This is a genomic window from Sphingomonas sp. BL-S-28, assembly GCF_055521515.1.
The window spans coordinates 2,940,147-3,055,489 of the sequence record NZ_CM145484.1 but is presented as its reverse complement, the minus strand read 5'-3'; the positions used below and the strand labels follow the sequence as shown (position 1 = coordinate 3,055,489).

Sequence of the window (115,343 nt, the reverse complement as noted above, 5' to 3'; positions counted from 1 at the left end):
CGGTTTCGGCATCGTCGAACCGCGCGATATTGTGGTTGTAGACCTGCGTATCTATCGGTTTGGAGCCGATGTTGCGCAGTCTATGCGCAATAGTCATGACCCCGCCGGGTGAGACGCTGATCGTCTTTTCGTATTCGTAGCCGAACCCTTCAGCGTCGGGCCGAAGGCGCTGGACGAACGTGACCCGGTTCTTCGCGCGCCGCACTTGCCACTGGCCACCGTCGACGATCGCATAGGGACGGAAATGATCGTAGCGCTCAAGATCGGGCTTGCGCAGGCGCCCCACACCGATCTTGATGAAAGTGCCTCCGGCGGGCGCTGCATTGTAGCCGGGCACAGTCTCCCCGTCGCGGTTGGCGAACTCTTCGACAGGACCGGTAGCCGCATTGAGCGGATTGACCACGATGCCGTCCGGCAGGTCGAGGAAATCGTGGATCTCTGGCGATACAGCGCTGAACCATGGGCCGTAGAAGCGGGAACCATCTAGGGTGACTTGGGTAATCATTCCCGACCAGTCGAACCGGGTTCCTCGATAGAATCCATTGCGGGCATCGGGCAGGGCGATGCGAACCTCCATGCCTTCGCTCGCAAGCGTCAGGCTGGGGGCGGTGTTCGGATCGGGCGCTGGTCTGGCGTCGACCGGGGAATTGTCAGATTGCGCATGGGCTGCGGAAGTGAGCAGCAGCGTAAAAGCCAAAGGGGCGAATATTCGCGGGCGTCTATGCGGCTGGCGCGCGGCAGTCATCTCCCTTTCCCTCCATTGTCGTTCGGGGGATGTATGGACGCGGTCCCGGTTGTGACTGGGCCGCGCATCGATTGCCGGACCTGTTAGGTGGTCTGCCCAAACCGAAAATGAACGAGGGGTAAGCTGCGGGACTGGCCGATCTCAACTCTTGTGGATCGGCGCAGGCGTGCGGATTTGGGGAGGTATTGCACCTGTTCGTGGCAATGAAAGTGAGGGCCGGACTTTTTGCGATCCTGATTTATCGGTCAGTGCGCGGTTCTTATGCTTCCCTGCTGAGCACGGTCGCAAATGGTTCAGGTTCGGTTTGGGTATCTCCCGTAGTCACGAAAACAAGGGCCGGATCGAAGGAAAATCTACCGATCCAGAGCCGAAACGGGAGAGGCTGAAATGACCAGGAAAAGCACGCCGCACGCGCCATAGCGCAGGCATAGCCGCCGCAAAATCAGAAAGTACGCTGGCATCCGGCCACGCCGGACCGCCCGTAGACCCGCGCGCGGCGAAGATCATCGAAAGGATTTGCGCAATCCCGGCATCGCCGGGGCCAGCGGGGCCCGCAATCGGGAGGGGCCGCCGCAATGGCGCGTACCCGATGGACGCACCCGGCCATGCCGGGCAGAACAATGCAGGAGGGGACATGAAGACCAAGCTATTTCATTCGGCCGCAGGCTGCGCTCTCGCTATGGCGCTCGCACTGCCCACGGCTGCCCGTGCACAGGACAGTGAGCCGGCATCGGATCAAGGGATCCAGGAGATCATCGTCACCGCCACGAAGTCCGCAACATCGGCCAACGACACGCCGATCGCGCTCAGCGTCATCGGCAGCACGCAATTGGCCGAACAGGGCGTGCACGGCGCGGCGGACCTTCAGAACATAGCGCCTTCGCTCAATGTCGGTAGTGCGGCGCACGGCGCGAACATCACCATTCGCGGCGTCGGTTCGACGGACACCACCAGCAAGGGCACGCAGGGCGTCAGCTTCAACATCGATGGCGTGCCGATCGGCCGTCCGCAGTTGATGAGCCTCGCGTTCCTCGATCTGGAACGCGTGGAAGTGCTGCGCGGGCCGCAGGGCACGCTCTACGGCAAGAGCAGCACGGGCGGCGCGATCAACTTGGTCACCGCCAAGCCGAAGGATGAACTTGAAGCGTCCGCCCGCTTCGAACTGGGCAATTACAACACCCGCCGCGGCGAGGCGATGATCAACGTGCCGGTCACCGACTTCTTCGCGGTCCGCGCCGCTGCCGCCTTCAACAGCCGCGATGGCTTCATCAAGCCGGTACTTGGCGATATCGGTACGCTGAAACCCGCGCGTGATCTGGACGATGAGGACAACTGGACCGCGCGCATCACCGGCAGGCTGGACTTCGGCGGTGGGTCGGACTTCATCCTGGCCGGCACCTTCGGCCACATCGGCGGCAACAATGCCACCAGCAGTGCGCTGTGGTTCCGCGTGAAGGACATGAGCACCAAGGATGCGCTCAAGGTCTTCTACAATCCTTATATCGGTAGTTCGGACGACGATTTCTACAACATCACCGGCATTCTGCATGTCGACGTCGGGCCGGTACTGATGACGTACGAAGGATCGCGCATCAAGTTCGACGCGCAGGACGTCTACAACCCTTCGGTTACCGATCCTTACGGATCGAACGGCAATCCGTCCTACTTGTGGACCGACTACCGCGCGAACATCCGCAGCGATTCCCATGAGATCCGCTTTTCCAACTCGACCCCGGGCCGGCTCACCTGGGTTGCGGGCATGAACTACTATGCGGAGGACATTCCCGAAAAGGACATGAACTGGCAGGTGCTGATCAAGGACGGCTGCCCGCAACCGACGCTCGATCCCGCCTGCTACGTACCCAATCCCGGCATCGTCGGTACCACCAAGCATGAAAGCATGGGCGTGTTCGGGCAGGCCAGCTACGACCTGACCGACCAGATCCGCCTTACCGCCGGCGGCCGCTATTCGGACGATTCCGTCGCGCGCACCTACACGATCGCGGCGGGCGATGCCCCTCCGGGCGGGTGGCTGGATCAGAACGGCAATCTCTGCGGGCCGCCCAACTACTGTGTCAATGGCTCGGACAGCCGCGGCAAGCAATCGAGCAGCAAGTTCACCTGGCGTCTAGGCATCGATTTCCGCCCGGCGCCGGACCAGCTGATCTACGCCTCGATCGCCACCGGCTACAAGCAGGGCGGCTTCAACGACGTCGATCCGGTGAACGGCGGCGTCGGCAAGTACGGGCCGGAATCGCTGACGGCTTACGAGATCGGCTACAAGGGCCGCATCGCCTCCAACCTGCAATACAACACGGCGGTCTATTACTACGATTACGCCAAGTACCAGCTTACCGGATCGACCTTCCTGACGCCCAGCGTCACCGGCGGCGCCCCGGTAGTGCTGATCTATACCACCAACCCGCCTGCCAAGTTCTACGGCTGGGAGAACGAGATCGAGTGGCGGCCGACCCGCAACGATGACCTCAACCTGACTTTCGCCCTGGCGGACGGCGAGTTCGGCAAGGGCGCCAATGTCGGCTTCATCTATTCCAACCGCATCGACTGGTCGGGCAAGCGGCCGGACAGTCTGGCGACATTTTCCGGCACCGCCTCATGGGAACACCGCTTCCCGCTGGCGAGCGGCGGTTACATCAAGGCCCGCGCGGGGACCAAGTTCTCCAACGGCTATTACCTCTCCGACCTTGGCGGTCAGGGCAATCCGTTCACCGGCAAATACACCACTCTGCCGCAGCAGTACCGCCAGGGCGGCTTCACCCGTACCGACCTGACGCTGGGCTATACGTCCGAGAACGGCAAGCTCGATGTCACCGCCTTCGTGCGCAACGTGGAGAACAAGCTCCAGCTTGTCGGCGCGCCCAACGGCATGGGCACCGGCAATGACGATCAGGTCTTCGCCCGCATCGCCGATCCCCGCACTTACGGCGTCCGCCTCGGCGTGCGCTTCTGAACGCTCCCGACCTCCCAGTTGGAGCGAACTCCCCGCCGGCCCGCATCTCCCGGACCGGCGGGGCTTCTTTTTCCGACATTGAACATCCGTCTTTTCGCAGCAGCGTCGAGTGGCGGTATCTGATCCCGTTCACACTCGATTGCACGTCCGATCATACTCCGTCGTGGCACAAGCGTGTTGGGCGGGGTTTCTGGAGAGTTCCATGCCTTCTTTATTCAACGCTCGCACCCTCTGTCCGTTGGCTGGTGTGCTATCGGGCGTCGCCCTTCTGCTGGCCTCGAACGGAGCGGAAGGGCAGGATGTTCATGTTCAGCGCAACACCACGCCGCCAAGCCCCCAATCGATGGCTGGCGATTATTTTGACATTCCACAAAGCGCGCAGCTCAAGGTGCCGCTGGGCCCGCCTCCCGGGCCAAACAAGCAAGCGGATCATCGGCCAACAGAACCCGAACACGGTATCGGCCTGAAGCTCGCTGCAATCGCTGCGCAAGTTGCCGAACAATCGTGCGCACGTGATGGTTATGCGGTGACAGTCGCTGTCGCCGACGCCGCAGGAAATCTCAAGGTGGCTCTTGCGGCCGACGGGACGCGCGACAACGGAATTTACATGGCCATGCACAAGACCGCGACCGTCGTCGGGTTCAAAATGTCCACTCTCGAACTTCGGGGCAGGATCGAGAAGGATCCATCCCTGATCGCGCGTGTAACGCCCGACATGTCACTCCTCCCGGGAGGAGTGCCAATTTTTAAGGAAGGCCGGTTCCTCGGCGCAATCGCAACCAGCGGTGCTAGCGCCTACGAAGAAGAAAAATGCGCCCGCGACGGTATCGCCGCGATCCTGTCCAAAATGTGAGACCATCGTGCTTCCATTGCCCTCCGCTCGGGGGGCACCATCGGATCGGTCATCTTGTTTCCGTCCGACGGGTTCGAGCGTCGCAACCCAAACCTATGCGAAAATCACGGTGACCACCTCAACGCTCAGCACACGACCTCCCAAGGATTGGCGCTATTTCAGGGTTTGAGAATGCCTGATTCCTGCGGTTCTTTGCGAAGTTGGTCGGGGAGACAGATCTGGCCGACTCATATCATGCTATTGAATCTGCAGTACATTTTTCGAGCCCCTGCGAATCGGCCAACAAATCCGGCCAACATCCATTGGGCTGCAATGGGTCCTGTTGGGACGAGATTTCCAAAAAGTCGACAATCTGGCTCATTTAAGCGGTGGGTCGAGGCGCCTGTGGATAAGTTGTCGTGTCGTTGGTACGAGTAAGCAGTTCGCAATTTGTCGATTCGCTCATTGGAATGGCTGGGTCTGGCCGTAAGGAGACTGGCCGGTTTGAGACAGGCTGGGTGAATATCCGCCATGCAAGCGCGCGACATTCTCGTCCCTAAGAACAATGCGGCTTATAGTATTCTCGTAGGGACGTGGGCGACTGAGCAGAAATCGACCTGTTCGTATCGACGCCGAGCGAGACTCGGGCGCGATGGAGGTAGCGGATCACTACTCCCCGCCATCGCGCTGATGTATTGCCTGGGCTCAAGCTTTCCGCGTCGAAGGATCGCGATACGCCAAGAGGCGTAAGGCATTGATCACGACCAGAAGCGTAGACCCTTCGTGCATCGCCACCGCCGGTCCTATGCCAAGACCAAGGATCGTGGCGGGAACCAGGAAGGCGACGACCCCCAGGCTGACGAACACGTTCTGACGGATCACCCAACGCGTGCTGCGGCTCAGGCCCACGGCAAAGGGCAGGTTTGACAGGTCGTCAGCCATGAGCGCGACATCCGCCGTTTCGAGTGCGACGTCGGAGCCAGCGGCTCCCATCGCGATCCCGACAGTCGCGGTCGCCATGGCTGGAGCATCGTTGACGCCGTCGCCGACCATCGCGACCTTTCGTTCGGCGCGCAGCTTCTTGATGGCCTCAACTTTGTCTTCGGGCATCAGGTCGCCCCAGGCTTCGTCGATCCCGACTTCCTTGGCGACGGCCTCGGCTACCCGCTGATGGTCGCCGGAAATCATGATCATCCGCTTGATGCCGATCTCGCGTAGCCGCTCGAGTGCTGCGGGGGCGGACTCGCGCGGCGTATCGAGCAGCCCAATAGCGCCGAGGTCCTTGTCACCGCGTCGAACCACCATGCTGGTCTGGCCGGCGTCCCTCAGTCTCGCGATGGCATCAGCCATCTCGCTGGAAAGAGAGGGCACACCATCCGTGCCGAACATCTCGGCCTTACCGATGAGGATCGTATCCTCACCGACAACAGCGGAGACACCGCGACCCGTAAGGCTTTTGAGATCGCGAGCCTCCGGAATGGGCTGGCCGCCGGCAAGCTCGCGTCCGTCGCGAGCTATTGCCTGTGCCAAGGGGTGATCGCTGAGGCTTTCGACGGCGACCGCCAAAACCATCAGCTCTTCCTGCGCCACGCCTGCCGCAGTGATAACCTGCTGGATCCGGGGCTCGCCCTTGGTGAGCGTGCCGGTCTTGTCGAAGGCGATTGCGTCGAGTGATCCGAGGAGTTCGAGGGGGCCGCCGCCCTTTACGAGCACGCCGCCCCTGGCAGCGCGCGCGACACCGGAGAGAACCGCACTGGGGGTAGCGATGGCGAGAGCGCAGGGACTGGCGGCTACAAGCACAGCCATCGCGCGGTAGAAGCTGTCACGGAAAGGTTCGTCGACGACCACCCACGCGAATAGGAGCAGGAAGGCCAACGCCAGTACCGCCGGAACAAAGACACGCTCGAAACGATCCGTGAAGCGCTGCGTCGGTGACTTTTGGGTCTCCGCCTCGCTGACCATTTTAACGACTTTGGCCAGGGTGCTTTCCCCAGAGAGGCGCGTAACTTCGACCTCGATCATCCCGCTGCCATTGATCGAGCCGGCATAGACCCGGCTCGCCCCGTCCACTCGATCAGGATTGGCCCGCGCGGCGGCCCGATCGGCAACCGGCTGCTTGTCGACCGGAATACTTTCGCCAGTTACCGGTGCCTGGTTGATGCTGCTGTTACCGACGACGATGAAGCCGTCGGCAGGGATGCGTGCGTCCGGCCTCACCACGATGACGTCGCCGATAACGAGCTCTTCGACAGGGCGTTCATCCGTTCCCCCATCAGGTCGCTTCACAAAAGCAGTCGGCGGGGCGAGTTCCGCCAAAGCCTCAATTGCGCGCTTCGCCCGTCCCATTGCGTAGTGTTCGAGTGCATGGCCAAGGCTGAACAGGAACAGCAGCAATGCGCCCTCAGCCCAGGCGCCCAGCGCAGCGGCGCCGCCAGCTGCGACCAACATGAGCGTGTCGATCTCGAAGCGCTTGAGCTTCAGGTTATCGATGGCCTCGCGCACAGTGTAGAACCCGCCGAGGACATAGGCAGCGAGATAGAATCCAAACGATACGCCGACATTTCCGGTCAGCTTCTCGATTGCGAAGCCAATCGCCAAAGCAGCGCCGCAACCCAATGCGAAGAACAGTTCGGTGTTGGGACCGAGCAACCCGCCATGGCTGTGGTCATGATTTTCGCCGGGGGCGTGCTTGTGCCCTTTTTCATCGTGCGTGTGCCCGGAGCCTTTTGCAGTGGCCCCGGCCGGAACGCTTACAACGGTCACGCCGGCACTGTGCAGCGCCTTGATAACGTCGCTTTCCAGGATTTTGGTAAGGTCGAACTCCACGCGAACGCTGCCTGCAGGGGAGGTCTCGGCCTCAATGATGCCCGGCAGCGTGAGGAGCTGATCCGTCACAGTGCGTGCGCGACGCTGGTGGTTGATACCGTTTACGGTCCAAACACGATGGGCAAACCGGGCAGCAATCTCGGCCCCAGCGGCAATAGCCAGCTCGCGGATGCGGCTGAGCGAAATGATGCTCGGTTCATAGTGGATGCAAAGCACCGCCTGAGTGGAAGGGTCTTCCTTCGTTACATGGACGTCCTCGACGCCCGCGCGTCCTTTGAGCGATCCGATCAGTCGAGTGACACAGGCGTCATCGGCGTCGTAGACTTCCGGTAGCAACACCGGGATATCGAGGCGGAGCTTTTCGATCATTGCTTTAGTCCTTCAGGAAATCAGCGGTGCGCATTGGTGATGAATGGCTTGTGTGCTTCATGGTGGCCCCAGCTTGTTGCCGGCCTCGCTCTTGATGCGCTTGCACATGATGGGCTGCTGGCCTGAGCGGGAGATCGTGAGCTTTTCGCCGCGGGACAGTGCAACCGTAATTTCCGGGCCGACGAAGGCTGCGCCCGTATCTGCCGCTTTCAACCGCTCGAAACGGCCATGCGCATCGTGAGTGAGATCGAGCGTGAGCCCATCGGCAAGGAAATCGACGTCGATTTTCGAGCCATCGGAGCAGGTGTAGTTCTGCTCGCCTATCAGCCCGGGTACCTTGCTGCGATCATGCCGTTCCTCGGCATAACGGTCTGGAGACCCGCTGGAACAGTTCGACAGCACGGGCATGATTGCCAGCGCTGCCACCACTTGCCACTTCGATGGGAGGGCCGGGCCGCGCTGCTTACTTCGGGCCAAATGGCAATTGGTCCGCCGCCGAAGGGGTGCGCCTTCGGCGGCGGTGATCGTTCTCGCACGGTGTGCGACCCGTTGCGCGAGGCGACCATAGGCCATGATCAATCGAAGAGCTCGCGGAGGAAGCCTTTACAGCGGCCGTGGTGCCCGCCCGAGCGGCGTTCGGCGTGCCTGCCTTGTGGCATCGAAGGATAGCTCCCTTCGTTGGCACGCGGGGCCATGTCGCCAATGCTGAGTATCTCTTTCATCCGTAAACCCTTTCCGGGAAGGTAGGGAGGTCGCCCGGCGACCTCCTTCCCTTTCGTTCATCAGCATGCGGGTAGAGGCTCATGGCCCTGCAGTTCGGTGAAGGTCTCGTCGTCCTCTTCGACCATGTCCTTGCGGCCGTACCGGGCGTAGAGCGTTGGCAGGACGAACAAGGTCAGCAGCGTCGCCGAGATCAAACCGCCGATCACAACCGTTGCGACCGGCTTCTGGACTTCGGCGCCGGCGCCTGTCCCAAGCGCCATCGGCACGAAACCAAGGCTGGCAACCAGGGCGGTCATGACGACCGGGCGCAAGCGCTGCAGAGCGCCCAGCCTGGCCGCTTCCTCACGCCGCATCCCGGATCGCATGAGCTCCTGGATTGAGGAGACCATGACGAGGCCGTTGAGCACGGCGATGCCTGACAAAGCGATGAATCCCACGGCGGCCGAGACCGAGAAGTCCATGCCGCGCAGGAACAGCGCCATCACGCCGCCAACTAGCGCCAGCGGAACACCGGTGAACACGATCGCTGCATCCCGCACCGATCCGAGCGCGCCGTAAAGGAGCAGAAGGATCAGCACGAAGCACGCCGGGATAACGAGCTGCAGGCGTTCGCGGGCCGAAGCGAGGTTCTCGAACTGCCCGCCCCATTCGAGGTAGCTGCCGGATGGCAGACGCACATCCTTGGCGATGGCAGCCTGGGCATCCTCCACCACGCTGCCGACGTCGCGGCCACGCACGTTGGCTTGGACGACGACACGGCGCTTGCCGTTCTCGCGGCTGATCTGGTTCGGGCCGTCGACGACGCGGATATCCGCGACGCTGGCAAGTGGCACGAACTGTCCGCCCGGGGTGGGCACCTGCAACTGCTGCAGGGTCGACATGTCAGCGCGCTGGGCATCGGACAGGCGGATGACCACCGGGAAGCGGCGATCGCCCTCGAAGATCATGCCGGCCTGTTTGCCGCCCACGGTGGCATTGACGATATCCTGCACGTCCTGCGCGGAGACGCCGAGGCGGGCCATGGCGTCGCGATTGACCCTGATGTCGAGCATCGGCAGGCCGGTGGTCTGCTCGACCTTCACGTCGGCAGCGCCTTTCGTGGGGCGCAGCACGTCGGCGATCTTCTCGGCAGTGGCGTTCATGGCATCGAAGTCGTCGCCATAGACTTTCACCGCGATGTCACCACGCACACCGGCGATGAGCTCGTTGAAGCGCATCTGGATGGGCTGGGTGATTTCGTAGACGTTGCCCGGGAACTTCGCGAGGTTCTTCTCGATGCGCGCAACGAGATCGTCCTTCGAAAGCTTGGGGTCCGGCCATTCGGATCGGTCCTTCAGGATCACGAACATGTCCGTGGCGTTAGGCGGCATCGGATCCGATGCCAGCTCGGCCGTGCCGGTCTTCGAGAAGACGAACTTCACTTCCGGCTGCTTCGACATCATCTGTTCGATCGGCACCTGCATCGCCTGGCTCTGCTGGACCGAAGTTGCCGGGATACGCAGCGCCTGGATCAGCAGATCGCCCTCATCGAGCTGGGGCAGGAACACTTGTCCCAGCGACATGAAGGCGAAGACTGCGGCTACAAATCCACCGATGCCGACGCCCACGGTAAGGGCCGGCCGCTTCATCGCGCGGTCGAGGCCGGGCTCGTAGCGAGCCTTGAGCCAGGTCATGATCCGGCCTTCCTTCTCCTCGATCCGCTTCGAGAGCCAGAGGGCGATCATGGCGGGGACAAAGGTGAGCGAAAGAACGAAAGCACAGGCCAGCGCGATGATGACGGTCAGCGCCATCGGTACGAAAGTCTTGCCCTCGACGCCGGTCAGCGTGAGCAAGGGGATGTAGACCAGGATGATGATGGCCTGGCCGTAGACCGAGGGCTTGATCATCTCGCGAGCGGCCTGGGCCACGGTATCGAGACGTTCCTTGACGGTGAGGAGCCGTCCTTCGTGATGTTGGTGCTCGGCCATGCGTCTCAGCGCATTCTCGACGATGATGACCGCGCCGTCGACGATAAGCCCGAAATCGAGCGCGCCGAGGCTCATGAGGTTGGCGGATACGCCGGCCTTCAACATGCCGAAGCCGGTCAGCATCATGGTGATGGGAATGACGAGTGCTGCGATCAGCGCGGCGCGGAAGTTGCCGAGGAGCGCGAACAGCACGATGATGACGAGCAGCGCGCCTTCGCCAAGGTTCTTGCCGACCGTCTTGATCGTCGAATTGACGAGGGCGGTGCGGTTGAGAACGGGCTGCACCACGACATCCGGCGGCAGCGAGGCGTTGATGCTCTGGAGGCGATTTGCCACGGCGGTTGCCACCGTCCGGCTGTTCTCGCCGATCCGCATGATGGCGGTGCCGACGACCACTTCGGTACCGTTCTCGGACGCCGAGCCCATGCGGATAGCCTGCCCGGTGCGGACTTGCGCGACCTGACCGAGCGTGACCGGCACGCCTTCACGCGTGGCGACGACGATCTGGCTCAGTTCGCCCGCATTGCGCACGAGCGCGTCGGCACGGACGGCGAGGCCCTCACCATTGCGCTCCACGAAGCCGCCCCCCACGCTGACATTGTTGCGCTCAAGCGCGTTGCCGAGTTCGGTGAGGGTGATACCCATCGAGGCAAGCCGCTGCACGTCGGGAACGACGAGGAACTGCTTGGCATAGCCGCCGATGGAATCGACGCCTGCCAGCCCAGGCGTGTTTTTCAGCAGCGGCGCCACGATCCAGTCCTGCGCGGTGCGCAAGTAGGTCGCCTTCTCGGTATCGTTGGTCAGCCGCTCACCCTCGGGCGTGATGTAGCTGCCGTCGGGCTGCATGCCCGGTTCCCCGGGCTGGTGCTTGTCGTCCTTGCGATGGTCGAGGCGGACGGTCCACATGTAGACTTCGCCGAGACCCGTGGCGATCGGACCCATTTCCGGGTTCACGCCATCGGGAAGGTTTTCCTTCACCCCGGTCAGGCGTTCGCCGACCTGCTGGCGGGCAAAGTAGATATCGGTCGTATCCGAAAAGACGGCCGTGACTTGCGCAAAGCCGTTACGGCTGAGCGAGCGGGAGTATTCGAGTCCGGGAATGCCCGCGAGCGCGGTCTCGATGGGGAACGCGACTTGCTTTTCGACCAGTTCGGGCGAGAGCGCGGGGGCGCGGACGTTGATCTGGACCTGGTTGTTGGTGATGTCGGGAACCGCGTCGATCGGCAGCCGCGAGAGAGCGACCGCGCCGATTACGGCGGCGATGGAGACCAGAAGGAGCACAAGCCAACGCTTGTGGACCGCCCAGTTGACGACAGGGGCGATCATTGGCTCAGTCCTCCTCGCCCGCTTCACCCTTGCCGAGTTCGGCCTTGAGCGTGAAGCTGTTGGTCGTGGCGATCTGCTCGCTTCCGGAAAGTCCGGAGCGCACGATCACACTGTCACCGGCACGATCCCCCAGCGTCACCGGCGTAGCCTTGAAGCCGTACGCGGTACGCACGAACACAGCCGGCTTGCCGTCCACCGTCTGGATGGCGGTCGACGGCACGCGGACGGCGCTGTCTTCACCGTTTCCGGTCAGGGTGACCGAGGCGGTTACCGGTTCGCCGACACGCCATTGGCCGGAGGCGTTATCGAGCGTTGCGATGACCGGAACCTGGCGAGTTGCCGCATCGAGCGCAGGCGAGACGAACGAGACCTTGGCCGTCGCCTCGCGGCCGGCGGCCTTTACCGTCACGATCGCGCCGGGGCGAACGCGGCCCGCATCCTGCGGCAACAGGTTGAGCGAGAGGGAGACACTGGAGAGGTTCGCCACCCGGAACAGTTCGGCATCCGCCGCAACCGTCTGCCCCAGCGTGACGCTGCGAGAAATCACCTGTCCGGAGATCGGTGCAGTGATGCCGATCCGATTGAGCGCACCGCCTCCGGCACCGGCAGCGGCGACTTGCTGCTGGGCCAGACGAAGAGCAATGCGCGCCTCGGTCGCGGCGGTCCGAGCTGCGATCAAATCTTGCTCGGGCGACACGCGCTGGGAAAACAGCCGTTGTTCGCGGGCGAGGTTGGAATTTGCGAGCGAGAGGCGCGCCCGTGCCGCTTCGATCTCGGCATTGAGCGAGGCCGCCTCGCGGCTTTCGATCACGGCCAGCGTCTGGCCGGAACCGACCGACTGACCAAGGTTGCGGGTGAGCGAAACGACCCGGCCGCCGATAGCGGCGGAAACGACCTGTGTTCCGTTGGGATCGCCCTCGATCATTGCGGGCAGTTCGACGGTCCCTGCGCCGCCGACAATGGGGCGACCAATCTTCACGCCGGCCGAGGCAATTTGCTCGGCGCTCAGTGTGATCTTGCTCTTTTCTGCGGGGTTTGTTTCAGCAGCTGCTTCTTTTGACGCAGCGTCGCCGGCTTCCTCAGACTTGCCGCCACAGGCAGCGAGAACGAGGGCGAGCGGCAGCGCAAGGCTGGCGTAAGCGATTTTTCGCGAATTCATGATTGTCAGGTCCCCTGTTGTGGCGCGGGCGCGGTCAGGCGCTCCAGCTGCGCGCGAGCATTCTGGTAAGCGGCGAGAGCATCGATCGCGGCGAGACGGGTCTCGGCTAGCGTGCGTTCGCTATCGAGCAGGTCGAGCTGACCGAACTTGCCTTCGCGGTAACCGATACGGGCTATCCGCGCGGCTTCCTGAGCGGCGGCAAGCGCCGGGCCCGTCGCAGCGCGCGCCGTTACGGCCGCGTTTTCCGCCTCGGCTTGCGCGCTGGTGATGGCTTGCTCGATGTCGAGCGCGGTCATCCGGGTTTGCGCCTCGGCACGAGTGCGCTCCGCGCTTGCCTGCGCGACCGCTGCCTTGCCCGAGTTGAACAGTGGAATCGGCATCGAAATGCTGAAAACCAGCGCTGTGTCATTGGTCTGCGACAGCCTACGCAGACCCGGCCCGACATTGATATCGGGAACCCGCTGCGACCGAGCCAACTTGACCTGTGCATCGGCGACCGCAAGGTCGGCCTGGGCTGCCGCCATGGCCAGAGTACCGGCGGCTGATGTGTCCAGGTCCGGTCCCATCGCATTGCTCGGCAATTGATCGAGCCACTGCGGGTCTACGGAGCCAGAAACCGATGCGCCGATCCGCCTCGCGAGATTGGCCTGTGCCGCACTCGCCAGGCGCGCTGCACGTTCGACGCCCGCCTCGGCATTGATACGGGCAACGTCTGCGCGCTGCTCTTCGATGGGTGAGGCGCGGCCGGCCTGGACGCGGATCCGCGCGGCCCTGGCGACGTCACCGGCGATCCGGGACTGGTCGCGGGCGGTGAGAAGCCGGCGCTGCGCTGCGGCAGCTTCGATGTAGAGCTGGGTCACTTGCAGGCGAATGTCTGCCTGCGTGATGGCCGAAACCAGCACCGCCCGATCCGTCTGTGCGTCGGCGACGGCAATGCGCGCCGACCGCTTACCGCCCAGTTCGATGGGCACGGCAAAGTTGACGGTCGTTTCCGCGCTGTTGAAACCGCGATATTGGCCGGAACCGGCGACGTTTTCGATCTGGGTCTGAACGGAGGGATTGGGGCGCAGACCGGCTACAGTCCGGGCGGCTTGCGCGGCTTCAATCCCGGCGTGTGCGGCGTCGGCAGCGGGCGCCGATCCGCCGGCTGCCGCCACGGCCTGATCCAGTGTTAGGACCGACGTGGATGAGGCAGCCGTGGTCGTTTCCTGCGCTTGCGCCACGGCGACGCAAGACGTGGCAGCCAGCAAGGCTGCGAATAAGCGATACATGTGTGATTATCCTGAGCAAAGGGCACGGATAGCCGCCTGCCTCGAAGAGACATGGAATGGCCGTCTATGGCTTTGTCAGGCGATTGGGGGGCGCAGATTGGGGCCGACGGCCCAGCGGTCTACCGAGGGTGCATCGAGCAGACGGTTCGGCAGCTTGGCCGGACGCGCAACCAACAGATCATTGGCCAGCTGGGGAACAGCGGCAAAGCTTGTGTGGCAGCTCGCGTGATGGTGGGGGACGCCCTTGTCGGCGTCGCCCTCCGACTCGTCGGAATCGCCCTCGCTGTGCACGAACCCTGAGCAATCGACGACCGCTGTGGTCGGGAATTCCTGCGCATGGACAGCCGTCGTCGTCAGCATGCACGCCGTCAGAAGCCAGAGGAGGAGGATGTGCCCGAGTGCGCGCATGGATTGCGCCCATAAAGCAAAACTCACAACGAGTCATGTGCGTAATTGAAATAATAATCAAAAGGCGGACAAGATGTGAAGATATAAAGTTACATTGTGGTTGAAAAACTGCCTGCCGCGGCATTGCAATTATAATTATTTTACATAATCATGAATTACATATGGGTTATAAATCAATTACGAAGGCAATAATGTCTTATCTTTTATAAAATAACGATAGCTATTGACTGTTGGAATGAACCGCGACCTGCGCAGACCCGTCTTGCACGGGTTCACTCGAGGTAGAATGCTTATGACAAGCGGATACCGAGTGCTTCGCGCTACCGTCGTGACTGCCCAATATTCCAAATCTAAGGCGTAATGCACGAGCCACGTTGCTCAACCTGCTCGAAAACGGTCGGCTTCCATTCAACTGGCTTGATAATGAGAGCACTCAAGCCATGCCCATTTTGACCGCAAAGCAATCAAAGCTGAAGCCCGAGGCGCGGAGCCGCCCAAGTCATCACCAGATAGAGGGCAATAGTTAGGACGCAGCCTGCCATAAGCGCGATCCAAAACGAGATTCCCTGGCGGAGCAGCACCGGGATTAGTAGAAACATCGGCAGTGACGGGATGACGTACCAGAAGGTTGCACCAGCGTGAGCTGCCATCAATTCGGGATCCGGCTTATCGCGCCACAGCCAGATCATCCCCAGCACTGACACCAATGGAAGGGAGGCGATCAGCGCGCCGAGGCCTGGAAAACGTTTCGCCACCTCTGACGCGGCCGCTATCAGAATTCCCGAGATGAGGGCCTTGATGGCGAGATGAAGCATCGGCTTGCTCGATCCTTAGCTTAATATCTGGTGATTATCGCTCGGCCCTTTCGCCACGCGCTCTGAGCTTGTTCAACCGCTGCGGTAGCTCTGTGGCGACACGCCGAATGTCGCCAGGGCGCAGATTTCGCCACCGCCGCACTTCTTCGCGAGTGCGACCGCAGCCCCGGCACCATCCAGTCGTGCCGTCAAAACCACAAAGATCGATGCAAGGAGAGCGCATGGAATTCAAAATCCGCTGTTGGATACCCTACCCCCCTATGTTATATGTGTCGCAAGCACCAGTGCAAAGTTGATTGCGCGGGCTGGCCACATGTCGCGAGGTTCTATGGCGCACATCGACAAAAGCAGGGACGCGCTGCGCGCGCGCGTAAAGCGGATCGCAGGTCAGATTGGTGGACTGGAGCGCAAGCTAGACAGCGAGGTTGACTGCTCGGACGTGTTGCATCTGGTCGCAGCAGTCCGAGGTGCAGTGAATGGGTTGCTTGATGAAATCATAGTCGAGCACCTCGAAGCCCACGTTGTTAACGCTGGTCTTTCGGAGGATGAACGTCGCAAGGGCGCTGATGATCTGATCACCGTGATCCGACGGTATAGCAAGTGAGCGCTTTTTGGCAGGCGGGCGCGGGAGATTGCCATCTGAAATAACTCGCACTCGCTTGCCGGGACATTTTAGACGGTTGGGCCACCGACTCATTTTGCCATTTGCCGCCATCCGCGCGAGTGCTGCCCTGATAATGCCGACTAGCAGCTTTTAGGGTCGCCAAAAGTGGCCGCTGTATGTCTGAAATGGGCGCGGGAGCAGTCTCTGCGTGGTCGCCACTTCCTTGCCGCTCAAACTCTCATTTTGCTGTTCTTGCTGCGATTGTTCTACTCTTCCCTTCAGGCAGACCAAGACGAGGCGTCCGCTGCCAGGCGAATTTGCAGACGCCTTCGGCCCTTGGCAGCTTACGGCGAAGTGATTTGCTCGTTGAGGGCCGTCGGCGCCAGATACCTCGGTGCCCTATGTCACGAACGATCGGTGATCATGGCAAAAACGGGATCAGTCTCGATCGTAGGAGAGCTTCGGATACCAATCCGCCCCCCGACCTTCAGGCGTGAGATCGAGTAGGTTCCAGAGCGACGCTATGTCAGGCGCAGTCCGTGGGTCCTGCCCTGGATCGGCTGCCTCCGCCGGCATCTCAGCTGAATAGAAGACACGCACCGCGTCACCATCGCGCTGGTATATGACCAAGGCGGGATACTCGTCGCCCTCGGGCGTAAGTGCACCCATATCGAGTGCATAATCGTCTCCAACCGTCTGGATGAAATCTAGGTTCCGCCACCCGCGCTCGTCGGCGAAGGCTTGTTGGCGTGCGACCGGACTGCGACCCAGGATCGTGAGCGCGGCTCGCTGCTTCACATCAATGGCGTTACCATCGACGCTCCCCAGCCAGTTCGTGCACATCGGGCAGGGGCGATCACGCTGCGGTCCGAACATCCAGAAGTAGGTGATCAACGTATCGTGGTCGCCGAACAGGTCGATCAGTCCGAGATCGGCCCCCGCCGCGTCGCGAAAGCGATAGTCCTTTTCGATTAGCGGGCCGGGCGGCAGCGCTCGACGATGCTCGGCCAGGCGGGTCATCCGGCGTCGAAAATCGATCTCCTCTGCCAGTAGCCTCTCGCGGGCCTCAGAATATTCTGCACTTTCATTGGGAAACGCCGCCTTGCGATGCTTGGCGAGCTCTCCGGCCGGTTTCAAGTTGGCCTCTTCCACCATCACTCTCCTCGAATAGCGTGCCGGAATCGTTGGGCATCGGCGCGTTCCGTTCCGATGTTCCCATAATCACCACGATGTAGCCAAGTTCCTTCCAAGTCTGTCAGGCGTGCGCTAACAGCGTCGATCTAGGTCTGGCCCTGAAACCGGCCGACACCTACGGTGTTTTGTTCAGGCCATTTGGAGATCGATTGAAGAGGCGAGCGTGCAGCAGCAGGTATCCGTCATTACCTTGGGCGTTCGCGACCTTGAGCGGTCGAAGCGCTTCTATATCGGCGGCTTCGGATGGAAGCCGGTCTTCGAGAACGAGGAGATCGCCTTCTACCAGATGAATGGGTTCGTGCTTGGGACTTGGCTCCAAACCAAGCTGGAGGAGGATATGACCTGCAGCGGACTACAGCGGCCCGGCGCGTTCGCCCTCGCCCATAACGTGTCGGCCAAAGAAGATGTGAAGTCGGTCATCGCGCGACTGGCCGGGGCGGGCGGCAAGATATTGCGCGAACCGGACTCGCCGGAGCACGGTGGATTTCGGGGTTACGTCTCGGATCCAGACGACAACGCATGGGAGATTGCCTGGAACCCGGCCTGGGAGATAGACGAGCGGGGCCTCGTAACTTTCAGATCCTGAACACCGCCCATGAAAGGGCGCTCACCTGTCGGCAATCTCCCAGTGCTCTGGCGGTGGCGCCGGCCCGGCGTTCACCATGGTCAAGAAGCGGGCGTTGAGGTGCATCCTTGCGGAGCGCTCAATGGCAGGAGAATGGCGGGTTCTGGTCATTTTAGGCATCCAGAACGGGAAAGCGGACGGGCCGCTCCTCGGAGCAAAAATCGGCGCCTGAACGGCAAAGATGGAGGCGCTCGCTGACCAATTTGGCGGAGTTGAATCTGGGGCCGCAAGGCGACGCTGAGCGTGGTCAAATCACATGTAATCGGGAATATCCGATAGGTTATTGACGGGGACTGATCCCATCGGATAAAAGCGATGCATGGACACCGGCGATGCACTCTCGATTCTCTCCGCTCTCGGCCATCCGACACGGCTCGATGCGTTCCGCCTGCTGATCCGGCACGAGCCTGAAGGTCTGTCGACCGGCGAACTGGTCGAGGCATCGGGGCTGACCCAGAGCACGTTTTCGACGCATCTCGCCGTGATGGCGAAGGCCGGACTGGTGCTTTCCGAGAAGCGTGGCCGCCAACAGATCCAGCGCGCTAACATCGACGCGCTGCGCGGATTGATGGTCTATCTGGCCAAGGATTGCTGCCAGGGGCGCGCCGAACTGTGCGATCCGCTTCTGGCCGAACTTACCTGCTGCTGAAGAGGCAACAATGACCGATATCGTGATCTACCATAACCCGCTTTGCGGGACCTCTCGTAATGCCCTGGCCATGATCCGCAATGCGGGCATAGAGCCTCATGTCGTCGAGTATCTGAAGACGCCGCCAAGTCGCGCGCTGCTGATCGAACTCATCGCGCGGGCCGGCATCACCCCACGCGCTCTGCTGCGCGCGAAGGGTACGCCTTATGCCGAACTGGGCCTCGGCGACCAGACCTTGACGGACGAGGCCCTGATCGACGCGATGATGGAGCATCCCATCCTCATCAACCGGCCGCTTGTGGTGTCGCCGCTGGGCGTGAAGCTCTGCCGCCCTTCCGAAGAAGTGCTGGACCTCCTGCCCACCGAGCAGCGCGGCACTTTCGTCAAGGAAGACGGCGAAGTCGTGGAAGCGACCCGGCAATGACCCTTTCGGTTCGCAGCGCAACCGTCGACGACGCACAGGCCATTGCCGCCATCTATGCGCATCACGTTCTTCACGGCACGGCGACCTACGAAGTGGTACCGCCGACCGAGGACGAGACCGTCGAGAAGATCTTGATGGTGACCGGCCGAGGCTGGCCGTTCCTCGTCGCCTGCGATGGCGATCAAGTGGTCGGCTATGCCTACGCCACGCAGTTCCGGGATCGCCCCGCCTATGCCTATGCCTGCGAGAACAGCATCTACGTTGCGCACGACCGGCGCGGTGGCGGCATCGGCAAATTGCTGCTCAAGGCCCTGCTGGAAGCCTGCGAGGCTCACGGGTTCCGCCGCATGGTCGCGGTCATCGGCGGGGCGGAACCTGCCTCGGTAGCGCTCCACGGTTCCTGCGGTTTTGAGCACGCTGGACACTTGACCGGCATGGGCTGGAAGGCCGGCCGCTGGCTCGACACGGTTTACATGCAGATCGCCTTGGGCAGCGGTATTTCGACCGCGCCTATCGCTCCTGGGAAGGGCTGACGACCATGTCGCTGTTCGAGCGCTATCTCTCGCTATGGGTGGCCCTGTGCATCGTAGTCGGGATCGGTCTCGGCCATTTGCTCCCGGGCGCCTTCGAGGCGATCGCAGCACTGGAGATCGCCAACGTCAACCTCGTGGTGGCGGGCCTGATCTGGCTGATGATCATTCCAATGCTGCTGCGGGTCGATTTCGGCGCGCTCCATAGCCTTCGACAGCACTGGCGCGGCATCGGCGTCACCCTTGTGGCGAACTGGGCGATCAAGCCATTCTCGATGGCGCTGCTCGGCACGTTCTTTCTCGGCTATCTGTTCGCGCCGATGCTGCCTGATGGCGCATCGTCGTCCTACATTGCCGGGCTGATCCTTCTGGCTGCAGCGCCTTGCACCGCGATGGTCTTCGTCTGGTCCAACCTCGTCGAGGGCGAGCCGAACTACACCTTGAGCCAAGTGGCGCTGAACGACCTGATCATGGTCTTTGCCTTCGCGCCGCTGGTAGGTCTGCTGCTGGGTGTGGCATCGATCACCGTGCCGTGGAACACGCTGGCGCTGTCGGTGGGCCTCTACATCGTCGTCCCGGTGCTCATCTCGCAACTGCTCCGCCGCGCGCTCCTTCGCAGCGGTGAGAAGCGGCTCCAGCATTTCCTGTCCACCATCGGCCCAGTCAGCCTTGCCAGCCTGCTGCTCACGCTGGTGCTGCTGTTCGGCTTTCAGGGCGAGCAGATCATCCGGCAACCGCTGGTGATCGCGCTGATTGCCGTGCCGATCCTGTTTCAGGTCTATCTCAATGCCGGCATCGCCTACTGGCTCAGCCGCCGTTTCGGCGTGGCATGGTGCGTCGCCGGTCCTTCGGCTCTGATCGGCGCCTCCAACTTCTTCGAACTGGCTGTGGCCGCTGCCATCAGCCTCTTTGGCCTCAGTTCCGGCGCCGCGCTGGCAACGGTCGTAGGCGTGCTGGTCGAAGTGCCGGTGATGCTGTCGATCGTCACCTTGGTGAAGCGGACTCGCCCCTGGTACGAGAAAGGTATTTCCGCATGAGACTGCGCGAACTCGCCGTCCCCGATCATCTTCCTGCTTTGGACAAGGCTTTCGCGCTGGCTCGTCCCGCCGCTGGCCTTGGCCCGGACCAACCGCCTCCGCGCATCCTGCTGCTTTACGGCTCGCTGCGGGAACGCTCGTTCTCGCGCCTCGCCGTGGAAGAGGCGGCGCGCCTGCTGCAATTCTTCGGCGCCGAGACGCGCATTTTCGATCCTGGGGATCTGCCGCTTCCCGATCAGGTGGCGGGGGACGATCACCCGGCTGTTCATGAATTGCGCGAGCACGCGCTGTGGTCGGAAGGCATGGTCTGGTGCAGTCCGGAGCGCCACGGCCAGATCAGCGGCATCATGAAGACGCAGATTGATCATCTGCCGCTCCAGATGCGCGGGATGCGACCGACGCAAGGGCGAACGCTTGCAGTCATGCAGGTGTCCGGCGGATCGCAATCGTTCAACGCCGTCAATTCGCTGCGCCTGCTGGGCCGGTGGATGCGGATGTTCACGATCCCCAATCAGTCCTCGGTTGCGATGGCCTACAAGGAGTTCGACGAGGATGGGCGAATGCGGGCGTCGAGCTATTACGAGCGCATCGTCGATGTGATGGAGGAGCTGGTCCGCTTCACCGTACTGATGCGGCCGCACGCGGCGCAACTTGTCGACCGTTACTCCGAACGGAAGGAGGCAGGCATCACCGTCGATGCCGCTGCGGACCATTCTGCGATCGCGATTGCGCCTCAGACCTGATTAGCGACCGGTGTGCAATGGTCGCAAATGCGCTCAACCGATGGCAATGAATGTCCGATGTTGGGGTAAGGCTGCCTGCGTATGAATGACCGGGTTGGGGCGGTTGCTGCCTTCGATTTCCTCGAATTTGTAAAGGTCAACGACGGCCGCGCTGAGGGGCGAAAAAGCCTGTCGCAGTTGGTGTGATCGCGTCGCACCGTCCAGCCCCCGTCTTCCTTAACGGAAGGCGATCAACGTGAACGAGCCGAGCAGCTTGGCAACCGTCAACGAGAATTATAGCGCGAGATGTCAGGCCGAATGGCGAAGCGTGGCCTTTCGATTGCTTTGCTGGTTTCCCGATAAGGTGCCGCTGGCGCGATCATGAAGGAGGCTGGTTGTGACGCAGATTGAGCATCGCTCAGCGCCGTCGCATTCTCAGATGCCGTTGGCGGCATTGGAGAGCCCGCAAGATGACATCGCGTCGCAACCTCATAAGAATGGATGAAGAAGAAATCCGACAGTATCTCTACGACCAACGTCGCATCATTGTGGTCACCATCGGACCGGAGGGCATGCCGCATCCCGTGCCGATGAATTACGGTATCGACAACGCAGGTCGTGTCATCATAACAACCTTTCGCAAAAGCCAGAAAATCGCCAATCTTCGGCGAGATCCTCGGGCAACTTTACTCGTCGAAAGCGGCGACAAATATCACGAATTGAAGTCGGTTATCGTATATGCGGATGCCGATATCATTGTAGATCCGGATCTGGTGGCAGCAAATATGCGCCTTGTCCGATCAAGCAATTTGCTGGCCGCCACCAAAACGCCGGAAATGGACGAGCAGATCCGCGCGTCGATGGCAAAGCGCGTCGTAGTTCTGTTCACACCCTACAAATTTGTCAGCTGGGACCATTCGAAGCTGGGAGCGTATTATTGATTCGGCCGGGCATATTTGTTGGGGGCGAGCGAATGTGCGGCTTTCAAGGCCCCGATCAGATAGGCCTCGCGCGAGAGACCGGAGCGTGCCGCCGCGGCCGAGGGAACTTCCAGCCCAACAGGGCAGTGTGCCGGAAGTGCTGCAAGAAACGCGCCCAGCGGCAGGACGCCCGATCCGGGGAGGGACCGTTCTTCTCGCGCGTCCTGGTAATATCCGTCGTAGAATCCGGCTTCCTTGGCGTCGCAGAGCTGGGCGTAGCCTATCATTCGGTTGGGCAGCTTGCTCAGCTCCTCTAAAGTCCCGCCGGAGGAGAAAAAGTGCATGGCATCGACCAGAACGCCTGCATTTGTCGCCCTGGACGCATCGACGAGGTTCATTGCTGCGAAAATGTCGGGAACGGGCGTCGCCGGCAAGAATTCCACCGTCACGGGAATGCCGCGCTCCGCGCCCATTGCCGCAAAGGCGGCGAATTGTTCGAGGTTGCGAGCCGGATCCGGATCCATCGCGCAGACATTCAATCGCCTGGCACCCAGTTCGGCCATGAGATCGAAATCGGCTTCGGCATCAGCTATGCTTCGGCTAGGCAGAATGACGAAGCCTTCGCCAAGACTCACTTCCACTCCATGATCGGCAAGCGCCTGTTTCAACCGGCACAACCGTGGCCGGTCCCCGCGCAGTGTCCAGTCTGGCTCACCACCGAACGGCCCCGTAATCGGAGCGAGCCCCAGCCCAATGCGCCGGCATCCCAGTTTTGCCGCGAGTTCGACAAACACGACCGGTTCCTGACCGAGGACGCTGATGAATTCTATCCCGAACCTGCCGTTTGCAAAATCTTCCATTAGTTATTCCCTTTCCGGGCTCAAAGCGCGATGCGAGCTCAGCGTACGCGGCGGCCAGGCCGTCGTTCCTGTTGCGGTCTGCGATGACCACCGGAGGCTGGCAGCTGCATTTTGCCCTGTCGCGCCGGTTTGGCGTGGTTGAACTTCGATATCGCCCGTGCGCGGTACTGGTTGTCAGGATCCGTCAAGTCTAGGGCAGGGATTCCAGACAATTGTTTCACTACAGGCAAGAGTCAGGCGGTAATCCATCGGACCTGGCGAAGTGAGACATGGGAGAACCAGAGTGGCCGAAAGTGATGCCAAGGTACAGATGGACATCAGTGACGTCGAATGGCGGCTTGGTCACCAGGTCGGCGGCGGCGAGCTTTGGGAGCCATGCAACAAGACAGACATCCGCCGCTGGGTCATGGCAATGGACTACGTGAACCCGCTGCACTGGGACCAGCGTTTCGCGCAGGAAACCAAGTTCGGCGACATCATCGCGCCGCAGTCGATCTGTGTCGCGCTCGATTACGGGCATGGCAACAATCAGGCCTGCGTCGGCCGGATCGAGGGCCAGCACATGATCTTCGGGGGCGAGGAATGGTGGTGGTACGGCACCCATGTCCGCCCCGGCGACCATCTGAGCCATGAGCGCATCTTCACCGGCTACAAGCTGACCGACACCAAGTTTGCAGGGCCCACACTGTTCCAGCGGGGCGATACCATCCATCGCAACCAGCGCGGCGATCTGATCGCCAAGTCTTGCCCCACCGTGATCCGCTATCTGGCGAAGGAAGCAGAAAAGCGGGGCATGTACGCCTCCAGCGCCGGCGCACCGCGCAAGTGGACGTCGGCCGAACTGGCGGAGATCGATCAGGTGCGCCGCGACTGGTTTCTTTCCAACCGCGAAGGCAAATCGCCGCATTTCGAGGAAGTGTCGGTGGGCGACAAACTGCCGCGCCGGGTAATCGGGCCGCACTCGATCGCCAGTTTCACTACTGAATACCGCGCCTTCATTTTCAACATCTGGGGCAGCTTCTACTGGCAGGGGATCGAGGGCGTTCCCGATTGCTGGGTCAATCAGGACATGGGCTGGATCGAAGGATTCTCGTTCGACGAAGTGGGCGCAATGACCGATCCGCGCCTGCGCGACGGGCTCTACCTCGGCCCCTCGCGCGGCCATATCGACGATGGCCGCGCCAGCGAGATCGGCATGCACCGGGCCTATGGCTACGGCGCGACGATGGCAGCCTGGAATACCGACTACCTTGCGTTCTGGGCCGGGCATGACGGCATGGTTCGCCATGCCAAGAGCGAGTTCCGCGGGCCTGCGTTCGAAGGCGACGTCACCTATATCGAGGGGGAGGTCGTGGAGAAGATCGAGAAGTCCGATTGGGGCTTCCCCGTTGTGCGCGTGGAAGTGCGGATGACCGATCAGGACGGCAAAACCGTCGTCACCTCCGTCAACGAAGTCCAGTTGCCGTACTGAGGAGGACGGACATTGTCTTCGCACGATTTCGTCGTCGATCGCTCCGTCTCCATCGCGCGCGGGATCCCGCTTTGCGAGGAGGCGGGGTTAGGAGAACTGACGCTGGGCGACTTCCTGCGGGAAGTGACATCCCGCTATGGCGGCCGCGAAGCGCTGGTCCACCGCCTTGACGACGGGGCGCGCGAACGATGGAGCTATTGCGACCTTTGGGACCGATCGCGGGAGGTCGCCAAGGCGCTGATCGCGACCGGGCTGGGCAAGGGCGAGCGTGTCGGCGTCCTAATGACGAATCGGGCGGAGTTCCTTTCAGCGATGTTCGGGGCGGCGCTGGCGGGCGGTGTTGCCACGCCGCTCAGCACGTTTTCGACCCCGGCCGAACTTAACTATCTGATCGAGAATTCGGCGGTTTCGTATCTTCTTTTCGAGGAGAGCGTGCTCAAGAAGGATTTTCTTGAGATCGTTTGCGGGCTCGATCCGCTGATCGCTGCGAGCGCGCCCGGCTGTTATGCGTCTAGCCGGTTCCCGTTCCTGCGAGAACTCGCCGTGGTTGGCGGGGAAGGGAGGGGCGCTGTCCGGTCCTGGCGCGCTTTTCTGGATCTTGGGCAGGCGGTACCGGAAGACAGGCTGGATGCGCGGGCAAAAAGCGTGGTTCCGGCCGATCCGGGCGCACTGTTCTTTTCCTCCGGCTCGACCGCGCGGCCGAAGGGCATTCTCTCCGCCCATCAGGGCGTATCGCTGCAAATGTGGCGCATGGGGCGCCAGCAAGGGTTGAGTGACGCCGTGCGCAGTTGGACGGCTAACGGTTTCTTCTGGTCGGGCAATTTCTCGATGATTATCGGCGGCACCCTGTCGATGGGCGGGTCGCTGATCCTTCAGCGCACCTTCCACCCCGCAGAAGCGCTGGATCTCCTTCAGTCGGAGCGGGTGACCTTTCCCTTCGCATGGCCGCATCAATGGGAGCAGCTTACGGCGGCTCCAAACTGGCAAACGGTCGATCTTTCCTCACTGAAGTTCGTAGATACGGCATGCCCGATTGCCGCTCATCCAACGGTCACGACCACGTGGATCGAGCCCAAGCACTGCTACGGCAACACCGAGACTTTCACGCTGAGCGCAGCGTTTCCGGCGATGACCACCGCTAAAGACGCGGCCGAGAGCCACGGGGTGCCACTGCCGGGAAATCTGATCAAGATCGTCGATCCACTCACAGGACAGGCAGTCTCGCTGGGCGAAAACGGAGAGATCGCGGTCAAGGGACCGACCCTGATGCTGGGATATCTCGGCACGCCGCTGTTCGAGACTTTGGACGAGGAAGGCTACTTCCGCACCGGAGACGGCGGACGGCTCGACGAGGAGGGCCGCCTGCTCTGGCAGGGCCGGCTGAACGACATCATCAAGACCGGCGGCGCTAATGTCTCTCCGCTCGAAATCGACGAGGCCATTCGCGCGCTGCCTGGCATCAAGATGAGCCAGACCGTCGGCGTGCCGCATGAAACGCTTGGTGAAATCGTCGTTTCCTGCGTGGTCTTTCATGCCGACGGCGGAATGAGCGAGGATGCGGTTCGCGAACGGCTGCGTGCGGTACTGGCCAGCTACAAGGTACCGCGGCGGGTCATCGGCCTCGACGAGCAGCAGTTGGGATTGACCGGATCGGCAAAGATCAAGACATCCGAACTACGCTCGCTTGCGGCAACGTGGCTGGCGAGCGAAACGGGCTGACTAGAATTCGGGAATGGTCTGCCGCCAGCGCCGGGATCGACCGGCAGACGGAACAAGGGAGCGTGATGACGAACTTCCGGATAGGCAGCGCTCTGGTGGGTTCCGTGTTGGAAATGGAACTCACCGGCCGGCCGATTGCCTCTCTTGGGGCTTCGGACGAGCTCGTGGATCGCCATCGCTCATGGCTGGAGCCCTATTTCCTTCAGCCAGGAGACACCTGGAGCCTGAACTTTCGCAGTTGGGTGGTGCACGTCGATGATCTTGTCATCGTCATAGACCCGTGCAACGGCAACGGGCGCCCCAACATCATGCCGATGTTCGACATGCTCGACATTCCGTTTCTGGAACGGTTCGAGGCGACGGGTATTCGCTCGGAAGACGTCGATTACGTCTTCTGTACCCATTTCCACCACGATCACTGCGGATGGAATACGCAGCTTCGCGGCGGTAAATGGGTGCCGACATTCGCCAATGCCCGCTACCTTTTCGTGCAGCGGGAGTACGATCGCTGGCACCCCGACAACGCCGCCAGTGTCGCGTCCTTGCCCTACAACGATGGCGTGTACGAGCGGTCGATCGCGCCGGTCGTGGAAGCGGGCCTCGCCGATTTGGTCATGGAGCCGCATCGGGTTTCGGCCAGCCTCGCCATAGAGCCGGGTCATGGACACACGGCAGGCCATTGCATGATGCGTCTGCGTTCCAGCGGCGAGGAGGCGGTCTTTGCGGGCGACGCCATCCATCATCCGCTTCAACTGATCGATCCGAACATAAAGTTCGGCGACCATGACGACTGGGGAGCGGTCATCGAGACCCGGCGCCGTTTGGCGGCCGACAGCCTTGAACGTTCGACGCTGATTATCCCCGCCCACCTGCCAGTTCCTCATGCCGGTTACGTGCGGAAGGCGGATGGAGGGATGTGGTTCGAGGCCTACGCGCCGATGCAGGCCTAGCAAGAGGTCTCCCTATCGCCGCCAACCTCCATTTGGGGGCGATAGGGCGCGCCGCACGACGACACGCTGACTTCGGTATCATCGCTACAGCGAAGTTCGGCTGGCGGCGCGGGATTGTCGCGATCCGTCAAGTTTGAACCCACTACCCCGTTCCATTTGATGCGGACGCCGAAGGCGCTTCGGCCCGCACACGAAGAGATGGCGAGCGGTAATCGCGACGCATCCAGGGGAGGATTTCATGATTGGCCTGAACACCACGCGATCTGCGTCCATTTTCGCAATCGCCTGCGCGTCGGCAAGCTGGCCGGTAATGGCGCTTGCCCAGCAGTCCGCAGACGACAAAGCCGCATCGGCACCCACAGAAATCGTCGTGACGGCCCACGGCGCTCGGAAGCGTCGCGCGATGTGCCGATCAGCGTGACCTCGCTCGGGCCCCAGCAGCTTGCGACCGCCAATGTCGAGAGGCTGTCCGACACGGCCAAGATCACCCCCGGCCTGCGGTTCGATACGCAAGGCCCGGCAGTGCAGCCCACCATTCGCGGCGTCGGCACGGCCATTACGACGTCTGGCGGAGGGCCCAATGTCGGTATCTACGTCGACGGGTTCTTCCAGGCCAATACCTACATGTCGGACTTCAACCTGCTCAATGTGCGGAGCATCCAGGTTCTGAAGGGCCCGCAGGGCACGCTGTTCGGCCGCAACACCACGGGCGGCGCGATCCTCGTCACCACCGCAGACCCGAGCACCGAGACGAGCGGCGAGGCCAAAGTCAGCTACGGCCGTTTCAACGCGGTGAACGCGCAGGCTTACGCCACTTTCGGCATCAGCGACCGCGTGGCGATCGATGTCGAGGGGCTTTACCGGCGCGGAGACGGCTACTTCACGGACGTTTCGAACGGCAACGACAATATCGGCAAGTACGAGGACTGGTCGCTCCGCGTCGGCATGAAGGCCGAGCTCACGGACGATGTTTCGCTGCTCCTGCGCTGGGTCCACGCGGAGACCAACGATCCCACCACCCAGTTGGTCAACGCCGACGTCGACAAGACCGGCAGCGCCGGCTTTCTTCGACAAGGTTTCGGCGGCCGGTCAGGCGATCTACGGAACCTCCAGTTCCAAGGGGCTGCCGCTGGTGTACCTCTATGCGCCAACGGGCACTTTCGCGACCAAGCCGGGCGATGTGCTGCTGAATACGCCGGTGAGCTTCCGCTCGAATTCCGATGCGCTTCAGGCGACGCTGAAGGCGGACCTGGGCTTTGCTGACTTCACCTCGTACACGCAGTATCGCAAGGACCTGTCGCCCTATTACGGCGACCTCGATGCCACCGCGATTCCGATGTTCAACATCTATGTCGGCGTCAATGACGAGACCTGGAGCCAGGAATTCCTGGTGAATTCCAAGCCCGGCTCAAGGTTGCAATGGACGGCGGGCCTCAACTACTTCCAGATTCGCGACACCTGGGATATCGGCGCCAGCTTCGGCGGATCGCCCTTTGGGCCGTTCGGCGGCTCCAGCACCACCACGAAGTCCTACGCGGCGTTCCTCGATGCGACTTATGAGGTGAGCGACAAGCTGTTTCTGACGCTGGGCGGCCGTTACAGCCATGACACGGTTGGGGATGCCTACTTCATCACCAACTTCACGACCACCAGCTACACCGGCCCCAATGGCGAGCAGGTGCCCTGGACAGGCGGCGCGGGCGTGCAAATCCCGGTCCAGACCCTGAAGAACGACAGCTTCACGCCCCGCGCGGTGATCCGTTTCAAGCCCAGCGAGGAATCGAGCGTCTATGCGTCCTACACCAAGGGCTACAAGGCGGGCATTCTCAACGTCGGCGGCTATTCGCAGCAGCCGGTGAAGCCCGAGAAGATCGATGCCTTCGAAGTCGGGTACAAGTACGACGACCGGGTGTTCTCGGCCGATCTTGCCGGCTTCTTTTACGACTACAAGAACTTGCAGGTTTCCAGCTACCAGAACGGCACTGCGCAGATCCGCAATGCCGCATCCTCGGAAATCTACGGCATCGAAGCTCAGCTGCGCTACAAGGTGAGCAGCGCGTTCTCGCTTCAGGCTGGCGCATCGTGGACCCATGCCCGCTACAAGTCGTTCAGCAACGCACCCTATTACAGCTACTGCGATCCGGCGGTCACCGATCTGACCAACTCGATGGCCTGCATCCCGACATCGCTCGGCGGAACCGGCCCTGGCGCGTTGACGCAGACCTCGACCGATGCCTCGGGCTTCAAGATGCAGCGCGCGCCCGAGTTCACCGGTAACATCGGGGCTAGCTATGGCCTTGATCTCGGCGGCGGCAAGCTCGCGCTGTCCGGCAACCTCTACTATACTTCCAGCTTCTACTTCGACCCTTCCGAGCAGTTCCGCCAGAAGGGATACGAAGTCCTGGCGCTCAGGGCGGAGTGGACCGATCCCACCGACCGCTACACCGTCGCGGTGTTCGGGGACAATGTGACCAATCGGCGCTACCGCACGCAAGTGCTGTTCAACACGCTGGGCACGGGTGCCGTCTGGAATTCGCCGGTCACCTACGGCATCGAACTGAGCGCGAAGTTCCGATGAAGGCGCTGTGCCTCATCGCGCAACCGGGTGAGGGCGGCGATCGGCTCCAGCTTGACCAAAGCCCCTCGCTTCCGGTCGGTCCCGGCGAGATCCGGGTTCGCGTGCGTGCAGCTTCGCTGAACTTCAGGGACGGCCTCGTCGTTGCAGGCGTTTTCCCCGCGCCGGATGGCTTGATCCCGCTGTCCGACGGCGCGGGGGAAGTCATCGAACTGGGAGAGGGCGTTACCCAGTTCGAGCTGGGCGACCGTGTGATCAGCCTGTTCCATCCCAATTGGACCGACGGCCAAATCGATCGTGCCGAACTGAACAATTCGCCCGGCGGACCGGCCGATGGCTTCGCGTGCGAGGAAGTCGTGCGGCCGGTCCGGCATTTCACACGGGCACCCCGAAACCTCTCTTTCCTTGAAGCCGCGACGCTCCCCTGCGCCGGCATGGCGCGCGGTCGTCGCGGACGGCGGGGTGAGGCCCGGTTCGCGTGTGCTTATCCTGGGAACGGGCGGGGTGTCGCTGTTTGCGCTGCAATTCGCCAAGGCGGCGGGCGCAACCGTCCTCGCCGTCACGTCCTCGCCCGAAAAAGCCGATCGCTTGCGCCTCCTTGGCGCGGATCACGTGATCGACCGGACCGTGACGCCGGAATGGGGCACGGCGGTGGTTGAGCTGAGTGACGGTCTGGGCGTGGAGCATGTGATCGAGGTGGGCGGTCCCAACACGCTGGCGCAAAGCTTCAAGGCGGCGCGTACCGGAGCGCATATCGCCATCATCGGGGCGACGGCGGGCTTTGAAACAGACATCATGCCGTTCGCCATCGTGCAGGCAAAACGGCTCCGTTTGCAGGCCGTGACGGTGGGCAGTCGGCGAGATCAACTCGACATGGTCCGCGCGATCGAGGCGCATGACATGCATCCGGTGATCGACCGGGCCTTTCCTCTCGAAGGATTTGCAGACGCGCTGGCGCACATGCGCTCAGGCACTCAGCTCGGCAAAGTCTGCCTGGAAATCTGAAGGGATTGAGGCGTGACCACAATTCAAACGGCAAATGGAACGATTTGCGAGAAGGACCTCGGCCGGGTCCTGATCCACGAACATATCTTCCTTATGGATATGGAATACACCTTCAATTATCGGCCCGATTTCCTGTCGCCCAAGACGATCGACGATGCAGTCTCGCGGCTCGATGATTTGAAGGCGGCCGGATTCGACACGATCATCGACCTCACCGTTCTGGGACTTGGGCGGCACATGCCCAGTATTGCAAAGGTTGCAGCCCGAACCGGCATCAACATCATCGTTTCGACAGGCGCCTATACGTTCGATGCCGTCCCCGCGCCTTTCCAGTTCTGGGGCCCCGGATTGCTGCACGATACCGGCGTAGAGCCGATGGTCGGGCACTTCGTAGCCGATATCGTCGAGGGTATAGCGGATACCGGCATCAAGGCCGGAATGCTGAAATGCGCGATTGATGCCCCCGGCCTGACGGGGGGCGTCGAACGCATCATGCGGGCCGTCGGGCGCGCCCATGTGCTGACGGGGGCTCCGATTACCGTTCATACCTCGGCAAAACAAGAAACCGGCCTCATCGCGCAGAAAGTGCTGTCCGAGGAAGGCGTCGACCTTGAGAACGTGGTGATTGGCCACAGCGGCGATACTGCGGACCTCGATTACCTGATGCGGATTGCGGACCGGGGTTCGATGCTGGGAATGGACCGTTTCGGCGTGGAGTTCGAGATTTCGATGGAACAGCGCGTGGCCACAATCGCTGCGATGGTCGGACGAGGCTACGCATCTCAGATGGTCCTGAGCCACGACTGCTGCTGCTGGTCGGATTTCTTTCCCGAAGTCGCCGATTATAACCAGGCCATGCCTCGCCATCACTACCTGCATATTCACGACGACGTGCTCCCGGCGCTTCGCAATGCCGGCGTGTCTCAACTCGACATCGAGCGCATGCTGATCGCCAACCCTCGGCGGGTACTGGTGAAAGAGCGTGTGTCTCATTGACGAGAAAATGACGAGCGGGGGCCGGAATCTCGATGACCCGCAAGTTCAAGTGTCGCGATCCGTCAAGAGTTTGGGGTCGGCCTGGCGGTAAGCAACAAACGGTCAGGCGCCGCATGCCGACAAGGAGAGGAATGCATGACCCCCGATTTAACCGCTCTCGCCGATCGCGAGGCAATCCGCGATTGCATCGCCCGCCTCGCGCGCGGCGAGGACCGGCGCAGCGCGGACCTGATCCGGTCGTGTTGGTGGCCGGAGGCCCGGTTCGACTATGGGGTCCACGCCGCCGATTTCGAAACCTATCTCGCCTGGGTGGTGCCCGGCGCCGATGCGATCAAGGACACGCAGCACCTGATCGGCCAGTCGGTCATCGTGCTCGACGGCAATAAGGCGCGCGTCGAAAGCCATGTCTTTTCCTATCACCGGATCGATATGGGCCAAGGGCACAAGGATGGAGATCGCGATACCTGCATCGGCGGGCGCTACCTCGACACGTTCGAAAAGCGCGATGGCGAATGGCGCATCGCAGACCGCGTGATGCTCTACGATTGGGAGCAGGACTGGGGCGCCGCTGCGGACTGGTCCAAGGGCGTGATGGGCTATCCCTTCACGGCGGAGCATTTCCCGGGCCGGGCGAAGGGCGATTTCAGTGAGCGCTGGTTCGCCGGAGAGACGGCATGACCGCGCCGCTGGCCGGAAAGGTCGCGCTGGTCACCGGCGCCAGTCGGGGGATCGGGAAGGGGATCGCACTGGTCCTCGCCGAACAGGGGGCGACCGTCTACGTCACCGGACGCACGGTGCGGGAAGGGGACTATTACCTGCCCGGAACGTGGGCGGCACCGCGGCCGAATGCGACACGCGCGGCGCGGAGAGCGGCGGGCGCGGTATTGCCGTCGCTTGCGATCATGGCGACGATGCGGCCGTCGCCGCTCTGTTCGAACGGATCGCGGCCGAGCAGGGCCGGCTCGACATCCTCGTCAACAATGCCTTCTCGCTCTCCGACGATCTGCTGGAACCCAAGGGATTCTGGGAAAAGCCGCTCTCCAATCTGGAGATGTGGGATGTGGGCGTCCGCTCCAACTACGTGGCGGCGTGGCACGCAGCGAAGATCATGGCGCCGCAGAAATCGGGGCTGATCGTTGCGATCTCGGGCTTTGCGGCGGTCACTTATACCTATGGCGTGATCTTCGGCACGTCCAAGTCAGCCGTGGACCGCATGGCGCGTGATATGGCGATAGAACTTGAGCCGCACGGCGTCGCGTCCCTGACGCTGTGGCAGGGGCTGACCTTGACCGAGAAGGCCAAGGACAACCTTGCCAAGATGGGCGACCGGATGACTACCTCGATCACCCAGATGCACGGCAGCAGTGTGGAGCATCCCGGCCGCGTCATCGCCGCGCTGGCCGCCGATACCGATGTGATGAAGCGGTCCGGCGGCGAGTTCGTCACTGCCGAACTGGCGCAGGAATACGGGCTTACCGATGTGGACGGGCAAGTGATCCAGTCCGCCCGCGCCACGCGCGGATCGCCGATCTGGAAACCGATTGCGGAGGTGAACTATCGTGGCAAGTGAAGCCGCACAGGACCGCGCGGCGCGTCTGGACGCGCTGCTGGACAAGCAGGACATCCACGAATGCCTCGCCCGCTTTTCGCGCGGAATGGATCGGTTCGACCGGAACGTCTACCTCTCCGCCTTCTGGGACGATGCCGAGATGGCGGCCGGGCCTTTCGTGGGCTCTGCGGCGGATTGCTGGGACTGGGCGGTACCGATGCACGAGGCGGGGCAGATCGTTACCCACCATGCGCTGCTGCAGACCACCATCGATCTGGACGGCGACAGCGCGCATAGCGAGACCTACTACCAGTTCGTCGGCCGCAATCGGGATGAAAGCCTGTGGATCGCGGGCGGCCGCTACGTCGACCGGCTGGAGCGTCGAGGCGGCGAGTGGAAGATCGCGCTGCGCACCAATGTGATCGAGTGGGGTTGCCTGCCGCCACCGATGCCGATCCCCTTCGCCGATGTGCCCGATATCGCGCTGAACGGCGTTTCCGCGCGCAGCAAGGACGATCCGTCGTATCAGCGGCCACTCGTCAACCGGCGCGCGCTGCAGAATCCGGTGAAGGGGTGACGGGCATGGCACGGCTTTCGGATGGTCTTGTGGGCAAGGTCGCGGTTGTTACCGGCGCCACGCGCGGCATCGGCAAGGGCATTGCCTGCGCGCTCGCCGAACATGGGGCGACCGTTTACGTCACCGGCAGGACCTCCGGTGCGGGCCAGCACTCGCTGCCGGGAACGCTGGCTGAAACGGTGGCGGAGGTGAACGCGCGCGGCGGCAAGGGCGTGGCCGTGGCGCTCGATCTCAAGGATGACGCCCAGATCGCTGACCTGTTTGAACAGGTTCGCCGGGACGAGGGGCGGCTCGATCTGCTGGTCAACAATGCCATGGCCATTCCCGATGCGATGACCCGGCGCGACGGCTTCTGGGAGAAGCCGGTCAGCGAATGGGAAATCTGGGATACCGGGATGCGCGCCGCCTATATCGCCGCCTGGCACGCGGCACGCGTCATGGTGCCGCAGGGATCGGGTCTGATCGCCGCGCTGTCCGGCTATGTGGGCGTGACCTATACTTACGACCTCGTGTTCGGCACCACCAAGACCGCGACCGACCGGATGATGCGGGACATGGGCCATGAACTGCGCGGGACAGGCGTTTCGGCAGTCTCGCTGTGGCAGGGCTTCACTTATACGGAGCGGGCGGTTGAAAACCTGAAGACGGTTCCGGGCATGGCTGGCCTGCTCAACAGTGCGGTCGGCTCGTCGCCCGAGTTTCCGGGCCGGGTGATCGCGGCGCTCGCAATGGACCCGCAAGCCGGATCGCGTTCGGGCGGCACTTTCATCAACGCGGAGCTGGCCGCCGAATACGGCCTGACCGACCGCGATGGACGAACGATTCCGTCCCTCAGGGAAACGCGCGGCGCCCCTCTTTGGGCGGCTGGCGATACAACGTGGAGAGCAGCATGAGCGAACGTCGTTTCGATGGCCGGGTCGCCGTCATCACTGGCGGCGCCCGCGGGCTGGGGCGCAGTTATGCCGAACTGCTTGGCTCGCTCGGCGCCAGAGTCGTCATCAACGACAATGGCAGTGCCTTGTCGGGGAGCGGATCGGATGCTGGACCTGCCGAGGAGGCGGCCCAGGCCCTGCGCAATGGCGGATTTGAAGCTGTGTCCTCGACCGACAGCGTCGCGACGCCCGAAGGAGGCAAGGCAATCGTCGAGGCCGCGCTGGATGCTTTCGGCCGGATCGACGTGCTGATCCACAACGCCGGCAACAACCGTTTCGCGATGCTGGACGAAATCAGTTACGAGGATTTCCGCGCGGTGGTGGATGTCCACCTGCTCGGTGCCTTCCACGTTGTTCGCCCGGCGTTTGAGCGCATGACCAAGGACGGTTATGGACGCATCGTCCTGACGGGATCGATCGGCGGCCTCTATTCGATGCCTAGCGTGGTGAACTACGCGGTATCGAAATCCGGGATGATCGGCCTCAACAACATCGTGGCGATCGAAGGCGCCGCGCGGGGAGTGAAGTCGAATATCATTCTGCCCGGCGCGGTTACCCGGATGGCGGAGGGGCTTGATACCTCTCAGTACCCGCCGATGGGGCCGGACCTCGTGGCGCCCGTCGTCGGGTGGCTGGCGCATGAGAGCTGCACGGTATCAGGCGAGATGTACGTTTCGATGGGCGGGCGCGTCGCGCGTGCCTTTATCACGGAGACGGAGGGGCTATACCGGCCGGATTGGACCATCGATGCAGTCGGCGAGAATATCGACGGGATCCGCGATACAAACCACTTGTGGACCTTCCATCCGGCCGAGGACGGATTTGCTCAACACATGGCGCGCAGCTTCGAGCTTGTCAGGGAGCGACAGGCTTGATGTGTGAACTGCCTCGGCACCTGCATTTGCGCCGGCGCACGGAGCTAATACAAGAGCTATCCGGACTTCGCATTGATGGTATGTGGGGCCTGCCCCTTTGAGGGAATACAGACACGCAGTATTGCCTGCCCTTCCATTCACGACCTTCACGGCATCGCATAGGCGTTTTGGAGCTTGGCTGGGGTTGATGGCGCAACCTTTGGGTTCAAACTGGACGGCAGTCGTCAGTAGATATCGGCTTCCAACGCAAAAAACCGAGAGATGAACCAGATCCCCGTTCCGGCTGAGCTGTGGAGGCAACAATCGGCTTCCGAGACGATACAGGCGCGAATTCTTCGATTCTTGCCTGAGCTGATCCTCGAACTCGGCGGGCAACCGATGGATATACTCGGGCCGTTCGATCTCGACCGCGAAAGCTGCGCCCTGGAGGGGCGGGTCACTTGCCGGCAATGGGCCGAGGTACTCGAATTTGCTGCTGCAACGCTCAACGTCGAGGATTTCGGAATGCGGCTTGCCTTGCGGCAGGGCGGGACCGCGTTGTTCGGCCCCTTGGGCAACGTAATGCGAAACTGCCGAAATTTCGGCGAGTCCCTCGCCTACGCTGCGACGCATAACTCGGCCCACAGTCTTGGCGCGAGGGTTTGGATGGGTCGAACCGCTTCGGGAAATACGGTTTTCATGGGGCATGAACTGCTCGCGCAGGGCATTTCCAGCCGCAGTCAGGCCATCGAACATGCACTGCTAGCAGGCCACCTCGCGGCGCGGGCAATAACGGGTGGGCAGGTCGGCGTGCGCAGGGTTCATTTCCGGCACGATGCGATTTCATCGCCCGCGATATACCGGCGCTATTTCCGATGTGATGTCCGTTTTTGCTGCAACGAGGACGGCGTTGCATTTGCGGCCGAAGACCTCCAAAAATCGATCATCGAGCCTGACGAAGTTTCGCTGTGCGACCTAATCGAGCGCATCGACAGGGAGTATGGCACCCAGCGGCCACCATTTCACGCTCAGGTTCGCGGCGTGCTGATGCAGTTGCTGTGGACCGGCAACAGCGTTGTTGAGGACGTTGCGCATGTATTGAAGTTGCATGTGCGCGCGCTTCATCGCCGCCTCCACGCCGAGCAGTGCACCTTCCAATTGATAAAGGATGAAGTTCGGCGCGACGTCCTGATGTACTATCTCCAGCACACATCGCTTCCATTCGGGCGGATCTCCGAAAAACTGGGGTTTTCCGAACAGTCTGCAATGTCGCGCTTTGCAAAATCTCAGCTGAACAAGTCGCCAAGAGAGTATCGACGGGCCGAGGCGGGGTTTGTTTAGGCGAGGGGAAAATTGGATCGGTTCGTAGCAGCACGCCCATATTGGCCCGAATCTCCCGGGCGGCCCGGTCAATCTCGCCACCACCAGATACTGATTCAAAGCGATCCGTGCCGCGTTGGAGCTGTATCATTTCAACTCAGGAAATTCTGTATGCGTGGTGCAGTTGCTGCATCACCTCCTGAGCAATGCGTGAGAGGAGGCCGGCTCTCTCGCGAGGCTGCAGATGCGTGACCTATGATCATGTTCGCAATTGTTATCTGCCGCTAAATGGACCGCGGCATTCATCTAGATGCCACCGGTCCGTGGATTCCTCAGCAAATAAATTTCTTGCCTAAACTCTGGGCTTTAGAGCATTTTTGCGGTGCACGCTTTGCCGGGTTGAGCCCTTCGGGTCGCAGCTGAATGGCCTCTGCAGAACGGGCTGCGCCTTTGATGGCGCTGCATACAAGAGAAGTTGGCGAAAACAATGTCGAATGGTGGTTTGCTGGGAGTCCTTCAGGACAATCGCCCAGCATTGCTACGATTCCTCATGCTTCGAGGGGCAACCGCCGAGGAGGCTGAGGATGGGATCCAGGAGATCTCAATCCGTCTGGCGACGGGGCCCGTGGCGCCCGTGGCGCAGCCTCGCGCTTACTTGTATCGGATGGCATCAAACCAGTTCCTCATCAACCGGAGGACGGCCGAGCGCCGCTCGCGGCGGGAGGAGGATTGGGTCGAGGCAACAACGGGCGATCCACCAGAGATCGACGATCGTCCTTCGCCCGAAGCGGCAATGATCGCCGCGCAGCAGTTGCGCGTGCTCCAGGTCGTGCTCGATCGGCTGCCCGAGCGCACGCGAAGCATCTTCCGGCGCTTTCGCCTGGACGGCGAGCCGCAGCGCGAAATCGCCGAGGATCTCGGCATCAGCGTAAGTGCCGTGGAGAAGCATCTGGCACGGGCATACGAGGCCGTCGCATCTATCCGCAAAAGACTTGATGGGGATCGGTTGCCTGAGCGGCATCTCAGGTCGGGGGTAGACCGCAATGGAAATTGAAATGCAACCGATCGACCGCGAAGCAATCGACTGGCTCGTGCGCCTTCGCCACGGCGACGACAGCGTATGGGACGCGTTTGTCGAATGGCTTGCCGCAGATCCCAGGCATCAGCAGGCCTATGACGAGATCGCTCAGGTCGATTTCGAACTCGATGACTTATTGCCGCAGGTATCGTTCGTCGAAAGTGCCAACGACGACGCGTCGGAAGCCGACGTTTTCGAAGGATCGGCATCATCGAAGTGGCGGTTCTGGGCGCCGGCCGGACTTGTTGCGGCTTCGCTCGCGGCCGTGCTCTCCTACACGCAGTTCAGCACCGATCGCTACGAGGTCTTTACGGGGCCGGGCGAGACGCGGGAAGTAGCGATCGCACCGGGTTCGAGCGTCAGGCTAAATGGCGGCACCAAATTGGTTCTCGATCACAAGGACGCGCGATTTGCTTCGCTCGAGGGCGGCGAAGCATTTTTTCGAATTCAGCATGATGCGGACCGGCCCTTCACCCTTCGGGTCGGCGACAACCAGGTCCAGGACGTTGGTACGGTTTTCAACGTGGTTCACAGCAACGGTGCCGTACGTGTTTCGGTCGCTGAGGGCGAGGTCCTGTACAATCCGCGTGCCGAGGCAGTGAGGCTAACTGCCGGTCAAGCGCTTGTTGACGCCGGTAGCGGCGCCGCAATTGATGTGGCAACGGTAGATGCGAAGGCAGTCGGAGCCTGGGAACGCGGACAGTTGATTTATTCGGCCGCTCCTCTCTCGCAAGTCGCTGGCGATCTCGGTCGTAAGCTCGGTGTCTTCGTTAAAGTGGAGGGATCGCTTGCAAACCGGAAATTCTCGGGCACGCTGTCGCTCGACGGATCGGGGACGAAGCAGCTTTCCCGAATCGCCTTGGCTCTCGGCGTTGGCCTGGAAGAACGGCAGGGCGGATGGATCATGAAGCCGGGGGACGGTGGCGCGCACTAACTGGGTTCTTGCGTTTGCAGGACTGACGACATGCATTCCCGTAGCGGCCGTAGCCCAATCAACGGATTTTCGGGTAGCTCCGGGACGTCTCGGCGACGTTGCCGCGACGCTTGGAGCGCAGGCGCGCGCCACTGTCGCCGTGCCCGATCCGGAAATTGCCTTACGTCATTCACCCGGAGTGAAAGGCACTCATTCGCTTCGCGAGGCAGTGTCCCGGATACTCAAGGGCACGGGCGCGCGTGCGGTCTTTCATGATTCCCGGACAATCTCCATCGTTGCAGGGCGGTCGCGCGCCACGGAGCCTGCCCTTTCGGTAAAGGCAACTCCTCCGCCCGAAACCGTGGGCGAGGATATCGTGGTCGCCGCCAGCAAGCAGCACGTGACGATCGATCGCTATCCCGGATCGGTCAAGGTCATCGGCCTCACGCCTGCCTGGACGGCCGCCAACGGTTTCCAGGGAACTTCGGCGCTTACCGCGCTACAGCCCACCCTAAGTGCAACTGATCTTGGGCCCGGGCGCAACAAGCTCTTCATTCGCGGCATCGCCGACAGCAGCTTCAGCGGCCAGACGCAGGCGACCGTGGGCGAATACCTCGGAAACGTGCGGCTTAACTACAATGCGCCCGATCCCGATCTGAACCTCTACGACATGTCGCGCATGGAGGTTCTAGTCGGTCCTCAAGGCGCGCTTTATGGGGCAGGGTCCCTTGGCGGCATAGTTCGTCTCATGCCGAATATGCCGGATCCCGATCGATTTGCCGTCTCGGGTGCCGTCAACCTCGGTGTGACCCAGCAAGGCGGCATCAGTCGGGATGGTGCGGGAATGCTGAACATTCCTTTGGCCGACGGTGTTGCCGCCCGCCTTGTAGTCTATGGGGGGTATGCCGCCGGCTACATCGACGCACCCGAGCAGGGGCGACGCGACATCAATGGATCGAAACGGTATGGCCAGCGGATCAGCCTCAGGACCGAAGACTTATCGGGCTGGACACTGGACCTCGGTTTCGTCTTCCAGAACATTTCGGGGAACGACGGGCAATACACCATCAAGGGTGAGCCGCCCCTAACGCGCTCGGGCACCACCATGCAGCCCTTCGAGAACAATTACCGCCTCGGCTACGTCAGCGCCGAGCGGCCGATCGGCAGCGTGGAACTGACCACGACGACATCGCTCAGTTTGCACCATCTGGTAACAACCTACGATGCCACGGGCTACGATCAGTCTACCAGGCCCGCGCTCTACACCGAGCACGACGCCGTGCTATTGTTCTCCCATGAAACCAGGGTGTCGGGGGGCGGTTCGAACAAGCCCTGGGTCGCGGGTGTCTCCGCAATCGTGAACTCAAGCTATGTGACTCGTGACTTCACCACTGCGGATGGTCCTTACGAAATACCCGGCGTCGTCAACCGGCAGGCCGAAGTGGCGGTCTTCGGTCAGATGTCCCGGCCGCTTGGTCCGACGCTCACCGGCACCATCGGTGGACGTCTCACATACAGCGCGACCACGGGCTTCCTTACCGGCGTCAGCTTCGAGGACCTGCCAGCTTCGCAAAGGCGGGCAATGCGCTTCTCGGGCACTTTCGCTCTCGATTGGCGTCCCGGCGGGCCTGTCTCCGGTTTCTTCCACTATCAGCAGGGCTATCGGCCCGGCGGCCTTGGATATGGGCTTTCCGAAACCGGTATCGCCGCGCAGCGGTATGATGCCGACGATCTCCACATGAACGAGCTCGGCGTCCGGATCGGCGATGCCGGGAGTGATACACTCTCTGCGCGCGCGGCTGTCTTCATGGCGATCTGGCGCAACATCCAGGCCGATCTCATCGGCAGCAGCGGCTTTTCCTATACGGCCAATATCGGGCAGGGCACCATTCACGGGCTCGACGGGGAAATCATCTGGAAGCCGCGCCGAGGCGTCTCGATCTCACTTGCGGCGTTTCTCAATGACAGCAAGGTCGGGAAACTCAGGCCGGGGATCGAGCCGAGCACATCCCCCGATGTCCTCGATATCTCTCGGACGCTGCCGGACGTTGCGCGTAGCGGCAGCCAATTCACCGGGGAGTGGAGCGGTCGACTTGGTGCCCGGACGATGGCAACCGCTCGTGGATCGCTGCGCTATGTCGGGCGCTCTCAACTGGGGATCGGCTCGCCGCTTGATGTCTCTCAGGGCGACTACGCCGTTGCCGACCTGTCGCTCCAGCTTCAGCGAGGAAAATTCGGGCTGACTCTTTCCCTCGACAACGTCACCGACACGCGGGGCAACACGTTCACATTCGGGAACCCCTTCACCTTGTGGCAGCGCAATCAGATGACGCCGCTACGTCCGAGGACGGTGCGGCTCGGCCTCCAGGCGAATTGGTAATGCTGCCGGGGAAACGGCGCTGTTTGGAATGATAATTTTCTAGTGAGGATGCTCCACCGGAGTGGTGTCTCAGAAGCGAATGGAGTCCACATTCCGTCGCGGTCCAGCCGGATCGCTCGCTCAATCCGACCCGGTTTCGATGCACCGCGTCCCTGGCGTTGACCCTGTCTCCGCCCGAGGCACGGGCGACCTTGGCAGGTGTGTGAAGTGCCTTTTGGCTGACGGTGAGTGGGCTCTCCTTCGCTTGTGTAGTGGATCCCGCCGATGCGGGATCGAAGGAGAATTGTTCCGCATGAACCAATATCTTGCCGGTCGCGCCCGCCTCCTCGCAGCCAGCGCCATGCTCTTTCCGCTTCTCTGGGCCGGTTGCGCCAACGCTCAGCAGTGGAGCCGTCTTCCGACCGACAATTCCAGTTCGCCCAATGATGATCACGTGATCGTCGGTGTAGGGGCAGGCTATGCACCGGCCTACCAGGGGGCCGATGACTACCGTGTCCTGCCAATGCCGGTGATCGATGTCGACGTTGGGCCGTTCTATGCCAACTTGCGCAACGGCTTAGGCATCAAGGCCGTCGACACCGGCACGGTCACTCTGGGCGGCGGCGTCACTTTCACGCCAGGATACCGCGCGAAGGATGTTCCAGATGGCATCGGCAAGCTCTCGATCGGGTTGGGCGGGCGCCTCTTCGCCAGCGTGAAGGCCGGCGGCATCTCGGCCACCATCGGCGCGACCAAGGGTTTCGCCGGCGGAACCGAGGGGCTGCTCGCCGATGCCAGCGTGTCTTACCCGGTCCGCGTCGCGCCGCGCCTCACAGTCATTCCCACGGTTATGACAACCTGGGCCGACAGCAAGTACAACAACGGCTACTTCGGCGTGAGCGAATCCCAGTCGCTCGCCTCGGGCCTTTCGCAGTTCAAGGCGGGTAGCGGCTTCAAGGACGCATCGGCCATGCTCACGGTCAGCTATCTCATGACCGACCACATTATTGTCAGCGCCTCGGGAGGGGTGACGACTCTGCTGGGCGACGTGAAGGATAGCCCGCTCGTCTATCACAAGACCCAGCCGGCCGGGTTCATGACTGTCGGGTATCGTTTCTGACAGCAGCGGGATCGCCGCGTCGTTCCGCCTGTAACGGGCAGGGCGGCGCGGCGATCGCATTCTGCGCTCAGGAAAGTGCGCAGAATTCAAGCCGTTTGGCAGCGTGACGGCAGCGTTTGTCTGGTAGGAGGGCTTTGCGCTAAACGTGGCAGGCGATCATGATTGCATCTGAAATTCAGGCAGCCCTCGGAACGGGCGAAGTCGCGCGAGTGTCAGGAGCCGGCCGGCTCCCATCATGCTTTGCCGTTACAGATCTTCTGAGCGCCGCAATCGGAGCAGTGGGCACTGCGGCAAGTTCGCTTCTCTCGTCGATGGCCATAGTGCCGGCCCCGCCGTCCGTAACCGTCGACCGCCGCCTTGCCTCGCTTTGGTCAAGTCGCTCGATCTATCCCGTTGGATGGGAGCTGCCGCCCGTCTGGGATATCGTGGCCGGAGACTATCGCACTCGCGACGGCTGGATAAAATTGCATACAAACTTGCCGCATCATCGCCGTGCGGCCCTGAAGGTGCTGGGCGCGCAGCCTGCCCGTGAAGCAGTCGCATCGGCTGTGGCGGGCTGGGACGCAGAGCTGCTTGAAGCGGCAATTGTCGCTGAAGGCGGAGTAGCGGCCAAGATGCGATCGCGCGATGAATGGAAAGACCATCCTCAAGGAAGGGCAATTGCATCCGAACCTCTTGTCGCGTGGAGCGTAGAGGGCAGAGCATCGCTGAAGGCATGGAACGCGACACGGGCAAAGCCGCTCGCGGGCCTGCGGGTTCTGGATCTGACGCGCGTCATCGCAGGTCCTGTCGCGACGCGCACTCTGGCGGGTCTGGGGGCTACTGTGCTCAGGATCGATCCTCCGGGCTGGGCAGAGCCGAACATCGTGCCGGACGTCACTCTGGGCAAACTCTGCGCTCAGATGCGACTGGACACTCCTGAGGGGCGCTCGTCGTTCAGGGATCTTCTGGCCGGCGCTCACGTTCTCGTTCACGGATATCGCCGCGGGGCTCTGGAGGGCCTCGGCCTTGGAGAGGACATGCGGCGGCGCCTCAAACCGGATCTGATAGAAGTGTCGCTCGACGCTTATGGATGGACCGGTCCATGGACGCATCGCCGGGGGTTCGACAGCCTGGTGCAAATGAGCAGCGGAATAGCCGATGCGGGCCGCAAATGGGCGGGCCGGGAAGAGCCCACGCCGCTGCCCGTCCAGGCGCTCGACCATGCGACCGGCTACCTTATGGCAGCAGCGGTCCTGGCGGCGCTCGATCGGGCCGTTCAGGGACTGGGCATCAATTGCGCCAGACTGTCGCTTGCCAAGACAGGCGATTTGCTCGCCCGGAGCCCTGCCCAGGAGCAGGGGGAGCTGGGTCTCCAGCCAGGCAGTGACGATTTCACTCTCGCCGTGGAATCGACCGCCTGGGGAGACGCGCGGCGCCTTCGCTCGCCGCTGGATATTGGAGGAGCCGCCCTGGCCTGGTCCTCACCGGCGGTCGAACTTGGAACCTCTGGCCCGGTATGGCCCGATGATGCCAAGCCACTCGTCTAAGGGGTAACCGGTGCGTTGATACTGGCTCACCTTCCGGCCTGTGAAGGTCGGAAGGTCGCTGCCGCCTTGCGGTCACTTGCCGAAGAATTGCGCAAGCTTGAGATCGACACGAACGCCCAGAACGAGAGCATTCGGTATGTCGGTCTTGCGGTTGCTCGCGTAGATCGGGTCGGGATTTATCGCGTACTGAATGTTCGGCATTATCCGCAGGCCTGGCAGGGCCGCGAAACCGTAGTTCAGCTCGGCGATGATCTCGTTCGACTTGGGCGAACCGGTACCGCCAGCCTTGGCGCGAAGATCGCGAAGGTAGGCGATTTGCTGATCGCTGAAATGCGTGTTCGATACGATAAAGCCGATGGTGTCGGCATCGCGCCCCACGAACGTCCCCGTTTTGACAAAGCCGACGGATCCGAACCAGTCCAGTTGCTGGGTATTTCCGACGTTGAAGAACGCGCGGGCAAACAGCGCCAGGTTGCGCTTGCTGGCTCCAGGAGCCCGCAATACCGTCTGGTCGACCATTGCGTAGATGCCGACACGGTTGCCGCTGAGCGCGGCACGAGGACGTCCCGATTGCGCTGCCGAGGCATGATTGGCGTCGTAATACGGGCTCTGCCCGCCATCTGTATTCAGGTAGAAGCCCGCCTTGTAGAGGCCAGGGAGGCGCGTCTGGCTGAAATCGCTTACGTACCCGATTTCACCCGCGACGAGCGCGCCCGTTCCCTTGCCTAAAGACAAGTCCAGGCCGCCTTTGCCCTTGAGGTTCAGGTCGTTGTTATAGTCAAAGACGCCCAGCTGCACATAGGCCTGCTTGGTGAACGAGTATTGTGCCTTGGCGGCCCACGATGAGTTCGGAAATGCAGTGATGCCAATGTCGCTGATGCCGCCATATGCGGTGAGGCAGGACGTATTACTCATGAACATGCAGTTGAGCGGCGAATTGTTGTAATAGCTATTAACGGCCGCGCGTCCGGCGAGGATGTTCAGTCGTCCGAAATCGTGCTCGATGTTGAACTGTGTCAACCGCGGCCCGGGGACCGGACGCCATGTTTGCTGGAAGCTGATGGAGTTGCCGATGTAGTTGCGACCAAGACTGTCGCCGCTGAACCAGGCTCCCTGCACGTGAAGCGTCGTGTCGGACCAGCCCAGCACCTTTTCAAGGTCGATGTTGGCTCCCCCGCTGACCCAGTGCGACTCGGCAAAGCCCTTGCGATTCCCGCCCACGGGATTTCCCGCGATGTTCCCGACAAAATCGAGCGTGAGGTCGATGCCCTTTGCCTTGAGGCTGCGAAGCTCACGGCCGACGACGTTTTCTTTCTGGAAGTGCGCAAAGCCGGATAGGGGAGGCGCCGATGGGGCCGAGGGGGAAGGGGTGTTGCCTGCCTTGGGCTTTGCCTGCTCTGCTCCCGACGACTCGGTTGCTTCTGCGGGTTCCGGGGGATTTTGGGGGGCGACCGATGGCGCCTGATCCTGGGCGATGGCTCCTGTGGGCAGGACCTGCGAGGCCAGTGCGATGGCCAGAACGCGGCGAATAGACATGCGACTCTCCACTACCGGCCGCGTCGTTGCGCGGCCGGGTTATTGCAATTGGTACTTCCAGGGCTCGGTCAGTGAGCAATGCCCAGGCGCTTGCGCGCAGCGTTCGTGCCGACCGCTGCTGCCAGGGTTCGCTCGTCGAGCTTGCCTTCCCATTTCGCGATCACGATCGTTGCGACCGTATTCCCGACCAGGTTTACGAATGTCAGACCTTCGGCGAGGATCCGGTGAATGCCCAGGATCAGCGCGATGCTTGCGACCGGAATTGTTCCCGTGGTGTTGAGCGTTGCAGCCAGGACGACGAATGCGGCGCCAGCAACTCCTGCAGCACCTTTCGAGGTGAGCAGCAGCACCGCGATCAGACCGAGTTCGTGCCAGAACGTCAGGTGGGTGTTCGTCGCTTGTGCCAGGAACACAGCGACTGTCGTTAGATAGAGGCACGTACCATCAAGGTTGAACGAGTAACCCGCAGGCACAACGAACCCGACAACGCTTTCCTCGCAGCCGAGGGCGCGCAGCTTTTCGATGATGCGGGGGAGCACCGTTTCGGTCGATGTCGTTGCGGCGACGATAACGATCTCGTCCCAGATGTATCCCAGCAGGCGCAGCAGGTTCACGCCGCACCACAACGAGACGGTGCCCATTATGATTGCGGTGAAGGCCGCGCAGATCACAAAGAACTCAAGGATCAGCTCGCCCAGCGAGAGCAGCGAGGCAGTGCCGAACTGGCCCACGGTGAAGGCTATCGCGCCGAAGGCGCCAAGCGGGGCAAAATACATGATGTAGCCGATGATCCGGAACAGCCCCTGCGAGGCGCTCTCGATCACATCCATCATGGGCTTGGAACGCGCACCGCCTGCGGCCATGGCGAGACCGAACAGGACGGCAACGAGCAAAACCTGAAGGACGTGCCCTTCGGTCAGTGCGCCGGGAAATGTCTCGGGAATGATCGCCATGAGGTAGGCCGAGATCGACTGGTCGTGCGCGGTTGCGACGTAACCCTGGATCGCGGAGGTATCGATTGAGGAGGGATCGATATTCATGCCCACGCCGGGCTGCCACAAATTCACGCCGATCAGGCCGAAGACCAGCGCCAGGATCGTGATCACTTCAAAATAGATGATGGATTTCAGCGCGACGCGGCCCACGCTCTTCATGTCGTTCATGCCGCCGATGCCGTGAACGACGGTGACGAAGACGATTGGGCCAATCATCATCTTGATAAGCTTGATGAAAGCATCGCCAAGCGGCTTCATGGCGACGCCCGCTTGCGGTGCGAAATGTCCAAGCAGGATGCCGATCAGGGTGCCCGCGAGCACCTGGAACCACAATTGGCCGAATATGCCGAAACGCCCTTTGGGCTTCTTCTCTTCCAATGCTTTCATGGCTTTTCTTATCTCATGTTTCAGTTGGCCATCTGCTCGAGGCGTTGCCTCGCGGGATGAACGAACCCCACGTGAGAACGTCAATTTTGCGCCGAAATAAGATCGCGAAGCGAAGGGCTCTCAGCGAATGGAACGCGGTTGCCCTGGAGTGGCCCTCAGGCCATCCGTGCATTCGTAACCATAAGACCGCGCTTCAATTTGATCGTATCCTCAACCCGTGTGTTGATCTATCTACACGCTCTGTTGCGCCTTTCGGCAATATGGAAATGCGAACCAACCATAAGCAAAGCTGAAGTTTGTATGCTTGACCCGATGGGCCTCAATCTGCGGCACCTCGACACACTGGCAGTCGCGGCCCGCCTTGGGTCGCTGAGTGCGGCGTCCAAGGAACTGAATCTTTCGCAGCCTGCGGTTACCCAGGCAGTTGCCAGTCTGGAATCGCAGCTTCACCACACGCTGCTCGAGCGGCAGGTTACCGGGGTTCGCCCTACCACCGCTGGGTCTCGCCTGATCGTGCGCGTAGAGCGCGCTCTGGCCTATCTGGAGCGCGGCGGGCAGGCCATTCGCCGCAGTGCGCGCCTCCCGGTGTTGCCGCATATCGCGCGGCGCGTGACGCTGAGCCAGTTGCGCGCCCTGATGGCGGTCGATGAAGCGGGGAGCTTTGCTCTGGCCGCCGTACGCACTCAGCTTTCCCAGCCCGCCCTCCATCGCTCCGCCCGCGAACTTGAGGAGCATCTCGGCGTTCCGCTTCTGACGAGACAGGGGCGGACAGTCGGAAAGACGCCGGCTGCTGCCCATTTTCTGCGATATGCCAGTCTGGTCCGGGCGGAACTGGAAGCGGGCGTGGACGAGCTGGAGGCTTTGCGTTCGCAAGGGGGCGGCCGCCTCCGGATCGGAACGATGCCGGTCGCGCAGGCAGTGCTTTTGCCGCAGGCACTCGCGCGCTTCGCCCGCAGGTTTCAGGAAGCCCAGGTGAACATCGTCGAGGGACCCTATCCGGAGCTGCTCAGCAGCCTGCGCCACGGGGCACTCGATATCCTTGTCGGAGCCTTGCGAGACCCTCTGCCCGTTGCCGACGTGGCACAGGAGGGATTGTTTTCGGACGATCCGGTCATCGTCGCGCGGTCCGGTCATCCATTGGCGGAGCGGCCGTTCAGCTTTGAGATGTTGCTCGAATATCCCTGGGTGATTTCGGCCAGCGGCACACCGGGCAGGCGGCGGTGGGAAGAGATGTTCACGTCCCAGGGTCTCGAGCCGCCGAGACTGCGCATCGAGTGCGGTTCCCTGCTGGTGATCCGCGGGCTCATGCTGGATGGCGATTGGCTCACCCTGCTGTCCCCGGATCAGTTCCTGTTTGAAGCGCGATCGGGTTTGCTGACCCGGCTCGACGGGGAGGGCCTGAAATTGCAGCGCCGCATTGGCATTACCACCCGATCGGACTGGCGGCCCACGGACTTGCAGGCCGCGTTTGTCGACACGTTCCGCGAGGTTTGCGGCGAATGGGCAACTGGAAAATCCACCGAGGTGCAACCGTTCCTTTTCGGGTGAGAGGCAGCCCTGTCGCCCAAGTTCCCTGCTCATGTGCGAAGCAAATCTGAAGCTGGAGTAGGTGCCTCTCTGGCGGGCCGCGCCCTAGCGATTTCTGCCTGCCGCGATGGTGGCATCGTCCAACCTCATCTAAGCTGGATCGCAATGGCGAGCAGAGCCAGGCGGCCCGGGCTGAGCGGATGCAAAGAGGCATATCAAGAGCCCTCCGCTTCCCGGCAAGAAGCATAGAGGCGGGAGCGGCGGTGCAGTGACAGATCACGGGCAGGACAGCGCGTCTTCCGGGCTCCGCTCCCTTGAGCTGGGGGGCGGCAGAAATTTTCGAGACCTCGGCGGATACCCGGCAACTGACGGGAAAGTGGTGCGCTTTGGATTGCTCTTTCGGTCAGGCAGTCCAGTCGATTTCACTGCAAGTGACTGGCGGTTGCTGCGCAGCGCCGGACTGCGGGCGATCTGCGATCTTCGCACCACAAAAGAGCGGCAGCGCGAACCCTTCGCATGCGCTGGCGATGAGGGTCTGAATTATTGGGCCGGCGATTTCGAGGCCAGCTTCGCCGATCTCAGGAGCGCGATGCTTGCGGGCTATCCGACGGCGGATGAAGCAAGAGCGGGCATGCTGGCGGGATATGGTGACCTGCCTTTCGAGCTTGCCGGCGCATACCGGCAGCTTTTCGATCAGATCAAGCGGGGAGAAGTGCCGCTCATTTTCAACTGCACGGCAGGTAAGGACAGGACTGGCGTGGCAGCGGCAATCGTTCTGGAAGCCCTTGGAGTGCCGCGAGAAATCGTGATCGAAGACTATCTTTTGACCAATGCAATTCTCCAGCGTCAATCGCAGCGGATCAGTCGGCCGCAAGGACGTCTCTCGCGGCAGGCGCCTGGTGTCGTCGAAGCGATCGGCAAGGCGGATCCTGACTACCTAGGGGCTGCCCTGGAGGCCATCGAGCAGCGACACGGCAGCATCGAAGGATATTTGCGTGACGTCCTCGATGTCAGTCTCGGGGAACTGAAGGAAATCCGGGCGAGATTGCTGGCATGAGGGGCGATCGATTGCCCATCGCGCATGCCGGAAAGGGAGAAATCAATGAAGATCGGCATTGAGGCAATCAGCGTATTCAACCTTCCGCCGGTCGAGTTCGTCACGCTCGCGGCCGAGCTGGGTTGTGCGCACATCTCTACCGGTCTGACGAGCTACGGCTTCAATCCTCACGGTTATGATCCTTACTCGCTGCGCGACGATGCGCAGTTGCGGCGCGAGATGCTCGCCGCAATGAAGGACACCGGCGTGTCGATCTCGCTAGGTGAAGGGTTTACGGTGCGGGAGGGGCGAGACGTCGCCGCGCTTTCGGGCGACCTCGATCTGATGAGGGAACTTGGTGTGGTGCGGATTAACACCGTCAGCATGGACGGTGATTTGTCCCGCAGCTTCGATCAGTTCGCCGCGCTTGCCGAAATGGCAGGCGAGCGGGATATGGTCGCCACCGTAGAGTTCGCGCCCTCGCTTGCCGTCGCCGATCTGGAAACAGCGCTAGATGCCGTGCGACATGTCGCCCGCGACAATTTCCGCCTGCTTATCGACACGATGCACTTCGTCCGGTCGGGAGCGACTGCGGCCGATATCGCCAGGCTGCCTCCCGAACTGATCGACTACGTGCAGATCTGCGATGCGCCGCTTGCTCCAAGGTTCGACAGCTATTTCGAAGAATCGATGTTCGAGCGTGTCATACCGGGCAAGGGCGAGCTTGGCCTTGCCGAGGTGGTGAGCGCCTTGCCGCGCGAGCGTGTTTTCGCACTGGAAGTCCCGCTTCGAAGTGAAGCCGAGGCAGGCCTCGGCCCCCGGGACAGGCTTGCAAAGGCTGTGGTTGCCACGAGGGAACTGCTTGCGCGCGCTTGAACGTGCGATCCCCCCGTAACAATCCTTCTGGGCCTATTCGACGACTTCGAAGCTGGCCTTGAGTTTCGCTGTCGAATCGGAACCGACGAAGACGTCGATGGGGCTGGCATCCTGCGTCCATGTCGCTTTGGCAGCACTCCAGTATCGCAAATCCTCGGCGGAGATCTCGAATTGCAGTCTCCTGGTCTCGTGCGGCTTCAAAGATATTCTCTGGAACCCCTTGAGCTGGATGCCCGGCCGGGCGGCCGATCCTGCCCGTTGGTGTATGTAGAGCTGCGCGACCTCGTCTCCGGCGCGCGTACCGTCGTTTGTCACCTCGACGGAAACGGGAACGCTTTCGCCGATCTTCGCCGTGCCTCGGCCAACACTAAGGTTCGCGTAGCTGAAGTGGGTGTAGCTGAGGCCATAGCCGAACGGATAAGTCGGGGCATTGGTCTCGTTCCAGTAGCGCTCATTCGCATTCTTGGGATCGTGCGACACGGTATGGGCATAGTCGTAGGGAGCATGGGCCGCGCTGCGTATCCAGCTGAAGGGCAGCTTCCCTCCAGGCACGGCGTCGCCGAACAGGAGGTTTGCCGCTGCATCTCCGGCTTCTGAGCCGGGATACCACAGGTCCAGAATGGCGGAAGCCTTCGTGTCCTTGAGATCGAGCGGCTTGGCGCTCACCAGCAGCACAACCACCGGGTGACCTGTCGCTACCACGGCGTCGAGCAATTCCTGCTGCCGCCCGGGGAGATCCAGAGTGGATCGCGAAGCCGACTCGCCGATCATTTCGCGAGATTCGCCCAGGACCATGATCGTGACATCGTTATCCTTTGCAAGGCTGACGGCGCGCGCGATTTCGGCCGTCTCCTCGATTGGCGCCGGGGCCGGCGGGCCCCCTTCGACCATGGCGAACGGTGAGGGCTTCGGGCGCTTTGGCATCGCTACGCCCGGTGAGTAGGCCACTGTGACTGACTTCCCGAGCTTGTCCTTGAGGCCTGCAAGAATGCTGCTTTCCGGGGGCTTGTTCTGCGCGAATGTCCAGGGTCCGAGGAGGTCGAAACCGGCATCGGCAAGCGGTCCGATCACGGCGATCGACTTCACTTTCTTTCGGTCGAGCGGCAGCAAATTGTCCTGATTGCGCAGCAGAACCGCAGAGCGCTCTGCTGCCTCGCGGGCAAGGGCGACATGTCGCGGGTCGCCGAGGGTCCGCGCAGCCGCCTTCTCATCGACGTAAGGGTTTTCGAACAGGCCCATCCGGATTTTGAGGCCGAGTATTCGGCGTACCGCGTCGTCGATCTGGTCTGGCTCGACCTTGTTCTGACCAAGGGCATCTGCGAGCTTTTGAGTGGCAGGCGCGCTCATCGGAGGCACGAGTTCCATATCGAGACCCGCGCCAAGCGCCATGGATGCCGCAGCCTCGTCGTCACGAGCGAGCCCCTGGGTCTTGAGCGAGGAAATTGCCCCCGAGTCGCTGACAACGGGGCCGGAGAATCCCCACGTTTTGCGCAGAACATCGGTCAGCAGCCAACGATTTGCGCTGGCCGGAACGCCGTTCAGGCTCATGTAGGCGGCCATGACGGTTCCCGCGCCCGCGTCGATCGCGGCCTTGAAAGGTGGAAAATAGCTGTTCCACAGTTCGTTTTCGGAAAGCTCGACCTCGTCGTAGTCCCGACCGCCGGTAGAAGCGCCATAACCGGCAAAATGCTTGATCGCTGTCACTACGCGGCCCTGCGTTCCGATCGTGGGACCCTGGAATCCCCGGACCTGCGCGGCTGCCATGGCGGAGGCCAGGAACGGATCCTCGCCCAATCCCTCGACGACTCGGCCCCAGCGTGGGTCGCGCCCGATGTCGAGCATCGGTGCGAACACCCAGTGGATGCCGACTGCTCGAGCCTCCTCGGCGGAGGCAGCCTGAACCTGTTCCATCATTGCCGGGTCCCAGCTTGCGGCAAGGCCGAGGGGAACCGGGAAAATCGTATGCAAACCGTGTTCGACGTCGAAGGCGAACAGGAGGGGGATTTTCAGGCGCGATTTTTCTATGGCCAGCTTCTGGAGGCGGTTGATCTGCGCTGGGTCGGAGAGAAAGAGCAGGCCGCCTGCGAGACCGGTGTCGAGCGCCGTATCAGCCCGCTTATTGAGCTGAGGGATCTGCGCCAGATAGAAATAGAGGCTGAGCTGGCCGACTTTTTCCTCGGGCGTCATTTGCGCCAGAATGCTGTCGGCGCGTGTCCGGACTTGTGCGTCCGTTGGCGGCGAGGCGCCATCGCGTGCAAGAGCGGGCATTGCGAGAGTAACGGCCGCACTCGCTGCCAGAACTATCCGAAGGCTTTTGCGCCAGCATCGCATGACTTCTCTCCGTTTCGCTTTTTTGGTTGTGGGTATTGGGCGCGGCCGTCAGGCAGCCGCATTGGAGTTGGTTCGATCGCCGAGCAGATCCGCGCCTCGCCATCCCCCGTACCGAAAATACAGCGACGTCAGCACGAGGGAGATGGCAGCCCCGATCGGGAAGCTCCACCAGATCGCGTCAGCGCCGAGGTAGGGCGAGAGCAGATGCACGGCGCCGAGCCTTCCGGGAAAGAAGGCGATGATCATGATTACAAGGGGCGGGAGGGTAGCCCCGTTGGCCCGGGGGATGGAGCTGAGGACCATCATCGCGCCGGTCAAAAGATAGCTCCAGCTGCTCAGCCGGTTGATGTGCCGCGCGGTCGCGATGACGTTTTCATTGCCCTGGACGAACAGGCTCAAGAGAGCACGGTCGCCGACCCAGAGGACCGCAAGCGCCGCGGTGGTAAGCCCCAGGTTCAGGAGAATTCCGGTGCCGGCGATCTTGCCGATCCTGTCCCAGCGTCCGGCCCCGATGCTGTGTGCCGCCATCGTCGTGGCCGCTGAGCCGATCGCGAGCGCCGGCATCTGAAGATAGGTCCACAATTGGTTCACCGCGCCGTAGGCAGCCGCGGTCTCAGTCCCTTCGCGATTGACCAGACCAATTATGGCAAGCGAAGCCGCTGCAACCACCGCCATTTGAACGCCGGCAGGCAATCCCTTGGTCACCATCGACTTGAGGATGTGCGGTTTTGGAAGAAGGTAGCCCAGTTCGGCGCGTGCAAGTCGCAGCGGAAGGTCGCGCCTGTAGATATGCAGAAGTAGCAGAGTGAGCGACGCGCAGCTGCCAAGGATGTTCGCCATTGCCGAGCCCGCGATGCCGGCGGCGGGCAGCGGACCGAAGCCCAGGATCAGCAGCGGATTGAGAGTTGCGCTTATGATCGTCGATGGCACGAGAAAGATAAGCGGAGTGACCGCATCACCGGTCCCACGCACGGATTGCTGCAATAGTACCAGGAAAAGCGCGAGAGGTTGCCCAAGGAAGATCACCCGCGCGTAGGCAAGCGCGAGGGGATAAATGGGCTCCGGCGTCGCGAGCCATCGCAGCAACGCCGGGGCAAATATCCACCCGCCCAGAGCGGCAAGGCTGCCCAGTACCATGAAGATGAAGGCGCCTGCGCCGACCATGCGCCGCATTGTCGCATGGTCGGCGCGACCTGCAGCCTGAGCGATGAATATCGTGACGGACAGGCCTATCCCGGACCCCAGTGCGCCAATCATCATGTTGAGCATGTTGGCATTGGCCGTAGCCGCCAATGCCGCCGGGCCGACGAGATGGCCGACCCACATCGCGTTGATCGAGCCGTTGAGGGATTGAAGGATGTTGGCGACCATTGTCGGCAGGGCAAAGTTGAACAAGCCGGGGCCGATAGGACCCATCGCCAGGTTCTGGCGATTGAGATGCTTACCCTTGAGCGGGATACTCGCCATCAACTCGCTGTTTCCGAGCGCTGCGCGCGCTGCTTCCTGTGAACGATCGGGCGGGCCTGCCCGCCGGCGGACGCGGTCGATGGCGGCGCAAATCGTTCAGGATTGGAGGAAATTCCGGGCCGCTCCCGGCCCGGAACTGGTGGCGCTTTTCTTCAGGCCGGTACGGTGGCGCGCTCGAGCTGGAAGACACGTTCGGCGTTGCCCCGCAAGATCTTGTAGCGGGTTTCCGCGTCCAGATGGGCAAGGCTCTCCTGAGCCTTCTCCATTGAATGTGGGTACCATGTCGCGTTGTGCGGGAAATCGGTCTCGATCATCACGTTCTCGATGCCGATTTCGTCGAGCAGCTTCAGGCCGACTTTGTCGTGAATGAAGCAGCCGTAGATGTGCTTCTTGAACACGTCGCTCGGCAGAGGCGCGTTCCTGTCTCGCTCTGCGCGTGCTTCAAGCGTGATCTCTGCCATCTTGCGAGCTTCCTCGGACATCATCGGGGTGTTTTCCGCATCGTGGGGCTGGGTCACGCGCGACCGGCTCATCTCAAGCATCCAGTCGGCCGAGGCGAGGATGGAGGGAATCCAGCCGATGCCGTTTTCCGACAGGACAACCTTGAGATTGGGGAAGCGGTCGAAATTGCCGCTGAAAATCCATTCCAGCAACGGGGCCTGCGCGCCGAACTGGGTCATGATGCCGGCGGCGCGAGGATGCGTCGAAGTGGTGGACCGGCGTCGCGCCGTGTCACCCTCTGACGGCCCATCCGATGCAGAGGCGAGCTTGGCGAGCTCGACATCCTCACCTTTGCTCACGTGCTCGCGCACCTTGCCGATGTCGAGGCCGCCTTTCTTCATCCGGGCGGTCATCATTTCCATGTCGAAGAGGGTCACCTCTGTGTTGAGATCGGTGCCCAGATGCGACGACAGGGGGAGGTTGGCATCGTTCATCACCGAGAACAGCGGATCCCAGTAGCCGTTATGGCTGTGGATGCCCGGGAAGCCCAGATTTTGAGGTGCCAGACTGAACGCGACCGAGCGCGCACCCTTTTCGATCGCACGTTCGGCCTCGGCCGCCGCAAGGCCGGGGTCCCACATGGGAATGAGGGCAAGGCCGATGAAGCGATCCGGATGCGGCGTGCACCACTCATCCAGCAGCCAGTCATTGTAAGCCTGTATGCAAAGCAGGGCGAGCTCGCGATCCTTGATCCGCTGGAACAGATTTCCCGAGAACTCGGGCAGGTTGGGGAACATCAGGGCCGCGGCGACGCGATCGGTATTCATGGCTTCGATCCGCGCGGCCGGCTCGTAGCATGCCCGAGGAATCTCGCTCCATTTCAGCGGCTGAAAAGGCTGGGGGCGGTTTTCGACCGGGAATGCACCCGCAGTTACACCGCCTCCAATGGGGAAGCGCTTTCCGTCAAACAGCCAGGTTTCTCCGCGCTCGTCGGCAACCCAGCGCGGTGCATCTTCCTGGTATTTCGCGGGAAGTCGATCGGTCCATGTGTTCGGTGGCTCGATGAGGTGATCATCGACAGAGATCATCCATTCGCCTTCGGACAAGTTCGCCATCTCGCTCTCCGTGAACACAGTTGTTTTCGATGGGGTCGGAAATGCCCCTCGATCTCCATTCTAGAGATATCTCTATACAGAGGCAACAACGCGGAGTCGGTATGGCGTCATCGTAAAATCCCGAAAAACAGCCATTTATCATCAGGTGAAAATGGGTGGTTCATTTTTGTTTCGTAAAGAGCGCTCTCTAAAAGCGAGATTTTCGAGCATGGCACTGCGAGTCGGGGGAGTCCGTCGGGGGCAATGCCTGGAGGCAAAACCCCATTTACAATGCACTCAATTTGCGGATTTCCGAGCGATTCGCGTTGATATGGCCGATCTGATACACAAAAAGCATTCTCTATTGGTTGCCAGCCTCACGCGAGGTGCTAGTATGCGGGCAATGATAAAGGCGGTTCGGGCGGCCGATTTGGCTTAACCTGCAAATTGCCAGGGACAGGAGGCCGAATGGGCAGACTGGTGAACGCACCTGAGTGGAGGGCGCGCGCGTTGCAGACGCTCGAAACGGCCCGGTCATGACAGAACCGCTTCCCAACAAAGTCGGCTGGCGGATCAGCGTTCCCTATGGACTGGGGGCATTCGCAAGCTCGGCCAAGACGGTCCCGATCACATCATTTCTGATGCTCTATTACAATCAGGTCATAGGGCTTCCAGCCATAGCGGTATCGACCGTTCTCATGGCCTCCCTGTTAGTCGACGCGTTTATTGACCCGCTGGTCGGTCATATCTCGGACAACCATCGCTCTCGCTGGGGCCGCCGGCTGCCGTTCATGTACGGCTCGGCGATTCCCGTAACAGTGTTTTTCATCATGCTCTGGATCCCGCCGCATGGCTGGTCGCATGGGGCACTTACGGCGTATCTGGCGTTTTGCGTCATCGGCGTGCGCATTTTCGACAGCGCCTTCGACCTTCCGCATGTGGCGCTCATTCCGGAACTGTCGCCCGACTATAACGAACGCACGAAGCTGTTCACCATTCGCTACCTGTTTGAGGCGATAGGCGGAACTCTCGTCGGGCTCAGCGCCTATCTTGTCTTCATGAAGGAGCGTTCGGACGGAACTGGCGGCCTTCTGTCTCCCGACGGCTATCCGGGCTTCGCTTGGTTTACCGGGATTCTGATCTTCCTCACGATCATCTGCTGCTGTCTCGGGCTTCAGCGTCAGATCCCCGTCAAGCAGGCTCCTCCCGCAGCGAAGCGGACGATGGGACAGATCGTCGGCGAGATGGCGTCGACTCTCGGCAGCAGGTCCTTTTTCGTGGTGGCTTCTGCCGGCTTTTTCATTTCGATCGGATCGGGCATCGGCGCTGCGCTTTCGCTGTACTGGACACTCTATGTCTACCAGTTCAGTCAGGCCGAGATGTCGCTCTTCATCGTGCCGATAATGCTCGGTACGCTGTCGACCAGTGCTGCGCCGATGATCAGCGCCAGGATGGGGAAGCGGAACGCGGCCGTTCTGTTCGGCTGGCTGCATGTCATAGCTACGGCCGTGCCCTTGCTCATGCGCGTAGGCGGAATTCTTGAACCAAAGAGTCCGGCGCTGTTCGGTGTAGTCATGTTGCAGATGGCCGCCGCGCCCGCAGCGATAACGATGACCTACATCATGCTCGGATCGATGATTTCCGATCTGGTCGAAGAGGCGGAGATGAGGACCGGAAGGCGATCGGAAGGGCTGCTGCTGGCAGTGAACAGCCTCATTCGCAAAGCGACCCAGGGGCTTGGAACGCTGGGGGCCGGAGTCATTCTGACCTTCGTTTCCTTTCCGGTCGGTGCTGAGCGCAAGGGTGTTCCCGAAGCTACCATCGATCACATGGTGATCGCCTACCTCGTCGTGACGGGGGTGCTCTTTGGCGGCGTGACCTTGGCCTTGCTCAAGTATCGCTATGGCCGCGAGCAGCACGAGGCAACTCTTGCCGCATTGAACGCTCGCGGGCAGACGCCCGATACCGATGGACCGGCATCGCAGGATTCGCTCCCGACATTCGAAGAAGTCGCCGAGATCGATCTTGCGGAAGATGAAGAGGGGCTACCTCTGATCCGGCAGGTCTGAACATCGGCGTTCCTTTTGAGGCAATCTGAAGCGAGCGGCTGCCGGCCTGCATTTCACGCCAGAGTGCGGGCACTCAGGACGATTTACGGGGACGCGGGCAGGGTGGACTTGGCCAATTTGGGGCCGGCTGCTGACAGACAGGAATTCATCAGCGGGCGTTGCCCCATCGCGGCCGGCGCGGGGCTGGACGATAACCTGCGTACCGCGATGCGCTTTGCTAGACTTGGTGCGAGACATGAAGTTAATGAGCAGGATGGAAAAGAAAATCACCTCTCCGATAGAAGCGGCAGCCGCGCGCATGCGAGAAATTGCATTGCGTGTGCCTGATGGTGAGCTGCTTGGCAGCGAGGACGAGATTCTGGAGCTTGTCGGCGTTTCGCGCGTGACTTTGCGCCAAGCGGCCCGCCTTCTCGAGCGCGAAGGTGTGCTGCGCGTCATCCGCGGCAAGAAGGGCGGGTATTTTTCGGCAAGGCCGAGTGTCGAGAACGTCGAGACTGTCGTGTGCGGCTATCTCAACACGCTGGGACTTGGCGCGGAATGGACTGCGATGGTTTCCACGTCCCTGTGGGTCGAGGTGATGCGGCAGGCTGCTGCCGCAGATCGGGCCGCGGCCCGCAAGACTGCGGCCGGTTTGACGCGGATCATCGAGAGCGTGGATGATGACGTCTCGGTTGAAGAGTTGGCGGCAGCGGAGCAGGCCATGCGGTCTGCTGTCTTTGCGCTCATCAATGGAGCCTACGTCGAACTCCTGTTTCGAGTGAACGCGGCATTTGCGCGTCAGCGGATCGCTGACTCCGGGGCTGCTGATTATTTTGTCCCGGACCTCGAGCGCCATCGTACCTTTGTACGCAAGTGGAAGCGGGCAAAGATAATGGAAGCAGAGGCGATCGCCGAGGGCGATGTCCTGGCAGCGGGTGCAGCGGCGCTACATGAGCGCAGTTTGTGGGTCGGGCGGGCGTCCCAGGCATCCGATGAACCAACCGCGCTGGAGGCAGGCGAGTAATAGCTGAAGGGACCCGTCAAATCTGCGGAACCGCACCGAAAGACTTGACGCCTATCCGAGGGCAAAGGCGAGGGCGCGAGCGGTCAATGTCGACCGCTCGCGCCTGACGGTTCTGCCGCTTACTTCGATCCCAGTGCGACGCGCAGCGTGACGCCCACTTCTCGGGGAAGCACGTAGCTTATCGTCGAATAGCCCGATGGCCCGAAGACGTTTGTGAGGCCCGAGGAGGCCACGTCCGTAAACCCGCGCGTCAGAACGGTCCGGTCGTTGAAGATGTTCTTGGCGAAGACCTCGAGGGTCCAATTGCCTTTCGGAGATCGGATGCCGGCGTGCATGTCGACCAGGGCGTATGCCGGCGTCGTGTAGGGTGAGCCCGGCAGGTTCGGGTTTTTAGGCCGATATGTCAGCAGGCCGCTGATGAAGCCGTCAATTTCACCGGTCAGGGGCTGCGTGTATTCGGACTGCAGCGTGCCGTTCCATGTCGAGGTCGGGCTGGATTTGCCACTCGTCTTGCACTGGGCAATGTGGAGGTTGCGGCTGGTGAAATCGGCGACCGTCGGCGTGATTGTGTCCGGGATGCCGTCGAAGTTACCATCGTTGCATGGCACGAGCTGGTTGGAATAGCGTCCGTTTGCCCAGCTGATGCCGCCGCTGATGTTCCAGTGATCGTTCATGACAAAGCTGAAGTCAGCATCGATCCCGTCGACCTTGGCATCGATGTTCGAGAGCAGGTTGGTCGCGCTGTTGACGCTGCACGAACCCGCGGCGGTGCAGCCGCTGCCGTTGGGATCCGCGAGGTAGGGCACGGTCCCACCGGTGAAGACGAGGTTCTTGTAGTCCTGGTGGAAGTAAGCGACGTCAAACGTGAGGCGATTGTTCCAGATGGTTGTCTTGAACCCTGCTTCGTAGGACTTGGTGCTTTCGTCCTTGAGCTCGGTGAGGCCCTGAAGTTTCGGATCGCTCGCGCCATTGATGAAGCTTTGCACTGGCCCCGGGCGCCAGGATGTGCCGAAGCTTGCATAGGCCAGCAGATCCGGCGTGAAATGATGGGAAAGTGTGGCGCTGTAGACAACCGGCTTTGAGCGCTTGGAGGTGTCGTCCGTCGTGATCGAACTCGGGATGGCCGTCTCGCATGCGCCCGGATAGAGCGTGCTCGCTGTCAGGTGGACGAATGCGCAGGGTATCGGCAGCGCGACAGCGACTCGTGCTGCACTCGAGGTATTCGTTCGCGTGTCGGTGAGCTTGTTGTCTATGAAGCGCAGACCGCCGGAGAGTTCCGTTCTGCTGTCGATATGGGCGACGACGTTCGCGAAGTAGGACCATTCGGTGTTGTGCGACACGTCGAGGCTGTTGACGCTGATAGTATAGTCGGTGTTCGGCGGCCCGGCGATGGGGGCGCCGAGCGGCGACCCGAAGGCGCCCGGCAGGAATGCGACAGGGCCTGTGTCGATGTTGTTGTTGGTATTTTCCCGCTCATGGAAGACACCGACGACGTAGTCGAAGATGTTGGCTATGCGCTCGACCGACGACAGCCGCAATTCATGGCTCCAGCGAGTAAGGTCCGTCGCGACATTGACCGCGCTGTAATCGCCGGAGATGAGGTTGCCCTTGTCTCCGTAGGCGCAGCATCCGGTGTTGCGATTGTTTGACCAGGCTCCGACGTAGCTGAGTTTCTGGCCTGCGATCTGATAGTCGACATGCGCTGTCACGAGTTGCTGGCGCGTGCGGCCCTTGTCCCCGAATTCGGTGACTGACGTATTGTCGCCTTCCGAAATGACAGGGCCGTTGGATCCTGCGACCCGCACAAAGGGCAGGGCATATCCTCCGGCCTTGATTGTTCCAGCGGGCGCGCCGCTTCCGATCAACGCCGTGTCTGGGCCCCCGGCTACCCCGAAATCGAGCTGCCGGTTGAGAAGGTCCTGATACATGATAGTGGCGCTCAAACCATCGACAGGTTCGAGGCGGGCCGTGGCGCGAAAGATCCTTGTGTTCGAATAGGGATCGTCGGGGTTGTTGACGCTCTTAACGCCGCCGTCGTTGTTATGATCGTACATGGCGGCAACGCGCAGTGCGAATTTTCCGTCGATCACCGGCATGTTGACGCCGCCCTGGACCATTCTTCCGTCCTGGTTCGTGATCGTCGCAGCGCCGAATCCACCGACTTCATAGAGATCGGGCTGCCGGGTCGTCAGGATGATGGCGCCGGTCGGCGCGGATTGGCCTCGCAGCGTTCCCTGTGGTCCCTTGAGCACCTCGATCTGGCCAACGTCGAAGAGCGACTGGAACAGGAACGTGGATTGGAGAGGGGCCTCGTTGATGTATGTGGAGACTGTTGGGTTGGTGCGCTGCAGCACATTGAAGCTGACCCCGCGCATCGTGATCGCGTTCTCCGACTTGTCGAGCGAGATGCCGGCGATGACTTTGCCGAGGTCGTCGAATTGACGAAGATCGAGCTTTTCAAGAGCGTTGCCGGATGTCGCCTGCACGGTGAGCGGGACGTCCTGTATTACTTCTTCGCGGCGACGGGCGGTGACAATAATTGCGTTGCTGTCCGGCACGTCGGACGCGTTGACGGATTGCTGCGGTGAATCGGGAGGCGGCTTGGTTCCGGCGTCCTGCGCCTGGGCGCCGGTTATGCCAAAAACAAAGCAAAGTGCCGTGCCAGCAAGAAGTGTCGGAATGTTGCACTTCATATGTTCCCCCACAATTGTTCTGTTTGGTTTGAATTTCCGTTTTGAAATCGAAGCTTGTCACCCGCGTTCGGCGCCGGCCGATCTCGTGCTTCCCGTATCGCGGCGGGGCATGGCGAGCTTCCCGCGACGATCGCGCACGGCTGAATCGGCGCCGTTCGTTGTGCGGCGCAGCTAGGCCATCCAGGCAGGTTCTGAATTTATCGGTCGGATCGGCGTCCGAGGAGCGCTCAGGCTCGGCAGGGCGTGTCCGCTGGCGCGAGCGCGTTGTGCTCGAACCCAGTCAAGTTCCTGTTTTTCAATGGGATGTGCGGTTGTGAAATCTCGACGGCCGGAAACATACCGCGATGCACTAATTCAGGCATCTCTATTATCCTTCCCGTGACAGCCATTATCTCCCTTAGGGAATCGTTCTTTCGTTTGGCTTAAACGATTCGTATCCCTTGAGCGTATGACGGTCAACATATGAGTGCACTGATATGAGATTTATGCTCGAAAATATCGGCGTATGTCGGTGTGTGGATTGTAAAGACATACCTTTGAACGATGCAATGGGCCACGGGAGGATGGGCGTCGGTCAGGATCCGGCTCGCCTGCATGAATTGCGGTTGAGTTTATAGAGCGCTCTTTATACCGCTCCAGGCTGCTGGTGACGCGGCGCGGCCTCGCGGCGAGATCGAAACAGGGTTCGAACCGGCATGCCACGGCGGGGCGGCACCTTAACGGACGCGAGATTAGCCAAGATCGATGCAGCCCTGGCAATGCTGCTGCCGAGGGCGATTTGGCCCTTCGCGAGTGTGTTCAGCCCCGAGCCAGTGGGCTCATGCGGCCGGCATCGGCTCGATAGCGCAGATCATGATCTCTCGCGCATCGTACCGAGGCGGATGAACGCCGCTACTCGGCCATTCCTTTGCTGGACCAATCGCAGAGTGCAGGCGCCGGCGCCAATATTGGTGCCGGCGGCCCGTCATGCAGCAAATGGCAGGGCTTCGACGTCTACGGGGCGATCCGGAAGGCACGAGCGCATTGCCGTGCTGACGGTTTGCAGCAGTGCCGCGGGATTGTGGTTTCCGTCTCGGCCGAGAACGAGGCTTACTGCCATCGGCGAACCGTCGGGCTGATTGGGAACGAGCACCGAGAACGCCTGGCTTCCGGCGTCGAAACCTGCAGGTCCGATGACGCAGCGCTGCGAGCGGCATGCGTCGATACGCTCAAGCATCTCGGAAACTTGAAATTTATCCTTGTCCTGCGCTTCGGCATTCATGCGTCGCACCATGCCCTCGCAGCGCTGCCGGTGAAACGTTGACAGCATCATCCAGCCTGCAGAGCTGTGGATTGAAGCTTCCTTCATGCCTCCATTCAGCCGGCGCGTGGATGGGAGCGCGTAAGCGCCGCGGCGACAGGCCACAATTTGCACGTCGAGTCCAACGAACGAGGTCAGAACTACCGAGTGGCGGGTCTGCGCGAGTAGCCGGTCCATCAGCCGAACCATGCGGCCGTCGCGCATGAGTGCGGGTTGACCCGACGTGCCGATCAGAGCGGCGCGCGGCGTGAGGCTGTATGCGCGCGAATAGGGATCCTTATAAAGCAGGCCCAGTTCGACCAGGCTCGAGAGAAGTTCCGAGGTACTTGATTGCGGGCGATCGTAGCGCCGCACAATATCCATGACAGTGGCTTCAGTGGTCGTCTCGTCGAAGAACTCGAGCACCTCGATAACGCGAGCTGCGATTTTCGCTTTCTTGCCTGGTTGCTTACCGGACATGAGGCTTTCCTCCCTCAATTCTGGTGATGGTTGGTCGACGCTCTGTGGGTCGGTCCGGACTCCTTGACCGAGCGCGACGTTCTCGTTCGGCGGATCTGAGGCAGGCCAGGGGACCGCGAACTTGCGCGATCCCCTGAACACCGAACGCTCAGGCTGCGAGTTCGCGTTCGATTTCCGCGAGCTCGGCCGCAAAGCGGGCTTCGACTTCGGCAGTGCGGGTAGGGATATGCTCGCTTGGGAACAGGCCCTGCGCAGGTGTGGTCTGCTTTAGCAGTGCGTTGGCGATCTGCACCTGGTGGACCTCGGTGGGACCGTCCGCGACCGAAAGCATCGGAACGCCCATCCACATGCGCGCCAGGGGCGTCTCATGGGTCGTGCCAAGCGCACCATGGAGATGAACGGCACGCCTGACGATGTCGTGGTATACCCGCGCCATGGCAGCTTTCGCCATGCCGATGTGCATCCGAGCGGCGCCATGAGGCTGGGTGTCGATCAGCCACGCAGCCTTCATAATCAGCAACCGGTACATTTCGAGCTCCATGGCGCTGTCCGCGATGGCCGCCTTCACGAGCTGGTGGTCGCCGAGCTGCCGGCCTTGCGTGCGACGGGAGACCGCGCGCTCCTGCATCATCTCGAGTGCTCGCTGGCACTGGCCGACCACGCGCATGGCATGGTGGATACGGCCGCCGCCGAGGCGCGCCTGAGCGAGCTTGAAGCCCTGTCCGGGGCCGCCCAGCATGGCGTCGAGGGGGACGCGCACCTTGTCGAAACGCAGGTAGGCATGGTGGCCATTGTCGACCGGATCGTTCATCCCCGCCACGTCGCGAATGTCGACGATGCCCGGGGTGTCGGACGGGATCAGGAACATGGACATGCGCTCATGCGGCGCATTGTCCGGGTTGGTAATGACCATGGCGATAACGAAGGACGAGTTCTTGTAATTGGAGGCGTACCACTTCTCGCCTTCGATCACCCATTCGTCGCCTTCCCTCCAGGCATGGCAGGTGAATTCCTTCGGATCCGCGCCAGCTTGCGGCTCGGTCATCGCATAAGTCGAGAAGATTTCACCATCGAGGAGCGGGCGCAGGTAGCGTGCCTTCTGTTCCTCGGTGCCGAACATCGCGAGGATTTCGGCATTGCCGGTATCGGGCGCGGCGCATCCGAAAATCACCGGCCCCCACGAAGTACGGCCGAGAATCTCGTTCATCAGCGCGAGCTTGACCTGACCATAGCCTTTGCCGCCCATTTCCGGCGTCAAATGGCAGGCCCACAGGCCTTGTTCCTTGACTTGCGCCTGAAGCTTCTTGGCCATGGCGCGCGCCTTACGGTTGCGGGTATTGAACTGCTCGCTGCCCTGCGGGAACAGGAGGTCCATTGCCTCCACTTCCTCGCGCACGAACTTGTTCATCCAGTCCAGCTTTTCCTGAAATTCAGGTTCGATCGAGAAATCCATATCTGCCATCCTCAAACTTGGTGATTGGTTGCGGATTGCTCCGCCTTTGGGGGTTCACGCCCCGGTGATCTGCTTTGCCTTGGTCATCAGCCAGGTCGCGTAGCCGTGGACCGATTGTCCCACGTTGGCGGGGACCTTGCCGGCCTTGGAGGCGGCGTAAGTGCCTTCGAGCAGGCACGCGAGCTTGTAGCAGGCAAGAGCGAAGAACCACGGCATCTGTGCCATGTCGCGGCCGCTCGCAGCACCGTAGCGCTCGATCAATTGCTGCCGTGTCAGAAAGCCATCCCAGGGCCGCACCATCGGCGACTTGCCTTCTGGATCGCCGCCTTCCGACCAGCTCGAAAGAATCCACCCGAGGTCGAGCAGGGGATCGCCCAGCGAAACCAGTTCCCAATCGAGCACGCCAGAAATCTTGGGGGCCTTCAGTGAGAACATGACATTGGGAAACTGAAGATCGCCGTGAACAAGGCCGATACGGCGATCGCTGGGAAGGTTGTCTCCAAGCCAGCGGCCCACCGCGTCCACATGCGGCAGCTCGGCCGGATCGTAGCCAGGCGTTGCCGAGTAGCCCTCGAGCTGCGAGCGCCAGCGTTCGACTTGGCGTTCGTGCCACTGATCCGGCTTGCCCAGATCCGCAAGGCCCGCCGCCACATGATCGACACTGCCAAGCGCTGCGGCGGCGTCCACCAGTTCTTCGCCCATCGCGCGCCGCCAGGCACTGTCAGTGGCGTACTGTCCCGGCAGGTCGCCTGAGTGAGCAAATCCTTCAAGCGGTTCCATCAGGAAAAAGCAGGCGCCGATGACTTCCGGGTCGGAGCAGGTCGCCATCACTTTTGGATGCGGCACCGCGCTACCTTCGAGCGCTGCCAGCACACGCGCCTCACGCAGCATCGTCTCGTTGCTTTTGGGCCGAAGATGCTTGCCGGGGCGGCGCAAGATGAGTTGTGCGTCTCCCCGCGTGAGAAGGAAGACATTGTTCTGAAGTCCGCCTGCAAGTCGCTTGACTTCGGTCACGGGGCCCGAGCCTGGCAGATCGCGATCGGCGATCCAGCTATTGAGACCGGTCCAGTTGATTACTCCGTCGAAGTCGTCGAGCGCTTCGGCCATCTCCCCCTGTGCCATGGCATCCTCCAGTTCAGTTGGTTTTGATGATGGCCCTTGTCTGTTGCACACCCGCAGGCCGCGCAACGGGGATGCAGCCATAATTCTGGACGCGAACAAGATGATTGGCCAAATTGTGAAGCGCCGGAACCGAGCGGGACTGACAAAGCCGGATTTGAACCGAGATAAGGAAGCGTCTTGGTGTGGAGAGTGCGATGACTGAACGAACAGGCCCTGAACTGCGCGAGCGACCAAGTCTCGACGTCAGCTTCTCGTCAGCCGAAGTCACGCTTTTGAATGCGAATTCGTCGGCATCCGGAAAGTCGGTGATCGAAGGCGAACATGCGATTCTGGACTTGTGCGTCACGCCGCGTCCTGGGAACTCGCGCGGCAACTTTGCAAGCTCCTGGGGTGCGCATCGTTTTGAAAAGCTCGGCGATATTATCTTCGTGCCGCCGGGCCACCGGCTCGATGTCCGTTGGGATACCGAAGGTCAGCAGCATTCCATTCGCTGCGAGCTCAGGGGAAAACTGGCTCGGCATCGATTCGGCGAGCGACTCGAGTGGACCGAAGCGCGTTTGCTGGCAGCGCTGGACGTTTCCAACCACACGGTCCGCCTGCTCCTCAGGCGACTTGCCGAAGAGGTGAGGGCCCCGAGACGCGACTCGCGCCTGCTTGTCGGTGCCGTCGCAACGCAGCTCGCAATCGAATTGACGCGCTACTTCGAAGTAGTCGCGGACGAAGGCCTGAACGGCGGGCTCGCGGCGTGGCGATTGAAGTTGATCGACGAACGCGTCGCGCGCGTCGATCTTCCGCCGACGCTGACCGAATTGGCGCAGCTTTGCAGTATCTCGGTGCGCCAGCTCAATCGCGGTTTCCTCAAGAGTCGCGGCTGCACGCCCGGCCAGTACATCCAGCAGAGCAAGATCGAGACGGCCAAGCGCCTGCTGGCGACGCAGGGGAGCATCAAGGCGGTTGCCGACGCCGTGGGGTTTCAGTCGACCACCAGCCTCGCTCATTCATTCAGGCGCGCGACGGGGCTGACGCCTCGTCAGTACCAGCAGCGGATCTGGCGCCAACAGTCCGGCCTTGCCGAAACCGTCTAAGCCGGAGTTTGAACTCTCAATCGGGCAGAACGGGGGTTGCCGACGTGGCGTCTTCGATCGCGCGGCTCATCCGTTGGCGAAAATCCCGGGGGCTGGAGCCAGTGGCGAGGCGAAAGGCCTGCGCGAAAGTGGACGCGCTTGCATAACCGGTACTGAAGGCGATCGACTGGATGGAGTCCTCGCCGGCAAGCAAGCGCTTCGCCCGCTCGATGCGCACGGTGGAGCAATACTCGCGCAAGGACATCCTGCGGCTTGCCTTGAAGCCGCGTGCCAGGTGCCGGGAGGAGAGGCGGCAAAGCGTCGCCAGTTCCTCGACGGACGGTACAGAGTTCTGGTCCTGAAGCCGTTCATCGATCAGGCGCAGGCGCCACGGCGCAAGTCCGCCGACCGTACGCAAATCGGCCGTGGCTTCGTGGAAGCGGGCGATCTCCACCCCCAGCTGACCCGCGATTTGCTTGGCCAGCTCGTCGCCCCCTATTCCAGGCCGGTGCGCCTCTTCGGCAAGGCGCATGAGCAGCGCGCGGATGTGCGGGTTGGACAACTGGAGGCTCGCTGCAAGCCGGCGCTCGTTCCAGTCTGCCTCGGTCTCGATCCATTTGGATACCAGTCCGGCGTTCAGATGGCACGTCAGCGTGACCTGTCTTTGTTGATCGCCCCTAATTTCGAGTGCTATTCCGGGGGGCAGGATGCACAAGTCCCCCAGGCTGTCGAACCGCGTTGGTTTCCAGATAGCCGGATATCGAGCCCGCGCATCTGCCGGCCTCGGCGTGACGCACAAGAGGACCCTGTAAGCATCGATCGGCTCGATGAGATGCCGGCTCTCCCGGCGGATCGAGCGGGTAATCTGGAGAGACAGGCCTGGCCTGCGCAGATCCGCGAGAATTTCGACGATAGGTGCTGCGGGCTGGTTCATTTTGCGTCCGATAGAACAAACTATGTCGGGTTTCCGATACTCCTCGATCTTGCGCGTTGATAGTCGCAGATGGATAGTCGTTATATAAATCGCCATCCGGATGGATTCTAAGAATACCGTTAGATTTGGCTAAGGTGGGGAGCCCGGAAATCCGGGGGTGCATGATGCATCGTCATCGTGTGCTGATCTGCAATATTTGACGATCATTTTGGTGCGCAACTTCATATTTAATGGCGTTATCCTCCCATGTTTTGGCGGGGTATACTGTCGTTCGCTCCATTCTCACCTGTCCTGATTTAACAGCGGCTCCGATGTGCCGGAGCTGTCTGGAATAAACCTTGTCAGGTTTGGGAGAGCATTGGTGAAAACGCAGACATCGTTCCTGAAATCCTTGCGCCGCGTGAGCGGAACGCACACCGGAAAGCTTGCCGGTGTGGCCGGCCTGCTGATCGCAAGCGGCGGGGTGGCCAGTGGATCGCTGGTGGCCGGTGCCGTCGGCGCGGATCCGATGCCGTCGCCCGGTGCACGGATTTCCGTGCCGGAGAAGTCCAACATTCAGCCGGGGGTTGCCCGTGCGTCTTGCGATGTTGCCAGCCTCCAGGCGGCCGCGCCATCCGACACGACAATCCTGGCGGCTGTGCTCCAGACCAGCCCCGTGCCGAACTGCAAGGTGACGGGCTACGTCACGACCACCAATCCCGGTCCGAACAAGGTGAACTTCGCGCTTTTCCTTCCCGCCCGCGAAAACTGGAATGGGAGGTTCTACTTCGCCAATCAGGGCGGCTCGGGCGGTTCGGTTCCGATCGAGGGCCAACACCCGCAGGGCAATCCGCTCAATTCGGGGTTTGCCTGGGCAGGAACCGACAAGGGGCATTCCGCGGCAGGCAACATCGGGGTCTCCGGTGACTGGGAGAAGGATCCCGCCAAGGTCGTCGACAATGCCTATCGCGGCGCTCATGTCGTCACGCTTGCGGCCCAGCAGCTTACCAAGGCCTACTTCGGCGTCGAAAAGATGTATCGCTATGCTGGCGGCTGCTCGGGCGGCGGCGGCATGGGGCAGTCTGCAGTGCAGCATTACCCCACGGACTACGACGGCGTCATGATGGGTGGGCAGCCGCTCGGAACCCCGCCCGATCCGCAGAAGCGCATGCAGTTCGAGCACGCGATCATGGTCCGCGAATCCTTCCGCGAACCGGGCGCATGGATATCGCCTGCCAAGCGCGACATGGTCGGCAAGAAGATCATGGAGGCCTGCGACGGCAACGACGGCGCGGTCGACGGAGTGATCCAGGACCAGCGTCTGTGCAGCTTCAACTTCCGCAAGCTGCAATGCAAGGACGGCGACGGTCCGGATTGCCTGACCAGGCCGGAGATCACTTCGTTCGAGAACATGCTCAAGTATTCCTACATGCCGATCTCCAACATCGAGCAGTGGGGATATCTCGGCTCCATTCCGCCCGAGCAGTGGAACGACCAGAGCGGGACGAAGGCCTTTGCCTATACGCTCACCAAGGGCTGGGTGGCCTCGCTGCTCAACGAGCCGGACCGGGATTTGCGCAAGAATCCGCTGACGCGCGAGGAGATGTGGAAGATCATGGTCCGCCGGGCCGAGCCGTCGGGGGCAGGCCCTTACGGCACTGTCGGCTGGCAGGGCTTCGAGAAGGCCGGCGGCAAGCTGATCTTCTTCACCGGCGAGGGCGATCCGTGCTGCTCGGCCATCATGAACGAGCAGTATTTCAAGGACACGTGGAAGCTGCAAGGCCGCGAGAACGTCGACCGCTTCGCAAAGCTCTACACGATCCCCGGCTGGGGGCACTGCGGCGGTACGAATGGACCTGCCGATGCCGATGACAGGCTGATGGCGACGCTGATCGACTGGGTCGAGAAAGGCAAGGAACCGGGGCCTGTCATCGCCGGTCGCGGCTCCGCTGCCAAAACCAATTATCTGTTCATGGGCTACGATGCGCGTGTCGAACGCCTCGCCAAGAACAACGGACCCCATCTCATGGCACAGGGCCTGACCGCGCCGGAGCGTGATTTCCTGCTGTGTCCGTTCCCGCAGGTCGCTCTCTTCGACAAGAGCAAGGCCAAGGTTCCGGGCGCTGTCTACGACGCCAGGAACTGGTCCTGCGTGAGCCGCGCGGCTCAAGCCAAGGCGCTCGGGCTGAAGAAGCCGCTGGCCTGAAAACTCACGGCCGATCGTCCCTGGCGAAGATCGGCCAAAGGCCTCGCGGGGGCATTGGGGAAGAGTGCCCCCGCGAGGCTCGGTAAAGCAATAACACGAACGGGAAGAGGGACCGATGTTGGCAATTCGAATTGGACTGGTGATAGGCGTCAGCGCCTGTAGCCTGGCTCAGGCCATGGCCGAAGAGGCGGCTCCGGCCGCTCCGGCACCGACTGAAGCGCAAGGCGCAAGCGATGCGGGCCGTCAGAGTGACGCTTACGCGATCGGTGAAATCATCGTCACCGCCCGTCGCCGCGACGAACGCCTGCAAGACGTTCCTGCGACCATCAATGTCGTGACCAGCCAGGAGCTGGACAAGTACAATCTTCGCAATTTCAACGAGATTTCGAATGTCGTGGCCGGCCTGTCGATGCCCTCGACAGGTGTTGCCACCATTCGCGGTGTCTCGTTCAACCAGGCTGCGAGCGGTACCAGCCCGACGATCGGCTTCTATCTCAACGATGCGCCCGTGCCATCGGCGGACCTGTTCCGCCCGATGTTCGATATCGGTCAGATCGAGCTGACGCGCGGGCCACAAGGAACGCTGCGCGGCAAGGCCGCGCCGTCCGGTGCACTCACGGTGACGACCCGGCGTCCGGACCTCTACGAGGCCGGCGGCAACATCAACATGACCGGTACGAGCCGGGGCGGCATCAATGCCAACGGCGGCATCAGCATGCCGATCGCCAAGGAAGTCCTGGCGATCCGTGTTGCCGGCCTCGTCGATCACAACGACGGCGACGACGTCAAAAGCATCAACTTCGGGGGCAATCCGCGTACCGAAAACGAAGCCCTGCGCGGCACGGTGCTGTTCCAGCCGCTCGACGCACTTCAGGTAACCTTCACCGCGCAGAAGTTCTGGAGCGATGCGCGCTCTTACAATCAAGTCGAATCCGTGGCGCCGCAGGCGGGCTTTGCCTTCATCGAGGCCGATGATCGCAAGGCGGTCCAGGATGCGCCCAACACGACAAAGGTGACCAACGAGAACTACAATCTCCAGGCGCGCCTCTCGCTGTTCGGCCAGAACTTCAACTACGTCGGACAGCGAACCGTCGAGCACGTCCAGACGGTCGAGCGGTTCGATATCGCCGACCGCTGGGGCCCCACGCAGCCCGATATCTACCAGGGGATCGGCCAGTACACGACGCGTGCGGTCAAGACCTGGTCGCACGAGCTTCGCCTGTCGTCGGATCAGCGCATCTTCGGAATCTTCGACTACACGGTCGGCGGTTTCTACAACAAGCTCGACGCGCCGACCTTGCTCTATACACCCAACGCGGTGCTGACCGCGCCGACGCCAACGATCCTCGTCGGCAAGAGCCAGCGTGTGAAGACGGACAAGGAAATCTCCTTCTTCGGCAACCTTACCGCGCATATCGGCGAGAAAACGGAACTTTCCGGCGGCCTGCGCCACATTCATTACGAGACCGACGCCGGGCTCTGCAGCTATCCGTCTCCGCAGGCGGGCGGCTTCCGCTTCACCACGCCTTTCGCCGGTCCTCCGTTCGAGACGACGACCCCGTGCGCGTTCGTTCCGACCTTCGAGTTCCACGACAAGTGGAACAGCTGGATCTACACCGCCTCGGCCAAGCACGAGTTCAGCGATGATCTCATGGTCTATGCCTCGACAGGCACATCGTGGCGGCCCGGTATTTTCCCCGGCGGATTCCAGGCTGCAGCGCTCAGCGACCGCCAGCGCAGCTTCCTTATCCTTCCTCCTGAAAAGTCGACGTCCTATGAGATCGGCGTCAAGTCGAGCTTCCTCGACAAGCGCATGAACCTCAGCGTCGATGGCTTCTACCAGAAGTTCAAGAACTTCCCGTACCGCCCGTCCTCGGCCGTATCGTTCGTCACTCCGGGGGCGACGACGGTAACGACGCGTCCCGGCTTCGTCGCGGCGCTTCCGGTCAAGGTTTACGGCATCGAGCTCGAATGGTCATATGCACCGACCGATCGTTGGGATCTCGGCATCAACAGTGCCTATACCAAGACCAAGACGAGCGGCGGCGTGGTGCCGTGCAACGACTATGTCGCGCCGTTCGGAGAAGCCGACCCGCCGGGCCAGACCTACACGGCGGCGCAGATCATGGCTGCAACCGGCGGCCAGGGTATCGGGGCCTGTCCCTTCGATCAGTCGCCGGCAATGGCTCCGAAGTGGAGCGCCAATGCGCGCGCCGAATATCATGTGCCGATCGGCGATTCGATGAACGGCTATATCCGCGGCCTTCTGTCGTGGTTCGGCAAGAATGACCCCAACGATCCGCTCAATCCGGTTGACCAGGTCAAGAGCTACGCCCTGTTCAACCTCTATGCGGGTCTGCGCGATGCTACGGGCCGCTGGGAGGTCTCCTTCTACGGGAAGAACCTCACGGACACATTCCGGGTGCTCAGCCGCGAAAGCGGCGTCTTCACGCCCCAGTTCGGCGTGGTCGGTGCGGCGCCCGTCGTTCCGCAGTATCGCAGGGTCCTCGGCACAACCGCGCCGCGCGAGTTCGGTCTTACTGTCCGCTACGCATTCGGCTCTCGCTGAGCGCTTCAAAGCTCTCTCTCAAGGAGGAGAGAAGCCGGTCCAGGGTTTCCTGGGCCGGCTTCTTTTTTGCAGCTTCGCTGCGAGCGAACAGCGGGCACAACATAGACCCCTTGAGTCGGTCCTAACCGTCTCAAGGGGTCCGGATACCGCAATTCGATAAGCCAGGCGTCAGGCCCGGTGTCGTGTGACCAGTTCTCTTGAACGGTGGACTATCCGCTCGATGATGTCCTCGAGTGCCTCGCCGTCGTCGAGATTTGCCAACATCGGCACTTCAAGGCCGATAGGTATATCGTCGGGAACAGCTTGAAGAAGACCTTCGAGGTCAAGCTCGCCAGTCCCGGGCACCAGGCGGTTGAAACATGCCTCGCGGTAATAATCGTTGTCATCCAACTGCGAGGCCGGGGTGTCGCTCAATTGGAGGTAACCGATCCGGGTAGTGAGCGAGGAAAGATCGGCCGGAGTTCCGCCGCACCTGTAGAAGTGCATCGAATCTATCAGCAATGCGAGATTGCTCACGCCCACGCGCTCGATCATCGAGCAGACGCGCTCAAGCGAATTGAAGGTGTGAGGCGGCGCATACTCGAACATGACGTCGAGCCCGCGCTCGCGCGACATCTCGCAGAGCAGTGCGATCTGCTCGAACCCGCGTCCCGCATCGGGATCCATGCAGACCGCACCAACTTTGGACGCCCCCAGGCTCGCAAATAGATCGAGATCGGATTCTCGCTCCGCCATTTCCACGCCCGCCCGGACAACGAAGCCCTCTGCCAGCTCGACACCGATCTCGTGGTCGGCGAGGGCGGAGCGCACATCCGAACGCAACTGGGGATCGGTGCGCAGTGACCAGTCCGCAAAACGTTCCAGGCGCCAGGGCACCGGGCCATAGCCCAGAGAAACAAAATTACAGCCGGTTCGAGCGGCCAGGAGGATGTGCTCCACCGGCGGCATGCCGAAGATTGACTGGGAATCGAGACCTAGTCTGAAGGGCATTGCTTGCTTTCTTTCCTGCCGGGAAGGCAATCGCCTTTCGCTCGGACTATCGTGATGCGCCTATTCGGCGCGGGCGGTGAGCGCGGCGCTGAGCCCGCCATCGACCAGGAGATCGGTCCCGGAGATGAAGGATGCACGATCCGACGCCAGGAATTCGGCGGCGTCGGCAATCTCCTGCATCGAACCCTCGCGGCATAGCGGGCTCTTCTCGAACATCCTGCGTTTGCCTTCACTCTTCTCGTAGGCAGTTTCGCCCATCGGCGTGGCAATAAGCCCTGGCGAAAGCGAGACGATGCGGGCGCCTCGCTGACCCCATTCACTGACCTTCGAGCGGGCGTACGACAGAAGGCCGATTTTCGAGAGGCCGTAGGCCGTTGCAGGTGTCGCGTTTTCCTCGCCAAGTTCCTGGACCAGCCTGGATACGAGATCGGGGGCTGTCGGATCTGCGAGAATGCTGCGCGATGCTTCGGACGCCCCGGTCAGATGAGCGGCCATCGAGGCAATCAGGATGGCGCTGGACCCTGGGCGAGCGAGGGGAAGAAGGGCCTCGCAAACCAGCGCCGGGCCAAGCAAATTCACGCGCACAATGGCCGAAAAATCGCCAGCGGCGATCGAGAGGCCGGCGACATGGAGAATTGACCGCAGGGGCCCGGTATCCTCGACGGCAGCCCGCAATTGCTCGACCGAGGCGCGGTCGGTCACGTCGCACTGGACCGCGCTCGCAATTGCGCCCTCGGCGCGCAAGCGCTCGGCTTGGTGTTCGGCAACTTGCCCCTGGATATCCGCCAGTAGCACGTGATGGTTCTGGCCCATTCGGCGGGCGATCGCCATTCCGAGGCCTCCGGCGCCAACCACCACTGCAATCGGTAGCTCTCGATGATCTTTGCGTTGAATTTCCGGCATCGGGTTACCCTGCACCTTTTGAATATCTTTGAATTGGTGTGTTCGATGGACAAGCAAGCCTACAGCGCAAATCAATGAAGGTGGATCGCTCTACCGATAGTTTCGGGAAATAACGAAGCGGAGCGATGGGAACATCAAGAAGGAATAGAGAGAAATCTTCTGGTGGAACGGTCTTCGTTGCCGGTTGTCTTCTACGCCAGCTTTGCGTCATCGACAGGCCGGCAGTTTAATGACACGGGTTGCCACGTCCGAAAGCCGCCATGCCCCAAAAGCAATGATGCCCCGGGGGCTGTGCTCCCCGGGGTCTGGTTATTGCGGGACTTCTCCGCCATCGATCCTTGCATCGGAACTGCAGCCGGGCATGGCCGTCCCCTTGCAGGAACCCGGAAATCAGGCGGGTTCGAGCTGGCGTGCGCCCGAGGGCTCGGCGGCCGGAACTTCACCGCTAACGGCTTTGGCTGTCCGGTCCTTGTTCTTGAGAAAATCCGCTTCGTATTTCTTGCGGGTGGTGCCGCAGATGCGGTCCCAGATCGTTGTATAGCCGCCGTAATTCCAGTTAAAATACTTGTGGTGCTGGTCGTGGAAGGTCGCCGTGATGAACCATTTGGTCGCCCAGGTTTTATTCCACCAACGAGGCATGAATTCATAGCCGCTGTGAATGTAGACACCGATCAGGCCCGCGGTCATGTTCATGAGTGCAAGGGACTGCGAGTGAACTGTCACCAGGGCGGCAAACAGCGGAATGAAGCCGCCGTTGATCACGGATTCAAGCGGACCGACAGAAAAGGTCGTCAGCAGGTTGGGCGAAGTCGACTTGTGATGGATCTTGTGAACCAGCGTATAGATGGGTTCCTTGTGCATCAGGCGGTGCATCCAGTAGAACCAGGTATCGTATGCGACGAAGTAGATCGCGTACTCGATCGCGATGACCCACCAGCTGGCAGGCGACTTGTTCACGGTGATAAAGCCGTGAGACGTCAGGAAGGCGGTTCCGCCGCCGATGAGGAGACCCGAGGTGAAGACGTTGATGAAACCGAAGGCGATTTCATTGCGGTAGGTTTTCCACTTGAACCCCTTTGGTTGAATTTTCCGCTTTCGGAAAAGTACCGCCAGAACGACGTTTATCGCGCTCGCAGTGAGGAACATGTAGAAGAACGTCGAAAGGGCATTGTGCCCCACGATCAGCCCCCAGAATTCGTCCAAGAACCGCATTTAGGTCTCCATTTGCCGGGCCGCGCCTTTTGAAGTCGCAGGCGATGGCTCGATCCAATCGATGTATCGGCGCAGAAAGCGTTTAGAGTGCGCTCTTGGAGCGTAAGACGCGAATCGCGGAGCGAGTCGTTCCCTGCGTTCTGCATAAGAGTACTCTCAAAATGGATTTTGCGCCCCAGGATTCAAGACGGTCGGCCGGAATGGCGACGCTTTTGGCTATCCAGATCTGAGATGGCCAGAAATCACACGATAAGGTGATTGAGCGTCGCGCTGGGTACGAACACAACGGTAGGCGAAATCGACGGCTCCATTACAGCGGACCCGCATGATCGGTTGCCGGCGGCGATACGAACCGGACGCACAACCGAACATGGCAGGCAAGCCGCGCATGCCCTCGATTGGGAGAGTGCCGAGCACGGGCCGAAGGGCCGTGCTCATCAAGCAACGCGAGCGGAGAGGCACGCAGTGGGCAGCAGTTGCACGGCGTGAACGGCGAAATATGAACAAGCTCACTGAGATGCCGAAAGACGAATGGCGCAAGCACTGGCAAGTCGTGCTGGCGGCGGCCATGGGCTTTGCCTTTATGTCGATCATGACGCCCGCGACCGGGATATTCATGGCGCCTCTGGGGGAAGCGTTCAACTGGAGCCGCACCGAGCTTTCAGCCGGTATCACGGTTGCCGCACTGATCGCGATGATTGGTTCACCGTTCGTGGGAATGGTGATTGATCGATACGGCAGCCGCCGCGTCGCCATCCCCGGCATCGTGCTCACCATGGCGGCGGTCGCAGGCTTCGGTGCCGCAAACGGCTCCTTTGTGATCTGGCTGCTGCTGTGGGGAGCATGGGGCATTTTCTCCCTGCTCATCCAGTCCAACGTGTGGTCGGCCGCAGTTGCCAGCGTGTTCTCAAGGGGGAGGGGGCTGGCGCTCGGCATTACCCTTGCGGGTACGGCTGTCGCTCAGGTTCTGGTTCCTCCGATGGCGAATTGGCTGATCGCGCAGTTCGGCTGGCGCATGGCTTTCGTCTGCCTTTCGCTCGGCTGGGGCCTTGTCGCGCTGATCACCAGCGCCCTGTTCCTCTTCGATGCGCGTGACCTTCGAAGGGTCGGCGCTGCCGGCCGGGACGCAAGGTCCGAAGTTGCGGTCGACCTTCCTGGTCTGACTGTACGTGATGCCTGGCGGGACCCTCAGCTGTGGAAGATCGCCGTTTCCACGGTGCTGGTCTTGATGATCACGGTTGCGATTTCGGTTCACCAGTTTCCCATCCTGGTCGAGGCCGGCGTGTCGCGCGACCATGCCGCATGGCTCCTCAGCCTCTTCGGCATTGCGGCGGTCGTCGGCAAGCTGGTGACGGGATGGTTGATCGACCGAAGCCATGGCCGCTGGGTAGGCGGCGTGACGTTCACTCTCGTCGGCATCGGTTACATGTTCTTGCTTGAACCGTTCCGCTCGCCGGCCGTCATCCTCATCGCGATGATCGTCAGCGGATATGCCGGCGGCACCAAGATGCAACTCTGCGGCTATCTTACGGCCCGGTATGCCGGCCTCAAGAACTTCGCCGCGATTTTCGGCGCGATGACGAGCGCAATTGCACTGGCATCGGGGATCGGGCCGTTACTTGCCGGAATGATCCACGATTATACCGGAAGCTACTCCGGATTGCTGCTGGCGGGTGTGGTTCTGCCCATCATCAGCGGGATCCTGCTTTTCACGCTGGGCGAGTATCCTGCATGGAACGACGAGAAGACGTCGGACACGAAGCCTGCAGCAGGGATGGAGCCTGCCTGCTCGTGAATTCCTCGGCTTCTATGGATCCTTTCCGTACGAGGCAGGCGCACGGCAGCATCCTGGCGTGGGCCAGAGATTGGTGCTGCTCCAGGCAGTCCCTTCGATAACAATTAGCGGCGTGCCGGGAGGCTACAGGCCTATCGGTGCGCCGCAGCGCTGCTTGCGGCCTGCGTGGCCGAGCCGGCTGCGCGAAGTTTCCCGAACGTCAGGATGGTATCACGGTGCCTTCGCGGTCACCTGCCGATGCGAGGCGCTTTATGGCGCGCGTGATCGTCGCATGGCGTTTGTAATGGGAACGCCTGAAAATCAGCGGCTTCTCAGCCGGGATCGGCACGTCTGATCGAAATTGAAATTCTCTTGTGAGGGCGAGCGGCTGCGCCGGTATCTCTGGGGTAACTGGAGAATGACCATGCATCCGAACCCGTCCCCTTAGGCCCCTGTCCAATGGCGACCCGAACCAGGTCTGCCCGGATCGCGCCGCACTGCATGGCTTGCTGCAAGATGCCGTGAACCTGTCGGCACCGTGATGGACGCAGCAGTCCGAACGGCGCGCGGCCGTCCCTGCGTCCCGGGCCGCATACAAGCTCATCGTCTGGACCGCCCTCGGCCGAATGCGGCCGGACTACGCACTCGCCTGTCTCGGGCACCCACCTGTCCCGGAGGAACACATGTTTTCTGTCCCAATCGGCCTGCGCCGCCGACTTGCCGGCCCGTACCGGTTCTCGCCTTTGATGATCGCGATCGCGGTCATCGGCGGACCCGCTTATGCCGCGCCGCACGTCATCCTGGACTTTCGGCCAGTTCGTCCGGCGATCGAGCCGCCTATTGTCGCGGATGCCGTTACCGTGACGGCCATTGGCCAGATCGGTCCCGGGCACACGGGCGAACTGAAGTTCGGCACAGACGGTATCGAGTTCACCAGCGGGAGGCAGACCGAGCGAATAACCTTCGTTTCAATCGAGGCTTTCGCGCTTGGGCGTTCGAACCCAGGGCTCCCGCAAGGCTATCCGGGCGCGGTTGCCGGCAAACCGGAGACGGGCTCAAAATTGCAGTGCGGCGCGGTTCGGCCCGCCAGGCAAATGCTGTTGGCGCGCTATCGCGACGATCAGGGTGAGCAGCACGTGCTCGTCGTGACTGTTCCCCGCAAGGCGAGGGACCTTATCGTTCGGAATTTGGAAGATGCTGGTTTGATCGTGGATCCTGGACTTTCGACCCGCAGGCTTGCGGTACAGGACGCCAAGGCTTCCACTGACGGCCGCATCGATGCGATGTGCTAGAGGCATCGTTAGCTGAGCCCCTGTCGCCAATGCACGCAGCTTTGGTGTGATCGGGAAGCCTAGTGCCCCATTTCTTCGAATTTGGCATAGGCCGCTTCGAAGCCAGCCAGCAGACGGGGTTCGATGTCGTTTGCGAGCGAGCAGGCTTGGTGCGCCTTGGCAAATTGCTCGACGGCAACTTCGCGGACCTTTGCTGCCCGGTCGGCAACATTGGCCCCAACCGGGCTTACCCGCTCCGACGCGCTCCATTCCTTGCCGCCGCAGTCGTGCACGACAATTTCGAGGCTAGGGGTGAAGAGGTTGTATTCGTCCGCCAGCGACCGAAGGCTGAGCGATACTCCTCCAGCAGAATTGGAGACGGCAGGGCCGGCCTCGGATGACTGCGATGCCGACCATGCAATCTCGGTTTCGGCCGCGCTGGCCGATCCGGTCGGCGCCGCAGGGAGCGCATCAGCCACGGCAGGAGCGCACGCGCCAAGCTCGACGAGTGCTGCGGCAGCGGCCAGAGATTTCCGAAATCCATCCAGGTTTGTCATCGGCCCGATCGCCACATCCCAACTCCGCTTTGCCCGATTTCTTGATCCACGCTCAAACTTCAAGTTTCGAGATTCGAGCTGCGAACGTGAATGAGAGTATCCTCTCGGAACCGTCCGACAAGCTTGCCATGCCGCTTGCGGCCGGGTTGCTCGTTTTGCGGCTAAACTCATTTATTATGACCATTTTTGGCAATTCTGCCTGAAGGCGGCCAAAGGCCGTTGTCCGCTCGCCGTGGGCGGGCCTTCACGCCGTGAAAGCCCGCTTCTGCCGGAAGGCGGAATGATTGGATATTACGTAATGGCACCGCTCGCTTTCAGAGCTTCGATCCGATCCCATTCGAGCCCCATTTCCATGAGAAATGTCTCTGTGTGCTCCGATGGCTGCGGTGCGCGCGTCGTGGCGACACTTTCGTGATTGAATTGGACCGGACCGCGCACGAGCTTGAGCGGTCCGCTGCCGTCGGCGGCTTCCACTTCGAAAAGCATGTCGTTCGCGATCGCCTGATCATCGGTCGCGAGGTCCAGCAAACTCTGCACAGGCGCCCATTGACCGGTGTAGGTCTTCAGATGTTCGCGCCAGTGCGCAAACGGCCGGGAGGCGAAGGCCTCGACGACAAGGTCACTGGCGGCCTGCCAGTTTTCCATCAGCGCGCGCGCCTCGGAAAAACGTGGGTCTGCAAGGTGTTCGGCAAGTCCCAGGTGCTCGAAAAAGCTGCGGATGTGTGGCCCCGGCTGAAGCGTGCACATGTTGATCCATTCGCCGTCGGACGTGCGATAGTTTCCGTGCAGCGGATTGCCGCGGCTTCCGCCCGACGAGGGCATGCGATTGCGCATGCTCGTGCCGGTTTCGAGATAGTGGTCGATGGCGGAACCCGATGCCCACCAGGCAGACGATAGCAGCGAGACGTCGACCTCGTAGGCCTCGCCGGTGCGATCGCGGTGGAAGAGGGCAGCGGCAATGCCGCCGGCTATGTTCATGCCGCCGATCGAATCGCCGAATGCTGGGATGCCCTGCGAGAGAGGACCATCCAGTTCGCTCGGGGTCATGTTGTATCCGACCCCGCTGCGCGACCAGAACGCCGTGCTGTCGAAGCCGCCCGCATCCCGTTCCGGTCCTTTGTCGCCGAATGCACTGCCGCGAGCGTAAATGATCGCAGGGTTGGCGGCGCGAATGTGCTCGACATCGATCTTGAGCTTGCTTCGTGCCTTGGGAAGGTAGTTCGTCAGAAACACGTCGCAGGTCGCGGCGATCTCGTAGATGAGCGCCTGGCCCTCGGGAGTATTGATGTCGATCCCGATGCTTCGTTTCCCGCGATTGGGATGCTCCATCATCGTGTTGCGGTCGGGGTTGATCGGCATTCCGCCCATGTTGATGAAGCCGCGCTGCGCGTCGCCTCGAACAGGGTGCTCGATCTTTATGATGTCAGCGCCCCAATCGGCGAGGATGGCGCCAGCGGCCGGCACAAATGTGAATTGTGCGACCTCGAGAACCCGTATTCCTTGCATCGGTTTTGACATTGAATCCTGCATCCCTCGGAAAACTGCCCGTTCGGCGCCTTAACTGGCGAAGCGCCCTTCTTGAGCTTGCCTATTCTTCTAGCCGGGAATGAGGATTCGTGTTCAACCGAACGCCCATGCGAATGGTCAAACACAAGCATTATGGCCAGATTCGTCGGGGTTCGAGGCGGCGAGCCATGCGCCTGTGTTTCCGACGGTCCTGACGGCTGCTCGCGCCGGCATTGCCTGCTGGTCTGGCGACCATGCGGCGGCATCCGGTCTCCGCCGGCAAGCGGTTCTCCAGTGCGTGCAGATCTGGTGTATGGCTGCCGGGCGGCTCGGACGGTGGCGGCGGCAAACCCCAGGCCGCCGCCTTGCGCTTGCGGGAGCGTCCTTAGCGGGACACGCAGGCCGGCCCGGTGATCGGGCGAGGATTTGGCGCTTGGGGCTCGATCGGATTGGCCTGCGATGAGGCAGTGTGCCTTGCTTCCGACGAATTGCGTCCGACGCTTCTGTCACTCTCCGTCGGTGGCTGCGCAAATGCCGCCACCGATGGAGAGTTGGCCTCAGGCTGCGAAGGAAAGCATCTCGAGACCATTGATTGGTGCGGGGTCCGGGAGGCGCTCGCGCATGGTTTCGCTGACGGCCTGGAGCAACGCGTCCGTCTTCACGAGCTCGTCCTTCCCATAGATGATGCTCACGACCATCGGGCGGCCGTCCGGTTGGCGCGGTAACAACACGGAGAACGCGTTCGCGTTGCTGCCGAAGCCGATAGGGCCCGCAGCCCAGCGTTGGTCGGCAGCCTGTTCGATTTGCATAAGCAGTTCGGCGGGGTGGAACTTCTCCACATCGCTGGCTTCCGAGTTCAGGCGGTGCAGCATGCCCTCGATGCGCCGACGTTCGAATGTCGAGAGCATCATCATGCCGGCCGAACTGCGGTGAACGGGTTGCTTGAGGCCACTTGAAAGCTCACGGGTAGAGGCCATCGCCCGAGGGCCGTGGCACCATTGAACTATCTGAGTGTCGAGGCCGACCATTGCGGTGAGCCCGACGGAGAAGCCGGTGCGCTCAACGAGTGCGTCGATGAGGCGTACAATCCGGCCGTCGCGTACAAATTCGGGTTGACCTGAGGTGCCGATGAAGGCGGCACGGGGCGTAGGGCGGTAGGTCCGGGACACATGATCCTTGTGGAGCAGGCCCAGATCCACCAGCGAGCTAAGCAATTCCGACGTGCTGGACTGTGGCCGATCGTATCGCCGCACGATGTCCATCACAGTTGCTTCGGTGTGCGCGTCGTCGAAATATTCAAGCACCTCGATCACTCTGCGGGCGATCTTGGCCTTGTTCGACAAATGATGCGGCGTTGCTTCTCCAGCCATTTTTCCGTCTCCGATCGACTCCCCCTCGCTTCTGATCCAGGCATAAAAACGAGGTTGGTTCATTTTATGATAAGGGAGGTTAGCATTGAGGGGTGAGGTTGGTCCAGCCCAATAATAGAGTGCTCAAATCCGACTGCCGGCATCGCCACCAGCCGTGGTATTGGCGAGATATGATAAAACATGTTTAAAATCAGATGTATAATGTGACGCCTGCTATGCCGCAGGAGCGGGGTGAAGGTATGAATTTCATATTCAGAAATCTCTATTGGATCTGATGCAAAAATTTAATCGGTTGCCCTGCAAAAAGGATGTAAGAGGTTCAGTGATTGTGGCGGCAATCCAATAAAGCGGAATATACGAGGACCGCTATTCGCTGCAGCAGCTCCCGCCTCAAGAGAAGCTGCGCTGATAACCCTCGGTGTCGAACGACGATACTTTTAAAGTCCGGGTGGCCGAGGCGAATGTCCAAGCCATGTTTTGGCTAAAGGCATCGGCCCAGCCTCCATGACGCTGGTTCTTCGCGCCCGGCAAATTGTCTATTTGCAGACTTGCAACTCACTCACTAATCCGTAGCTTGATTGTCGGCGCAGTCAGGGCTGCGCCGAGGCAAGTCAGCCACACCGATGGATTACTGCAGCTCGGACTTGAGCCGGGCGATTGTCGCGAATGTCCAGGCGAGAGCTAAAGGCGGCAATACGCGAGCCGGGGTGAAATGACACCGTCTGACGAGGTTGGACGGCCTCCTTGACTGGAGAAAGTGATCTGCCCCCTTCTGAGTGGCCCATCGACTATCGTAGTCTGGACCACGAAGGAGGAATGGAATGGCTCGGAAGCACAAGCCCGAGGAGATCATCGGCAAGCTGCGTGAGGCGGAGATCGTGTTGGCGCAGGGTGGGACGGTGGCGGACGCCTGCCGGCGGATCGGCGTCACCGAACAGAGCTATTACCGCTGGCGCAAGGAGTACGGCGGGCTGAAGATGGATCAGGCACGACGGATGAAGGATCTCGAGCGAGAGAACGCCCGGCTGCGGCAGGCGGTGTCGGATCTGACGCTCGATAAAATGATCCTGCAGGAGGCGGCGCGGGGAAACTATTGAGCCCCGCCAGACGCCGACGCTGTGTCGATCACATCCGAGGGATCATGGCTGTCTCCGAGCGACGGGTGTGCCGTGTGCTCGGGCAGCATCGATCGACGCAGCGCAAGGCGCCACGCGGGGCGGACGACGAAGCCGCACTGACGGAGGACATCATCGCTCTCGCCCGGCAATATGGTCGTTACGGCTATCGCCGGGTGACCGCCCTGCTGCGCGATGCGGGGTGGCATGTGAACCGTAAGCGGGGCGAGCGCATCTGGCGCCGCGAGGGGCTCAAGGTGCCGCAAAAGCAGCCGAAGCGCGGAAGGCTCTGGCTCCATGACGGATCGTGCATCCGGCTGCGGCCCGAGTATCCGGGGCACGTGTGGTCCTACGACTTCGTCGAGGGCCGCACGCATGATGGTCGCAAGTTCCGCATCTTGTCGATCATCGACGAGGCCAGTCGGGAGTGCCTGGCCTTGCCGGTCGCGCGACGGCTCAGGAGCGAGGATGTGCTGGCGGCGCTGGCCGATCTGTTCGTCACGCGTGGGCCGCCTGCGCATATACGGTCGGACAATGGCCCCGAATTTATTGCCAATGCCGTGCAAGAATGGCTGGGCAGGATCGGTGTGAAGACGCTCTACATCACCCCCGGCAGCCCGTGGGAAAATGGCTACTGCGAGTCCTTCAACGGCTCGATGCGTGACGAGCTACTCAACGGTGAGATCTTCTACACCCTGGCCGAGGCTAAGCTCCTGATCGAGGCTTGGCGGCGGCACTACAACACCGTCAGGCCACACAGCTCGCTGGGCTACCGCCCGCCGGCCCCGGAAGCAGCGACGCCGCCATGGCCGCCCTCCGGTTCCGCTTCGCTCCACCTGCGGCCGGCCATGGCGCCGGAGGCAATCTTACACTAACAAATAACCCGGACCACTCGGTGGGGGCCGATCAGTGCGACCGAAGATGTGACCGATCCAGGTGTGCGACACGCCCTGGTATCGATCGACGAACTGGACGCCATTATCAGTCAGGATGGTGTGGATCGGATAGGGTACAGCCTTGATCAGCACCTTGAGGAATGCGGATGCTGCCAACTTGGTGGCTCTGCGATAGATGCGGGCAAAGACCAGTTTCGAGGTGCGATCCACCGCGACGAACAGGAAGCCTTTGCCGCCCTCATAGCGCAGTTCTGCAATGTCGATATGGAAGTAGCCGATCTTGTAGCTTTTGAATCTCTTTGGTTTCTCGCGATCAGCTTTGGGCAGGCGGGAAATGCCGTGTCGCTGCAGACAGCGATGCAAGGACGAGCGTGTTAGCTGCGGAATGACATCCTTCAGCGTGACGAAGACGTCATCCAGCGGTAGCCGGGCCTGCACGCGCAGCGCCACGATGGCGGCCTCTTCCATCGGCGAGAGCACCGTACTGCGGCGTTCCCGTGGGCCCATCGGCAGGTCTTCGACCGACTGCCGCTTACGCCACTTCAGGACGGTCTTTTCATTGATCCCGTATCGCTTCGCGAGGTTCGCGACCGAAGCTTGCGATCGCTGTAGCTCGCCTCGAATGGCGTGCGTGGTCTTGGCGCTGCCGAGGAGAACCTGGCCCATAGCTCCCTCCGCTGTGATGGCGACAAATTTACACCACCACATGCTGGGACCAAACACCTAGATTGCGGTGCAGTCGATGTCCTACGAAATAGCATCTATGTATTTTCTGCAGAGCCAAATAAGATTGGCTTTTGGTCGATATTTATTAAGCCAAATAGAAACTCGCAGTCATCGGCATAACGGCCTAAGGCTTGATGTGTTATTGCTTAACGTCGCCTCCATTGCGCTGGATCGAGGTCTATCAGGATAGGATTGTCGAGGGGCTGCCAACCGGCTTTTACGACATCGTTGCTTTCGCGGGCTTCGCGACCTTGGCCAAGCGACCAGGTGATATGAAAGTGACTTCCATCGCCGCGTTGTGTGGAGCCCGCAATTTCAACGACCAGCGCTTGGACTCCCGCCCCATCATTCGCCTCACCAACAATGCGAGCTGACCGTTCAGCAGGGAGGGGCGTGTGTTCGTCAGTTCCAAACCGCAAGGTCACGTGATCGGCAACAACGCAGGCGTAGCAGGGTGAAAATAGCGTAAGCAGTCGATCCCGATCAGCTTCGGGCAATTTCCAGCCCGTGATCAAGTCCTTCATGGGAGCCAATCTTAACGTGAAGCTGGGCTAGTCGTCTTCCACCGGAAAGTCGTTCCCGTGGACTGAATAATTATGGCGCTCGAATTCTTGAAGCAATTCCGTGGTGAGCACGTATTCGGCCTGGAGCTTGTCGCTGCGTGCCCAAATGAAGTCCGCTGCTGGTAGCAGTTTGCCGAGCTGATCATCGAAGATTGGTAAAGCGCTGTCCGCATCGATCGGGGGATCGAGATCACCAAGGTTCTCAATTAACTCGCCGGCAATGAAAAATCGGTAGCGCGTCGCCTCCCATTGCCCCGGAAATTCGACTGCGTAGCGATCTTGCGACCATGTACGAACTGCCGTCGTGAAAGTCAGATTTGGCATATTCGTCTCCTTGGTGCTCGCAGGAGATCAAGTTGGGAAAATGGCGATGGTTCCTTACTCCGAGGATAAACATAATTTGGCTCAGCATGATGACCGAGCTGAAGGTCCGCATTGCTGTCAACGTCCGACGATCAAAGGGGTATGACGGAGGTGCGAAGTATACGGGTATCTGCTTTCTGCGGGAAATGCCTCGCAGGCGCTTTTCGTACCCCCGCGCTTTAATGTCGTGTTTGATTAGGGCGGCTTGCGAGCAGGGCATCAACCATGGCGGACCAAGCTTTTTGCAGGTCGGCTTGACTGACGTTGCAGCCGACCTGTCTGCGAAGACAGTTCTGCCCCGCGAGGAGCATTTTCGGCGTAGCTTCCCGCACGGCGGCAAACGTAGCGCAAACATTTGCGCACAGCTCGTCCTGTAGGTCAGCGCCAAGGCAATCCCAGTCATCGTGTCCGCTCTCTGAATACACAAGTGCCCTAGCTGCGCGCTCTATTGGCATCGGTGATTTCTCCTGATCCAGGGCGTCAATTGGTACGAAAGGGATCCGTGGATAGTCGCCGACGAGACTGTCAGTCCGGATCGCCACACGCAACTCGTCTCCGAGTACCTCACCGCTTGCGCTGGGCGATTTGGCGAGTGCTCGTGATTCATGAAGAGCTTGGATCGCGGCTGGCGTCCATGAAGCTGCGAGTGTCTCGTTGGCGCAGAAGGTTAGGATAAATATTAATAGGACTTTTGTAAACGGATGAAGCAAGCGTAGGGACGTTTAGACTGGCAGCCCCAATTCTAGGGGGCACGCGTCCTCATCTCTTCAAGCGAAAATGCAGCCAAGAGCAGGCATGACTGTAGCGGCCGGGTCACGAGGAATGTCAGCCCATCCCGATCTAGAACCCAACCGCCTCACCGCCTTGAGTTTCCCATGCTGGCTTGGAACCGAAATGCAGTTCCAACCTTAGCTTCCTGTCTCCCGACTCAAAAAGCAGCCCGAACTGGACTGACAGGAGCTTTCATGACTGACCGCCTCACACTTCAGGACCCTCGCACCCAGTACCCGAAGCCGCCGTTCCCCGAGCAGCCGCAACCGGTGCCCGGCATTGCCGCGAAGTTGGATCCAAAGCCGGACCACGGGGAAGAAAGCTACGTGGGCGCGGGCAAACTCAAGGGCCGCAAGGCTCTCATCACCGGCGGTGATTCCGGGATCGGGCGTGCGGCGGCGATTGCTTATGCCCGGGAAGGCGCCGATGTCGCGATCGCCTATCTGCCGAGCGAAGAACGGGACGCCCAGGAGGTCGTCGCTCTCATCGAAGCGGAGGGCCGAACTGCCGTAGCTCTTCCCGGCGACATCACCGACGAAGCCTGGAGCAGGCAGCTGGTCGAAGACGCAGTGAACGATCTTGGCGGGCTCGACATTCTGGTCATCAACGCCGGGCGCCAGCAGTTCCGAGAGGAAATCGGGGCGGTCAGCTCTGAAGATTTCGACAGAACCCTCAAGACCAACCTCTACGCCCTCCACTGGATCGCGCAGGCCGCCGTTCCCCACCTGCCGGCTGGTGCATCCGTCATCACCACAGCTTCAGTGCAGGCCTATGAGCCTTCGGATATCCTGCTGGACTACGCCACAACCAAGGCCGGCATCGTTGCCTACACCAAGGCACTGGCGAAACAACTGATCGAGAAGGGCATCCGAGCCAACGTGGTTGCGCCAGGGCCGTTTTGGACCGTGCTTCAGGCAAGCGGCGGTCAGCCGCAGGAAAAGGTCGCCAAGTTCGGCGAGCAAAGCCGGTTCGGCCGTCCTGGGCAGCCTGTAGAAATCGCGCCGGTTTATGTGCTCCTCGCCTCGCAGGAGGGCAGTTACATTACTGGAGAAGTCTACGGCGTCACAGGCGGTGCCGGCATCGCCTGACGAATGTTGTAGCGGCCCGGTTCGGCGGCGGGCCGCTACGCCGTCAGGCCTTGCTGGACTACCGGGATTGTCATCTCCAGGGAGAGCCCTTCTGCATTCCATGATTTCGAAACTGTTGCATTGAGGCTCGCGAGGCTCGCTGCCTCGAGTTTGCTGCCGAAACCAGATCGTAACGGCGCCTCCAATACGGCCGGACCGCCTTGCTCGCGCCATGTCACACGGGCCGCTTGATGGGAACTTTCAACTTCAATCTTGAGAGCGCCCGACGGCGTAGACAGTGCGCCGTATTTTGCAGCGTTCGTGGCATATTCGTGGAAGAGAAGGGCCAAGGAGTTCAGCATCTGACCTTCCACCATGACGTCTTGACCCGTTTGTACAATGTCAATGGGCTGAGAAGAACGAAAGGGGGCCAAAATTGCTCGCAGCAAATCCGCGAGGCTGGCCTTCGGTGGGGATGGTGCGTCGGCCCCAAAAGGCATGGTCAAGCTGTGCGCCTGGGCTAGAGCGGCGATGCGTTCTCGCAGTGTTCGAGCCAAGTGCTCGGCAGACTCTGCACTGCGAGCGCTCATGGCGACAAGACTGCCAATCAACGCGAACAGGTTCTTGATGCGATGGTCCATTTCCCGCATCAGCAGCCGCTGCCGCGACTGAGCTTCGACGCGTTCCCCGATGTCCCTGGCTATCTTCGACGCGCCAATTACGTTGCCTGTTTCATCGCGGATCGGCGAAACCGAAAGAGAAACATGGATCACCGAGCCATCCTTTCGTCTGCGGACAGTCTCGAAGTGCTCGGTTCTCTGTCCTGACCGGATACGCGAGAGGATCTGGTCCTCTTCGTGCAGTCGATCCTCAGGTATGAGCAACGTAATCGGCTGCCCAATCACCTCGTCAGCCGTGTATCCGAAGAGGCGCCGGGCACTTTCGTTCCAGCTCATGATCGTGCCGTCGAGTGATTTGCTAACGATCGCGTCTCCTGAGCTTTCCACGATCGCGGCGAGTTTTGCGCTGGCGTACTGGGCGACCCGGCGAAGCTCGGCTTCTTTTCTTGCGTCGGCAATGAGCGCGGCATTGTCGATGGCGATTGCGGCGTGGGCAGCGATTGCCTTCACGACTTCCTCTGCTTCTTCATCGAACACGCCCGGCTTCTCATGTGCGATGAAGAGGCCGCCGTGGACGGTACCCTTCCTGGTGTGAGTGCTGGTCGTAATCTCCCCAAATGTGCTGGTTGAAAATTCCCCAGTTTGAGGACTGCGCCTGATCGGCATGGGGGCATGCCCCCATGCCGATCAGGCGGCACAATTATCCCTGCTGATGCCGAAGGAAGGGCGAGCAGGTGATAGGACTGAGGGAGGTCGTTTTGATCCAGGAACTCAAGAGACAGGGGCTGAGCATCAGCGCCATCGCGCGCCAGACCGGCCTCGACCGCAAGACGGTGAAGAAATATCTGGCCACCGGTCTGGAGGCGCCAACCTATTCGCCACGCAAACCCGTAACGAACGCCGTGGAGCCATATCGGACCCATCTGCTGGAGCGGTTGGAGAGCTATCCTGGCCTTTCAGCACGCAGGCTGCATCGCGAAATCCGAGAGATGGGGTTCAAGGGAGCCTATTCCTCCCTGACCGAATATCTCCGCGAGATCCGGCCGCCCTTGCCCAAAACCTATGAGCGGCGCTTCGAAACTGCCGCCGGCGTACAGGCTCAATTTGATTTTGCCTAATTCCAGACGATCTTCACCAGCGAGCCTGGTGTCGTGCGCAAGGTCTGGCTGTTCAGCATGGTCCTGGGGCACAGTCGGTGGCTTTGGGGGCGGTTCTGCCCGAACCAGGGGCTGGAAACGGTGATGCGCTGCCATATCGCCGCCTTCGAAGCGATGGGTGGCTGCTGCAGCGAAATTCTCTACGACCGCATGAAGACCGCCGTCATCGGCGAGGACGCTGCCGGGGTGGTAACCTACAACGCCTCGCTGGTGGCGCTGTTGGCCCACTATGGCATCCTCTTCATCTACGAATGGCATGCATCCGTATCGCCGGTAGGCGGACATTTTCCAGCCTCACGCCGCTCGATATTATCGTGGCCATAATTGTCGGCTCGAACATCAGTCGCGCCATGACCGGCAAGGCCCCTGCTCCTTCCCGCCCTGGCAGCGACACTGCTACGTGCTGCACCGCCTTGTCGCGATGGCCACGGTTCGGTGGAACCCCTTGGCGAGTTTTGTCAAAGGAAGTTCGATAGTGAAAACGGTCGGATCGACAAGGAGGCCACCCAAAGGCTGTAATCCCGCATATGGGCATCAGCGGCGGTGAAGAGAATGCAGATATCCGCGGCGATCCCGGTCAGCACCAAGCGGGTGACGCCGAGCTTGGGCAGCAACACGGGGAGATTAGTCGAGTAAAACCCGGAGAACTGCGGTTTGAGGATGAAATAGTCCTTGTCCCGTGGGCGGAGTTTTTCGGCGATCGGATTGTGTCGTTCCAATGCGCGATCAATCAACGCGGAACGGTCCGAATGCCATTCACCGAAATTGTCGTTCACATAGATGACGGGATAGTCGAGCGCATCGCATTGCCCGATTAGGCCTTCGATAACCGGTACGATTGTCCTTGCCCGAGGCTCGAGTGTTTCCGCCTCCGGAAAGTCGAAGCAGTTGATCATGTCCATGATCAGCAGGGCGGTGCCTGTGCCCTTCGGTTCGCTGTTCGAAAAGGGGGCTGACCCTGCGCGGCTAATCCCCGCCGTCAGTCGGGTTTTTGTTCCGCTGTTTTCTGCCGGGACCGGCGGATGCGATGCAGGCCTTCTGTCTGCTCCTTTTCTCCCTCTACGACGAGGTCGGGACGCGGAGCAATTTCTCCGGCAAGCCGTTTCGCGTAGCCCTTGATGACTGCGCCGATGCCTGCTGCGACATCCTTGTCCTTACTATCCGTCATATTGCCAGTCCTTTCGCACCTGGGCCTCGCCTTCCATTCGCTATCCGGGGTAGGGATCAGTTTTTAAGAGCCCGGCGAGGTGGGCCGCATTCCCGGCCACCATTTTCGCTGTCTTCGCGACCATTTCAGGGGTGTGTTCCAGATCCTTGAAGTCGGTAGAGCCCATCGCTTCGCCCACCCAGTAGCAGGCGGCCACCGCAGGGATTGTCCAACCGACATCGTTAAGTGCCTGGAAAAGCTGGGCAGAGGAAAAATGCGCGCCGTCCTCATTCCCGACAATCGCCGCGACCGCGACCTTGCCATAACTTGGCATACGTCCGGCCTCGTCAGTCTCATCGAGAAACGCATCCATGCGTTCCAGCACGCGTTTGGCAATGCTGCCGATCTGTCCCATCCAGATCGGCCCTCCGAAAATCAGAATATCATGCGCGAGGATCTTCTCCCGAAGCGCGGGCCAGTCGTCACCTTCTCCCTCGTCGGAGGTGACGCCGGGCAGGATGTTAAGCGCGGCAACACGGACGGTTTCGGTGATGGTCACCTGTCGTTCGGCGAAGGCCTTCTTGAGGACCTCTATCATCGCATCGCTCGACGAGGGTTCATCCGGGCTGGATTTCAGCGTGCAATTGATAGCCAGAGCCTTGAGCGCCATCGACGATCTCCTTGGAGGCGACATCCCGCAAGAAGTCGCTGTTGATAGTGCAACGCCTGGGTGGCTGATGGGTTCGCGGCAAATTGGGTAACGGAACTCGGACCATCCCTTTGCGAAAGCCATTAGGGCGTAAACTCATAAATTGGGTTGAATGGTCAGCCTTGCCGTGATTCAGGCGTCCTCGGAATGGAGGGTGTATGGCACGGCGGCGGTATGAACTGACGGACCCGGAATGGCTCACCATCGAGCCGTTGCTGCCCAACAAACCGCGCGGCGTGCCCCGAGTGGATGATCGCCGGGTGTTGAACGGCATTCTCTGGCGTTTCCGTTCCGGTGCGCCGTGGGCGGAGATCCCGGAACGGTATGGGCCATCGACGACCTGCTACAACCGGTTCGTCCGCTGGCGAAAGGCTGGTGTGTGGGACCGGCTGTTGGCGGCGGTTTCTGCCGGCTTCAACGGCGAGTTGGTGATGATCGATTCCACTTGCATGCGCGTTCACCAGCAAGGTGCGACGGGTAAAAAGGGGGAGCCGGAGATCATGGCATGGGACGTTCCCGGGGCGGTCTTACGACCAAACTCCACGCTCTTGTCGACGCTGATGGACGTCCTGTCGGCCTGCGACTGACGGGCGGGCAGGTTCACGATGCCTGTGAGGCCGAAGCGTTGATCGAAGTCATTCCCAAGGGCGCCACACTCCTGGGCGACAAAGGTTACGACAGTACCGCTATCCGCGAAGCCGCGGCGGCGAGGAACATCTGGGCGAATATTCCCAACCGTTCCAACCGCAAGCAGCGCTTCGGATTTTCGTCCTGGCTCTACCGCCAACGCAATCTCGTCGAGCGCTTCTTCAACCGGATCAAGCAGTTCCGCGGCATCGCCACCCGATACGACAAAGATGCCGCTAACTATCTCGCAGCCATCAAGCTCATCTGCGTACGCCTGTGGTGCAACGGGTAATGAGTCCACGCCCTAGTAGCCCTTGGAACCGCAAGGCCTTGCCGCCGGTTGAAATTGCATGTGGCGCGCGAGGAAAGCCGATGTCGACAAAGCCATTGTCTTCAGCAAAAACCGGTGCACGGATCGCGTTAGCCGAGTTTATTCGGGACCCAGCGAAGGTCGGATCGGCGTTCCCGGCAACGCAACGTCTGGTCGACCGGGTATTCGAGCCGCTAAACTGGCCGAGGATTGGGGTTCTGGTGGAGTTTGGCCCCGGAACCGGACGTTTTACTTCAGCGGCCCTGGCGCGGATGCGCCGGGGGTCTCACCTGATCGCGATCGAGCCAGGCGACGAATTCGTGGAGCACTTGCAAAGTTCCATACGCGACCCGCGCCTTTCCGTAGTGCGCGGCCTCGCCCAGGACGTTGCAAAAATATTGAGCGATCACGGCCTTTCGCAGGTCGATTGCATTGTCTCAGGACTTCCATTCTCGACGCTGGATCATGCCGTGGGAGCACAAATCGCCGAGGCCAGCGCGTCGGTTCTGAGCCCGCAGGGCATATTCGCCGCATATCAGATGAGAACCAGCGTGAAGCCGCTGCTGAGGCGTTGCTTCTATTCGGTTCGCAGCCGGTACGAATGGCGCAATATTCCTCCATGCCACCTCTATTGGGCCAGCAATCCTAGGTTTCGTCCTCACGTGCATTCATCGGCGGGAGGGAGATCGCGTAATGCCTGCCTTTCTGAAGAATAACGGCCTTACGCTCGTTTTGCTGGTGCTCTTTGCATTCAGCATTCTCGGACAGTGGTTTACCGGCTGGAGGGTGGCGATTGAAGACGGGGTGCGCCAAGGGCAGCATGCCGACAGCATCTTGGATTATGCGCGCAGCCCGCAGTTTCTCTCCTCGGTTTTTGGAAACTGGGAGAGCGAGTTCCTGCAAATGTCGGCCTACGTGATCCTCACTGCATTTCTTGTTCAGAAGGGATCAGCGGAATCGAAAGATCCGGATGAGCCGCCGCGCGATTCCGAGCTGGCCCTACAGGCCAACAAGTCCGGCGCGCCCAAGATCCTAAGATGGGGCCGCGTCTGGCGTGCGCTTTACGCCCGTTCTTTGGGGATTGCTCTGGGAGCTTTGTTCCTGATCTCTTCGTGATCCACTGGACCCAAAGCGCGCAAGTGGCCGCAGAGGAGGCGCTATCCCATGGTCAAACGCCCTCCACGCTCGTCGAATATCTTTTCGATCCGCAGCTGTGGTTCGAGTCGTTCCAGAACTGGCAAAGCGAATTTCTCTCGACAGCCGTGCTAGTGGTGCTGTCCATCTATCTGCGCCAGCGGGAGTTTCCGGAATCGAAACCTGTCGCCGCTCCTCACGCCAAGACCGGGAATTGATCTGGAAGCGGAGGGAGCGGCGATAGCCTCAGTTGAGGCCGCTCTGTTCCTTGACGCCAGTTTCCTGTTCCTGGTCGAGCTTTTCTGCGTGCCAGATGTTGCGACCGGCAAAAACGAGCACGATGACCGCGAGGATAACCGCGACCACGAAAATGCCAGCACGGCCCAGCCGTCGCTCGCTCGGTTGATTGGGCTTCTTCATGGCTTGTCAGCATCTTTTGCGTGCTGGTCTTCCGGGTAATCCTCAGGTTTGACCGTTCCCACGTTTGGTCGATCTTCCACCTTTTCGGGCTTTAGCGGGCCTTCATTTTGGCGATGGGGATCGACTGCGTCGGGACGGGCATCGCCCAAGGGGCCCCGCTTGCTGGCGTTATCGTCCATCAGGTAGGTCCTTCATGCGGTGACAAGGTTGACGGCAGTGGGCTTGGCTGCGGGCAATCCGCCCGATTTCGCTGTCGCCAAGAGTTCCGTTTTGCGCGCCAACATACGGTCCCGCAGTTCAACGAGATCTACGTCTGTCTTGCGGCACTGCGCGAACATGCCCTCGGATGGCATTTCCTCTTCGTGGACATGGTGCTTGATCTCTTCCGACAGCACCTTGACCTTGGCTGTAAAGAAGCTGTCTTCGGGCGCGGCGGCCTCGATGTCATTGATGAGAATCTTGGCGCCGTCGTGTTCGACATAGGCTTCATCGAGAGTGTCATCTTCGATCTTGCCGCGGAAACTGGGGTAGAAGATCTCTTCCTCGATGGCCGTATGGATCTTGAGCTCGGCGCAGATCTGGTGCGCAATGGATTTCTTCTGGGAAGCCGAGCGCGCGGCTTCGAATTTTTCAAACAGTTCTTCGACAGTCCGATGGTCGGCTTTTAACAGGGCAATTGCATCGGTGAACTGAGTCATGGGATTCTCCGTTGCCTGAATGCCTAGGTAAGTCCGACGGTGGCAAGCTCGTTCCCGGCAGGAAAATTTAAGGCTCCGTTACGTCGGCTTTCGAGTGCCACCATTACAGATCTCGATGGAGTTAGGCTGGGCAGGTTTCCCCTCGCTTTTGAGGGGACATCTTGGGCGAACGCTTGGATGTCATTTCAGCGGCGGGATACTTCACTGAGGTTTGGTGGCCGATCGGGCGGGAACGTCGTTTGCTGCTTGCAGGGAACCACGAGCGTGGGGAGTCGGGACAAAGCCATTTGACGCAAGCGCCGGCACACCTTGCCGCGCACATGGCCGAAGCTTGGCGACAAGATATGGCTCCGTCTGGAACTACCCTGAAAGGCTTCCGTTTAGCGAAGATGGAAAGCCCGGCACGACAATCCCAGCGTTGGCCCAGCGCGCTCTGGCTTATCCGCCACGGCCAGAGTGCCGGTAATGTCGCGCGCGATATGGCACATGCGAACGGAATGCCGCGTATCGCGCTCGATCATCGCGACGTTGACGTGCCCCTCTCTCCTCTTGGCAAGGATCAGGCGCGAGCGCTGGGGCATTGGTTTGCGCAAGGCGAGGAGGGGCTGCGTCCAGAAGTGATCCTCTCCAGCCCTTACTTGCGCGCGCTTCAGACCGGCGAAATTTTCCGCGAGGCGGGGGGCTGCGGATCCGAGCTCAGGATCTGTCTTGACGAGCGGCTGCGCGAAAAGGAATTCGGGATACTCGACGGGCTCACCACTGTCGGTATTCGCGAATTGCAGCCGGAGCAGGCGAATTTCCGCAAGGTGCTGGGGAAGTTCTACCATCGTCCGCCCGGCGGCGAGAGTTGGGTGGACGTGATATTCCGCCTTCGTGCACTGCTGGATACGGTTTCGCTGCACTATGCCGGGCAGCGGGTCATGATCATTGCCCACCAAGTGGTGGTGCTGTGCATGCGCTATGTTTTGGAGAACCTGAGCGAAAAGGAAATCCTCGCGATCGATGCGGAAGGGGACGTGGCCAATTGCAGCGTCACGCAATACCGTTTCGATCAGCAGGCCGGGCGGCTCGTGCTAGAGCGCTATAATGTCGTCGCCCCGCTAGAGCGCGAAGGCACGCCGGCCACGCATGAGCCTGATCCCATGATTGCAGCCCGTGGCTGAGCCAGTCGGGGAAGAGGCGAAGTGCGCCCCGCTCGACGGGGCCTGGCTGCGGGCCCATCCCGTGCCGATGCCCTCAGACGGTGTCGATAAGAACGCGCGGGGGCGAGTGCTTGTTATAGGCGGCTGCCTGCAGGTTCCGGGCGGCATTCGGTTGACGGCGGAGGCGGCCTTGCGGGCAGGCGCGGGCAAGGTGCGAATTGCCACCATAGCTTCTGCCGTCGTTCTCATCGGCACGATGTTTCCCGAAGCTGCCATGTTGTCGCTACCGGAGGGAATGACCGGCGAGATCGACGTCAAAGGCGACGTGCTCGCACCTCATCTGACGCGCTGCGACGCGGTGGTCGTCGGGCCGGCGATGACATGCGAGCGCCATGCCTCGCGTCTGCTGGAGGCAGTCCTCGATGCGATGGCGGATTGCCGGGCCAGCTCGGGTCCGAGTGCCGGGGAAGGGGGGCTGGTGATCGATGCCTCAGCCCTCATGGCGCTGGGCGATCACGAAGTGAGCTTGCGGGAACGCCCGGCACCGTGCGTGATCACACCCCACATCGGCGAGATGGCGGCCCTTCTGGAGCGCGAAGCAGCCGATGTAGAGCGTGACAGGGTCGCCGCCGCACGCGAGGCAGCGGCCCGCTTCAATGCCGTGGTCGTACTAAAGGGCGCTACCTCGCTGGTCGTGGACCCAGCCGGCCCATGTTTCGTGTACAGCGACGGGAATGTCGGGCTTGCGACCGGCGGATCCGGCGATGTGCTGGCAGGAATTGCAGGCGCGTTGCTGTCTCGGGGTCTACCCCCGATGGAAGCCGCGCTGTGGGCAGTCTGGGTACATGGCGAGGCCGGCCGACACTGTGCGGAGACGATCGGGCCGGTGGGGTACCTTGCGCGCGAACTGTTGATTGCAATACCTCGGCTAATGGCATCAGCGCCGAGCGCGTGAGACGTTCCCAACGATGCAAATCGCTCCAATGACGATGCTTCCAAATCGACAAGCAGCGTCCAGAGTCAGATGATTCCTGTTCGGACCATCTATTTCCTGCGGTTGACGCGCCTGAAATGCGACCAACGAAAATGAAAGTCGCCGTTTTAACGCCCGATAACCCTCCTGGGTCGAAGACAAGCTTCTATCTCGACAGGCTATGCCTTCAGGCAATCTGGCTTAACTTCCATGACGGGTATTCAGCAGAATCGGTAACGCCGAAGCGGGCGAAATCACGGACGCGAGGATCCCGCCGACGAGACTCCAACAACCTAAAGTTGCGATGCTGGGCCATTCGCGCAGGTCGGCCTCGCGATTGGCTTCCTCGCTCACTGGTGCGCCGGACGCTGTTGCAGCTAGCAGCCGTTAAGATGCTGTTCGATGGCATCAGCGCCGTTGCCGACCTTATCGACTGCGCGCTGCAGTACTTCTCGAGAGACGCCGAACTGATTAGTCCAATAAGCGACCTCGTAGTCTTCGTCCATCGCGACCCGCGAACTGTCCTGCGGCGCACGTACGTCTTTGTTATCTGCCATAAAATAGCCTCCTCGATGGGTGAGGTGATATCGGGTTTGGGGCTAGCGCGCGCTGCCGGGCTCGGCCATCTTGCGGTGTTGTTCGGCAAGCACGGATTGAGGTACAACGCCGGCGGCCGCCACCTGAAGCTTGTTGTACCAGCCCGAAACCACGGTCCCCTTACCAGCCTGCAGCGCGTCCCAGCCATCCTTGGCGACTTTCGCGGGATCGGCCTTGCTGTCGTCGGCCCCGACGTCGGTATCCTTGCCGAGTCCGGCACGGTCGAAGAAATTCGTATCGGTGACGCCTGGCATGAGCGTGGTCAGGGTAATGCCTCCAAAGCCCTTGAGCTCATTACGCAGCGCTTCGGTGAAGTTGTCCACGAACGCCTTGGTGCCATTGTAAACTGCATTGAAACTGCCTGGAATGAATCCCGCGATCGACCCCGTTACAATGACCTTGCCGTCGTTCCGGGCGGCCATCGACGTCAGAACACTTTGCAGAAGGTACAGCGTGCCGGTCACGTTCGTGTCGATAACATGCCGCCACGCGGAGACCCCTTGGTCGAGAAACGCATGGCCCAGACCGTGGCCGGCATTGGCGCAGAGCAAGTCGATCTGCCGGCCGGTGGCACGCAGGAGCAGACCGTCGACCCCGTCTAGAGTTGATAGATCGGCCTCGAGAGTTTCGACCGAAACGCCGAGCGCCTCCAACTCCGCCTTGGCATCGCCAAACGAAGTGTCAGCGGCCAACAACAGATCGTAGCCATCCTTCGCCGCAAGCTTGGCAAGCTCAAGGCCAATGCCGCTAGATGCGCCGGTGATCACAGCAAATTTATTCGTCATGGGTTTCTCCTGCAGACAAGATTCGAACGGCCGCCGAATGGCCGGCGTGAGGCGGAAGCCAACTCGGGACCGGCAGTTAGTTCCGCGATCTCGAGGGAGGGCGTAATCCCCAGTTCCTCAAGGCACACGCGTGAGGTCGAGGCCAGGCTTCAGTACGACCTTGGTCACCTCGTTCTGCTTGTCATGGAACATCTTGTAGCCATCGGGCGCCTGCTCGAGGGGCAGACGGTGGCTGATGAGGAAGGTCGTATCGATCTTGTCTTCCATGATCGCATTCAGCAGCCCGGGTAGGTAGTGCTGGACGTGGGTTTGGCCGGTCTTGAGCGTCAGGCCCTTCTCCATGAATGCACCAAGCGGGAACTTGTCGACGAATCCGCCGTAGACAGCAGGCATCGACACCCGGCCCCCCTTGCGGCACGCCAGGATGGCCTGGCGGATCGAATGCGTGCGGTCGGTTCCGAGGAACGTTGATGCCTTGATCTGGTCCCAGACATTGTCGGCGAAGAAACCGTGCGCCTCGAGCCCGACCGCATCGATGCAGGCATCGGGTCCGATTCCGCCGGTCATCTCCATCAGGGCCTCGTAGGTCTTTGTCTCCTCGAAGTTGATCGTTTCGGCTCCGAACTTTCGGGCGAGTTCGAGCCGGTGCGGAAAGTGATCGATGGCGATGACCCGCTCGGCGCCCATCAGAAACGCCGACTGGACGGAAAACAGCCCGACCGGGCCGCATCCCCAGACCGCGACCGTGTCGCCCGGCTCGATCTCGGCATTCTCCGCTGCCTGCCAACCGGTGGGCAAAATGTCGGATAGGAAGAGGACCTTGTCATCTTCAATCCCATCCGGAATCACGATCGGTCCTACGTCGGAAAACGGGACGCGAACATATTCGGCCTGGCCGCCGGCATAGCCGCCTGTCATGTGGCTGTAGCCGAACAGGCCGGACATCGGCTGTCCGTAGGGCGTCTGCGCGATGTCCTGGTTGTCGGCGGGCAGGCCATTGTCACAGGCGGAATACTGATGCTTGGAGCAATGGAAGCAGGATCCGCAGGCAATGGTAAAGGGGACGACCACGCGCTGTCCCTTCTTGAGCGTGGAGTCCTTGCCGATCTCGACGACCTCGCCCATGAACTCGTGACCGAGGATGTCACCCGCTTGCATCGTCGGTATGTAACCATCGTAGAGGTGAAGGTCGGAGCCGCAGATCGCGGTGGAGGTGATCTTGATGATGGCATCGCGTGGATTGAGGATTTCGGGGTCATCGACGGTGTCGACGCGAACGTCGTGCTTCCCGTGCCAGGTCAATGCGCGCATCAGGCGTTCTCCTCGTCGAGCTGTTTGCGGGTGCGCGCCGCGGTTGCGACCTCGCCGGTTTCCATGAATTGCTTGAAACGCCTCAGGTCGCGCCGTGCCTGGATGGCGGGCTCACGCTGGAACATCTTTGCGACGATCTTGCCGACTAACCCTGCAGGCGGATCGTACAGAATCGTCGCCGTCACCCAGGTGCCCCGCCCCCCAGGCGCCTCGCGGAACTCGATACGTCCGCTGTTGGGAACGTCAGCGCCTTCCTCGGTCGTCCATGCGATGAGCTCGCCGGGCGTCTCTTGGGTGATGACGGAGGTCCACTCGACAGTGCGTTCGCCCGGCGCCCGAACCGTCCAGCGAGATCGCCTGCCCCCTAGATCTTCGACGGAGATCACATTGTCGAGGAATTTGGGGAGGTTTGAGAAGTCTCGCCAGACGGCAAAAAGGTGGTCTCGCGGGCAATTGATCGTAACGGTCTTGCCGGAAAGAGTATCGCCTCTGGCCTTATCGAGTTCGTGGGCGACTATATGCGCCCTTCCGCCGTCCTTGGCGGTGGTCAAGGGGGCATCGTCGTGCCCCGTGCGATCGCGCACGTCACCCATTCACTCACTCCCACTTGTCTGGAAATCGGCTTCAAGACGGCAACGCCTTTGACGCCGCATTAGTCGCCGCAGTCTGTCCGTTTTGCGATAAAGCGGGGCAAGGAGCCGCCCGAATATGCGGAGGTTAATTCAGGTTACTCGCCAGCGTCGCCACGCAAGCGCCGGGGTGGACGTTTTCTGACGCAAGGAGGAAATCTGTCGATGCGGAGGCGGGGTGGCAGATGCGATGATCCCGCCCTCGAAAGCTCCGGAACGACGCGGCGATCCGCGAATTAAAGGAGTCTGCCCGAAGGAGAGGACAGATGGCTGCACGTCCATACTGGAAAGGCCAGATCCGCCTGGCGCTCGTTTCGATCCCTGTCGAGATATATGCCGCCACCAGGAGCGGAGCCACGATCGCCTTCAATCAAATCCACGAGCCTTCGGGCCAGCGTATCAAATATGAAAAGGTCGTTCCCGGCATTGGTCCTGTGGACGTCGAGGACATCGTCAAGGGCTTCGAGTATGCCAAGGGAGAGTATGTCCTGCTCGACGAGAAGGAGATCGAGGGCGTCAAGCTCGAGAGCAAGAAGACCCTCGAGCTAACCCAGTTCGTCGACGCGCATGATGTCGACATGATCTATTTCGAAAAGCCGTATTACGTCGTGCCGGCCGACGATCTGGCAGAGGAGGCGTTCATCGTCCTTCGCGAAGCGCTGCGGCGCACCCGCAAGATAGGGTTGGGGCAACTCGCCATGCGCGGCCGGGAGTACGTCGTCAGCATCAAAGCCTGTGGGCGCGGCATGGTGATGGAGACGCTGCGCTACGCCGACGAGGTAAACAAGGCGACGAGCTATTTTCGCGACATCGGCGATACGGATCCTGACGAGGAGTTGCTCGACCTGGCTACCACGCTGATCGACAAGAAGACCGGCAAATTCGACGCGGCCGAATTTCACGATCGCTATGCCGATGCCCTGAAAGAGCTCATCGAGCGAAAAAAGAAGGGCAAGACGCTCAACATCGATTCCGTCGACAGCGGCAAGGATCCGCGCGGCTCGAACGTCGTCGATCTGATGGCGGCGCTCAAAAACTCGCTCGGCAGCACGGGCAGGGCGGCGACCAAAACGACTGCCAAGAAGCCAGCCGCTAAGAAAACTGCGAAGGCCGCCTCCAAGAAACCGGCCACCAAATCGGCTGCGAAGCCATCGACGCGCAAGCGGGCCTGAGCCGTGACGGAAAGCCTCGACCATCCCGCCCCTGCGCTTGGGGACGATGATGCCGCTTTTGCCGAAGGGGCGATAACGCTTTGGGCCAACCTCCTGACACTGATCGGCACGCATCTTCGCGAGACAGGCATGCCGAGACAGGAGGTGCTCGACATGCTTGCCATGCTGCACGAGGCAAATGAGGAGACCATCCGCTCGCCGCGCGCCCGCGCGGTGGCATCGCGGCATCTGATGTCGGTTTATCGTGCACTCGGTGAAGCCTGATCGCTCAGCCATTTGGCCCGAAGCGCTTGCGCCCGGGATTTCGCAGGTGCCGGAAATGGTCCTTGATACGCGCGTTGAAGAATGTCCCCGCAGAAGGCGCTCTGCAGAACGCCTCAAAGAGCGATGCAGGCACGTCGTAATAAAGATAATCGCCGGTCTGGTAGAACGAGATCCTGAGGGTCCCTGCCTCGTCGTCGTAGGCGATTTGATCGATGATCGCGGACTGAGAGAAACAATGCGTGCGCATATCATACCGAGCGCACGGGGCAGCGGCTCGTTCCCGGCTCAGCCACGATCCGACTGCATTGCCGGGAAGACGGCCAATGCTGAGTTCGAAAGTCGGCAAAAATCCTACTTCGGGCCAGTCGCCGCGGATTTCCAGTAAATGGCGTCGGCAAGCGACGATCAGCTGCGCGCGATGGCGCAGCATCGCGGGCTGAAGCTGCTGCGCTCCCGGCGGCGCAAACCCGGCGTCGGTGACTACGGGAAGTATGGGCTGGCTGATGAAAGTGGAAATGCCCTTCTTGGTTTCGGCGAAAACGGGCTAACCGCGAGCGCGCAGGATATCGAGGACTTCCTGCGCGAAAGCGAGTTTGGCACATGGAAGCAATCCGCTGAGACGACGCAGCAGCGCCCACGACCGCCGAAAAAGCCTCCGAAACCCGAGCCCGACGATGAAGATGCACCTGTTCGGCGGCGCTCCGGGCAGCGCCTGCGCCGGCGGGCGGCGTCTGGTGCGGATAATCCGCCGCCTGGCAAAAAGGACCTAGCAGGTGGAACCCGCCCAAAACCGGCTTTGAGGCTAGTTCCCCAATCCGGACCGGCGCAAGAGAAACTATCCCGTCCCACCGAAAAGCCCAGATCAAGGAACGAGTCCTCACCTGTACCCGTACCCGACCCAGTGCTGGTTGTGCGTTTAGCTGCCACCGCCGATAGCGAGGAACTGGCGGCGCTGCTCAATCAGCTTTCCGGGGTGGCGATTGAGCCAAGCGAGGTGGAAGCAAATCTGGCCATGGTCCGAAAGGCGAAGGCCGGGTTGATCGTCGCCGAGCTCGGCAAGGTGATCGGCTTCTGCCAGTGGTCAATCATTCCCTCTGTCCATCGCGGTGCGCTGGGCCGCCTGACCGTCCTTGTCGTCGATAAAGCGCATCGGCGGCGGGGCATTGCAACGGCCATGCTGGCCGCGGCGCAGAAAGCGCTGGCGAAGGCTGGATGCAAGCAGGTCGAGGCGCTTAGCGGTATCGCGATCAATAACAGTCACAATTTCTTTCGCTCGCTCGGCTTTGAACAAACAAGCTATCGTTTTGTCCGCGACCTCGGCGAATAGGGAAGGGCGGCGAGGGAACGAGTTCGGCTCCGCATCGATTAGCTGGCATATCGATCGGAACCGACATGGCACGAGCCCTCAAGACAAAGCATACGCAGGCGGAGGAGCGTCTCGGAAAATATCGCGAGAAACGTGATTTTTCGCGCACCGCAGAGCCTTCCGGGGCGACTGGCCCCACAAGCGGCAACGGTTTTGTCGTTCAAAAACACGCGGCATCGCGCCTTCACTTTGATTTTCGGCTCGAGCTGGACGGCGTGCTGGTAAGTTGGGCCGTTACCCGGGGGCCAAGCACCAATCCCGACGACAAGCGTCTCGCAGTCCGCACCGAGGACCATCCGCTTGATTACGCGCGCTTCGAAGGCACGATCCCCAAAGGCGAGTATGGCGGCGGCACCGTGATGCTGTGGGACAATGGCACTTGGGAAACGATTCCAGGCAAGGATCCCCGCAAGACTCTGCCCGAAGGCCACCTCCACTTCGTCCTCCATGGTCGCCGCATGCAGGGCGAATGGATCCTCTTCCGCCTCAAGCCGGGCGGCAGGGAAAAGGGAGAAAACTGGATATTGCGCAAGGTGCAGGATGAATTTGCAGGCGGATCGGACGATCTGACCTCCATCCACCTTACCAGCATCGATACCGGCCGCACCATGGAGGAGATAGCTGCGGGCAAAGCCGTCCCGAAGCAAAAGGCGAGAAACGGGAAAACCGTTGCGGCTTTCAATCCGGATAGCACCGGGCCGGGCCGAGGCAGGAAGGCGAGCTCGCCCCCGCCGTTTCAGCCCGTGCAACTTGCCGCCCTGGTTGACCGTGTCCCACCCGGCGACCGCTGGCTCCATGAACTCAAATACGACGGCTATCGCACGCTTCTCGCCCTCGGCGGGGGTGAAGGACGAGCGTATACTCGATCGGGCCTCGACTGGTCGGACCGTTTCGCAGCCCTCATTGCCGAGGCGCAGAAGCTACGAGCCCGCAGCGCGCTCATAGACGGCGAGGCGGTCGTCACCCGTCCTGACGGTCGTACCAGCTTTCAGGCCCTGCAAGCGGCACTCAAGGCCAACCCCGAGGCCATCGATTATTTCGCGTTCGATCTCCTCGAACTCGATGGCGAGGATCTGACCGGTCTCCCGCTCATTGAGCGCAAGGAGAAGCTCGCTGCGCTGATCGGCAAGGACGGAGGCCGAATTCGCTATTCGGATCATATCGTCGGTAATGGCGAGAAGCTTCTTGCCAGCTTCTGCAGCGCAGGGCTCGAAGGCGTCATCTCGAAACGCATCGACGCGCGCTACAGCGGCTCGCGCAGCGGCAGCTGGGTCAAGACCAAGTGCATTCGCCGGCAGGAGTTCGTGATCGTGGGTTGGACGCCGTCCGACAAACAGCGCGGAGTTCGCTCGCTTCTGCTGGGCATCAATGAAAATGGCAAATTGCGATACGCCGGCAAGGTCGGCACCGGCTTCACCGGTGAGGAGATCGACCGATTGATGGAGATCATGGCACCCCTCGAGCGCAATAAGGCAACGGTCGAAGCGCCGCGCGCCGCCGTTCGTTCCGCTCATTGGATCGAGCCTAAGCTGGTTGCCGAGATCGCCTATATCGAGTTTACCGATGAAGGCGTCCTTCGCCATCCAAGCTATCTCGGCCTGCGCGAAGACAAGAAGCCAGAAGCAATCGTGCTCGAGACCGAGGCGCCGGTGGCCGCCGCGATCGCTCCGGCGACAGACGCCGTGCGGATCAGCAACCGGGAGCGTGTGATTTTCCCGGAAGGAAAGCTCACCAAAGGCCAGCTTGCGGATTATTATGAGATCGTCGCGCCAATCATGCTGCCATGGGCGGGAAGCAGGCCAATAAGCCTGGTCCGCTGTCCGCAGGGCCGAGCCAAGAAGTGCTTTTTCCAGAAACATGATGCCGGAAGCTTCGGCAGCGAGGTCAAGCAGATCGGTATCCGCGAGAAAGACGGGCACGAAGAGGCGTACCTGTTTGTCGATACGCCGGCGGGCCTTCTCACCTGTGTTCAGATGGGTACGATCGAGTTCCATGGCTGGGGCGCGCGGATCGAGGATATCGAAAAGGCCGATAGACTCGTCTTCGATCTCGATCCCGACGAGGGGCTGGATTTCAAGGACGTCGTTGCAGCCGCATTTCACGTCCAGGACTTACTTGCCCAGATGGGGCTGACCACCTTTCCGATGGTCACGGGCGGGAAGGGCGTCCATGTCATCGCTCCGCTCAGTCCCTCGGCTGAATGGCCAGAAGTGAAAGACTTTGCCTACCGCTTTGCCCTGGCGCTTTCCCAGGCAGACCCCGAACGCTTCACTGCCGCTCTTGCAAAAACCAAGCGGACAGGACGGATCTTCATCGACTACTTGCGCAACCAGCGCGGCGCGACAGCGGTCATGCCCTATAGCGCCCGCAGCCGCGAATTTGCGCCGATCGCCGTCCCGGTGACCTGGGAGGAACTGCGCGACATTGACGGGCCTTCGCGTTGGCATATCGGCGACGGCGCCGAGATGGTGAAGCGCGCGGCGTCGAAGAATCTCGCCCACTGGGGGCGCGCCGACCAGATCCTACCCGACCTGTAAAAATCGGGATCTACAAAACCTGAAGCCGGACGATTGCTGTTCGTGCCACTTCGAGATCATTTGCCAGTAACGGGATCTTGCTCAGCTGCGAGCATCGTCCGGATGCGCTCGAGCGCCTCCTTCGATGGCGAGTCCTGGCAAATGTCCCAATCCTGTCCCTCAGGGTAGGCACCCACGACCAGGAAATCTTCACTGGACTCGATCAGGCAGTGACCGGTGCCCACCGGCAATACCAGTGCGTCGCCCGCTGCAACGCCAATCATCAATGCGCCTGGCCCGCCCAGGATCAGCGAGGCGCGGCCGCTCGCGACCCCCAATGCCTCATGCGTGGTCGAGTGATAGTGATGATAGTCGAATATGGTATCCCGCCATTTCGCCGGCCAGCCGTGGTCAGCAAAGCGCTTCTCGAACGCTTTGGCGATCTGTTCCCGGGCACCGCTTTCCACGCTTCGGTAGATCAGTACCGGCAATCCTTGATTGTTGGGCACCCAGCCATTGAGGTCGAGCAGGAATTTCTCTGTGTTCATGAGATGCTCCTACGGTTTGCGCCGGGTCTTGGGTGCGGGCCCATCGCACAGCTCGATCCATACCGGTGCATGATCACTGGTCTTTTCCCAGCCACGTGGGCGCCGGTCGACCTCGGCTGCCACCAGCAACTTGGCTGCAGCCGGGTTGAGGAGGACATGATCGATCCTGAGACCCGCGTCGCGCTCGAAGGCGCCGCGCCAGTATTTCCAGAACGTGTATATGGCCTCGTCCGGATGAAGTTGCCGTAGCGCGTCGGTCCATCCCAGCTGGAGCAACCCGGCGTAAGCCGCTCTCACTTCCGGTGCGAAAAGGGCATCGTCACGCCAGCGCTCGGGCGCGTAAACATCGAGATCCGTCGGCATAACGTTGAAGTCTCCCGCAACAATCACCGGAGCGTCCAGCGCGACAAGCTCGGCAAGACGATCGCTCAAACGCTCAAACCATCTCAATTTGAATTCGAATTTGGCGCTCGGCCTCGGATTGCCATTGGGAAGGTAGAGGCCGGCAATGAGCGCTCCATTGATCGCCGCTTCGATGTAGCGGCTCTGCTCATCATTTGGGTCGCCGGGAAGCCCGCGACGGGTTTCGTGAATATCACCGATCCTGCTGAGGATCGCGACGCCGTTCCAACGGCTCTGTCCATGCCATATCGCCCTATAGCCCGCTGCCGTAATCGCAGCTTCCGGGAACCTGTCCTGCGGCGCCTTCAGTTCCTGGAGACAGACAATGTCCGGTTCGGCAAGTTCCAGCCAGCGTAAAAGCACTGGTAGCCGCCCGTTGACGCCGTTGACGTTATAGGTTGCGATTTTCACAAGTCTCGTCGCTCCTGGACTGCGGCTGCACATCTGGAAGGTCGTTCGGACAGTCCGTGTTTCAAAGCCCCGGCGGCATCGGCGATCGAGAAGGCGGGGCCTGACTGATCTTTTTCGTTTCCGCCCGGGCTGCGAGGCGCAGCGATCGGCGCGCTCGCCGTCCTTCCAGTGCAAAGGCTTCCCAGTCACTCACTGATTTGTTGAAAGATTCCCTATTGGCTGGGCTTGCCGCGAGGGCTTCCGGCCTGAACACCGGTTCTGGTGTCGAGCGGTAAATCTTTCGCTGCGCGGCCGCCATGGTCGCTGCTCGGACGCGCTCCAACGCCGCCGGTACCTTCGGTGTCCTGACCGGGAGCGGCCCGCTCATGGTCATGATCAGACTTGTCAGGGATGGGCGGGTAAATGTTTTTCGTATCTGCCATGACGCTCGCCTTTTTTGCCCTCGCATTGTCACAACGGATGCGGGGCATCTCCCGTTCCGCAGGATACGGCGATTGTTCGAAGGGGCGGCGGCGTGGCCAATATGTTCATATTATGTTCGGCGTGTGCTAGGATCCCCCTCATGATCGCTTTTCAATTGCCGGCCCTCTTCCCAGGCAAGCCCGAGACCTGCCGGCTTTTGGCGGGGGGGAACTCTTGAGCAGGCGCGGTGGGAGCGCCGACCTTCCCCTGCACGGCGGCAGGGTTCCTGCCTGGCTGGGCGAACGCATGTCCCGACTGGGCGCCGTTATCGCCCAAGCCATCGTGATCGAGTATGGCCGCGACGAATTCCTTCGCCGTTTATCCCACCCCTTCTGGTTTCAGTCGTTTGGCGCGGTGATGGGAATGGACTGGCACTCCTCAGGCATCACAACCAGCGTTCTTGGCGCGTTGAAACGCGGACTGGCGCCATTGTCGAGTGAACTTGGCATCCATGTCTGCGGCGGCAGGGGCAAGCATAGCCGTAAAACGCCTGACGAGCTGATCCTTGTGGGGGAACGTACCGGTATCGACGGCGGGGCACTCGCCGCCACCAGTCGCCTGGTGGCCAAAGTGGACAGCGCGGCGCTTCAGGATGGCTTCGACTTGTACCTGCACGGCTTTATCGTCGCCGACGACGGCCGCTGGGTGGTCGTGCAGCAAGGCATGAACCATGATCGGCGGCAGGCTCGCCGGTATCACTGGCTGAGCGAAGGCATTGAAGATTTCGTCGACGCCCCTCATGCGGCCATAGAGGGACGAAGCGGAGGACAAATCGTCAACCTCGCCGATTGCCGCGCAGCAGTCTCGCGCAGCGGGCAATTGGAGTTGCTGGGGTCCATCGGACCGGATGGCATCTTACGCGAGTTGCGGCGCATGACGCCTGCGGCCGAGCCGGAACAAGACCTTCTCCCTCATCTGCTTTTGCCGGACCATCACGAGGTTCGCCCCGAAAATGTGATCGAACGACGTTTGCATGGAGCTCTGGCCGCTGCCGCAGATCTGGGCCCCAAGGATTTCTCCGAATTGCTGCTCGTTCCGGGCGTGGGAGCGCGAACGGTTCGTTCGCTGGCTATAGTGGCGGAAGTCGTTCACGGTGCGCCATGCCGCTTCAGCGATCCGGCTCGGTTCTCATTGGCGCACGGGGGGAAGGATCGGCACCCATATCCGGTACCCACTAAGGTCTACGACCATACGATCGCGGTAATGAAGTCTGCGGTGCGAAAGGCCAGGCTTGGGCATGGCGAAGAATTGGCAGCGATCAGGCGGCTGGATGAGCAGGCGCGGAGACTTGAGGCAACCGCCTCGGGCCCATCCGTTGACGATTACCTCGCCGACGAGCGAACGCGATCGCATGAATACGGGGGACGAAGTGTGTTCGGATGGGAACCCCCAAAAAAAGAGGCTGCGGCGGTTAATCGGTATTAATTGCCACCGAGACCTGATCCGGGAGAGGCCTGAAGGTCAATTGAGCGTGACCCATGGTGCGCTCCCCCTGGCTTTGATGCGCGAGAGGACATGGAGTGTTGGACATGACGTCATCGAGCGTAAACAGGCCGCGCATTTCCAGGTGTCAACAATCAAGGGTGGGCGCCGCCGGGTAGCCAAAGAAAAGGACCGGAAGCATCGCTTCCGGTCCCTTCCGGTTACGCCGCCGTCCGCAAGCAGTCGAGATCGTCGGCGTAAAGATCACGCATCCAACTCTGGATTTGATCATTCACCGCACGGTGCAGAGCCTTTAGCCGGCGCACGTCCGGCTTACCAGCCTCGCCCCGTGCTTCAGCGCGCTGGATAGCGAGCTCGAGGCGTTCTCGTTCTTTGCGCAGCAGGCTGAACAGTTTGTCTGCCATGATCATGCCTCGCGATTATCAAGTGTGCGCATGGCAGACATAATGTCGTCGAACTGAACTGGTTCCGAAGCGCCTGGCGGTCGCCTCAGATCTGGTTGACCTTCCACGGCAGAGGCATCCGATGCCCACGATGCAAGGATCGCGCGCTTTACCTCGGGCTCAAGCTGGGGATGTTCCATGAATTCGAAGGGATGAAAAAATTTGGAGAGGGACATTGCGTTGCCTCCTTTCTTCCAACTCTCCTCGTTGCGACAGGAGTGACCTGTCGGATGAAATATCTTCAGAACCGCGATTCGATTCAAGACTCAATTGAGGGGTTATTGGGGTGACCGCTGCGGCTCGGGAAAACGCGCCCGGCGGTATCTCGGCCGAGAAATGCGTGGCCAATCACCTGGCCATGCGTCGGCTATCCTGATTGGTTCGACATCGCCGGGAGCCTTAGTCAGCAGCAGGCCATCGCCTAGTTGCTGGTCGAGGCGCGAGGTCATTTTCTCGTTCCGCGGTTGGTAGTGATGTGTGCCTGCATCCCTGCAGGGGCAGCATCCAAGGAAAGTCTGTTAACTGGGAAAAACGAGATGCATCGAGGATTGGAGATGCACCATCATGGAGCGGCCCGCATGCTGCCGGAGAATTGCTGGGACATAGACCGCATGGGAAAGCGGCCAGCCCAAGAGCTCCAAGGTCATGAGCGGTATTCTCGATGCGATAAAAAACTCAGTCTGCTTAACGTCAACCTGCGTATAGATCTCTTTTGTGCGCTTGAAGCACCGCACATCCGCGCAGTCATAGGCAAGGCAGCCTTATGTCTTTCAGCGCCGGAGCACGCCGGCACGTGGATAAATTTTCCGGCGCCGGGAATATTATGAAAGACCGTGACGAGCAGATGCACGTTCAGAGGTCGGGGAACGCGATCCGGCTTCGTGCGATTCAGGCGGTATGAAAACGCGAGAGGACGCGCTGGCCCAGGCCGGCGAGGCAGGAATTATCGTCGATGCGCAGGAGGCGGCGGAAAGCGCGGGCCTTGTCTATGTCACTGATGACAGCCCCGGGATGAGCCGCCAAACGTATCGTGGCAGGTTTCGCTACCGCGATCCGCGCGGTAACGTCGTCAAGGACGACAAGACTCTGAAACGCATTGCATCGCTGGCAATCCCCCCGGCATACACGGATGTGTGGATTTGCGCCAAACCCAATGGCCATATCCAGGCGACCGGCCGCGACGCCAAGGGCCGCAAGCAGTATCGCTACCACGCCAAGTTTCGCGAGGTGCGCGACAGCACGAAGTACGAGCACATGCTCGATTTTGCCAAAGCCCTGCCAGCCGTGCGCGAGAGGATTGACGCCGATCTCCAGAAGCGCGGTCTGCCACGCGAGAAGGTTCTGGCTGCGGTCGTCCACCTGCTAGAAACCACGATGATCCGCGTTGGCAACGCGGACTATGTCAAGCAGAACAGGAGCTACGGGCTTACGACGCTCCAGGACCGCCATGTCGCGGTCGAAGGGACGGAGCTTCGTTTCAACTTCAAGGGCAAGAGCGGCAAGCAGTGGAAGCTAAGGCTCAGGGACCGGCGCATCGCGAAGATTGTGAAGGCTAGCCAGGACCTGCCGGGCCAGCATCTCTTCCAGTACATCGGCGAGGACGGCGAGCAGTACGAAGTCACCTCGAACGATATCAACAGCTATCTGAAAGAAATCTCAGGGGCAGACATCACAGCGAAGGACTTCCGTACCTGGAATGGCACGGTGCTCGCTGCGCTGGCTCTTGCCGAATACGAAAAGGTGGATAACGAGGCCGCCGCCAAGCGAAACGTGCGCGCGGCTATCGAAGCGGTGGCCTCGCGCCTGGGCAACACGCCGACGGTCTGCCGAAAATGTTACATTCACCCCGAGGTGTTTGACAGCTACTTGAGCGACGAACTCGTGCTTGAGGCGCGGGACGCGGTTGAAAAAGAGCTGCGGGACGAATTGTCTCGGCTTCGCCCCGAGGAGGCAGTGGTCCTCGCTTTTCTGCAACGTCGCCTCGCGGACAAGGCCAAGATTCCCGCACTTTGAAACGCGGCGGAATCGTGGAACGCGCGCCTGCCCCATCCGTTAATTGTTCGAACCCTCCATCACGGTGACGGCATGATCAATTCGCAGAACGCTTTCTCTCAGCTGGGCCCATTCACATCTTTGGCCCAGAAATCTTTCTTGCCGAAACCCGACAACACAAGCTTCAATGTTGCCGTGATTGGCACATACGCACCGCGTAAATGTGGCATTGCGACATTTACCGAGGACCTCAAGACGAAAGTCGAGACTTTTTATCCTCGCACGAGTTTCGACGTCTATGCACTCGACCTGCACGAGGCGGCACCGCTCTACGGCGATCGCGTCAACCTCATCAACGTTGACGAAGCGGAGAGCTACCGGAAAGCGGCCCGGCAGATCAACCGTTCCGGCGTCGATGCCGTCTGGCTTCAACACGAGTACGGCATCTTCGGCGGGCCCGACGGAATTCTCGTGACCGAACTGGTCGACCGGATCGAGGTACCGCTCATCGTCACCTTCCATACGATACTCTCTCAGCCATCCGCTGGTCAGCGTGAAGTCCTCGGACATATTCTGGCGCGTACCGACCAAGCCATGGTCATGTCAGAGCATGGTCGCAGCCTTCTCACCGAGCTGTATGGTTTTTCGCCGGATCGTATCACGATGATTCCCCACGGAGCTCCCGACCGACCCTTTGGCCGAGAGGCGGGGTTCAAAGCGCGCCTCGGCGTAGCAGATCGCCCCGTTCTCATGACATTTGGTCTATTGGGGCCGGGCAAGGGCCTCGAGCATGCGATCGAAGCGTTGCCGGCGATTACCGCCGCGCATCCCGATGTGCTCTACCGGATTGTCGGTGCCACGCATCCCAATCTCCTCCGCGAGCAGGGCGAGGCATACCGAAAACTCCTCGAAACGCGGGTCTCGGAGCTCGGGGTCGAAGACAATGTGCAATGGGACAATCGCTTTGTCGACACTGAGGAACTGCTCGATCAGATCGAGGCCTGCGACATTTATCTCACCCCCTATCCTAACCTCCAGCAGTCGACGTCCGGCACGCTGAGCTACGCTGTAGCTCTCGGAAAGGCTGTCGTTTCCACCCCGTATATCCACGCCCGCGAGCTTCTCGCCAATGGGGTTGGCCGCCTTGTCCCGCCAGAAAAACCATCTGCCATATCGGCGGCGGTCAACGATCTTCTCGATCGCCCATATTCTCTGGCCGAGTTGAAGGAACGCGCCTATGCGCGAGGCCGGTCGACAATATGGTCGCGCTTCGCGCAGGCGAGCGCAGACCTCATCAACAAAGCGGCCGGGGAGCAGGCTTCGGCAGTCGCCGCCCGCGATGCGCAGGTTTATGAAAGGATTGCGGCAGAATCCGGCTCGGCGGCTCTGCGCTGCCGCTGACCAGTTCAGTGCATGATCAATCCGACACCGCAGCATTCCCCCAAGGTCGGATAGAAGCGCCATAGACGGAACCACGTTGCAGCGCAGAGTGTTGTCGTGTTTCAGCACGAGCCCTGCGACGATGACTGGTCCCTTGAGCGGCTTGAACCATGGATTGTCCCGCAACGCTGGTTCGCGACATGTCTCCGAAGAATTCATGGGTGCGAGCAAGATGGCCGTGCCCGGCTGCCGATCCTGCGTGATGCTGTCCGGAACTCTTTTTCGGGCGTTTGGCGCTGATGACGCCAAGGTGGTTGGGATCGCTTTTAGCCTGTCCAATGCGCGCGGCAGACACCGCAATGCGTACGTTGCAGGATGCGGCGGCCGTCATGCGCGCGATCTCGGGCGCCCGACACCTAGCTCATCGAGTTGCTCGAAGATCAGGCGAGGGGCCCCGCCCTGCTGTGCCTATGGCCTGATTTCTGCTGGTTCGCGCCCGACGTAACTGTCCGGTTAGGCATTTAGCCGCAGATGCCAGCGGTTATGTCGTAATAGAAGTGGGGCTGGCAAATTGGCGCAATGCCCACAACGAATGGGATGCCGGCGAGGGCGAACTCACTGCCGAGCACGCTCAGCGCAGCAGCGGCTGCTTGGCGGCGAGATCGTTTCGAATGGTCGTCGCCGCGACGCCGGCTTCCCCCATCGCATGACTGATCTGATCGAGGCCCTTGGCGACATCGCCGGCCGCATAGAGGCCCGGCAGGCTGGTCCGCTGGTGGGCGTCGACAATGAGGCAACCGTCTTCGGTCGCTTCCGCGCCGAGCATGACGGCAAGTTCTGAGCGGATAACAGATCCCAGCGCGGGATAGACCGTGTCGAAAGCGAGGGTTTCGCCGGGCACCGGAACCAGGATCGTCTCGCCTTCGATGCGTAGCGGCGCGCATGGACCGTCCCGCAAGACGATGCCAGCTTTCTTTAGCTCGACCAATTCTTCCTTGCTAAGCGTGTGACCGCCCTCGGGTGCGATCAGCGTCACATCCCTCGAATACATCCGGAGAAACAACGCCTCGTTATGGCCGCGCGCGCGCGAGCCGATCACGCCGATCTTCTTGTCGGTCACCTCATAGCCATCGCAAATTGGGCAATAGCGCAAGAGTCCGCGAGCCAGCGCGGCGTCATGGATCTCTGGAGCCATCCTGGGCGAATTGTTCACGACACCCGTCGCCAGGAGGACAGCACGTGTATGCAGGGTTTCATCGCCGATGCGGGCGATAAAAAGCTCGCCTTTTCGCTCGATCCTTTCGACCAGTCCCGCACGGGCGCTCGCACCGAACTCCGAGGCCTGCTTGCGCATGAGTGAAAGCAACTCGCGGCCAGGAATGCCGCCAGGATAGCCGGCATGATTGTGTGTGCGCGGGATCAAGGCAGCTCGGCTCTTGCCAGCATCGACGATTTCCACGCGTAAACGGAAGCGCGCTAGATAGATCGCTGCGGTAAGGCCGGCCGGGCCCGCGCCGACAATCAGGCAATCGGAAGGGGCGCTCCGGGCGTCCGACATGCATCAACCTCCTTAAGGCACCAGAGTCTCGAGAAGGTCAGCTACCCGCGCCAGTCGGGTGGCTTCGTTTGTCTGTTCTTTCAGCAACCAGCGTCCATCCTTCTCGGTGAGATCAGTGCCATTCGGCAGGTGCAGTTCGCCGCCGCGCGGGGTGAGAGCGATGGCTGCGGGTCCGGCATCTACGCGCTCTATTCCTGCCGTGCGGGCGAGGATGCCGATCCGCGCTGCTGCGAGCAGCCGCTCGGCATGCGCCGGAAGCCGGCCGAACCGGTCGGCAAGTTCTGCTTCGAATGCGTTGAGTTCGCCCTCATCCGTAAGGCGCGCGAGACGCACGTAAAGACCGAGCCGGATATCGGGGTCGGGTATCCATTGGGCCGGCAGGCCTCCGGGATCTCCCAGATTGAGGTCGGGCGCCCAAAAACCCGGATCCTGCCCGAGGGCCCGCCGTAGCGCGGCTTCGAACAGGTGTTGATAGAGGTCGACGCCGACGAGTTTCATGTGACCCGCCTGGGTATCGGCGAGCGGGTCGCCGGCGCCGCGCTGGTCGAGGTCTGCCGCGCTAATCTCGAAGCCTGCACCAAGCCGGTCGTGAGCGGTCAGCGTACGCAGCCGCTTCATCGTCCGCTCGGCGATCTCGCCGCCTTCGGTCAGCATGATGACCTGCCCCCTGCGATTGCCGCGCCCCACCCGTCCGCGCAGTTGGTGAAGCTGGGCGAGGCCGAAGCGGTCGGCGCGCCAGATGAGCATGGTATTGGCGCGCGGGACGTCGAGGCCCGCTTCTATGATATTGGTCGCCAACAGAACATCGCCTTCGCCATCGCCAAAGCGGACCATTGCCTCGTCGATGGCGCCGGCCGCCATCTTGCCGTGCGCTTCGATGACGGTGAGGTCGGGCACGATGCGGGCCAAGCGTGCGGCGAGGGACCCGAGGTCCTCAATCCGAGGCGTGACAACGAAGCTTTGTCCGCCCCGTGAGCGTTCGCGCAGGAGCGCTGTTCGGATCATGGTATCCTCGGGAGTGGTAAGGATCGTGCGGATCGGCTGGCGCCGCGCCGGCGGGGTGGCGATAACCGAAATCTGTTGCAGACCGATCATCGCGCGGTGGAGCGTGCGCGGTATCGGCGTCGCGCTCATTGCCAGAAGGTGTACTTCCGCGCGGCCTCGCAACCGGGCCTTATCGGCCGCTCCAAAGCGCTGTTCCTCGTCGATGATGACGAGTCCGAGCCGCGCATAGCGGACGTCCTTCGCCATGACCGCGGCCGTGCCAACGACGATTCCAATAGTGCCATCGGCGAGGCCGGCTTTGGTCGCTTTTCTCTCCGCCGCGCTCGACAGCCGGGACAGACCGGCAATTTTCACACCCGTGCCTTCGAAGCGGCGCGCGAATGCCTGCAGGTGCTGGCGTACCAGTACGGTTGTCGGCGCTGCCAGAATGACCTGGTAGCCCGCCAGGGCGGCGAGTGCCGCAGCGCGCAGTGCGACCTCGGTCTTGCCATAGCCGACATCGCCGATGACGAGGCGGTCCATTGGCCGGCCCGAAGCAAGATCGTCACGCGCGGCCTGGATTGCCCGTGCCTG

The 115,343-nt window shown here is 61.2% G+C and carries 99 protein-coding genes and 4 pseudogenes (2 of these 103 cut by a window edge); 55 read left to right on the top strand and 48 right to left on the bottom strand.

The features are described 5' to 3' along the window. Positions 1-745, bottom strand: partial view of a hypothetical protein gene (locus ACZ1JC_RS23030; protein WP_465148441.1) — the 5' portion only. The gene continues 356 nt to the left of window position 1, outside the view; the window shows 745 of its 1,101 coding nt (coding positions 1-745); it begins with the start codon at positions 743-745; its stop codon lies off the left edge, out of view. Positions 746-1,379: 634 nt separating this feature from the next. Here ACZ1JC_RS23030 and ACZ1JC_RS23025 point away from each other — a divergent pair. Both ACZ1JC_RS23025 and ACZ1JC_RS23020 read left to right on the top strand, forming a co-directional pair. Then, entirely contained in the window at positions 1,380-3,716 is a 2,337-nt protein-coding gene (locus ACZ1JC_RS23025) for a TonB-dependent receptor (RefSeq protein ID WP_465137951.1), read from the top strand. A gap of 202 nt (positions 3,717-3,918) precedes the next feature. Continuing rightward, positions 3,919-4,569: a GlcG/HbpS family heme-binding protein gene (locus ACZ1JC_RS23020; RefSeq protein WP_465137952.1), complete on the top strand. Its 651-nt coding sequence runs from the start codon at positions 3,919-3,921 to the stop codon at positions 4,567-4,569. A gap of 684 nt (positions 4,570-5,253) precedes the next feature. On the opposite strand, the gene ACZ1JC_RS23015 is transcribed toward ACZ1JC_RS23020, so the two are convergent. The 8 genes from ACZ1JC_RS23015 to ACZ1JC_RS22980 all read right to left on the bottom strand — a co-directional run bounded on the left by ACZ1JC_RS23015 (position 5,254) and on the right by ACZ1JC_RS22980 (position 15,635). Then, positions 5,254-7,743, bottom strand: coding sequence for a heavy metal translocating P-type ATPase (locus ACZ1JC_RS23015; protein WP_465137953.1), 2,490 nt, complete (start codon positions 7,741-7,743; stop codon positions 5,254-5,256). A 57-nt stretch (positions 7,744-7,800) separates the two neighbouring features. Continuing rightward, positions 7,801-8,322, bottom strand: coding sequence for a hypothetical protein (locus tag ACZ1JC_RS23010; RefSeq protein WP_465137954.1), 522 nt, complete (start codon positions 8,320-8,322; stop codon positions 7,801-7,803). Between the two features lie 203 nt (positions 8,323-8,525). After that, positions 8,526-11,759, bottom strand: a complete 3,234-nt coding sequence (locus tag ACZ1JC_RS23005) for an efflux RND transporter permease subunit (protein WP_465137955.1) — start codon at positions 11,757-11,759, stop codon at positions 8,526-8,528. 4 nt (positions 11,760-11,763) lie between these two features. Further along, on the bottom strand, positions 11,764-12,918 hold the full coding sequence (locus ACZ1JC_RS23000) for an efflux RND transporter periplasmic adaptor subunit (protein WP_465137956.1): 1,155 nt from the start codon (positions 12,916-12,918) through the stop codon (positions 11,764-11,766). Between the two features lie 5 nt (positions 12,919-12,923). Continuing rightward, positions 12,924-14,189, bottom strand: coding sequence for a TolC family protein (locus tag ACZ1JC_RS22995; protein WP_465137957.1), 1,266 nt, complete (start codon positions 14,187-14,189; stop codon positions 12,924-12,926). Positions 14,190-14,264: 75 nt separating this feature from the next. Continuing rightward, on the bottom strand, positions 14,265-14,597 hold the full coding sequence (locus tag ACZ1JC_RS22990; RefSeq protein WP_465137958.1) for a hypothetical protein: 333 nt from the start codon (positions 14,595-14,597) through the stop codon (positions 14,265-14,267). A 464-nt stretch (positions 14,598-15,061) separates the two neighbouring features. Further along, positions 15,062-15,412, bottom strand: coding sequence for a DUF3147 family protein (locus ACZ1JC_RS22985; RefSeq protein ID WP_465137959.1), 351 nt, complete (start codon positions 15,410-15,412; stop codon positions 15,062-15,064). A gap of 34 nt (positions 15,413-15,446) precedes the next feature. After that, a complete protein-coding gene (locus tag ACZ1JC_RS22980; RefSeq protein WP_465137960.1) occupies positions 15,447-15,635 on the bottom strand; it encodes a DUF1289 domain-containing protein in 189 nt (62 codons plus the stop codon). 105 nt (positions 15,636-15,740) lie between these two features. Here ACZ1JC_RS22980 and ACZ1JC_RS22975 point away from each other — a divergent pair, with 105 nt between their 5' ends. Next, positions 15,741-16,016, top strand: coding sequence for a metal/formaldehyde-sensitive transcriptional repressor (locus ACZ1JC_RS22975; protein WP_465137961.1), 276 nt, complete (start codon positions 15,741-15,743; stop codon positions 16,014-16,016). Between the two features lie 438 nt (positions 16,017-16,454). Here ACZ1JC_RS22975 and ACZ1JC_RS22970 read toward each other — a convergent pair whose 3' ends face one another. Beyond that, a complete protein-coding gene (locus ACZ1JC_RS22970) occupies positions 16,455-17,171 on the bottom strand; it encodes a DUF899 family protein (protein ID WP_465137962.1) in 717 nt (238 codons plus the stop codon). A 202-nt stretch (positions 17,172-17,373) separates the two neighbouring features. Between ACZ1JC_RS22970 and ACZ1JC_RS22965 the strand changes: the two genes are divergently transcribed. From ACZ1JC_RS22965 to ACZ1JC_RS22935, 7 genes are all read left to right on the top strand, one after another. Next, positions 17,374-17,796, top strand: a complete 423-nt coding sequence (locus tag ACZ1JC_RS22965) for a VOC family protein (RefSeq protein WP_465137963.1) — start codon at positions 17,374-17,376, stop codon at positions 17,794-17,796. Positions 17,797-18,154: 358 nt separating this feature from the next. Next, positions 18,155-18,484 carry an ArsR/SmtB family transcription factor gene (locus ACZ1JC_RS22960; RefSeq protein ID WP_465137964.1) on the top strand — a complete coding sequence of 110 codons (330 nt, stop codon included), beginning with the start codon at positions 18,155-18,157 and terminating at the stop codon, positions 18,482-18,484. Between the two features lie 10 nt (positions 18,485-18,494). Next, on the top strand, positions 18,495-18,908 hold the full coding sequence (gene arsC, locus ACZ1JC_RS22955; protein ID WP_465137965.1) for an arsenate reductase (glutaredoxin): 414 nt from the start codon (positions 18,495-18,497) through the stop codon (positions 18,906-18,908). Next, a complete protein-coding gene (locus ACZ1JC_RS22950; protein ID WP_465137966.1) occupies positions 18,905-19,441 on the top strand; it encodes an N-acetyltransferase family protein in 537 nt (178 codons plus the stop codon). Before arsC ends, ACZ1JC_RS22950 begins: the two co-directional genes overlap by 4 nt. Before the next feature lie 5 nt (positions 19,442-19,446). After that, on the top strand, positions 19,447-20,475 hold the full coding sequence (gene arsB / locus ACZ1JC_RS22945) for an ACR3 family arsenite efflux transporter (RefSeq protein WP_465137967.1): 1,029 nt from the start codon (positions 19,447-19,449) through the stop codon (positions 20,473-20,475). Further along, positions 20,472-21,218, top strand: coding sequence for an arsenical resistance protein ArsH (gene arsH / locus ACZ1JC_RS22940; RefSeq protein ID WP_465137968.1), 747 nt, complete (start codon positions 20,472-20,474; stop codon positions 21,216-21,218). The genes arsB and arsH overlap by 4 nt, the downstream gene beginning before the upstream one ends. A 449-nt stretch (positions 21,219-21,667) precedes the next feature. Beyond that, positions 21,668-22,138, top strand: coding sequence for a pyridoxamine 5'-phosphate oxidase family protein (locus ACZ1JC_RS22935; RefSeq protein WP_465137969.1), 471 nt, complete (start codon positions 21,668-21,670; stop codon positions 22,136-22,138). Here the strand turns inward: ACZ1JC_RS22935 and ACZ1JC_RS22930 are convergent. Then, entirely contained in the window at positions 22,132-22,977 is an 846-nt protein-coding gene (locus ACZ1JC_RS22930) for a sugar phosphate isomerase/epimerase family protein (RefSeq protein WP_465137970.1), read from the bottom strand. The two genes, ACZ1JC_RS22935 and ACZ1JC_RS22930, sit on opposite strands and share 7 nt — an antisense overlap. Before the next feature lie 283 nt (positions 22,978-23,260). Here ACZ1JC_RS22930 and ACZ1JC_RS22925 point away from each other — a divergent pair, with 283 nt between their 5' ends. The 19 genes and pseudogenes from ACZ1JC_RS22925 (at position 23,261) to ACZ1JC_RS22835 (ending at position 43,924) form a co-directional block, all read left to right on the top strand. After that, the gene (locus tag ACZ1JC_RS22925; protein WP_465137971.1) at positions 23,261-24,448 is read left to right on the top strand and encodes a MaoC family dehydratase; all 1,188 of its coding nucleotides are present in this window, start codon (positions 23,261-23,263) and stop codon (positions 24,446-24,448) included. Positions 24,449-24,460: 12 nt separating this feature from the next. Then, complete coding sequence (locus ACZ1JC_RS22920) at positions 24,461-26,167, top strand: class I adenylate-forming enzyme family protein (protein ID WP_465137972.1); 1,707 nt, start codon at positions 24,461-24,463, stop codon at positions 26,165-26,167. Positions 26,168-26,232: 65 nt separating this feature from the next. After that, positions 26,233-27,117, top strand: a complete 885-nt coding sequence (locus ACZ1JC_RS22915; RefSeq protein ID WP_465137973.1) for an MBL fold metallo-hydrolase — start codon at positions 26,233-26,235, stop codon at positions 27,115-27,117. Positions 27,118-27,534: 417 nt separating this feature from the next. Beyond that, a complete protein-coding gene (locus ACZ1JC_RS22910; RefSeq protein WP_465137974.1) occupies positions 27,535-28,380 on the top strand; it encodes a TonB-dependent receptor plug domain-containing protein in 846 nt (281 codons plus the stop codon). Beyond that, positions 28,298-29,695: a TonB-dependent receptor gene (locus ACZ1JC_RS22905; protein ID WP_465169090.1), complete on the top strand. Its 1,398-nt coding sequence runs from the start codon at positions 28,298-28,300 to the stop codon at positions 29,693-29,695. The genes ACZ1JC_RS22910 and ACZ1JC_RS22905 overlap by 83 nt, the downstream gene beginning before the upstream one ends. Then, positions 29,692-30,021 (top strand): annotated as a pseudogene (locus ACZ1JC_RS22900) (alcohol dehydrogenase catalytic domain-containing protein); the annotation flags it as partial. The gene ACZ1JC_RS22905 and the pseudogene ACZ1JC_RS22900, both read left to right, overlap by 4 nt. Before the next feature lie 4 nt (positions 30,022-30,025). Beyond that, complete coding sequence (locus tag ACZ1JC_RS22895; protein ID WP_465137975.1) at positions 30,026-30,697, top strand: zinc-dependent alcohol dehydrogenase family protein; 672 nt, start codon at positions 30,026-30,028, stop codon at positions 30,695-30,697. Positions 30,698-30,709: 12 nt separating this feature from the next. Next, on the top strand, positions 30,710-31,693 hold the full coding sequence (locus ACZ1JC_RS22890; RefSeq protein WP_465137976.1) for a phosphotriesterase family protein: 984 nt from the start codon (positions 30,710-30,712) through the stop codon (positions 31,691-31,693). Between the two features lie 135 nt (positions 31,694-31,828). Beyond that, on the top strand, positions 31,829-32,371 hold the full coding sequence (locus ACZ1JC_RS22885; protein ID WP_465137977.1) for a nuclear transport factor 2 family protein: 543 nt from the start codon (positions 31,829-31,831) through the stop codon (positions 32,369-32,371). Next, a pseudogene (locus ACZ1JC_RS22880) lies at positions 32,368-33,263 on the top strand (SDR family NAD(P)-dependent oxidoreductase). Before ACZ1JC_RS22885 ends, ACZ1JC_RS22880 begins: the two are co-directional and overlap by 4 nt. After that, positions 33,253-33,819 carry a nuclear transport factor 2 family protein gene (locus ACZ1JC_RS22875; RefSeq protein WP_465137978.1) on the top strand — a complete coding sequence of 189 codons (567 nt, stop codon included), beginning with the start codon at positions 33,253-33,255 and terminating at the stop codon, positions 33,817-33,819. Before ACZ1JC_RS22880 ends, ACZ1JC_RS22875 begins: the two are co-directional and overlap by 11 nt. Positions 33,820-33,824: 5 nt before the next feature. Further along, positions 33,825-34,712: an SDR family NAD(P)-dependent oxidoreductase gene (locus ACZ1JC_RS22870; RefSeq protein ID WP_465137979.1), complete on the top strand. Its 888-nt coding sequence runs from the start codon at positions 33,825-33,827 to the stop codon at positions 34,710-34,712. After that, on the top strand, positions 34,709-35,626 hold the full coding sequence (locus ACZ1JC_RS22865; protein ID WP_465137980.1) for an SDR family NAD(P)-dependent oxidoreductase: 918 nt from the start codon (positions 34,709-34,711) through the stop codon (positions 35,624-35,626). Before ACZ1JC_RS22870 ends, ACZ1JC_RS22865 begins: the two co-directional genes overlap by 4 nt. A gap of 261 nt (positions 35,627-35,887) precedes the next feature. Continuing rightward, positions 35,888-36,946 carry an AraC family transcriptional regulator ligand-binding domain-containing protein gene (locus tag ACZ1JC_RS22860; protein WP_465137981.1) on the top strand — a complete coding sequence of 353 codons (1,059 nt, stop codon included), beginning with the start codon at positions 35,888-35,890 and terminating at the stop codon, positions 36,944-36,946. A 466-nt stretch (positions 36,947-37,412) separates the two neighbouring features. Next, positions 37,413-37,979: an RNA polymerase sigma factor gene (locus ACZ1JC_RS22855; protein ID WP_465137982.1), complete on the top strand. Its 567-nt coding sequence runs from the start codon at positions 37,413-37,415 to the stop codon at positions 37,977-37,979. Then, complete coding sequence (locus ACZ1JC_RS22850; RefSeq protein WP_465137983.1) at positions 37,969-38,937, top strand: FecR family protein; 969 nt, start codon at positions 37,969-37,971, stop codon at positions 38,935-38,937. Before ACZ1JC_RS22855 ends, ACZ1JC_RS22850 begins: the two co-directional genes overlap by 11 nt. Continuing rightward, the gene (locus ACZ1JC_RS22845) at positions 38,924-41,296 is read left to right on the top strand and encodes a TonB-dependent receptor (RefSeq protein ID WP_465137984.1); all 2,373 of its coding nucleotides are present in this window, start codon (positions 38,924-38,926) and stop codon (positions 41,294-41,296) included. The genes ACZ1JC_RS22850 and ACZ1JC_RS22845 overlap by 14 nt, the downstream gene beginning before the upstream one ends. 292 nt (positions 41,297-41,588) lie before the next feature. Continuing rightward, the gene (locus tag ACZ1JC_RS22840; RefSeq protein WP_465137985.1) at positions 41,589-42,395 is read left to right on the top strand and encodes a MipA/OmpV family protein; all 807 of its coding nucleotides are present in this window, start codon (positions 41,589-41,591) and stop codon (positions 42,393-42,395) included. 158 nt (positions 42,396-42,553) lie between these two features. After that, on the top strand, positions 42,554-43,924 hold the full coding sequence (locus tag ACZ1JC_RS22835; protein WP_465137986.1) for a CoA transferase: 1,371 nt from the start codon (positions 42,554-42,556) through the stop codon (positions 43,922-43,924). Positions 43,925-43,996: 72 nt separating this feature from the next. Here ACZ1JC_RS22835 and ACZ1JC_RS22830 read toward each other — a convergent pair whose 3' ends face one another. Next, on the bottom strand, positions 43,997-45,460 hold the full coding sequence (locus tag ACZ1JC_RS22830; RefSeq protein WP_465137987.1) for a carbohydrate porin: 1,464 nt from the start codon (positions 45,458-45,460) through the stop codon (positions 43,997-43,999). 68 nt (positions 45,461-45,528) lie between these two features. Next, the gene (dctA, locus tag ACZ1JC_RS22825; protein ID WP_465137988.1) at positions 45,529-46,926 is read right to left on the bottom strand and encodes a C4-dicarboxylate transporter DctA; all 1,398 of its coding nucleotides are present in this window, start codon (positions 46,924-46,926) and stop codon (positions 45,529-45,531) included. Positions 46,927-46,980: 54 nt separating this feature from the next. Here dctA and ACZ1JC_RS22820 point away from each other — a divergent pair, with 54 nt between their 5' ends. The 3 genes from ACZ1JC_RS22820 (at position 46,981) to ACZ1JC_RS22810 (ending at position 50,281) form a co-directional block, all read left to right on the top strand. Further along, complete coding sequence (locus ACZ1JC_RS22820; RefSeq protein WP_465148442.1) at positions 46,981-48,390, top strand: LysR family transcriptional regulator; 1,410 nt, start codon at positions 46,981-46,983, stop codon at positions 48,388-48,390. A gap of 247 nt (positions 48,391-48,637) precedes the next feature. Beyond that, positions 48,638-49,426, top strand: coding sequence for a tyrosine-protein phosphatase (locus ACZ1JC_RS22815; RefSeq protein ID WP_465137990.1), 789 nt, complete (start codon positions 48,638-48,640; stop codon positions 49,424-49,426). Between the two features lie 45 nt (positions 49,427-49,471). Continuing rightward, positions 49,472-50,281: a sugar phosphate isomerase/epimerase family protein gene (locus ACZ1JC_RS22810; protein WP_465137991.1), complete on the top strand. Its 810-nt coding sequence runs from the start codon at positions 49,472-49,474 to the stop codon at positions 50,279-50,281. A 33-nt stretch (positions 50,282-50,314) separates the two neighbouring features. Here the strand turns inward: ACZ1JC_RS22810 and ACZ1JC_RS22805 are convergent, their stop codons facing one another. The 3 genes from ACZ1JC_RS22805 to ACZ1JC_RS22795 form a co-directional block, all read right to left on the bottom strand. Continuing rightward, positions 50,315-52,468 (bottom strand): glycoside hydrolase family 3 N-terminal domain-containing protein, encoded by a 2,154-nt coding sequence (locus tag ACZ1JC_RS22805; RefSeq protein ID WP_465148443.1) that lies wholly within the window; start codon positions 52,466-52,468, stop codon positions 50,315-50,317. 192 nt (positions 52,469-52,660) lie between these two features. Beyond that, the gene (locus ACZ1JC_RS22800) at positions 52,661-54,079 is read right to left on the bottom strand and encodes an MATE family efflux transporter (protein WP_465137993.1); all 1,419 of its coding nucleotides are present in this window, start codon (positions 54,077-54,079) and stop codon (positions 52,661-52,663) included. A gap of 152 nt (positions 54,080-54,231) precedes the next feature. Beyond that, positions 54,232-55,635, bottom strand: coding sequence for an amidohydrolase family protein (locus ACZ1JC_RS22795; RefSeq protein ID WP_465137994.1), 1,404 nt, complete (start codon positions 55,633-55,635; stop codon positions 54,232-54,234). 515 nt (positions 55,636-56,150) lie between these two features. Here ACZ1JC_RS22795 and ACZ1JC_RS22790 point away from each other — a divergent pair. Together ACZ1JC_RS22790 and ACZ1JC_RS22785 are read left to right on the top strand one after the other, a co-directional pair. Next, positions 56,151-57,683 (top strand): MFS transporter, encoded by a 1,533-nt coding sequence (locus ACZ1JC_RS22790; protein ID WP_465137995.1) that lies wholly within the window; start codon positions 56,151-56,153, stop codon positions 57,681-57,683. A gap of 253 nt (positions 57,684-57,936) precedes the next feature. Continuing rightward, positions 57,937-58,686, top strand: a complete 750-nt coding sequence (locus ACZ1JC_RS22785; protein WP_465148444.1) for a GntR family transcriptional regulator — start codon at positions 57,937-57,939, stop codon at positions 58,684-58,686. Positions 58,687-58,805: 119 nt separating this feature from the next. Here ACZ1JC_RS22785 and ACZ1JC_RS22780 read toward each other — a convergent pair whose 3' ends face one another. From ACZ1JC_RS22780 to ACZ1JC_RS22765, 4 genes are all read right to left on the bottom strand, one after another. After that, complete coding sequence (locus ACZ1JC_RS22780; protein ID WP_465137997.1) at positions 58,806-61,379, bottom strand: TonB-dependent receptor; 2,574 nt, start codon at positions 61,377-61,379, stop codon at positions 58,806-58,808. A 964-nt stretch (positions 61,380-62,343) separates the two neighbouring features. Next, complete coding sequence (locus ACZ1JC_RS22775) at positions 62,344-63,138, bottom strand: helix-turn-helix domain-containing protein (protein ID WP_465137998.1); 795 nt, start codon at positions 63,136-63,138, stop codon at positions 62,344-62,346. A 148-nt stretch (positions 63,139-63,286) separates the two neighbouring features. Continuing rightward, entirely contained in the window at positions 63,287-64,591 is a 1,305-nt protein-coding gene (locus tag ACZ1JC_RS22770; protein WP_465137999.1) for an acyl-CoA dehydrogenase family protein, read from the bottom strand. 54 nt (positions 64,592-64,645) lie between these two features. Continuing rightward, the gene (locus ACZ1JC_RS22765; RefSeq protein WP_465148445.1) at positions 64,646-65,812 is read right to left on the bottom strand and encodes a phosphotransferase family protein; all 1,167 of its coding nucleotides are present in this window, start codon (positions 65,810-65,812) and stop codon (positions 64,646-64,648) included. Positions 65,813-65,907: 95 nt separating this feature from the next. Between ACZ1JC_RS22765 and ACZ1JC_RS22760 the strand changes: the two genes are divergently transcribed. Continuing rightward, complete coding sequence (locus ACZ1JC_RS22760) at positions 65,908-66,798, top strand: helix-turn-helix domain-containing protein (protein WP_465138001.1); 891 nt, start codon at positions 65,908-65,910, stop codon at positions 66,796-66,798. 16 nt (positions 66,799-66,814) lie between these two features. Here ACZ1JC_RS22760 and ACZ1JC_RS22755 read toward each other — a convergent pair whose 3' ends face one another. Further along, entirely contained in the window at positions 66,815-67,711 is an 897-nt protein-coding gene (locus ACZ1JC_RS22755) for a helix-turn-helix transcriptional regulator (RefSeq protein ID WP_465138002.1), read from the bottom strand. 361 nt (positions 67,712-68,072) lie between these two features. Between ACZ1JC_RS22755 and ACZ1JC_RS22750 the strand changes: the two genes are divergently transcribed. Continuing rightward, positions 68,073-69,896 carry a tannase/feruloyl esterase family alpha/beta hydrolase gene (locus ACZ1JC_RS22750; RefSeq protein ID WP_465138003.1) on the top strand — a complete coding sequence of 608 codons (1,824 nt, stop codon included), beginning with the start codon at positions 68,073-68,075 and terminating at the stop codon, positions 69,894-69,896. A gap of 115 nt (positions 69,897-70,011) precedes the next feature. Beyond that, positions 70,012-72,465 carry a TonB-dependent receptor gene (locus ACZ1JC_RS22745; RefSeq protein WP_465138004.1) on the top strand — a complete coding sequence of 818 codons (2,454 nt, stop codon included), beginning with the start codon at positions 70,012-70,014 and terminating at the stop codon, positions 72,463-72,465. Positions 72,466-72,633: 168 nt separating this feature from the next. Here the strand turns inward: ACZ1JC_RS22745 and ACZ1JC_RS22740 are convergent, their stop codons facing one another. The 3 genes from ACZ1JC_RS22740 to ACZ1JC_RS22730 all read right to left on the bottom strand — a co-directional run bounded on the left by ACZ1JC_RS22740 (position 72,634) and on the right by ACZ1JC_RS22730 (position 75,570). Next, the gene (locus ACZ1JC_RS22740; RefSeq protein WP_465138005.1) at positions 72,634-73,455 is read right to left on the bottom strand and encodes a sugar phosphate isomerase/epimerase family protein; all 822 of its coding nucleotides are present in this window, start codon (positions 73,453-73,455) and stop codon (positions 72,634-72,636) included. 60 nt (positions 73,456-73,515) lie between these two features. After that, positions 73,516-74,358 carry an SDR family oxidoreductase gene (locus ACZ1JC_RS22735; RefSeq protein ID WP_465148446.1) on the bottom strand — a complete coding sequence of 281 codons (843 nt, stop codon included), beginning with the start codon at positions 74,356-74,358 and terminating at the stop codon, positions 73,516-73,518. Positions 74,359-74,748: 390 nt separating this feature from the next. After that, positions 74,749-75,570: a sterol desaturase family protein gene (locus ACZ1JC_RS22730; protein ID WP_465138007.1), complete on the bottom strand. Its 822-nt coding sequence runs from the start codon at positions 75,568-75,570 to the stop codon at positions 74,749-74,751. A gap of 430 nt (positions 75,571-76,000) precedes the next feature. Between ACZ1JC_RS22730 and ACZ1JC_RS22725 the strand changes: the two genes are divergently transcribed. Together ACZ1JC_RS22725 and ACZ1JC_RS22720 are read left to right on the top strand one after the other, a co-directional pair. Then, the gene (locus ACZ1JC_RS22725; protein ID WP_465138008.1) at positions 76,001-77,365 is read left to right on the top strand and encodes an MFS transporter; all 1,365 of its coding nucleotides are present in this window, start codon (positions 76,001-76,003) and stop codon (positions 77,363-77,365) included. A gap of 662 nt (positions 77,366-78,027) precedes the next feature. Continuing rightward, positions 78,028-78,636 carry a hypothetical protein gene (locus ACZ1JC_RS22720; protein ID WP_465138009.1) on the top strand — a complete coding sequence of 203 codons (609 nt, stop codon included), beginning with the start codon at positions 78,028-78,030 and terminating at the stop codon, positions 78,634-78,636. A 59-nt stretch (positions 78,637-78,695) separates the two neighbouring features. On the opposite strand, the gene ACZ1JC_RS22715 is transcribed toward ACZ1JC_RS22720, so the two are convergent. From ACZ1JC_RS22715 to ACZ1JC_RS22705, 3 genes are all read right to left on the bottom strand, one after another. Next, entirely contained in the window at positions 78,696-79,172 is a 477-nt protein-coding gene (locus tag ACZ1JC_RS22715; RefSeq protein WP_465138010.1) for a hypothetical protein, read from the bottom strand. Positions 79,173-79,463: 291 nt separating this feature from the next. Continuing rightward, the gene (locus tag ACZ1JC_RS22710; protein ID WP_465138011.1) at positions 79,464-80,690 is read right to left on the bottom strand and encodes a CaiB/BaiF CoA transferase family protein; all 1,227 of its coding nucleotides are present in this window, start codon (positions 80,688-80,690) and stop codon (positions 79,464-79,466) included. Positions 80,691-81,235: 545 nt separating this feature from the next. Next, positions 81,236-82,048, bottom strand: coding sequence for a helix-turn-helix domain-containing protein (locus ACZ1JC_RS22705; RefSeq protein WP_465138012.1), 813 nt, complete (start codon positions 82,046-82,048; stop codon positions 81,236-81,238). A gap of 821 nt (positions 82,049-82,869) precedes the next feature. On the opposite strand from ACZ1JC_RS22705, the gene ACZ1JC_RS22700 reads away from it, so the two are divergent. Then, positions 82,870-84,038, top strand: a protein-coding gene (locus ACZ1JC_RS22700; RefSeq protein WP_465138013.1) for an IS3 family transposase whose coding sequence is annotated in 2 segments (ribosomal slippage) — positions 82,870-83,131 and positions 83,131-84,038 — 1,170 coding nt in all. Because the reading frame shifts where the segments join, the coding sequence is not laid out codon by codon here. Between the two features lie 36 nt (positions 84,039-84,074). On the opposite strand, the pseudogene ACZ1JC_RS22695 reads toward ACZ1JC_RS22700, so the two are convergent. The 3 genes and pseudogenes from ACZ1JC_RS22695 to ACZ1JC_RS22685 form a co-directional block, all read right to left on the bottom strand. After that, positions 84,075-84,725: pseudogene (locus ACZ1JC_RS22695) on the bottom strand (transposase family protein); the annotation flags it as partial. A 206-nt stretch (positions 84,726-84,931) separates the two neighbouring features. Then, positions 84,932-85,309, bottom strand: coding sequence for a hypothetical protein (locus ACZ1JC_RS22690; RefSeq protein WP_465138014.1), 378 nt, complete (start codon positions 85,307-85,309; stop codon positions 84,932-84,934). Positions 85,310-85,336: 27 nt separating this feature from the next. Next, positions 85,337-85,672, bottom strand: coding sequence for a hypothetical protein (locus ACZ1JC_RS22685; protein WP_465138015.1), 336 nt, complete (start codon positions 85,670-85,672; stop codon positions 85,337-85,339). 1,004 nt (positions 85,673-86,676) lie between these two features. Here ACZ1JC_RS22685 and ACZ1JC_RS22680 point away from each other — a divergent pair. Beyond that, a complete protein-coding gene (locus ACZ1JC_RS22680) occupies positions 86,677-87,570 on the top strand; it encodes an SDR family oxidoreductase (protein WP_465138016.1) in 894 nt (297 codons plus the stop codon). Between the two features lie 35 nt (positions 87,571-87,605). Here ACZ1JC_RS22680 and ACZ1JC_RS22675 read toward each other — a convergent pair whose 3' ends face one another. After that, entirely contained in the window at positions 87,606-88,706 is a 1,101-nt protein-coding gene (locus ACZ1JC_RS22675; RefSeq protein WP_465138017.1) for a PAS domain S-box protein, read from the bottom strand. A gap of 221 nt (positions 88,707-88,927) precedes the next feature. Between ACZ1JC_RS22675 and ACZ1JC_RS22670 the strand changes: the two genes are divergently transcribed. Next, positions 88,928-89,287, top strand: a complete 360-nt coding sequence (locus ACZ1JC_RS22670) for a hypothetical protein (protein ID WP_465138018.1) — start codon at positions 88,928-88,930, stop codon at positions 89,285-89,287. A 33-nt stretch (positions 89,288-89,320) separates the two neighbouring features. Beyond that, positions 89,321-89,650: a DDE-type integrase/transposase/recombinase gene (locus ACZ1JC_RS22665; protein ID WP_465138019.1), complete on the top strand. Its 330-nt coding sequence runs from the start codon at positions 89,321-89,323 to the stop codon at positions 89,648-89,650. Positions 89,651-89,784: 134 nt separating this feature from the next. On the opposite strand, the gene ACZ1JC_RS22660 is transcribed toward ACZ1JC_RS22665, so the two are convergent. From ACZ1JC_RS22660 to ACZ1JC_RS22650, 3 genes are all read right to left on the bottom strand, one after another. Then, positions 89,785-90,231, bottom strand: a complete 447-nt coding sequence (locus tag ACZ1JC_RS22660) for a cysteine hydrolase family protein (protein WP_465148466.1) — start codon at positions 90,229-90,231, stop codon at positions 89,785-89,787. 74 nt (positions 90,232-90,305) lie between these two features. Continuing rightward, on the bottom strand, positions 90,306-90,494 hold the full coding sequence (locus tag ACZ1JC_RS22655; protein ID WP_465138021.1) for a hypothetical protein: 189 nt from the start codon (positions 90,492-90,494) through the stop codon (positions 90,306-90,308). A gap of 40 nt (positions 90,495-90,534) precedes the next feature. Further along, a complete protein-coding gene (locus ACZ1JC_RS22650) occupies positions 90,535-91,143 on the bottom strand; it encodes a flavodoxin family protein (RefSeq protein WP_465138022.1) in 609 nt (202 codons plus the stop codon). Positions 91,144-91,340: 197 nt separating this feature from the next. Here ACZ1JC_RS22650 and ACZ1JC_RS22645 point away from each other — a divergent pair. From ACZ1JC_RS22645 to ACZ1JC_RS22635, 3 genes and pseudogenes are all read left to right on the top strand, one after another. Beyond that, a protein-coding gene (locus ACZ1JC_RS22645) for an IS5 family transposase (protein WP_465138023.1) occupies positions 91,341-92,101 on the top strand; the annotation gives its coding sequence in 2 pieces (ribosomal slippage) (positions 91,341-91,674 and positions 91,674-92,101; 762 coding nt in all). Between the two features lie 80 nt (positions 92,102-92,181). Then, the gene (locus ACZ1JC_RS22640; RefSeq protein ID WP_465138024.1) at positions 92,182-92,835 is read left to right on the top strand and encodes a class I SAM-dependent methyltransferase; all 654 of its coding nucleotides are present in this window, start codon (positions 92,182-92,184) and stop codon (positions 92,833-92,835) included. Further along, positions 92,813-93,471, top strand: a pseudogene (locus tag ACZ1JC_RS22635) (DUF6766 family protein). The gene ACZ1JC_RS22640 and the pseudogene ACZ1JC_RS22635 overlap by 23 nt, the downstream one beginning before the upstream one ends. A gap of 28 nt (positions 93,472-93,499) precedes the next feature. On the opposite strand, the gene ACZ1JC_RS22630 reads toward ACZ1JC_RS22635, so the two are convergent. Genes ACZ1JC_RS22630 through ACZ1JC_RS22620 form a run of 3 tightly spaced genes read right to left on the bottom strand, consistent with a single transcriptional unit; the run spans position 93,500 to position 94,371 of the window. Beyond that, positions 93,500-93,673 carry a hypothetical protein gene (locus ACZ1JC_RS22630; protein ID WP_465138025.1) on the bottom strand — a complete coding sequence of 58 codons (174 nt, stop codon included), beginning with the start codon at positions 93,671-93,673 and terminating at the stop codon, positions 93,500-93,502. Continuing rightward, positions 93,670-93,852, bottom strand: a complete 183-nt coding sequence (locus tag ACZ1JC_RS22625; RefSeq protein ID WP_465138026.1) for a hypothetical protein — start codon at positions 93,850-93,852, stop codon at positions 93,670-93,672. The genes ACZ1JC_RS22630 and ACZ1JC_RS22625 overlap by 4 nt, the downstream gene beginning before the upstream one ends. Before the next feature lie 12 nt (positions 93,853-93,864). Further along, positions 93,865-94,371, bottom strand: coding sequence for a hemerythrin domain-containing protein (locus tag ACZ1JC_RS22620; protein ID WP_465138027.1), 507 nt, complete (start codon positions 94,369-94,371; stop codon positions 93,865-93,867). Between the two features lie 161 nt (positions 94,372-94,532). Here ACZ1JC_RS22620 and ACZ1JC_RS22615 point away from each other — a divergent pair, with 161 nt between their 5' ends. After that, on the top strand, positions 94,533-95,534 hold the full coding sequence (locus tag ACZ1JC_RS22615; RefSeq protein WP_465138028.1) for a histidine phosphatase family protein: 1,002 nt from the start codon (positions 94,533-94,535) through the stop codon (positions 95,532-95,534). Next, positions 95,527-96,468, top strand: a complete 942-nt coding sequence (locus ACZ1JC_RS22610) for an NAD(P)H-hydrate dehydratase (protein WP_465138029.1) — start codon at positions 95,527-95,529, stop codon at positions 96,466-96,468. Before ACZ1JC_RS22615 ends, ACZ1JC_RS22610 begins: the two co-directional genes overlap by 8 nt. Before the next feature lie 395 nt (positions 96,469-96,863). Here the strand turns inward: ACZ1JC_RS22610 and ACZ1JC_RS22605 are convergent, their stop codons facing one another. The 4 genes from ACZ1JC_RS22605 to ACZ1JC_RS22590 all read right to left on the bottom strand — a co-directional run bounded on the left by ACZ1JC_RS22605 (position 96,864) and on the right by ACZ1JC_RS22590 (position 99,772). Further along, positions 96,864-97,043, bottom strand: coding sequence for a DUF3606 domain-containing protein (locus tag ACZ1JC_RS22605; RefSeq protein ID WP_465138030.1), 180 nt, complete (start codon positions 97,041-97,043; stop codon positions 96,864-96,866). Positions 97,044-97,085: 42 nt separating this feature from the next. Continuing rightward, positions 97,086-97,868: an SDR family NAD(P)-dependent oxidoreductase gene (locus ACZ1JC_RS22600; protein WP_465138031.1), complete on the bottom strand. Its 783-nt coding sequence runs from the start codon at positions 97,866-97,868 to the stop codon at positions 97,086-97,088. Positions 97,869-97,985: 117 nt separating this feature from the next. Continuing rightward, positions 97,986-99,179 carry a zinc-dependent alcohol dehydrogenase gene (locus ACZ1JC_RS22595; RefSeq protein WP_465138032.1) on the bottom strand — a complete coding sequence of 398 codons (1,194 nt, stop codon included), beginning with the start codon at positions 99,177-99,179 and terminating at the stop codon, positions 97,986-97,988. Next, entirely contained in the window at positions 99,179-99,772 is a 594-nt protein-coding gene (locus ACZ1JC_RS22590; protein ID WP_465138033.1) for an SRPBCC family protein, read from the bottom strand. The genes ACZ1JC_RS22595 and ACZ1JC_RS22590 overlap by 1 nt, the downstream gene beginning before the upstream one ends. Before the next feature lie 302 nt (positions 99,773-100,074). Between ACZ1JC_RS22590 and ku the strand changes: the two genes are divergently transcribed. Both ku and ACZ1JC_RS22580 read left to right on the top strand, forming a co-directional pair. After that, positions 100,075-100,980, top strand: coding sequence for a non-homologous end joining protein Ku (ku, locus tag ACZ1JC_RS22585; RefSeq protein ID WP_465138034.1), 906 nt, complete (start codon positions 100,075-100,077; stop codon positions 100,978-100,980). 3 nt (positions 100,981-100,983) lie between these two features. Next, positions 100,984-101,244, top strand: a complete 261-nt coding sequence (locus ACZ1JC_RS22580; RefSeq protein WP_465138035.1) for a hypothetical protein — start codon at positions 100,984-100,986, stop codon at positions 101,242-101,244. Between the two features lie 4 nt (positions 101,245-101,248). On the opposite strand, the gene ACZ1JC_RS22575 is transcribed toward ACZ1JC_RS22580, so the two are convergent. After that, positions 101,249-101,674, bottom strand: coding sequence for a KTSC domain-containing protein (locus ACZ1JC_RS22575; protein ID WP_465138036.1), 426 nt, complete (start codon positions 101,672-101,674; stop codon positions 101,249-101,251). On the opposite strand from ACZ1JC_RS22575, the gene ACZ1JC_RS22570 reads away from it, so the two are divergent. Both ACZ1JC_RS22570 and ligD read left to right on the top strand, forming a co-directional pair. Continuing rightward, positions 101,663-102,571, top strand: coding sequence for an N-acetyltransferase family protein (locus tag ACZ1JC_RS22570; RefSeq protein WP_465138037.1), 909 nt, complete (start codon positions 101,663-101,665; stop codon positions 102,569-102,571). The genes ACZ1JC_RS22575 and ACZ1JC_RS22570 overlap by 12 nt on opposite strands. Positions 102,572-102,636: 65 nt before the next feature. Next, positions 102,637-105,147 carry a DNA ligase D gene (gene ligD, locus ACZ1JC_RS22565; protein WP_465138038.1) on the top strand — a complete coding sequence of 837 codons (2,511 nt, stop codon included), beginning with the start codon at positions 102,637-102,639 and terminating at the stop codon, positions 105,145-105,147. A 56-nt stretch (positions 105,148-105,203) separates the two neighbouring features. On the opposite strand, the gene ACZ1JC_RS22560 is transcribed toward ligD, so the two are convergent. Both ACZ1JC_RS22560 and xth read right to left on the bottom strand, forming a co-directional pair. Next, the gene (locus tag ACZ1JC_RS22560; protein WP_465138039.1) at positions 105,204-105,674 is read right to left on the bottom strand and encodes a cupin; all 471 of its coding nucleotides are present in this window, start codon (positions 105,672-105,674) and stop codon (positions 105,204-105,206) included. Between the two features lie 9 nt (positions 105,675-105,683). Further along, on the bottom strand, positions 105,684-106,487 hold the full coding sequence (gene xth / locus ACZ1JC_RS22555) for an exodeoxyribonuclease III (RefSeq protein WP_465138040.1): 804 nt from the start codon (positions 106,485-106,487) through the stop codon (positions 105,684-105,686). A 636-nt stretch (positions 106,488-107,123) separates the two neighbouring features. On the opposite strand from xth, the gene ACZ1JC_RS22550 reads away from it, so the two are divergent. Then, positions 107,124-108,374: a DUF763 domain-containing protein gene (locus ACZ1JC_RS22550; RefSeq protein ID WP_465148447.1), complete on the top strand. Its 1,251-nt coding sequence runs from the start codon at positions 107,124-107,126 to the stop codon at positions 108,372-108,374. A gap of 218 nt (positions 108,375-108,592) precedes the next feature. Here the strand turns inward: ACZ1JC_RS22550 and ACZ1JC_RS22545 are convergent, their stop codons facing one another. Further along, complete coding sequence (locus ACZ1JC_RS22545; RefSeq protein ID WP_185999029.1) at positions 108,593-108,796, bottom strand: hypothetical protein; 204 nt, start codon at positions 108,794-108,796, stop codon at positions 108,593-108,595. A gap of 2 nt (positions 108,797-108,798) precedes the next feature. Further along, positions 108,799-109,011: a hypothetical protein gene (locus tag ACZ1JC_RS22540; protein WP_465138042.1), complete on the bottom strand. Its 213-nt coding sequence runs from the start codon at positions 109,009-109,011 to the stop codon at positions 108,799-108,801. A gap of 721 nt (positions 109,012-109,732) precedes the next feature. Between ACZ1JC_RS22540 and ACZ1JC_RS22535 the strand changes: the two genes are divergently transcribed. Both ACZ1JC_RS22535 and ACZ1JC_RS22530 read left to right on the top strand, forming a co-directional pair. Next, on the top strand, positions 109,733-110,848 hold the full coding sequence (locus ACZ1JC_RS22535; RefSeq protein WP_465138043.1) for a DNA topoisomerase IB: 1,116 nt from the start codon (positions 109,733-109,735) through the stop codon (positions 110,846-110,848). Between the two features lie 72 nt (positions 110,849-110,920). Beyond that, positions 110,921-112,228, top strand: a complete 1,308-nt coding sequence (locus ACZ1JC_RS22530; RefSeq protein WP_465138044.1) for a glycosyltransferase family 4 protein — start codon at positions 110,921-110,923, stop codon at positions 112,226-112,228. 610 nt (positions 112,229-112,838) lie between these two features. On the opposite strand, the gene ACZ1JC_RS22525 is transcribed toward ACZ1JC_RS22530, so the two are convergent. Further along, a complete protein-coding gene (locus ACZ1JC_RS22525) occupies positions 112,839-113,765 on the bottom strand; it encodes an NAD(P)/FAD-dependent oxidoreductase (RefSeq protein ID WP_465138045.1) in 927 nt (308 codons plus the stop codon). A 12-nt stretch (positions 113,766-113,777) separates the two neighbouring features. Then, positions 113,778-115,343: the 3' portion of a DEAD/DEAH box helicase gene (locus ACZ1JC_RS22520; RefSeq protein ID WP_465138046.1), read on the bottom strand. Its footprint extends 1,554 nt past the window's final position; only the last 1,566 of its 3,120 coding nucleotides appear in the window; its start codon lies off the right edge, out of view; it ends in the stop codon at positions 113,778-113,780.

Excerpts from the sequence above, each read along its gene's own strand:
- ACZ1JC_RS23025 (WP_465137951.1), top strand. The coding sequence starts at position 1,380 with ATGAAGACCAAGCTATTTCATTCGGCCGCAGGCTGCGCTCTCGCTATG.
- ACZ1JC_RS23020 (WP_465137952.1), top strand. The coding sequence starts at position 3,919 with ATGCCTTCTTTATTCAACGCTCGCACCCTCTGTCCGTTGGCTGGTGTG.
- ACZ1JC_RS23015 (WP_465137953.1), bottom strand. The coding sequence starts at position 7,743 with ATGATCGAAAAGCTCCGCCTCGATATCCCGGTGTTGCTACCGGAAGTC.
- ACZ1JC_RS23005 (WP_465137955.1), bottom strand. The coding sequence starts at position 11,759 with ATGATCGCCCCTGTCGTCAACTGGGCGGTCCACAAGCGTTGGCTTGTG.
- ACZ1JC_RS23000 (WP_465137956.1), bottom strand. The coding sequence starts at position 12,918 with ATGAATTCGCGAAAAATCGCTTACGCCAGCCTTGCGCTGCCGCTCGCC.
- ACZ1JC_RS22995 (WP_465137957.1), bottom strand. The coding sequence starts at position 14,189 with ATGTATCGCTTATTCGCAGCCTTGCTGGCTGCCACGTCTTGCGTCGCC.
- ACZ1JC_RS22990 (WP_465137958.1), bottom strand. The coding sequence starts at position 14,597 with ATGCGCGCACTCGGGCACATCCTCCTCCTCTGGCTTCTGACGGCGTGC.
- ACZ1JC_RS22985 (WP_465137959.1), bottom strand. The coding sequence starts at position 15,412 with ATGCTTCATCTCGCCATCAAGGCCCTCATCTCGGGAATTCTGATAGCG.
- ACZ1JC_RS22980 (WP_465137960.1), bottom strand. The coding sequence starts at position 15,635 with ATGCGCTCTCCTTGCATCGATCTTTGTGGTTTTGACGGCACGACTGGA.
- ACZ1JC_RS22975 (WP_465137961.1), top strand. The coding sequence starts at position 15,741 with ATGGCGCACATCGACAAAAGCAGGGACGCGCTGCGCGCGCGCGTAAAG.
- ACZ1JC_RS22970 (WP_465137962.1), bottom strand. The coding sequence starts at position 17,171 with ATGGTGGAAGAGGCCAACTTGAAACCGGCCGGAGAGCTCGCCAAGCAT.
- ACZ1JC_RS22960 (WP_465137964.1), top strand. The coding sequence starts at position 18,155 with ATGGACACCGGCGATGCACTCTCGATTCTCTCCGCTCTCGGCCATCCG.
- arsC (WP_465137965.1), top strand. The coding sequence starts at position 18,495 with ATGACCGATATCGTGATCTACCATAACCCGCTTTGCGGGACCTCTCGT.
- ACZ1JC_RS22950 (WP_465137966.1), top strand. The coding sequence starts at position 18,905 with ATGACCCTTTCGGTTCGCAGCGCAACCGTCGACGACGCACAGGCCATT.
- arsB (WP_465137967.1), top strand. The coding sequence starts at position 19,447 with ATGTCGCTGTTCGAGCGCTATCTCTCGCTATGGGTGGCCCTGTGCATC.
- arsH (WP_465137968.1), top strand. The coding sequence starts at position 20,472 with ATGAGACTGCGCGAACTCGCCGTCCCCGATCATCTTCCTGCTTTGGAC.
- ACZ1JC_RS22935 (WP_465137969.1), top strand. The coding sequence starts at position 21,668 with ATGACATCGCGTCGCAACCTCATAAGAATGGATGAAGAAGAAATCCGA.
- ACZ1JC_RS22930 (WP_465137970.1), bottom strand. The coding sequence starts at position 22,977 with ATGGAAGATTTTGCAAACGGCAGGTTCGGGATAGAATTCATCAGCGTC.
- ACZ1JC_RS22915 (WP_465137973.1), top strand. The coding sequence starts at position 26,233 with ATGACGAACTTCCGGATAGGCAGCGCTCTGGTGGGTTCCGTGTTGGAA.
- ACZ1JC_RS22895 (WP_465137975.1), top strand. The coding sequence starts at position 30,026 with ATGGCTTCGCGTGCGAGGAAGTCGTGCGGCCGGTCCGGCATTTCACAC.
- ACZ1JC_RS22885 (WP_465137977.1), top strand. The coding sequence starts at position 31,829 with ATGACCCCCGATTTAACCGCTCTCGCCGATCGCGAGGCAATCCGCGAT.
- ACZ1JC_RS22870 (WP_465137979.1), top strand. The coding sequence starts at position 33,825 with ATGGCACGGCTTTCGGATGGTCTTGTGGGCAAGGTCGCGGTTGTTACC.
- ACZ1JC_RS22865 (WP_465137980.1), top strand. The coding sequence starts at position 34,709 with ATGAGCGAACGTCGTTTCGATGGCCGGGTCGCCGTCATCACTGGCGGC.
- ACZ1JC_RS22860 (WP_465137981.1), top strand. The coding sequence starts at position 35,888 with ATGAACCAGATCCCCGTTCCGGCTGAGCTGTGGAGGCAACAATCGGCT.
- ACZ1JC_RS22855 (WP_465137982.1), top strand. The coding sequence starts at position 37,413 with ATGTCGAATGGTGGTTTGCTGGGAGTCCTTCAGGACAATCGCCCAGCA.
- ACZ1JC_RS22850 (WP_465137983.1), top strand. The coding sequence starts at position 37,969 with ATGGAAATTGAAATGCAACCGATCGACCGCGAAGCAATCGACTGGCTC.
- ACZ1JC_RS22840 (WP_465137985.1), top strand. The coding sequence starts at position 41,589 with ATGAACCAATATCTTGCCGGTCGCGCCCGCCTCCTCGCAGCCAGCGCC.
- ACZ1JC_RS22835 (WP_465137986.1), top strand. The coding sequence starts at position 42,554 with ATGATTGCATCTGAAATTCAGGCAGCCCTCGGAACGGGCGAAGTCGCG.
- ACZ1JC_RS22830 (WP_465137987.1), bottom strand. The coding sequence starts at position 45,460 with ATGTCTATTCGCCGCGTTCTGGCCATCGCACTGGCCTCGCAGGTCCTG.
- ACZ1JC_RS22810 (WP_465137991.1), top strand. The coding sequence starts at position 49,472 with ATGAAGATCGGCATTGAGGCAATCAGCGTATTCAACCTTCCGCCGGTC.
- ACZ1JC_RS22805 (WP_465148443.1), bottom strand. The coding sequence starts at position 52,468 with ATGACGCCCGAGGAAAAAGTCGGCCAGCTCAGCCTCTATTTCTATCTG.
- ACZ1JC_RS22800 (WP_465137993.1), bottom strand. The coding sequence starts at position 54,079 with ATGGCGAGTATCCCGCTCAAGGGTAAGCATCTCAATCGCCAGAACCTG.
- ACZ1JC_RS22795 (WP_465137994.1), bottom strand. The coding sequence starts at position 55,635 with ATGGCGAACTTGTCCGAAGGCGAATGGATGATCTCTGTCGATGATCAC.
- ACZ1JC_RS22790 (WP_465137995.1), top strand. The coding sequence starts at position 56,151 with ATGACAGAACCGCTTCCCAACAAAGTCGGCTGGCGGATCAGCGTTCCC.
- ACZ1JC_RS22785 (WP_465148444.1), top strand. The coding sequence starts at position 57,937 with ATGGAAAAGAAAATCACCTCTCCGATAGAAGCGGCAGCCGCGCGCATG.
- ACZ1JC_RS22780 (WP_465137997.1), bottom strand. The coding sequence starts at position 61,379 with ATGAAGTGCAACATTCCGACACTTCTTGCTGGCACGGCACTTTGCTTT.
- ACZ1JC_RS22775 (WP_465137998.1), bottom strand. The coding sequence starts at position 63,138 with ATGTCCGGTAAGCAACCAGGCAAGAAAGCGAAAATCGCAGCTCGCGTT.
- ACZ1JC_RS22770 (WP_465137999.1), bottom strand. The coding sequence starts at position 64,591 with ATGGATTTCTCGATCGAACCTGAATTTCAGGAAAAGCTGGACTGGATG.
- ACZ1JC_RS22760 (WP_465138001.1), top strand. The coding sequence starts at position 65,908 with ATGACTGAACGAACAGGCCCTGAACTGCGCGAGCGACCAAGTCTCGAC.
- ACZ1JC_RS22755 (WP_465138002.1), bottom strand. The coding sequence starts at position 67,711 with ATGAACCAGCCCGCAGCACCTATCGTCGAAATTCTCGCGGATCTGCGC.
- ACZ1JC_RS22745 (WP_465138004.1), top strand. The coding sequence starts at position 70,012 with ATGTTGGCAATTCGAATTGGACTGGTGATAGGCGTCAGCGCCTGTAGC.
- ACZ1JC_RS22740 (WP_465138005.1), bottom strand. The coding sequence starts at position 73,455 with ATGCCCTTCAGACTAGGTCTCGATTCCCAGTCAATCTTCGGCATGCCG.
- ACZ1JC_RS22735 (WP_465148446.1), bottom strand. The coding sequence starts at position 74,358 with ATGCCGGAAATTCAACGCAAAGATCATCGAGAGCTACCGATTGCAGTG.
- ACZ1JC_RS22730 (WP_465138007.1), bottom strand. The coding sequence starts at position 75,570 with ATGCGGTTCTTGGACGAATTCTGGGGGCTGATCGTGGGGCACAATGCC.
- ACZ1JC_RS22720 (WP_465138009.1), top strand. The coding sequence starts at position 78,028 with ATGTTTTCTGTCCCAATCGGCCTGCGCCGCCGACTTGCCGGCCCGTAC.
- ACZ1JC_RS22715 (WP_465138010.1), bottom strand. The coding sequence starts at position 79,172 with ATGACAAACCTGGATGGATTTCGGAAATCTCTGGCCGCTGCCGCAGCA.
- ACZ1JC_RS22710 (WP_465138011.1), bottom strand. The coding sequence starts at position 80,690 with ATGTCAAAACCGATGCAAGGAATACGGGTTCTCGAGGTCGCACAATTC.
- ACZ1JC_RS22705 (WP_465138012.1), bottom strand. The coding sequence starts at position 82,048 with ATGGCTGGAGAAGCAACGCCGCATCATTTGTCGAACAAGGCCAAGATC.
- ACZ1JC_RS22690 (WP_465138014.1), bottom strand. The coding sequence starts at position 85,309 with ATGAAGGACTTGATCACGGGCTGGAAATTGCCCGAAGCTGATCGGGAT.
- ACZ1JC_RS22685 (WP_465138015.1), bottom strand. The coding sequence starts at position 85,672 with ATGCCAAATCTGACTTTCACGACGGCAGTTCGTACATGGTCGCAAGAT.
- ACZ1JC_RS22680 (WP_465138016.1), top strand. The coding sequence starts at position 86,677 with ATGACTGACCGCCTCACACTTCAGGACCCTCGCACCCAGTACCCGAAG.
- ACZ1JC_RS22655 (WP_465138021.1), bottom strand. The coding sequence starts at position 90,494 with ATGACGGATAGTAAGGACAAGGATGTCGCAGCAGGCATCGGCGCAGTC.
- ACZ1JC_RS22650 (WP_465138022.1), bottom strand. The coding sequence starts at position 91,143 with ATGGCGCTCAAGGCTCTGGCTATCAATTGCACGCTGAAATCCAGCCCG.
- ACZ1JC_RS22640 (WP_465138024.1), top strand. The coding sequence starts at position 92,182 with ATGTCGACAAAGCCATTGTCTTCAGCAAAAACCGGTGCACGGATCGCG.
- ACZ1JC_RS22630 (WP_465138025.1), bottom strand. The coding sequence starts at position 93,673 with ATGAAGAAGCCCAATCAACCGAGCGAGCGACGGCTGGGCCGTGCTGGC.
- ACZ1JC_RS22625 (WP_465138026.1), bottom strand. The coding sequence starts at position 93,852 with ATGGACGATAACGCCAGCAAGCGGGGCCCCTTGGGCGATGCCCGTCCC.
- ACZ1JC_RS22620 (WP_465138027.1), bottom strand. The coding sequence starts at position 94,371 with ATGACTCAGTTCACCGATGCAATTGCCCTGTTAAAAGCCGACCATCGG.
- ACZ1JC_RS22605 (WP_465138030.1), bottom strand. The coding sequence starts at position 97,043 with ATGGCAGATAACAAAGACGTACGTGCGCCGCAGGACAGTTCGCGGGTC.
- ACZ1JC_RS22600 (WP_465138031.1), bottom strand. The coding sequence starts at position 97,868 with ATGACGAATAAATTTGCTGTGATCACCGGCGCATCTAGCGGCATTGGC.
- ACZ1JC_RS22595 (WP_465138032.1), bottom strand. The coding sequence starts at position 99,179 with ATGCGCGCATTGACCTGGCACGGGAAGCACGACGTTCGCGTCGACACC.
- ACZ1JC_RS22590 (WP_465138033.1), bottom strand. The coding sequence starts at position 99,772 with ATGGGTGACGTGCGCGATCGCACGGGGCACGACGATGCCCCCTTGACC.
- ku (WP_465138034.1), top strand. The coding sequence starts at position 100,075 with ATGGCTGCACGTCCATACTGGAAAGGCCAGATCCGCCTGGCGCTCGTT.
- ACZ1JC_RS22570 (WP_465138037.1), top strand. The coding sequence starts at position 101,663 with ATGGCGCAGCATCGCGGGCTGAAGCTGCTGCGCTCCCGGCGGCGCAAA.
- ACZ1JC_RS22575 (WP_465138036.1), bottom strand. The coding sequence starts at position 101,674 with ATGCTGCGCCATCGCGCGCAGCTGATCGTCGCTTGCCGACGCCATTTA.
- ligD (WP_465138038.1), top strand. The coding sequence starts at position 102,637 with ATGGCACGAGCCCTCAAGACAAAGCATACGCAGGCGGAGGAGCGTCTC.
- ACZ1JC_RS22560 (WP_465138039.1), bottom strand. The coding sequence starts at position 105,674 with ATGAACACAGAGAAATTCCTGCTCGACCTCAATGGCTGGGTGCCCAAC.
- ACZ1JC_RS22545 (WP_185999029.1), bottom strand. The coding sequence starts at position 108,796 with ATGGCAGACAAACTGTTCAGCCTGCTGCGCAAAGAACGAGAACGCCTC.
- ACZ1JC_RS22540 (WP_465138042.1), bottom strand. The coding sequence starts at position 109,011 with ATGTCCCTCTCCAAATTTTTTCATCCCTTCGAATTCATGGAACATCCC.
- ACZ1JC_RS22535 (WP_465138043.1), top strand. The coding sequence starts at position 109,733 with ATGAAAACGCGAGAGGACGCGCTGGCCCAGGCCGGCGAGGCAGGAATT.
- ACZ1JC_RS22530 (WP_465138044.1), top strand. The coding sequence starts at position 110,921 with ATGATCAATTCGCAGAACGCTTTCTCTCAGCTGGGCCCATTCACATCT.
- ACZ1JC_RS22525 (WP_465138045.1), bottom strand. The coding sequence starts at position 113,765 with ATGTCGGACGCCCGGAGCGCCCCTTCCGATTGCCTGATTGTCGGCGCG.